This is a genomic window from Gordonia sp. L191 (assembly GCF_030077625.1).
In the GTDB taxonomy this organism is placed as follows: Bacteria; Actinomycetota; Actinomycetes; order Mycobacteriales; family Mycobacteriaceae; genus Gordonia; species Gordonia polyisoprenivorans_A.
Map to the genome: position 1 here is coordinate 5403726 of NZ_CP125996.1, position 113155 is coordinate 5516880.

The 113155-nt window shown below is 65.8% G+C and carries 111 protein-coding genes and 1 pseudogene (2 of these 112 only partly in view); 45 read left to right on the forward strand and 67 right to left on the reverse strand.

Features of this window, described 5'->3' with window-relative positions; translation table 11 throughout:
• The 4 genes in view from QNM97_RS24260 to QNM97_RS24275 are tightly spaced (at most 44 nt apart) and all read left to right on the forward strand, a layout consistent with a single transcriptional unit that may run on beyond the window.
• Positions 1-929 carry the 3' portion of an acyl-CoA dehydrogenase family protein gene (locus tag QNM97_RS24260; protein WP_283820678.1) on the forward strand. It extends 289 nt beyond the left edge of the window, so only the last 929 of its 1218 coding nucleotides appear in the window; its start codon lies off the left edge, out of view; the stop codon is at positions 927-929.
• A gap of 44 nt (positions 930-973) precedes the next feature.
• On the forward strand, positions 974-2083 hold the full coding sequence (locus tag QNM97_RS24265) for a homogentisate 1,2-dioxygenase (protein ID WP_283820679.1): 1110 nt from the start codon (positions 974-976) through the stop codon (positions 2081-2083).
• Positions 2080-3273 carry an alpha/beta hydrolase family protein gene (locus QNM97_RS24270; RefSeq protein ID WP_283820680.1) on the forward strand — a complete coding sequence of 398 codons (1194 nt, stop codon included), beginning with the start codon at positions 2080-2082 and terminating at the stop codon, positions 3271-3273. Before QNM97_RS24265 ends, QNM97_RS24270 begins: the two co-directional genes overlap by 4 nt.
• The gene (locus tag QNM97_RS24275; protein WP_283820681.1) at positions 3258-4484 is read left to right on the forward strand and encodes an acyl-CoA dehydrogenase family protein; all 1227 of its coding nucleotides are present in this window, start codon (positions 3258-3260) and stop codon (positions 4482-4484) included. The genes QNM97_RS24270 and QNM97_RS24275 overlap by 16 nt, the downstream gene beginning before the upstream one ends.
• Here the strand turns inward: QNM97_RS24275 and QNM97_RS24280 are convergent.
• The 3 genes from QNM97_RS24280 to QNM97_RS24290 all read right to left on the reverse strand — a co-directional run bounded on the left by QNM97_RS24280 (position 4431) and on the right by QNM97_RS24290 (position 8068).
• On the reverse strand, positions 4431-5606 hold the full coding sequence (locus QNM97_RS24280; RefSeq protein ID WP_283820682.1) for an FAD-dependent monooxygenase: 1176 nt from the start codon (positions 5604-5606) through the stop codon (positions 4431-4433). The genes QNM97_RS24275 and QNM97_RS24280 overlap by 54 nt on opposite strands.
• Positions 5607-5626: 20 nt before the next feature.
• Positions 5627-6388 carry an alpha/beta fold hydrolase gene (locus QNM97_RS24285; RefSeq protein WP_283820683.1) on the reverse strand — a complete coding sequence of 254 codons (762 nt, stop codon included), beginning with the start codon at positions 6386-6388 and terminating at the stop codon, positions 5627-5629.
• A gap of 171 nt (positions 6389-6559) precedes the next feature.
• The gene (locus tag QNM97_RS24290; RefSeq protein WP_283820684.1) at positions 6560-8068 is read right to left on the reverse strand and encodes a class I adenylate-forming enzyme family protein; all 1509 of its coding nucleotides are present in this window, start codon (positions 8066-8068) and stop codon (positions 6560-6562) included.
• A gap of 154 nt (positions 8069-8222) precedes the next feature.
• Here QNM97_RS24290 and QNM97_RS24295 point away from each other — a divergent pair, with 154 nt between their 5' ends.
• Entirely contained in the window at positions 8223-8825 is a 603-nt protein-coding gene (locus tag QNM97_RS24295) for a TetR/AcrR family transcriptional regulator (protein WP_208793347.1), read from the forward strand.
• Positions 8826-8846: 21 nt separating this feature from the next.
• On the opposite strand, the gene QNM97_RS24300 is transcribed toward QNM97_RS24295, so the two are convergent.
• Genes QNM97_RS24300 through QNM97_RS24325 form a run of 6 tightly spaced genes read right to left on the reverse strand, consistent with a single transcriptional unit; the run spans position 8847 to position 15708 of the window.
• Positions 8847-10145 carry a TerD family protein gene (locus QNM97_RS24300; RefSeq protein WP_283820685.1) on the reverse strand — a complete coding sequence of 433 codons (1299 nt, stop codon included), beginning with the start codon at positions 10143-10145 and terminating at the stop codon, positions 8847-8849.
• Positions 10142-11011 carry an HAD family hydrolase gene (locus QNM97_RS24305; protein ID WP_502874960.1) on the reverse strand — a complete coding sequence of 290 codons (870 nt, stop codon included), beginning with the start codon at positions 11009-11011 and terminating at the stop codon, positions 10142-10144. Before QNM97_RS24305 ends, QNM97_RS24300 begins: the two co-directional genes overlap by 4 nt.
• A complete protein-coding gene (locus QNM97_RS24310; RefSeq protein ID WP_283820686.1) occupies positions 11008-12129 on the reverse strand; it encodes a cysteine protease StiP family protein in 1122 nt (373 codons plus the stop codon). The genes QNM97_RS24305 and QNM97_RS24310 overlap by 4 nt, the downstream gene beginning before the upstream one ends.
• On the reverse strand, positions 12126-13370 hold the full coding sequence (locus tag QNM97_RS24315; protein WP_283820687.1) for a phosphoribosyltransferase family protein: 1245 nt from the start codon (positions 13368-13370) through the stop codon (positions 12126-12128). Before QNM97_RS24315 ends, QNM97_RS24310 begins: the two co-directional genes overlap by 4 nt.
• Complete coding sequence (locus QNM97_RS24320; RefSeq protein WP_123927130.1) at positions 13367-14590, reverse strand: HpcH/HpaI aldolase/citrate lyase family protein; 1224 nt, start codon at positions 14588-14590, stop codon at positions 13367-13369. Before QNM97_RS24320 ends, QNM97_RS24315 begins: the two co-directional genes overlap by 4 nt.
• Complete coding sequence (locus QNM97_RS24325) at positions 14587-15708, reverse strand: hypothetical protein (RefSeq protein WP_283823312.1); 1122 nt, start codon at positions 15706-15708, stop codon at positions 14587-14589. Before QNM97_RS24325 ends, QNM97_RS24320 begins: the two co-directional genes overlap by 4 nt.
• A gap of 154 nt (positions 15709-15862) precedes the next feature.
• Here QNM97_RS24325 and QNM97_RS24330 point away from each other — a divergent pair, with 154 nt between their 5' ends.
• From QNM97_RS24330 to QNM97_RS24340, 3 genes are read left to right on the forward strand one after another with little or no spacing between them, the layout of a single operon-like run.
• Complete coding sequence (locus QNM97_RS24330; RefSeq protein ID WP_283820688.1) at positions 15863-16483, forward strand: AIM24 family protein; 621 nt, start codon at positions 15863-15865, stop codon at positions 16481-16483.
• Positions 16484-16495: 12 nt separating this feature from the next.
• The gene (locus tag QNM97_RS24335) at positions 16496-17203 is read left to right on the forward strand and encodes an AIM24 family protein (protein WP_283820689.1); all 708 of its coding nucleotides are present in this window, start codon (positions 16496-16498) and stop codon (positions 17201-17203) included.
• Positions 17200-17961, forward strand: a complete 762-nt coding sequence (locus QNM97_RS24340) for an AIM24 family protein (protein ID WP_283820690.1) — start codon at positions 17200-17202, stop codon at positions 17959-17961. Before QNM97_RS24335 ends, QNM97_RS24340 begins: the two co-directional genes overlap by 4 nt.
• Positions 17962-18064: 103 nt before the next feature.
• On the opposite strand, the gene QNM97_RS24345 is transcribed toward QNM97_RS24340, so the two are convergent.
• The 4 genes from QNM97_RS24345 to QNM97_RS24360 all read right to left on the reverse strand — a co-directional run bounded on the left by QNM97_RS24345 (position 18065) and on the right by QNM97_RS24360 (position 22233).
• Entirely contained in the window at positions 18065-19240 is a 1176-nt protein-coding gene (locus QNM97_RS24345; RefSeq protein ID WP_283820691.1) for a DUF475 domain-containing protein, read from the reverse strand.
• Positions 19241-19371: 131 nt separating this feature from the next.
• On the reverse strand, positions 19372-19947 hold the full coding sequence (locus QNM97_RS24350) for a TerD family protein (protein ID WP_006373182.1): 576 nt from the start codon (positions 19945-19947) through the stop codon (positions 19372-19374).
• Between the two features lie 168 nt (positions 19948-20115).
• Positions 20116-21537 (reverse strand): acyl-CoA synthetase, encoded by a 1422-nt coding sequence (locus QNM97_RS24355; RefSeq protein ID WP_283820692.1) that lies wholly within the window; start codon positions 21535-21537, stop codon positions 20116-20118.
• Positions 21538-21576: 39 nt separating this feature from the next.
• Positions 21577-22233 carry a helix-turn-helix transcriptional regulator gene (locus QNM97_RS24360; RefSeq protein WP_283820693.1) on the reverse strand — a complete coding sequence of 219 codons (657 nt, stop codon included), beginning with the start codon at positions 22231-22233 and terminating at the stop codon, positions 21577-21579.
• A gap of 143 nt (positions 22234-22376) precedes the next feature.
• Here QNM97_RS24360 and QNM97_RS24365 point away from each other — a divergent pair, with 143 nt between their 5' ends.
• Positions 22377-23105, forward strand: a complete 729-nt coding sequence (locus QNM97_RS24365) for an MSMEG_1198 family transcriptional regulator (RefSeq protein WP_283820694.1) — start codon at positions 22377-22379, stop codon at positions 23103-23105.
• Between the two features lie 13 nt (positions 23106-23118).
• Here the strand turns inward: QNM97_RS24365 and QNM97_RS24370 are convergent, their stop codons facing one another.
• The 4 genes from QNM97_RS24370 to QNM97_RS24385 all read right to left on the reverse strand — a co-directional run bounded on the left by QNM97_RS24370 (position 23119) and on the right by QNM97_RS24385 (position 27658).
• Positions 23119-24138, reverse strand: a complete 1020-nt coding sequence (locus QNM97_RS24370) for a ThiF family adenylyltransferase (RefSeq protein ID WP_283820695.1) — start codon at positions 24136-24138, stop codon at positions 23119-23121.
• Entirely contained in the window at positions 24135-25556 is a 1422-nt protein-coding gene (locus tag QNM97_RS24375) for a phenylacetate--CoA ligase family protein (RefSeq protein WP_283820696.1), read from the reverse strand. Before QNM97_RS24375 ends, QNM97_RS24370 begins: the two co-directional genes overlap by 4 nt.
• A gap of 309 nt (positions 25557-25865) precedes the next feature.
• Entirely contained in the window at positions 25866-26807 is a 942-nt protein-coding gene (locus tag QNM97_RS24380; protein WP_283820697.1) for a quinone oxidoreductase family protein, read from the reverse strand.
• A gap of 80 nt (positions 26808-26887) precedes the next feature.
• Positions 26888-27658: an HNH endonuclease family protein gene (locus QNM97_RS24385; RefSeq protein WP_283820698.1), complete on the reverse strand. Its 771-nt coding sequence runs from the start codon at positions 27656-27658 to the stop codon at positions 26888-26890.
• A 602-nt stretch (positions 27659-28260) separates the two neighbouring features.
• On the opposite strand from QNM97_RS24385, the gene QNM97_RS24390 reads away from it, so the two are divergent.
• On the forward strand, positions 28261-28938 hold the full coding sequence (locus QNM97_RS24390) for a hypothetical protein (protein ID WP_283820699.1): 678 nt from the start codon (positions 28261-28263) through the stop codon (positions 28936-28938).
• Positions 28939-29007: 69 nt separating this feature from the next.
• Here the strand turns inward: QNM97_RS24390 and QNM97_RS24395 are convergent, their stop codons facing one another.
• From QNM97_RS24395 to QNM97_RS24405, 3 genes are all read right to left on the reverse strand, one after another.
• A complete protein-coding gene (locus QNM97_RS24395; protein WP_283820700.1) occupies positions 29008-29430 on the reverse strand; it encodes a hypothetical protein in 423 nt (140 codons plus the stop codon).
• An 85-nt stretch (positions 29431-29515) separates the two neighbouring features.
• On the reverse strand, positions 29516-30604 hold the full coding sequence (locus QNM97_RS24400) for an inositol-3-phosphate synthase (protein WP_283820701.1): 1089 nt from the start codon (positions 30602-30604) through the stop codon (positions 29516-29518).
• Positions 30597-31301, reverse strand: coding sequence for a PadR family transcriptional regulator (locus QNM97_RS24405; RefSeq protein WP_276115762.1), 705 nt, complete (start codon positions 31299-31301; stop codon positions 30597-30599). Before QNM97_RS24405 ends, QNM97_RS24400 begins: the two co-directional genes overlap by 8 nt.
• Positions 31302-31478: 177 nt before the next feature.
• Here QNM97_RS24405 and QNM97_RS24410 point away from each other — a divergent pair, with 177 nt between their 5' ends.
• The 3 genes from QNM97_RS24410 (at position 31479) to QNM97_RS24420 (ending at position 35959) form a co-directional block, all read left to right on the forward strand.
• Positions 31479-31868 (forward strand): DUF5318 family protein, encoded by a 390-nt coding sequence (locus tag QNM97_RS24410; protein WP_283820702.1) that lies wholly within the window; start codon positions 31479-31481, stop codon positions 31866-31868.
• A 160-nt stretch (positions 31869-32028) separates the two neighbouring features.
• Positions 32029-34359 (forward strand): transglycosylase domain-containing protein, encoded by a 2331-nt coding sequence (locus QNM97_RS24415; protein WP_283820703.1) that lies wholly within the window; start codon positions 32029-32031, stop codon positions 34357-34359.
• A complete protein-coding gene (locus tag QNM97_RS24420) occupies positions 34352-35959 on the forward strand; it encodes a glycosyltransferase family 87 protein (protein WP_283820704.1) in 1608 nt (535 codons plus the stop codon). Before QNM97_RS24415 ends, QNM97_RS24420 begins: the two co-directional genes overlap by 8 nt.
• On the opposite strand, the gene QNM97_RS24425 is transcribed toward QNM97_RS24420, so the two are convergent.
• From QNM97_RS24425 to QNM97_RS24435, 3 genes are all read right to left on the reverse strand, one after another.
• A complete protein-coding gene (locus QNM97_RS24425; RefSeq protein ID WP_283820705.1) occupies positions 35956-36537 on the reverse strand; it encodes a GNAT family N-acetyltransferase in 582 nt (193 codons plus the stop codon). The two genes, QNM97_RS24420 and QNM97_RS24425, sit on opposite strands and share 4 nt — an antisense overlap.
• Positions 36534-37985, reverse strand: a complete 1452-nt coding sequence (locus QNM97_RS24430) for a glycosyltransferase family protein (RefSeq protein ID WP_283820706.1) — start codon at positions 37983-37985, stop codon at positions 36534-36536. The genes QNM97_RS24425 and QNM97_RS24430 overlap by 4 nt, the downstream gene beginning before the upstream one ends.
• 120 nt (positions 37986-38105) lie before the next feature.
• Positions 38106-38504: a VOC family protein gene (locus QNM97_RS24435; RefSeq protein WP_283820707.1), complete on the reverse strand. Its 399-nt coding sequence runs from the start codon at positions 38502-38504 to the stop codon at positions 38106-38108.
• 196 nt (positions 38505-38700) lie between these two features.
• On the opposite strand from QNM97_RS24435, the gene rpsF reads away from it, so the two are divergent.
• From rpsF to rplI, 4 genes are all read left to right on the forward strand, one after another.
• Positions 38701-38982: a 30S ribosomal protein S6 gene (gene rpsF / locus QNM97_RS24440; RefSeq protein ID WP_079931851.1), complete on the forward strand. Its 282-nt coding sequence runs from the start codon at positions 38701-38703 to the stop codon at positions 38980-38982.
• A 111-nt stretch (positions 38983-39093) separates the two neighbouring features.
• Positions 39094-39618, forward strand: a complete 525-nt coding sequence (locus QNM97_RS24445) for a single-stranded DNA-binding protein (protein ID WP_079931850.1) — start codon at positions 39094-39096, stop codon at positions 39616-39618.
• Between the two features lie 25 nt (positions 39619-39643).
• Entirely contained in the window at positions 39644-39904 is a 261-nt protein-coding gene (rpsR, locus tag QNM97_RS24450) for a 30S ribosomal protein S18 (protein WP_006373162.1), read from the forward strand.
• 21 nt (positions 39905-39925) lie between these two features.
• A complete protein-coding gene (gene rplI / locus QNM97_RS24455) occupies positions 39926-40378 on the forward strand; it encodes a 50S ribosomal protein L9 (RefSeq protein WP_208793321.1) in 453 nt (150 codons plus the stop codon).
• A 233-nt stretch (positions 40379-40611) separates the two neighbouring features.
• Here the strand turns inward: rplI and QNM97_RS24460 are convergent, their stop codons facing one another.
• Positions 40612-41283, reverse strand: coding sequence for a hypothetical protein (locus tag QNM97_RS24460; protein ID WP_283820708.1), 672 nt, complete (start codon positions 41281-41283; stop codon positions 40612-40614).
• 544 nt (positions 41284-41827) lie between these two features.
• Here QNM97_RS24460 and dnaB point away from each other — a divergent pair.
• From dnaB to QNM97_RS24490, 6 genes are all read left to right on the forward strand, one after another.
• Entirely contained in the window at positions 41828-44077 is a 2250-nt protein-coding gene (gene dnaB / locus QNM97_RS24465; RefSeq protein WP_283820709.1) for a replicative DNA helicase, read from the forward strand.
• A gap of 587 nt (positions 44078-44664) precedes the next feature.
• Positions 44665-45384: an HNH endonuclease gene (locus QNM97_RS24470; protein WP_283820710.1), complete on the forward strand. Its 720-nt coding sequence runs from the start codon at positions 44665-44667 to the stop codon at positions 45382-45384.
• Positions 45381-45674, forward strand: coding sequence for a hypothetical protein (locus QNM97_RS24475; protein WP_283820711.1), 294 nt, complete (start codon positions 45381-45383; stop codon positions 45672-45674). Before QNM97_RS24470 ends, QNM97_RS24475 begins: the two co-directional genes overlap by 4 nt.
• 196 nt (positions 45675-45870) lie before the next feature.
• Positions 45871-46692 (forward strand): hypothetical protein, encoded by an 822-nt coding sequence (locus tag QNM97_RS24480; RefSeq protein WP_283820712.1) that lies wholly within the window; start codon positions 45871-45873, stop codon positions 46690-46692.
• 59 nt (positions 46693-46751) lie between these two features.
• Positions 46752-46997 (forward strand): hypothetical protein, encoded by a 246-nt coding sequence (locus QNM97_RS24485; RefSeq protein WP_283820713.1) that lies wholly within the window; start codon positions 46752-46754, stop codon positions 46995-46997.
• 45 nt (positions 46998-47042) lie between these two features.
• Complete coding sequence (locus QNM97_RS24490) at positions 47043-50267, forward strand: DEAD/DEAH box helicase (RefSeq protein WP_283820714.1); 3225 nt, start codon at positions 47043-47045, stop codon at positions 50265-50267.
• Between the two features lie 668 nt (positions 50268-50935).
• On the opposite strand, the gene QNM97_RS24495 is transcribed toward QNM97_RS24490, so the two are convergent.
• Positions 50936-52246 carry an ISL3 family transposase gene (locus QNM97_RS24495; RefSeq protein ID WP_283820715.1) on the reverse strand — a complete coding sequence of 437 codons (1311 nt, stop codon included), beginning with the start codon at positions 52244-52246 and terminating at the stop codon, positions 50936-50938.
• 162 nt (positions 52247-52408) lie between these two features.
• Between QNM97_RS24495 and QNM97_RS24500 the strand changes: the two genes are divergently transcribed.
• Positions 52409-53425 carry a tetratricopeptide repeat protein gene (locus tag QNM97_RS24500; protein WP_283820716.1) on the forward strand — a complete coding sequence of 339 codons (1017 nt, stop codon included), beginning with the start codon at positions 52409-52411 and terminating at the stop codon, positions 53423-53425.
• Positions 53426-53675: 250 nt separating this feature from the next.
• On the opposite strand, the gene QNM97_RS24505 is transcribed toward QNM97_RS24500, so the two are convergent.
• The 5 genes from QNM97_RS24505 to QNM97_RS24525 form a co-directional block, all read right to left on the reverse strand.
• Positions 53676-54823, reverse strand: a protein-coding gene (locus tag QNM97_RS24505; RefSeq protein WP_283823313.1) for an IS3 family transposase whose coding sequence is annotated in 2 segments (ribosomal slippage) — positions 53676-54556 and positions 54556-54823 — 1149 coding nt in all. Because the reading frame shifts where the segments join, the coding sequence is not laid out codon by codon here.
• 140 nt (positions 54824-54963) lie between these two features.
• Positions 54964-55767 (reverse strand): amidohydrolase family protein, encoded by an 804-nt coding sequence (locus QNM97_RS24510; RefSeq protein ID WP_283820717.1) that lies wholly within the window; start codon positions 55765-55767, stop codon positions 54964-54966.
• Positions 55768-55803: 36 nt separating this feature from the next.
• Positions 55804-56886, reverse strand: a complete 1083-nt coding sequence (locus QNM97_RS24515; protein ID WP_283820718.1) for an AbrB family transcriptional regulator — start codon at positions 56884-56886, stop codon at positions 55804-55806.
• A 53-nt stretch (positions 56887-56939) separates the two neighbouring features.
• Complete coding sequence (locus tag QNM97_RS24520) at positions 56940-58007, reverse strand: PrpF domain-containing protein (RefSeq protein WP_079931595.1); 1068 nt, start codon at positions 58005-58007, stop codon at positions 56940-56942.
• Positions 58004-58822, reverse strand: coding sequence for a sterol desaturase family protein (locus QNM97_RS24525; RefSeq protein WP_283820719.1), 819 nt, complete (start codon positions 58820-58822; stop codon positions 58004-58006). Before QNM97_RS24525 ends, QNM97_RS24520 begins: the two co-directional genes overlap by 4 nt.
• A 232-nt stretch (positions 58823-59054) precedes the next feature.
• Between QNM97_RS24525 and QNM97_RS24530 the strand changes: the two genes are divergently transcribed.
• The 4 genes from QNM97_RS24530 to QNM97_RS24545 are packed head-to-tail and all read left to right on the forward strand — an operon-like array spanning position 59055 to position 63122.
• Complete coding sequence (locus QNM97_RS24530) at positions 59055-60344, forward strand: hydroxymethylglutaryl-CoA lyase-like TIM-barrel protein (protein WP_283820720.1); 1290 nt, start codon at positions 59055-59057, stop codon at positions 60342-60344.
• On the forward strand, positions 60341-61291 hold the full coding sequence (locus QNM97_RS24535; RefSeq protein WP_139765851.1) for a ketopantoate reductase family protein: 951 nt from the start codon (positions 60341-60343) through the stop codon (positions 61289-61291). Before QNM97_RS24530 ends, QNM97_RS24535 begins: the two co-directional genes overlap by 4 nt.
• On the forward strand, positions 61288-62682 hold the full coding sequence (locus tag QNM97_RS24540; protein ID WP_283820721.1) for an MFS transporter: 1395 nt from the start codon (positions 61288-61290) through the stop codon (positions 62680-62682). The genes QNM97_RS24535 and QNM97_RS24540 overlap by 4 nt, the downstream gene beginning before the upstream one ends.
• Positions 62679-63122, forward strand: coding sequence for a helix-turn-helix domain-containing protein (locus QNM97_RS24545; RefSeq protein ID WP_283820722.1), 444 nt, complete (start codon positions 62679-62681; stop codon positions 63120-63122). Before QNM97_RS24540 ends, QNM97_RS24545 begins: the two co-directional genes overlap by 4 nt.
• Here QNM97_RS24545 and QNM97_RS24550 read toward each other — a convergent pair.
• The 10 genes from QNM97_RS24550 to QNM97_RS24595 all read right to left on the reverse strand — a co-directional run bounded on the left by QNM97_RS24550 (position 63091) and on the right by QNM97_RS24595 (position 73738).
• Positions 63091-64302 carry a hypothetical protein gene (locus QNM97_RS24550; RefSeq protein ID WP_283820723.1) on the reverse strand — a complete coding sequence of 404 codons (1212 nt, stop codon included), beginning with the start codon at positions 64300-64302 and terminating at the stop codon, positions 63091-63093. The genes QNM97_RS24545 and QNM97_RS24550 overlap by 32 nt on opposite strands.
• A complete protein-coding gene (locus QNM97_RS24555) occupies positions 64299-64631 on the reverse strand; it encodes an ImmA/IrrE family metallo-endopeptidase (protein ID WP_139765850.1) in 333 nt (110 codons plus the stop codon). The genes QNM97_RS24550 and QNM97_RS24555 overlap by 4 nt, the downstream gene beginning before the upstream one ends.
• A 157-nt stretch (positions 64632-64788) precedes the next feature.
• Complete coding sequence (locus QNM97_RS24560) at positions 64789-65718, reverse strand: alpha/beta fold hydrolase (protein ID WP_283820724.1); 930 nt, start codon at positions 65716-65718, stop codon at positions 64789-64791.
• 182 nt (positions 65719-65900) lie between these two features.
• Complete coding sequence (locus QNM97_RS24565) at positions 65901-66485, reverse strand: TetR/AcrR family transcriptional regulator (RefSeq protein WP_172398953.1); 585 nt, start codon at positions 66483-66485, stop codon at positions 65901-65903.
• A gap of 52 nt (positions 66486-66537) precedes the next feature.
• Positions 66538-66969: a hypothetical protein gene (locus tag QNM97_RS24570; protein ID WP_172398952.1), complete on the reverse strand. Its 432-nt coding sequence runs from the start codon at positions 66967-66969 to the stop codon at positions 66538-66540.
• Positions 66970-67065: 96 nt separating this feature from the next.
• Positions 67066-67944, reverse strand: a complete 879-nt coding sequence (gene bla, locus QNM97_RS24575; protein WP_216354283.1) for a class A beta-lactamase — start codon at positions 67942-67944, stop codon at positions 67066-67068.
• A 168-nt stretch (positions 67945-68112) separates the two neighbouring features.
• Positions 68113-69033, reverse strand: coding sequence for a serine hydrolase (locus QNM97_RS24580; protein ID WP_283820725.1), 921 nt, complete (start codon positions 69031-69033; stop codon positions 68113-68115).
• On the reverse strand, positions 69030-69887 hold the full coding sequence (locus QNM97_RS24585) for a LysR family transcriptional regulator (protein ID WP_283820726.1): 858 nt from the start codon (positions 69885-69887) through the stop codon (positions 69030-69032). Before QNM97_RS24585 ends, QNM97_RS24580 begins: the two co-directional genes overlap by 4 nt.
• Before the next feature lie 288 nt (positions 69888-70175).
• Positions 70176-70559, reverse strand: coding sequence for a hypothetical protein (locus QNM97_RS24590; protein ID WP_283820727.1), 384 nt, complete (start codon positions 70557-70559; stop codon positions 70176-70178).
• Positions 70560-70672: 113 nt separating this feature from the next.
• Positions 70673-73738, reverse strand: a complete 3066-nt coding sequence (locus tag QNM97_RS24595; RefSeq protein ID WP_283820728.1) for an MMPL family transporter — start codon at positions 73736-73738, stop codon at positions 70673-70675.
• 272 nt (positions 73739-74010) lie between these two features.
• Between QNM97_RS24595 and QNM97_RS24600 the strand changes: the two genes are divergently transcribed.
• On the forward strand, positions 74011-75654 hold the full coding sequence (locus QNM97_RS24600) for a GMC oxidoreductase (RefSeq protein WP_283823314.1): 1644 nt from the start codon (positions 74011-74013) through the stop codon (positions 75652-75654).
• Positions 75655-75666: 12 nt separating this feature from the next.
• On the opposite strand, the gene QNM97_RS24605 is transcribed toward QNM97_RS24600, so the two are convergent.
• The 4 genes from QNM97_RS24605 to QNM97_RS24620 all read right to left on the reverse strand — a co-directional run bounded on the left by QNM97_RS24605 (position 75667) and on the right by QNM97_RS24620 (position 79074).
• Positions 75667-76272 (reverse strand): VOC family protein, encoded by a 606-nt coding sequence (locus QNM97_RS24605; protein ID WP_283820729.1) that lies wholly within the window; start codon positions 76270-76272, stop codon positions 75667-75669.
• A gap of 69 nt (positions 76273-76341) precedes the next feature.
• Complete coding sequence (locus QNM97_RS24610) at positions 76342-77265, reverse strand: MetQ/NlpA family ABC transporter substrate-binding protein (protein ID WP_283820730.1); 924 nt, start codon at positions 77263-77265, stop codon at positions 76342-76344.
• 67 nt (positions 77266-77332) lie between these two features.
• Complete coding sequence (locus QNM97_RS24615) at positions 77333-78076, reverse strand: methionine ABC transporter permease (RefSeq protein ID WP_283820731.1); 744 nt, start codon at positions 78074-78076, stop codon at positions 77333-77335.
• Complete coding sequence (locus QNM97_RS24620) at positions 78073-79074, reverse strand: methionine ABC transporter ATP-binding protein (RefSeq protein WP_283820732.1); 1002 nt, start codon at positions 79072-79074, stop codon at positions 78073-78075. Before QNM97_RS24620 ends, QNM97_RS24615 begins: the two co-directional genes overlap by 4 nt.
• Positions 79075-79243: 169 nt before the next feature.
• On the opposite strand from QNM97_RS24620, the gene QNM97_RS24625 reads away from it, so the two are divergent.
• The 3 genes from QNM97_RS24625 (at position 79244) to QNM97_RS24635 (ending at position 81380) form a co-directional block, all read left to right on the forward strand.
• On the forward strand, positions 79244-79543 hold the full coding sequence (locus QNM97_RS24625; RefSeq protein WP_283820733.1) for a hypothetical protein: 300 nt from the start codon (positions 79244-79246) through the stop codon (positions 79541-79543).
• Positions 79544-79615: 72 nt separating this feature from the next.
• Positions 79616-80659: an NAD(P)-dependent alcohol dehydrogenase gene (locus QNM97_RS24630; RefSeq protein WP_283820734.1), complete on the forward strand. Its 1044-nt coding sequence runs from the start codon at positions 79616-79618 to the stop codon at positions 80657-80659.
• Positions 80660-81122: 463 nt separating this feature from the next.
• A complete protein-coding gene (locus tag QNM97_RS24635) occupies positions 81123-81380 on the forward strand; it encodes a hypothetical protein (RefSeq protein ID WP_283820735.1) in 258 nt (85 codons plus the stop codon).
• On the opposite strand, the gene QNM97_RS24640 is transcribed toward QNM97_RS24635, so the two are convergent.
• A complete protein-coding gene (locus QNM97_RS24640; RefSeq protein WP_283820736.1) occupies positions 81366-81863 on the reverse strand; it encodes an LURP-one-related/scramblase family protein in 498 nt (165 codons plus the stop codon). The two genes, QNM97_RS24635 and QNM97_RS24640, sit on opposite strands and share 15 nt — an antisense overlap.
• A 423-nt stretch (positions 81864-82286) precedes the next feature.
• Positions 82287-83939, reverse strand: a complete 1653-nt coding sequence (locus QNM97_RS24645; protein WP_283820737.1) for an APC family permease — start codon at positions 83937-83939, stop codon at positions 82287-82289.
• A 165-nt stretch (positions 83940-84104) separates the two neighbouring features.
• Between QNM97_RS24645 and QNM97_RS24650 the strand changes: the two genes are divergently transcribed.
• The gene (locus QNM97_RS24650) at positions 84105-84929 is read left to right on the forward strand and encodes a serine hydrolase (protein ID WP_283823315.1); all 825 of its coding nucleotides are present in this window, start codon (positions 84105-84107) and stop codon (positions 84927-84929) included.
• Positions 84930-84955: 26 nt separating this feature from the next.
• The gene (locus tag QNM97_RS24655; RefSeq protein WP_283820738.1) at positions 84956-85549 is read left to right on the forward strand and encodes a peroxidase-related enzyme; all 594 of its coding nucleotides are present in this window, start codon (positions 84956-84958) and stop codon (positions 85547-85549) included.
• Here the strand turns inward: QNM97_RS24655 and QNM97_RS24660 are convergent.
• Positions 85535-85909, reverse strand: a complete 375-nt coding sequence (locus QNM97_RS24660) for an MmyB family transcriptional regulator (RefSeq protein WP_283820739.1) — start codon at positions 85907-85909, stop codon at positions 85535-85537. The two genes, QNM97_RS24655 and QNM97_RS24660, sit on opposite strands and share 15 nt — an antisense overlap.
• 195 nt (positions 85910-86104) lie before the next feature.
• On the opposite strand from QNM97_RS24660, the gene QNM97_RS24665 reads away from it, so the two are divergent.
• Positions 86105-87007, forward strand: a complete 903-nt coding sequence (locus tag QNM97_RS24665) for a hypothetical protein (RefSeq protein ID WP_283820740.1) — start codon at positions 86105-86107, stop codon at positions 87005-87007.
• 60 nt (positions 87008-87067) lie between these two features.
• Here QNM97_RS24665 and QNM97_RS24670 read toward each other — a convergent pair whose 3' ends face one another.
• On the reverse strand, positions 87068-87454 hold the full coding sequence (locus tag QNM97_RS24670; RefSeq protein ID WP_283820741.1) for a hypothetical protein: 387 nt from the start codon (positions 87452-87454) through the stop codon (positions 87068-87070).
• Positions 87455-87665: 211 nt separating this feature from the next.
• Between QNM97_RS24670 and QNM97_RS24675 the strand changes: the two genes are divergently transcribed.
• Positions 87666-88853 (forward strand): arylsulfotransferase family protein, encoded by a 1188-nt coding sequence (locus QNM97_RS24675; RefSeq protein ID WP_283820742.1) that lies wholly within the window; start codon positions 87666-87668, stop codon positions 88851-88853.
• Positions 88854-88855: 2 nt separating this feature from the next.
• Here the strand turns inward: QNM97_RS24675 and QNM97_RS24680 are convergent, their stop codons facing one another.
• Genes QNM97_RS24680 through QNM97_RS24690 form a run of 3 tightly spaced genes read right to left on the reverse strand, consistent with a single transcriptional unit; the run spans position 88856 to position 91733 of the window.
• A complete protein-coding gene (locus tag QNM97_RS24680) occupies positions 88856-90109 on the reverse strand; it encodes a glycosyltransferase (protein WP_283820743.1) in 1254 nt (417 codons plus the stop codon).
• 44 nt (positions 90110-90153) lie between these two features.
• A complete protein-coding gene (locus tag QNM97_RS24685) occupies positions 90154-90780 on the reverse strand; it encodes a TetR/AcrR family transcriptional regulator (protein WP_283820744.1) in 627 nt (208 codons plus the stop codon).
• A gap of 23 nt (positions 90781-90803) precedes the next feature.
• On the reverse strand, positions 90804-91733 hold the full coding sequence (locus tag QNM97_RS24690) for a LysR family transcriptional regulator (RefSeq protein ID WP_283823316.1): 930 nt from the start codon (positions 91731-91733) through the stop codon (positions 90804-90806).
• A 478-nt stretch (positions 91734-92211) separates the two neighbouring features.
• On the opposite strand from QNM97_RS24690, the pseudogene QNM97_RS24695 reads away from it, so the two are divergent.
• Positions 92212-92577: pseudogene (locus QNM97_RS24695) on the forward strand (EamA family transporter); the annotation flags it as partial.
• Here QNM97_RS24695 and QNM97_RS24700 read toward each other — a convergent pair.
• Positions 92488-93471: an EamA family transporter gene (locus QNM97_RS24700; protein WP_349632366.1), complete on the reverse strand. Its 984-nt coding sequence runs from the start codon at positions 93469-93471 to the stop codon at positions 92488-92490. The pseudogene QNM97_RS24695 and the gene QNM97_RS24700 overlap by 90 nt on opposite strands.
• 68 nt (positions 93472-93539) lie before the next feature.
• Here QNM97_RS24700 and QNM97_RS24705 point away from each other — a divergent pair, with 68 nt between their 5' ends.
• Entirely contained in the window at positions 93540-94397 is an 858-nt protein-coding gene (locus QNM97_RS24705; RefSeq protein ID WP_283820745.1) for a LysR family transcriptional regulator, read from the forward strand.
• Positions 94398-94410: 13 nt separating this feature from the next.
• Here QNM97_RS24705 and QNM97_RS24710 read toward each other — a convergent pair whose 3' ends face one another.
• Positions 94411-95223 (reverse strand): DUF1206 domain-containing protein, encoded by an 813-nt coding sequence (locus tag QNM97_RS24710; protein ID WP_283820746.1) that lies wholly within the window; start codon positions 95221-95223, stop codon positions 94411-94413.
• Between the two features lie 100 nt (positions 95224-95323).
• Here QNM97_RS24710 and QNM97_RS24715 point away from each other — a divergent pair, with 100 nt between their 5' ends.
• Positions 95324-95479 (forward strand): DUF6131 family protein, encoded by a 156-nt coding sequence (locus tag QNM97_RS24715; RefSeq protein WP_006368790.1) that lies wholly within the window; start codon positions 95324-95326, stop codon positions 95477-95479.
• 23 nt (positions 95480-95502) lie between these two features.
• Here QNM97_RS24715 and QNM97_RS24720 read toward each other — a convergent pair whose 3' ends face one another.
• Positions 95503-95796: a YiaA/YiaB family inner membrane protein gene (locus QNM97_RS24720; protein ID WP_283820747.1), complete on the reverse strand. Its 294-nt coding sequence runs from the start codon at positions 95794-95796 to the stop codon at positions 95503-95505.
• A gap of 81 nt (positions 95797-95877) precedes the next feature.
• Positions 95878-97218, reverse strand: a complete 1341-nt coding sequence (locus QNM97_RS24725; protein WP_283820748.1) for a flavin monoamine oxidase family protein — start codon at positions 97216-97218, stop codon at positions 95878-95880.
• Positions 97219-97299: 81 nt separating this feature from the next.
• Here QNM97_RS24725 and QNM97_RS24730 point away from each other — a divergent pair, with 81 nt between their 5' ends.
• Positions 97300-97881 (forward strand): HD domain-containing protein, encoded by a 582-nt coding sequence (locus tag QNM97_RS24730; protein WP_283820749.1) that lies wholly within the window; start codon positions 97300-97302, stop codon positions 97879-97881.
• Here QNM97_RS24730 and QNM97_RS24735 read toward each other — a convergent pair.
• Both QNM97_RS24735 and QNM97_RS24740 read right to left on the reverse strand, forming a co-directional pair.
• On the reverse strand, positions 97878-100385 hold the full coding sequence (locus tag QNM97_RS24735; protein ID WP_283820751.1) for a type ISP restriction/modification enzyme: 2508 nt from the start codon (positions 100383-100385) through the stop codon (positions 97878-97880). The two genes, QNM97_RS24730 and QNM97_RS24735, sit on opposite strands and share 4 nt — an antisense overlap.
• A gap of 21 nt (positions 100386-100406) precedes the next feature.
• Entirely contained in the window at positions 100407-100826 is a 420-nt protein-coding gene (locus tag QNM97_RS24740; protein WP_079931543.1) for a nitroreductase family deazaflavin-dependent oxidoreductase, read from the reverse strand.
• Between the two features lie 141 nt (positions 100827-100967).
• Here QNM97_RS24740 and QNM97_RS24745 point away from each other — a divergent pair, with 141 nt between their 5' ends.
• The gene (locus QNM97_RS24745) at positions 100968-101813 is read left to right on the forward strand and encodes an SHOCT domain-containing protein (protein ID WP_283820752.1); all 846 of its coding nucleotides are present in this window, start codon (positions 100968-100970) and stop codon (positions 101811-101813) included.
• A 16-nt stretch (positions 101814-101829) separates the two neighbouring features.
• Positions 101830-102264 (forward strand): hypothetical protein, encoded by a 435-nt coding sequence (locus tag QNM97_RS24750; protein WP_283820753.1) that lies wholly within the window; start codon positions 101830-101832, stop codon positions 102262-102264.
• A gap of 108 nt (positions 102265-102372) precedes the next feature.
• Here QNM97_RS24750 and QNM97_RS24755 read toward each other — a convergent pair whose 3' ends face one another.
• From QNM97_RS24755 to QNM97_RS24770, 4 genes are all read right to left on the reverse strand, one after another.
• Positions 102373-103305 carry a hypothetical protein gene (locus tag QNM97_RS24755; protein ID WP_283820754.1) on the reverse strand — a complete coding sequence of 311 codons (933 nt, stop codon included), beginning with the start codon at positions 103303-103305 and terminating at the stop codon, positions 102373-102375.
• 85 nt (positions 103306-103390) lie between these two features.
• Positions 103391-103870 (reverse strand): p-hydroxycinnamoyl-CoA hydratase, encoded by a 480-nt coding sequence (gene couM / locus QNM97_RS24760; RefSeq protein ID WP_006368761.1) that lies wholly within the window; start codon positions 103868-103870, stop codon positions 103391-103393.
• Between the two features lie 28 nt (positions 103871-103898).
• A complete protein-coding gene (couO, locus tag QNM97_RS24765) occupies positions 103899-104792 on the reverse strand; it encodes a 4-hydroxyphenyl-beta-ketoacyl-CoA hydrolase (RefSeq protein ID WP_283820755.1) in 894 nt (297 codons plus the stop codon).
• Entirely contained in the window at positions 104789-105706 is a 918-nt protein-coding gene (locus tag QNM97_RS24770; protein WP_283820756.1) for an SDR family oxidoreductase, read from the reverse strand. The genes couO and QNM97_RS24770 overlap by 4 nt, the downstream gene beginning before the upstream one ends.
• Positions 105707-105807: 101 nt before the next feature.
• On the opposite strand from QNM97_RS24770, the gene QNM97_RS24775 reads away from it, so the two are divergent.
• On the forward strand, positions 105808-106269 hold the full coding sequence (locus QNM97_RS24775; protein WP_172398949.1) for a MarR family winged helix-turn-helix transcriptional regulator: 462 nt from the start codon (positions 105808-105810) through the stop codon (positions 106267-106269).
• Here QNM97_RS24775 and QNM97_RS24780 read toward each other — a convergent pair.
• The 3 genes from QNM97_RS24780 to QNM97_RS24790 all read right to left on the reverse strand — a co-directional run bounded on the left by QNM97_RS24780 (position 106231) and on the right by QNM97_RS24790 (position 109378).
• Entirely contained in the window at positions 106231-107769 is a 1539-nt protein-coding gene (locus tag QNM97_RS24780) for an acyl-CoA synthetase (protein ID WP_283820757.1), read from the reverse strand. The genes QNM97_RS24775 and QNM97_RS24780 overlap by 39 nt on opposite strands.
• An 81-nt stretch (positions 107770-107850) precedes the next feature.
• Positions 107851-108627, reverse strand: coding sequence for a crotonase/enoyl-CoA hydratase family protein (locus QNM97_RS24785; RefSeq protein ID WP_283820758.1), 777 nt, complete (start codon positions 108625-108627; stop codon positions 107851-107853).
• Between the two features lie 37 nt (positions 108628-108664).
• Positions 108665-109378 carry a hypothetical protein gene (locus tag QNM97_RS24790; protein WP_283820759.1) on the reverse strand — a complete coding sequence of 238 codons (714 nt, stop codon included), beginning with the start codon at positions 109376-109378 and terminating at the stop codon, positions 108665-108667.
• Between the two features lie 155 nt (positions 109379-109533).
• On the opposite strand from QNM97_RS24790, the gene QNM97_RS24795 reads away from it, so the two are divergent.
• Positions 109534-110055: a TetR/AcrR family transcriptional regulator gene (locus tag QNM97_RS24795; RefSeq protein ID WP_283820760.1), complete on the forward strand. Its 522-nt coding sequence runs from the start codon at positions 109534-109536 to the stop codon at positions 110053-110055.
• Positions 110056-110170: 115 nt separating this feature from the next.
• On the forward strand, positions 110171-110491 hold the full coding sequence (locus QNM97_RS24800) for a hypothetical protein (RefSeq protein WP_283820761.1): 321 nt from the start codon (positions 110171-110173) through the stop codon (positions 110489-110491).
• A gap of 175 nt (positions 110492-110666) precedes the next feature.
• Here the strand turns inward: QNM97_RS24800 and QNM97_RS24805 are convergent, their stop codons facing one another.
• The 3 genes from QNM97_RS24805 to QNM97_RS24815 all read right to left on the reverse strand — a co-directional run.
• A complete protein-coding gene (locus QNM97_RS24805) occupies positions 110667-111488 on the reverse strand; it encodes an alpha/beta fold hydrolase (protein ID WP_283820762.1) in 822 nt (273 codons plus the stop codon).
• Positions 111489-111610: 122 nt separating this feature from the next.
• Positions 111611-112777 carry an acetyl-CoA C-acyltransferase gene (locus tag QNM97_RS24810; protein ID WP_283820763.1) on the reverse strand — a complete coding sequence of 389 codons (1167 nt, stop codon included), beginning with the start codon at positions 112775-112777 and terminating at the stop codon, positions 111611-111613.
• A 24-nt stretch (positions 112778-112801) separates the two neighbouring features.
• Positions 112802-113155 carry the 3' portion of an SDR family oxidoreductase gene (locus QNM97_RS24815; RefSeq protein ID WP_283820764.1) on the reverse strand. The gene runs 354 nt beyond the window's last position, so 354 of the gene's 708 nt are visible here — the last part of the coding sequence; its start codon lies beyond the right edge, outside the window — the gene reads right to left on this strand; its stop codon occupies positions 112802-112804.

A 113155-nucleotide genomic window follows, 5' to 3' on the forward strand; every position in this document is an offset into this window, starting at 1 on the left:
AGAACGTCCTCGACGAGCTCGGATTCCCGTCCCGCGAAGCACTTTTCGTCGGATTGAACATCGTCGCTCCGGCCCTGCTCCGACACGCGCCCGCGCACTGGCGCGACTCCGTGCTGCCCGCGCTGTTCCGGGGCGATCTGATCGGCTGCCAGCTGTTCAGCGAGCCCGGCGCCGGATCGGACCTCGCGTCGGTGACCACCCGTGGGGTGCGTGACGGTGACGACTGGGTGATCACCGGTCAGAAGGTGTGGACCTCGATGGGCCATCTCGCCGACGTCGGCGAGGCCCTGGTGCGCACCGATCCCGAGGCGCCCAAACATGCCGGCCTCACCATGTTCCTGCTCGACATGCATGCGCCCGGCATCACGGTGCGTCCGATCCGGCAGATGACCGGTGGTGCGGCGTTCAACGAGGTCTTTCTCGACGGCGTCCGGGTCTCCGACAGCCGCCGGATCGGCGGGATCGGTGAGGGCTGGGCGGTGGCGTCGACGAGCCTGGGTAGCGAGCGGTCGACGATGAGCGGACCCGGTGGCCCGCTGACGCCGGTCGTGATGGCGCGGCTCGTCGAGTTGGTGCGCCGCCTCGACGCCGAGTCGGATCCGGTCCATCGGCCGCAGATCGCGCGTACCGTAACCGCAGTGACCGCCATGCGTGCCGCGGCCGGGCTCAGCCCCGGATCGTGGAGCCACCGGATGGCGCCGGTCAGCGGATCGGTGCTCAAGTTGCTGATGGTCCGCGCCGCCGATGAGATCGCCCGTCTGGCAACCGAAGTGCTCGGGGAACGGGCATTCGTCGACAACGGTGACCCCGACACCTTCGCGTGGTCGGAATTCATCCTCGGCGTCCCCGCCCTGCACCTGGCCGGCGGCACCGACGAGATCCAGCTCTCTGTGATCGCCCAACGCGGACTCGGGTTGCCCCGCCGATAATTTCCGGCACGACCGTGCCGCACCACCCACGAAGGAGTGTCGAGATGGAGTCGTTCATCACCCACCGTAAGGGCCGGACGCCTCGTCAGGTTCACCGCGATGTCGAGGACCTCAAGGACGACGAGCTCGGCCGCTACGGGTTCACCGGGCGAACCGCACACCTGTACCGCCGCAACGACCCGACGCAGTACCGTGCCGTCGGCGATCTCGCCGGGGTGGACCGCGCGACAACGGATCTGACGCCGACCGATCAGATCGATCCGGCTGGTGAGCCGCTGCTCATGTTCCACAACGCCGATTGTCGGATCTCGTTGTCGCGTCGAGACACCGTGGCGCCCTTCTACACACGCAACGTCGACGGCGACGAGTTGATCTTCGTCCACGACGGCACCGGTCATTTCGAGACCGAGTTCGGCCGACTGGCCTACCGCCCGGGCGACTGGGTCTACCTCCCGAAGGGCACCACCTTCCGGCAGATCCCCGACGATCGCTGCCACTTCCTGATCATCGAGGCCACCGAGGAGTACCGGGTCCCCGACGCCGGCGTGCTGGGACGTTTCTTCCCGTTCGACCCGTCGTTGGTGGTCGTGCCCGAGGCGGAGGTGTTCCCCGACGACGGGCGCGAGGAGTACGAGGTGCGCTTCCGGCAGCGCGAGGGCGCCACGTCGCTCTTCTACCCGTTCAACCCGCTCGACGTCGAAGGCTGGCGCGGAGACAACTTCGCATTCACCTTCAACATCGAGGACTACGACGTCATCACCTCCGAGACAGTGCATCTGCCACCGACGGTGCATCTGTTCATGCAGGCCACCGGCGTGTACGTGATGAACTTCCTACCCCGGCCCGTCGAAGGCCGCCCGGGCACCGAACGGTTGCCCTGGTATCACCGCAACACCGACTTCGACGAGATCGCCTTCTACCACGGCGGCAGCGTCTTCGGCATCGACATGCCGCCCGGGCTGATTTCGCATGCGCCACAAGGAATCCACCACGGCATTCCCGAGCGTGCACGCGAACGCGCCCGGCGCCGATTCGAGGTCGACCAGCGTGTCGAATGGCAGGTCATCGCCATCGACACCCGTCTTCGACTCACCGCCACCCCGGTGATGACGGCCGCCGCAGCCACCGAGGTCGCCGCGGAGGCACAGGTATGAGCCCCACGGATTCGACGGCGCGCAAATTCGACTACGACCGCATCCCCTATCTCGTCGTCTTCGACGACACCTCGGCCTACCGGGACACCTACGGCGGTGTCACCGAGAGCGTGGTGCTCGAGAGTTATCTGTTGCAGCCCAAGGGAATCAGCTCGGACACCGTCATCGTGTTCATGCACCCCATCGGCGGTGGAGCCTACCTACCGATGACCAATGCACTGGCCCGCGCCGGCCACCACGTCATCTACTGCAACAGCCGCTACCGAGGTGTCGACAGCGCGTTGATCATGGAGAAGGTCGTCCAGGATCTCGGCGCATGCGTGAAGGACGCGCGCGATCGGCTCGGGTACCGCAATGTCGTTCTCGCCGGATGGAGTGGCGGCGGAGCGTTGTCGCTGTACTACCAGCAGCAGGCGCAACATGCGACGGTCACCGCGACCCCCGCCGGCGAGCCGCCCGATCTGACGCAGCTCGATCTGCCTGCGGCGGACGGGATGATGTTGCTCGCCGCGCACGTCAGCAGACACGGCACGCTCACCGAATGGATGGACCCGTCGGTCCTCGACGAGACCGATCCCGACAAGCGTGATCCCGAACTCGATCTCTACAACCCGAACAACCCGAATCAGCCGCCGTACACCGACGAGTTCCTCACCCGATACCGTGCGGCCCAGATCGCCCGGAACCGGCGCATCACGGCGTGGGTGCGTGAGCAGCTCGAGGATCTGCGGGCCAAGGGAGAACCGTTGATGGAGCGGGGATTCGTCGTGCACGGCACGATGGCAGACCCGCGGTGGCTCGACCTCACCCAGGACCCCAACGATCGTGAACCGGGTTGCTACCTCGGCGACCCGCGAATCGTCAACATGGGACCGGTGGGCCTGGCACGTTTCACCACACTGCGGAGTTGGTTGTCGCAGTGGAGCTTCGACGACGCCAACGGCGATGGTCCGCGGTGTGCCGCCGATCTGGCCGTGCCGACGCTGGTGCTCGGTAACAGTGCCGACAATGCGTGCACGCCGAGCCACACCCAACGTCTCTACGACGCCGTCGGCCACCCGGACAAGCAGATGCACACGATAGTCGGTGCCACCCACTACTATTCGGGTCGTGCTCAGCTGCCGTACCTGAAGAAGGCGGTCGACAGCATCACCGAGTGGCTGGGCGAGCGGTCATGGACGAGTCTCTGAGCAGCACCCGTCCGACCGGCACCACACCCGACATCTCGCCGGACGAGGTGCGTGCCGCCCTGCGCGATTACTTCGCGACCCGACCTGGTCTCGACGAGGTACGCCGCACCAGGGATGGCCGGCAGCCGAGTGGATTCGACGAGAGCAGCTGGCGGACGCTCGCCACGGACGTCGGGCTGTGCAGCTTGGGAATGCCGCCGCGGTGGGGTGGTCTGGGGTTGGGTCTGGATTGTTTGGTGGCCGCCGTCGAGGAGTGTGGAGCCGCCCTGTATCCCGGACCGGTGCGGGCCGCAATCCTTGCGGCGTGGGCGCTCGGTGAGGGGGCTCTGGGGGAGGGGGCGCTGGGTGGCCTCAATGATGCTGTCGACCTCACCGGAACCATCGACGGTCTGCTCGCTGGTATGGTCGTCGCCGGGTCGACACTCGACACGGAAATCACAGAGCCGCGATCTCTTCCGCTCTGGCGTGCCGGCGCGGCGACCGGTGTGCTCGTGGCTCTGTCGCACGGTGTTGTTGCCGGGCTCGCCGTCACCGAGGTGCGCACCGACGACGGCGTTGCCGCCGCGCTGGTGGTACTCGACGACTCCGCCGACCGGAGATCCCGAACCACCGTCGACTTCGCACTGCCGCGCGCCGATGTGACCGTCACCGATGCGCCGGCCCTGCTCGTCACCGAGCCGGGCGATCATACTGCGCTGCAACGATTCCGCGATGCGTCGACGCTCCTGCGGGCCGCTGAGCAGGTCGGCGGCGCTCAAGGATGTGTGTCGTTGATGGTCGAATACGCCGGAGTCCGAGAGCAATTCGGTCACCCGATCGGCAGCTATCAGGCCATTGCGCACCGGTGCGCGCAGACCGCGGTCGACGTGGCCGGTGCCCGCGGACTGGTGACCGCGGGCGCCGCGGCGCTGGATCGCACGACGTTTACTGACCCCGATACCGCGGTGCACCTCGCATCACTGGCCCATGCCGCGGCCGGCGAGACCTATTTGGCGGCGTCGAGCTCACTCATCCAGGTCAGCGGTGGCATCGGATTCACCTGGGAACACGACGCGCACCTCCACTTTCGGCACGCTCGAACTCTCGCGGTGGCGGGCGGAACCCCGGCGGAGTACTACGATCGCGCGGTGTTGGACGGGTGCCTGGACCTCGTGATCTCAGGAGTGGGAGGCAACGAAGCCGTGAATCCAGTCGAGATGGCGAGCGGGTAAGCCGGGTGCTCCCAGACGGGCGTTGCGCCCGTAAAGAAGTGGCGAGTCATTCGGGAGGTGGAGCACGTCGGCGGTGGTGATCGAGGCGTACTGCACCCGCCGGGTGCGGTCTCGACGGAGGTCCTCGTAGCCGGCGCGCGCGGCGTCGAGATCGGTGCCCGCGGCGAGTTGGTCGGCGAGGACGATGGCGTCCTCGATGGACTGGTTGGCGCCCTGACCGTGGTGCGGGACGAGGGCGTGCGCGGCGTCGCCGAGCAGCGTGACGCGGCCATGGTTCCATCGCGCGAGCGGCGGGCGGTGGAACAACGCCCAGCGATCCCCGACGGGGGCCGCCTCCACCATCTCCGTCACCGCCGGATGCCAGCCCGAGAAGTGCTTCATCCGTTCATGATCAGTGGCCGGCGCAGTCCAGGCAGGGTAGGGCCACGGTGCCGGGCCCCGTTCGACGAGTAAGAAGTTATGTGCGCCGGACCCGATCGGGTAGTGCAGCAGGTGACCACCCGGCCCCATCCAGAACTGAATGGCCTCCGGGTCGGGTAGTGACCGTAGGTGAGACGGGTCGACGATGCCGCGAAAGCCGGAGCAGCCCGAGTAGAGGGCGTCGTCGTAGCCGAGCACGAGTCGTCGCACGGTGGAGCGGGCGCCGTCGGCACCGATGACGAGATCGGCTGCGGCGGTGGAGCCGTCGTGGAAGGTCAGAATCGCCTCGGTGCCGCTGTCGTCGATGCCGGTGAGCGTGCGGCCCAGATGCAGGGTGTCGGGACCCACTGCCTCCGACAGGATGGCCTGCAGATCGGCCCGGTGCACGCCGGCGTAGGGCGCGCCGTAACGGCGGCGGTACTCCTCGCCGCCGTAGTGCCGGCCGATGACCTCGCCGGAGCGGCCGTCGCGGAATATCAGTTCGGGTATCTCGGCCCACACCTTCGCGAATCGGTCACCGAGTTCGAGCCGACCCTCATAGAAGCGCGTCGCGTTCGCCGACAGCGCGACGGCTGCACCGACCTCCCGTAATTCCTCGGTGCGTTCGTAGATCTCACTGGCGATGCCATGGCGACGAAGCGCGAGTGACAGCGTCAGGCCGCCGATTCCTGCGCCGATGATCGCGATGCGTGGGCTGTGCACGTCTCACTCCTCCGCCTCGGCTACTGCCGAGCAGAGGACACCTTCGGTTGCAGTGGCACCGTCGCCGCCTCGACAAAGCTCGAAGCGAGTGTGGCGGGCGACGACAGTTGTGCTTCGTGGCTACCGGGGGTCCGCAGCATCGGCGAGCCTGCGGGGAGGCGCTCGGCGAAGCGTTCCCAGCCGTATTCGCCTGGCGGCAGCGCCAAGTCGTCGTCGGCGAGCAGATACACCGCGGGAAGTGCGAGCCGCGCCCAGTCGTCGAGGTCGAGCGAGTCGTTCATGGTGTGGAAGGGCTGGCGTTCGAGGAGCGGGTGGATCACCCGCTGGACCTCGGCTCCGACGTCCTGCATGAACGCTGCTGCGAAGACCTCGAAGGGAAACATCACCGAGTTGTCCCGCGACGACTGGGCCGAGGCCCGGAACATGTCGCCGTAGGCGGGCGGGCACAGATCGATGAGCGATTCGCCCGTCAGCGGAACGAACGCGCTCCAGTAGATGAGGCGCTCGATCCGATCGGCGATGGCCGCGGCGGCGCCGGACACGGGGAACCCGCCCCAGCTGTGTCCCACGAGAACGATATCGTGCAAGTCCCGAGCCTCGACGTAATCAACTAGTGCTGCAACGGAGTCCGACAATCGGACCTCGGCGCGCGCGTCTTCGGCGCCGAGCCCCGGCAGAGTCGGCGTGTAGACGGTGTGACCCTGTTCGCGCAGGATCTCGGCGACCGGTCGCCATGACCATCCGCCATGGCAAGCACCGTGGACGAGAACGAATGTGGACATGTGCGACCTCTCAGCTGTGATCCACCCCATACCTCTGCCACGCTAGGTTTGCCATCCATGTAAGACAAGTACGGAATATCGGCGTATTCATAAGATCGGGCGATCAATGACGAAATGGTCGCGGTGACAACCGATGTGGTGTGACACTCGGTCGATCCCACACGCGGTCGATCACACACTCAACGCCGACCTCTTGACCTTCCCGGTCGCCGTGCGCGGCAGTCCGTCGAGGAACACCACCGACTTGGGTACCTGAAAACGTCCGAGACGCTCAGTGCACCAGGCGATCACGTCGGCATCGCGGATCGGTTCCGTGGCGACCACCGCCGCGCACACCCGTTGGCCCCAATGCGGGTCGGGTGCGCCGAACACCGCGCATTCCTCGACACCGGGCATCGCAGCGAGGACCTCCTCGACGACCTGCGGATGGACGTTTTCCCCACCGGTGCAGATCATGTCGTCCGAACGGCCCTGCACGTACAGGTAGCCGTCGTCGTCGAGAAAGCCGATGTCACGGGTGTTGAACCAGCCGTCGACGAGCACCCGCGCGGTCGCATCGGGATTGTCGAGATAGCCACGTGTCACACAGGGCGAGCGAAACCACAGTTCGCCGGACTCGCCGGCCCCGAGTACCGACCCGTCCGGAGCGCGGACCTCGACATCGATACCGGCACCCGGCTTTCCGGCGGACGACAGTCGCTCGGGGTGATCGCCCAGGTGATCCTCGACCTTCAGAAAGGCCACGCCGCCACCGGTTTCGGAGAGGCCGTAGACCTGTGCGAACTCGCAGCCGAGGAGTCCGATGGCCTCACCGAGCAGTTGCTGGGTGATCGACGAGGCGCCGTAGCCGACGTGTTGCAGCGACGGAAGCGCACGGGGGTGCTCGCGGAGTTCGCCGAGAAGCGAGTGGATCAGGGTGGGCACCATCAGCGTGTGCGTGATGCCGTGCTCCACGATGGCATCGGCGATACCGGCCGGAGAGGTGTCGGCGATGTAGACCAGCCGCATCCCGATGAACATGCCGTAGTTGGCCCAGGTTGCCCCGGCGGCATGGAAGTTCGGTGGGATCACCAGCGCTCGGGAGTTCTCGTCGAAGCGGTGGACGGCCGCATAGGGCAGCGTCGCCTCGATCGCGTCGCGGGTCAACGGCACCGCCTTCGGATGTCCGGTCGATCCCGAGGTGAAGTAGATCAGCGCCTCGTCGTCGGCGTCGGTATCGATCGCCGCACGATCGACGCCGGCATCACCCGCCGACACAATGGTCGGCCATACCTCGTCGTCGGGAGCCGCCACGGTTCGGCTCGGAACATCCAGGGCGGCAGCAAGTTCCGAATAGTGCGCGTCGTGGACCAGATGGGTGGGACGCACCGCCTGCGTCATCGCGTCGAGATCCGTCGCAGGCAGACGGAGATTGAGCCCGACGATGGACGCGCCTTGACGCCACGCGGCCAGCACGGTGATCGGATACGCGGCGACATTCGGGCCCAACCACGCCACCCGATCACCGCGCCCGACGCCCTGTGTCGACAGCGACGCGGCCAGCCGGTCGGCGGCCGCATCGAGATCGCTCCACGTGAGGTGGCGATACGGGTCGACGACGGCGATGTCGTCGGCGTGCTCGCGGGCGCGCCGACGGACCGCGGCATCGATGCTGTCGTGGATGATGGCCTGTGCGGTCATGGCGGAACCTCCGAACATGCTGATTCTAAAACTGAGTCTAGATTTAGAAACAGTTCCGCGTTCGGTTACGGTCAGATCGGCCGGTCCCGTAATCTCCAATCCGGACTCACGCGCGGCGTGACCACCGGCATGAACGGACACGGAGAGAGCGGCGATGGCGACCAAGCGCAAGGGTGAGCGCACCGAGGGGGCGCTGCTCGACGCCGCCCGCGAGGTGTTTGCCGAGCAGGGCTATTTCAACGCCAAGATCGCCGACATCACGCGCGCTGCGGGCCGTTCGCCGGGATCGTTCTACAACTATTACGAGAACAAGGCGCAGCTACTCGACGCCCTCCTCGACCAGTTCACCGGTGAGGTGATGGAGCAGTCGATGGCCGCGATGTCCGACGACCCGTACCAGAGTGTGCGCGGTGCGGTCACCGCCTACTGGACGACGTCGCGCCAGCATCTGCCGGAGATGATCGGGCTGACGCAGATGGCGATGACCGACGAGAGGTACGCGCAACGTGCGCGCGAGATGCGCGCGGTCGGGATGCGCGGGGTCATGACGCATCTCAAGCGTGCTCGCAAGGCCGGCCACCTGGCCGGCGTCGACCTGCCGACGATGGCGTCGGCGATCATCTCGATGCTCGAATCCTTTTGCTGGACATGGCTGGCGGGCAAGGGCGATATCGGTGTCGAGGCACCCGACGACGAGACGGCGATCGCCACCATGACCGCGCTGTGGTACGGCGCGATGTACGGCCCGACGGACTGACGTCAGGCCGGATCGCGTGCGTCAGGCCAGATGGCGTGCCGCATGCGGCACCGCATCGCGCGGGGTCTTGCCCTGGAATCCGTCACCGATCGCGCGCAGCTTCCACTCCCCGTTCTCACGGGAGATAACCGCCATCGTCACCCCGGTGAACGCCATCCCGCCGGCAAGTGTGAACCGGGCCAGCTCGGCGCCCGTGGTCTCGTCGACGAGGCGGCAGTAGGCGTTGTCGACCTCCTGGAAGGTCTGCCCCTGATATGAGGTGACGGTGAAGACGAGATTGTCGATGGCCGGGTGAATCGCGGTCAGATCGACGTTGATGACCTCGTCGTCGCCCTCGCCCTGACCGGTCAGATTGTCGCCGGAGTGCACGATCGAGTTGTCGTCGCTGCGCAGGCTGCCGTAGTAGACGACGTCGGCGACCTGCCCGCGGCTGAACATGAGCACCGAGGCGTCGAGGTCGATGTCGCGTTGACGTCCGCCGAAGAACCCACCGCGCTTGATCGGGTCCCATCCGAGGCCCATCCGGATGCGGGTGAGCGCGACGCCACCGTCCTTGCGCAGCGACACCTTCTGTCCCTTGGACAGATCCACGCGCCGATTCTTGGTCAGGCTGACCTCGCCGGGCACGCTGGGTGGTGCCGGTGCCGGTGCCGGGGGTGCCGGAGGTGGCGGGGTGAATCCCTGCGGCGCGTGAGCCTGCGGAGTGAATCCCGGTGGTGGCGGGGCATATCCGGATGTCGGCGCGGGTGGCGGTGGCGGGGGTGGGGTCACCGGGACGGTCGGCGTCGGGGCCGCCGGTGTCGGGGTCACAGTGGCGGCCGGTGCATCGTCGACCGAGACGCCGTGATCACGCACGAGGTCGGCGAATCCGCCCGCGTAACCCTGACCGACCGCGCGGACCTTCCAGCCGCCGCCGCGCCGGTACAGCTCGAGCGCCACGACCACCGACTCGGAGGAGAGCCCGTCGATCGTGTACGTGAACAGCTCGATGCCGCGGGCGTCGGTCACGTGGGCGACCGGAGCCCCGAGTCGGCCGAAGCTCGACGACGCGTCGTCGAGGGTGATCACCGCGCGTACGGCGTGGATGTCGGTGGGCACCGCGTCGGTCCGGACCCGCAGCACGGGTCGGTTCGTCGGATTCTGCAGGTCCACGCCCGGTCCGGTGGGCTGGTTGTAGAACACGAAGTCGGCGTCGGTGCGAACCGTCATCGCGTCGGTCACCAGCAGCGCCGACAGATCGGCGGGAGCTCCCACATCGACGGAGACGAGGACATCGCTTCCCGGCAGTGGTGCGTTCTGGCCCTTGGTCAGTACGGTCATGTCCCCATCCTGGCATCCGCGCCGACACGGGCGAGGAACCATTCGACGATCTGCTCCCCGCCCAGCGCCCCGGGATCGGCGGTGATGGTCAGATCGGGGCGCGTCCAACCGATCTGGTCGAGTTCGCCGTGGCACGGTCGGACGGCCGCGTCGGCGTAGGTGAGCAGGTCGATGTCGAGCCGACCGTCGCCGGCGGCGTAGACCTCGTTCGCGGTGGCCAGCGTGCCGTCGTCGACGAGCCGCTCGCGGACGTGGGCCAGGGCCGCAGACTTGGTGACCTCTCGCGGCAGCGCATAGATCTTGCGGCCCTGCTGCGAGACCGTCCACCCTCGGGTCGCGCACCACGCGCGCCAGTCGTCGAGGAAACCCGCGGGCTGGGCGTCGAGGTCGACGACGATGTAGCAGAACAAATCGTCGGCGGTGCGCAGCGAGCGCACCCAGCCGTCGTCGATGCGGGCCGCCAGCTCGGCCGTCACCTCGGCCAGCGGTGCCGACGTGGCGGCAACACGTCGCTCGATCCGGGCCCGCCACGCCGCGTCGTCGGCGCCATCGCACAGCACACGACCACCGCTGGAGACGACCGCATGGCGAAACGGACTGCCGGGCAATGTGATCCGCCCGAACTGCGCCGGGGTTCGGGTCGTCACCGGTACCACGGGCACCAGCTCGGTGAGCCGCGACAGCAGGCCGTGCGCCCGGCGGGTCATGTAGGAGAGCGGCGCGTCCTGATAGATCTCCACGCACACCGGATCGACGTCGGCAAACTGGCTCTCGCCCATCGCCGTTCGGGAGTAGATCAGGGTGCGATCCAGGTCGGTGGCGACCAGACCGGTGGCGAACTGTCCCGGGGTGGCAGGGTCGCTCACGCATCCTCCTTGACGAGCCCGACGCAGGAGTAGGCCAGATCGGAGCGCACCTCGACGGGAACCCCGCGTTCGGCGGCGAGCATCCGAATGTGGTGGTGTTCGGGCAGATCCGGCTCGCGGACGAGAACCATCCACGGCACGCGCCGCAGGAGCACGCGGGTGGTCTCGCCGACACCGGGTTTGACGAAGTTCACCGACGACACCCCGTACTCGTCGCGTAGGCGCTCCATCGACGCCCAACCGGACCACCGCGGCTCTCGATCACTGTCGAGGATGCGCTCGATACTTCTCCGGACGTCGGGCTGCACCTCGGCGAAACGCTCGGACACGGTGTCCAGGAACAGGTTCGACACGTCGAACTCCCGGAGGTGTTCGTAGAACTTGGCGCCGTGGAACTCCCCGGGGCCGATGTGGTCGGCGTTGAGCACCGTGCGCGACACCAATCCCGACACCGTCGAGTTCAGGCACGCCGAGGCGATGAGGAAATCGTCGCGGGTGCCGTAGGTGCGGGTACACGACCCGGGATCGGCGAGGACGGCGAGCTCGTCGGCCAGCCGCGCGCCGCCGGCACGGGCGTAGGCGTTGAGGGCGTCGGTGAGTTCGCGTTGGATTGCGCCCTTGCCGGTCCACCCGTCGACGAAGACCACCGACTCGGGTCGGTGCCGTGCGGTGATGTGGTCGAGGGCGACGGTGTCGATGCCGCGGTCCCGCACGATGGACATCGTGTAGTGCGGTGCGTCGACGCCGTGTGCGAAACGTATCCACCGCCGCATCAGGATGCCGACGGGCGTGCCGGCGCGCGCCAGTGACACCAGCGTGGGCTGCCGGTCACGTTCGGCGACAACGAGTTCGCTGACCACTGCGGTGGCGTGTGCGAGTCGGGCAGCGGAATCCCGCAGAGCCGTATGGAACAGCTCCTGGTACTGCGCGCCCGGCTGGTACTCGATCGGCAGGGACTCGGCGTAGTGTGCGGCACCGGACTGGATGCGACGCTCACGCTCGGCCAGCTCTCCTTCGAGCGCCACGTGTGAGAGGTCCTTCAGCAGCCAGGTGACCTCGTCGGGGCCGTATGACCCGAATGCCGGTCCGCGTAACGGCGGTGGTGCCGGTGTGGTCATCGGGGCCCCTTGCCGGTCGGGAGGATCGCCAGGCACACGTCGTGGCCCGCGGCGGTCACCACGTCGAGAAGCCCGCCCGGCGCGCGCAGCAGGTCGGTGTCGGCGGGGGTGTCGATGACCATCACCACTGATGCACCCGGCACCAGGTTGTAGACGAAACGGGGTGTCCCGGGGTCGGATTCGGGCGCGGTGAAGGTGAATCCGCGGCGCAACGGATAACCGTCGATGTCGCGGACGTGCGCCGGCGAGCGGGTGGTCGTCTGATATCGCGTCGGGATGCCACGCCGGTCGAGGTCCTCGGCCAGACACAGTGGCAGGTACATGAGCTCCTCGTGACCGACGACCACCACCTCGAGCGCCGGGTCGAGGTGGTCGGCTACTGCCGCGGCGGCGTCGGCGACCGCATGAGCGAAAGCCTCGGAATCGCTGTGCGCAAACCCATGTCGGCCACCGTCGGGTACGCCCGACGGCCACCGCAGAGCGATCTCGGTGACGCGGCCGCGTCGGTCATCGACCGGGTTGAGCGGGTCGGCGACGCTGTCCCACACGGCGTCGACGAGCCCCTCGGGCAGCTCGATGCTGCCGTCGGCGAGTGCGACGTGATCGATCCGGACACCGAGTTCGGCTGCGACACGCGCAGATTCGGTGCGATGGGCATCGGTGCGCATGTCCACCAGGGAGGCCACCACATACCGGTCGCGCGGCGTGATCCGCTGTAGCGCGGTGATCGCGCGCAAGGCGGTCGAGCCGGTGGAGATCTCGTCGTCGACGAGTACCACCGGTGCCGCCGGGTCGAGCGCCAACAACTCGGGTGAATGTGGTTGCAGGAGATGGGTGGTGGCGTGCGAGTGGCCCTCCTCGAAGGTCCCCGACACCCGAACACCGGCGATGTGGCGCCGCGTGGAGTGCAGATACAGCCGCGCCGAACACCGGTGAGCCACACAATGACCGAGGCCGGTCGCGGTCTCGGCGAACCCGAGTACCGTGGCACGCGCCGCGAGGTCGGCACCGAGCAGGTCGATCACGGCGTCGCCGAGGGCGTCGGCGGCACCACGCACCCGGGCGGGCGGGGTGGGGATGTGCTTGCCCAGCACCGTCGACACCAACAGGTGCGCCCGACGGCGGTTGCGCCGCAGCCCGAGGATCACCAGATCGTCGGTGCCGGTCATCGACACCCCGAACTGCTCGGTCACCCAGTCCGCGGGCCGCTCGGCGGTGCTGACGTGGCTCGATGAACTCACGCGGCGTCCATCGCGGTGAGCAGGTCGACGAAGTTGATGCCGGGGGCGGTGACGCCGAATGCGGCGGCCCGGTCCATCACCCGCTCGGCCCACTTGCGGTGCGGTTTCATCTCATTCATCTTGTTGCGGTACGCCGATGCGGCCACCCCGCCGGTCGTGCCGGCCAGGATGTCGACGGCGTCGTGGTACTCCTCGTGGGTGACCACGCTCAACGCGTGCACCGGTGCGACGTGTGCGGGGTGGATGACGGTCTTGCCGTGCATGCCGTTGGCGCGGTCGAGAGCGATCTCGCGGAGGAGACCGTCGATGTCGCGGCTGACGAGCTGCTGGCGGAACCACACCGCGTCGTGATCGCGGAACGGGGTGGTGCGCAGTTGCGGGGCGAAAAGTCGCTCGTGATCGGCGAAGTATTCCCACACCGGCCCGGTGATGACGTGACCGGTCCCGTCCGCGCGGCCGAGGATGTTGACCACGCAGGCGATCGCGTCGGCGGCCACCCGTACGTCGTAGATCGTCAGGTCCCGGTCGCGGCGGATGCCGAACAACCCGCACATGTCGGTGGCGCCGATCCGCACCGCCAGCACCTGATCGCGGTGATCATCGAGAGCTGTTGCGATGGTGGCCAATTCGTCATCACGCGACTCGCGGTGCACCAGTGCCGCCGATTCGAGCACCGGCATCGCCCACAGGTGACCGCCGAGGCGTCGCGCGGACCGATTGATCTCCTGCAACGCCGTATCCGCTTCGCCGGCACTGAATTTCGGGATGACGAACCCGGAGAGCGCCCCGGCGGAGTCGAGCTTGGAGGTGATGGAGGAGATCTGGGAGACCTCGCGGACCCGCACGAACAACAACATCTGCCCGGCCGCGGACCCGTCGAGTTGGTGCAGGGCGGCGACGGTCGCGTCGATCGCCTCGTCGGAATGCTCGTCGGCGACGGCGTCCTCGAGGTCGATGACCATGGAGATGACGCCCTCACGATGACGTCGTGCGATGACCTCGGCCAGATCGGGGCGGGTGGCCGGAACGTAGAGCGTCGCGCCCAGGGCGACGGCGGTGCGGTGCGTCGACCACTGGGCCGTGATCGGCTCGGGCCGACGCAGGAACAGCCGGTCGAGGACGTCGGGAGCGAGCTGGTGAAAGTGCCTCGGTCCGGTGAATTCGGTCGAGTCGGCGACTTCATGCGTCGAGTCGACACCCCGCGGCGCGGTCGTGGTCATCGTGCGGCCACCTGTCCTCTCATGCGGTCGACGATCTCGACGATGCGCTGGTCCACGGCACGCAGCTGTGTCAGATACGACCAGTAATCGGGGTGAACTCGGTCGAGCACCCCCCGCGCCCTCGAGATCCGGTCGGCCTGAGCATCGAGCACCGAGCCCCATTCGTCAACCAGAGCGTTGTTGACGGCGAAGTGTTGTGCGTCTCGTAACCGGAACCGCACCCGCGCCTCGGTGGCCGCCGGATCGGCGCGCACCTCACGCAGCAGTCGCAGCCGGTCACCGACGGCGTCGACGGCCTGCTCTGCGGCGTCGAGATCGTCTCGGGCGGCCTCCGCATCGTCAATGGCCTGGTCGGGCATAGTGCGCAAAGCGGTCCGCGCCGCGTCGAGGTGGGCGTCGGCGGCCCGCAGGTGCTCGCGGATGACGGCGTCGGAGTTCTGCAGATCCTGCGAGCAGTCCCCACTGAACTCGCGTCGCAGGGCCGAGAGTTGGTCGGGGATCTGAGCCTGACGGGTCTCGATCGCACTGCGTCGGGTGTCGACCGACCGGATGACGCGCAGGGCGCGGTCGGCGAAGCCGGGAGCGTCCGACAACGCCGACCCGACGCGTTCGGCGGCGGCGAGCACCGCCGTCGCCGCCGACTTCCGGGAGCGGATGCCGTCGGCGCTGCCGAACGAGATCGTCGCGTCGCGCAACGCGTCGGCGGCGCGGGAGACGGTGCGCAGTCCGAGGAGCTCGGGTGGGGCCTGATCGAGTGCCGTCGCCGACGTGGTCGCCGCGACCCGTGCGCGTTGTTCGAGCACCCCGAGTTCGGTGATCGAATGCCGGGCGCGATCGAGTTCGGCGGCGTGGGTCTGCCCGAAGCGGGTCATCTCCCCGGTCATCGCCTCCAGGGCGTCGGTGCAGCGTGCGAGCTCCTCGACGCCCGGGCGCGGTCCTTCCGGCGCGCCCGCGGCGGCCGAGAGACGGAGGTACTCGGCGGTCACCTCGGCGTAGCGTTCGCGGACCGAGATCCACTGATCCCGGACGCGGGATCGGGAGTCGAGATCGTGTGCGGTCTGCACCGCGGAGTCGATGTCGGAGAGTGCGGACTCGGAGGCGAGGAACGCCGACGTCATTCGAGTCGTGTACTCGCCGAGATCGGCTCGCGCACGTGAGCTGGCCCCGAACCATCTCCTCGCAAACTTCCTGGGCACGCCACCGATGCTATCGACTAGGTTTCTCGGCAGGCGTGCCGTATCGGACGAACGGCACAATCGCGAAGGGTGGCGTATGCAGCTCGTACAGCGTTCCAAACGGGTGGTGGAGGCCCGGCTCAACAACACGGCGGTCCGGGCACTGTCGGGGTCGATGGTCGCCTATGAGGGACAGGTCAACTTCAAGTCCGCCGGCTTCGGCGGTGGTGACGGACTTCTCGCCGGGGTGAAGCAACGTGCGACCGGTGAGGGACTGTCGTTGATGGAGGCCTCCGGCAGCGGGGTGGTGTACTTCGCCCACAACGCCGCCGAGACCACCATCATCGAGATGAACGGTGAGACCCTGCAGGTCGAATCCCAACAGCTGATGGTGCTCAACGGGAATCTGCAGACCAACGTCACCTTCGCCGGTGTGCGCGGCGCGACGGCCGGGCAGGGGCTGTTCACCACGACCGTCACCGGCCACGGTCAGATCGCGTTGCTCTCGCAGGGCGGCCCACTGATCCACCTCGAGGTGAGCCCGCAGTATCCGCTCGTCGTCGACCCCGACGCCTTCGTCTGTGCGCGCGGTGCGCTGAGTCAGTCCTTCGTCACCGACGTCAGCTGGCGCAGTGCCCTGGGACAGGGTGGCGGAGAAGCGTTCTCGCTGCGCTGGGACGGTACCGGCGTGGTCTCGATCCAACCGGCCGAGCGATAGGGGAGCACCGACATGTTCGAGAAGGTCAACAGCAAGGTCGTCTCGGTCGACATCGGCCGCAGCGGGCCCGTCGTCGCGCGGCGTGGGGCGATGCTCTTCTACACCGGCAACGTCTTCTTCCAACCGCACCAGGTCGCCGGTGTCCCCGGCGGGAAGGGCGGCATGGGCGGAGTCGCCGGCATGGCCGGGCGGATGATGTCCGGTGAACACGAGTCGACGATGGTCGCCCAGGGACAAGGCGTGGTGCACTACGGCTTTCGTGGGATCGAAGTACAGATCATCGACGTCGGCGCGGTGGGCGGGATGATCCGCGTGGAGGCCTCACGCACACTCGCCTACACCTCGAATCTGCAGGCGTCCATCGTGTCGGTGACCTCGCAGGGAGGTGGCGGCGGTGGTGGCGGAGGACTGCTGCGTTCGATGCGGTCGGCGGCCGCCGGGGCGATGACCGGGCAGGGCATGTTCACCACACAGCTGTCCGGACCCGGGCAGGTCGTGATTCTCGGCCACGGAGGGGTTTTCGAGCTCCCCGTGTCACCGGACCGGCCGCCGGTGACCGTCGACCCCCAGGCCTACGTCGGTGCGGCCGGACAGGTCAACACCACCCTGCGGTCCACCGTCAGCTGGCGCAACGTCGGCCGAACCGGCGGTGAGGCAATGCAACTGGAATGCGCCGGCCAAGGCGTCGTCTACGTACAGGCTTCGGAGGAGAAGTTGTGAGCCAGCTCAACACCATCTGGAATCCGGCAACCCTGCCGAGCGACGACAACATCCCCGACAACGACTACTCGTTCTGCATCGATCTCAACCAGCCGTGGTTCATGTCCAAGGGGGCGATGATCGCCTACTACGGGCAGATGAACTTCACGGCGCTGACCCACGGCCTTTCCGGACAGTTGCTGCACATGGTGGCACAACAGTTCTCGGCTCCGCTGCACCTGGGTGACTTCGTGGTGGCCGAGGGGCAGGGCAAGCTCGTCATCGGCGACCGCGGCTACAACATCAACGCCTACGACCTCGACGACGGCAACCTCACCATCCGGGCCGCCAATCTCCTTGCCTTCCAGCCACAGTTGTCGCTGCAGCAGTCGATCGTGCCCGGCTTCCTGACGCTCATCGGCACCGGGAAGTTCCTCGCGTCGTCCAACGGGCCGGTGATGTTCGCCGAACCACCGGTGCGCGTCGACCCCGAAGCACTCGTCGGGTGGGCCGACTGTCCGTCGCCGAGCCACCACTTCGACGAGGCGTGGGTGAACTCCTTCATCGCCGCCGCCGGCCGGCGCTTCGGCATCAACTCCGGCGAGGAGCGTCAGTTCGACTTCACCGGCAGCGGAACGGTTCTCATCCAGTCGAGCGAGAAGGTTCGCAACGACACCTCCATCGTCCGGACCATCCAGGGCCACCTGCCCGGGCTGTCGGTGCCCGGGCTGCAGCAGATCAATCAGGAGATCACCCAGCAGTTGGGGCAACAGCAGTAGGAGGCAGGCAGAACGCGAACGCGGCACGAACCCGTAGACGCGCCCCGTGCAGAGGGGGGCGCCCACGAGTTCGTGCCGCGTTGGTGTATCTGGTGGTGTGAACTCAGATCTCGATGTGATCCTTGGCGTCCGCCGGCTCCTTGCGCCGCCGCAGGACGCTGGAGACGAAGGCCGCCACGATCAGCACGACGCCGACGAGGCCGGTGACGACCTCGGGAACATGGGTGCCGATCGAGTAGAACAGGATCAACGCGAGAGCGCCGATGGCCCAGTGCGCCCCGTGCTCGAGGTAGACGTATTCGCTCAGCGTGCCCTGGCGGACCAGATAGACGGTCAGCGAGCGGACGAACATCGCGCCGATCAGGCCGAGGCCCAACGCGATGATGATCGGGTCCGCGGTGATCGCGAATGCGCCGATGACACCGTCGAAGGAGAACGACGCGTCGAGGACCTCGAGGTAGAGGAACAGGAAGAAGCCGGCCTTGCCGGTGGCCTTGGCCAGATCACTCGGTCCGGAACGGCGGCGTACCTCGGCGTCCGCTACCGCCGCGGCGTCGTCGACCCCGGGCGTGCGTTGCGCTTGTGCGCGTTCGTCATCGGACTCGTCGGGATCGTCGTCGTCGGTGTTGAACAGCTCACCGAGACCGTTCACGGCGAGGTAGGTGATCATGCCGAGGAGGCCGGCGAACAGGACCGTCGACCGCTCCTCGTCGGGTGCGATGAACTCGGCGGTGATGATGAGCAGGACCGCCGCGACGACCACCTCGAGCTGGTCGAGCTTGCCGATCTTCTCCAGCGGCCGTTCGATCCAGCTGAGCCAGGTGATCTCCTTCTCCTCGAAGATGAAGCCCAGGAACAACATCAGCAGGAACATGCCACCGAACGCCGCGATCTGCGGGTGGGCGTCGGTGATGTAGGTTTCGTAGCTCGGCGAGCCGTCGGGGAAGTACGCGGCCCCATCGGCCGGCGGGTTCAGCGCCAATCGCATCGCCTCGACCGGGTTCAGGCCCGAGGCCATCCACACGATGACGAGCGGGAACACCAGTCGCATACCGAACACGGCGATGATCACGCCGATGGTGAGGAAGATCTTCTGCCAGAACTCGCTCATCCGCCGCAGCACGGTGGCGTTGATGACGGCGTTGTCGAAGGACAGCGAGACCTCGAGGATGCCGAGGATGAGGGTCAGGAACAGGGCTGTTGTGCCGCCGTAGAAGAAGGCGGCGATCAGGGAGAGGACCGTGACGACGATGGAGAGACCGAATATTCGGAGTACCACGGGGATGTGGCCTTTCTACATGTGGACGAGCGACAGGAGTCGAAACGACATGTGTACTGCCGGTGTGTGTACAACGAATGCCGCACCCGTCGCCATGAGCGGGTGCGGCATTCGCGCGATGTGTCGGTTTCTCAGACGTTGACGCCGTAGTCGCGGGCGATGCCCGCGAGGCCGGAGGCGTAGCCTTGGCCGACGGCACGGAACTTCCACTCCGCACCGTTGCGGTAGAGCTCGCCGAACACCATGGCGGTTTCGGTGGAAGCGTCCTCGGACAGGTCGTAGCGGGCGATCTCGGCGCCGCCAGCGCGGTTCACGACGCGGATGTAGGCGTTGCGGACCTGGCCGAACGACTGGCTGCGGGCGTCGGCATCATAGATCGAGACGGGGAAGACGATGCTGTCGATCTCCGGCGGGACACCCGCGAGATCGACGTTGATGACTTCGTCGTCGCCTTCGCCCTCGCCGGTCAGGTTATCGCCGGTGTGCTCGATCGAGCCGTCCGGCGAGCGCAGGTTGTTGAAGAAGACGAAGTGCTGATCGGAGAGCACCTTCTTGTTGGTGCCCAGCGCGATGGCGCTGGCGTCGAGGTCGAAATCGGTACCGGTGGTGGTACGGGCATCCCAGCCGAGACCCACGGCGACCGCGGTCAGACCGGGGGCCTCCTTGGTCAGCGAGACGTTCCCACCCTTGCTCAGGCTCACGCCCATGTCCGTATGCCTTTCCTTCGTTGAACGGCCACCGCAACTCTACGTGCGATGCCACACACCTTATGCGAAGAGTTTGGCATCGGACAGGGATGCGTCAGCCGACCGAACGAACTGTGGATGACAAGGAAACTACGTCGGGCGCGGCGACGGCCGGACGGCGATCGCTGCTCACCCCAACAGCTTCTTCTGCACCTTCCCCATTGCGTTGCGCGGCAACGACTCCACCCGACGGATCTCGCGCGGACGCTTGTGCGCCGAGAGTTCGGCGCTCACGAACGTGATGAGGTCCTCGTCGCTGCCGGACCGGTCGCTGCCGGACCCGTCGGCGGCCTGCTCACCGACGACGTAGGCGATGATGCGCTGACCGAGATCGTCGTCGGGGACGCCGATCACGGCCACCTCGGCGACCGACGGGTGCGCGAGCAGGACGGTCTCGATCTCGCCTGCGCCGATCCGGTATCCGCCGGACTTGATCAGATCGGTGGCGCGGCGTCCGACGATGCGGTGCATGCCGTCCCCGTCGATGACGGCGACATCGCCGGTAGCGAACCAGCCGTCGTCGAGCCAGCTCTGTGTGGTCGCCTCGGGCCGGTTGAGGTATCCCGATGCCAGCATGGGGCCGCGGACGTGCAGGTCGCCGACGGATTCGCCGTCGTGCGGCAGCACGGCATCGCCCTCGACCAGCCGCGTCTGCACGCCGTCGAGCGGGAGTCCGACCCAGCCTGGTCGGCGTTCGCCGTCGGCGCGGGTGCTCACCGTGATCATCGTCTCGGTCATGCCGTAGCGTTCGACGATCTCGTGGCCGGTGGCCGCGCGGATCCGGTCGAACACCGGCACGGGTAGGGGCGCGCTCCCCGACACCAGCAGCCGCGCCCCCGACAGCCGGCGGGCCGACTCGGTCTCGGCGCCGATCCTCGACCACACCGTCGGAACCCCAAAGAACATCGACGCACCGGCGTCGGCGGCGCGGGCATAGTGGTCGGGAGTCGGCGTGACGGTGTGGATCAGCCGACCGCCGCGACGCAGCGGTCCCAGCACACCCAGGATCAGACCGTGCACGTGGAACAGCGGAAGGCCATGGGCGAGTGTGTCTTCCGACGTCCATGCCCAGGCGTCGGCGAGGGCGTCGAGACCCGCCGCGATCGCGCGACGGGTGATCGGGACGCCCTTGGGCAAACCGGTGGTGCCCGAGGTGTAGAGGATCAGTGCGGTCGCGTCGGGGGGTGGTTCGGGGTGGGAGTGCCACGACTTGGCGTAGCGCCGAACCGGGATGGCGGGCAGCGACGTGTCGGCGGGGGCCTCACCCAACCAGGCCTGGGCGCCGGAATCCTGCAGGATGTGATCGAGTTCGCGGCGCCCCGAATCCGGCGGCACCGGCACGATCGCGACGCCGGCGATCAGGCCGCCGACGACGGCGAGGACCGTCGAGGCCGTCGGGCGGGCGAGGACGGCGAGCGTGTGTGCCCCGCGAATACGTTCGGCCACCGCGGTCGCGGCGCCGACGAGGTCTTCGCGTGACAAGCGATCGTCACCGATGACGACGGCATCGGGCAGGTCGGGGGCGTGGGGGATCAGCGACGGCAGCAGCACAATCCCATGCTGCCACCCGACCCCATGATGCGAGCCGACTCACCCTGCCGAGTGCAGGATTTCCCGCGGACGCACCCATCCGTCACTCATCAGCCGCAGCAGCAGCTGTGCCTTGTTGCCGATGGGCTTGCCGGCGTCGGCGTACCGCTGGGTCACCCGGCGATAGTGTTCGCGCACGGTGCTTTCTGCGATGTGATGGCGCTTGGCCGTCTCAGGCATCGTCGCGCCCAGCGCGTAGGTGGTGAGGATCTGTCGTTCTCGATCGGTCAGCCGGACACGGATCGACTGGTGGGGAAGGCGATCGGCGACGCTGGTCAGGAATGCCGCGAGCTCGGCCGGGGCGCGCCCGGTGTTCGCGAGATCGATACCGCGAGGATCGTCGGCGCGCACGCCGAGCCCGACGACGATCGCCTTGCGCAGACGCAGATGTTGCCGGACCTCCATCAGTCGACGCGTCGAGCGGACGACGATGACCGTCCCGGACTCGTCGGCGGGCCGCCCGGAGCGGGAGTGGTCGGCGTCGGGGCGCAGAATGTCGGCCCGATGACCCCAGGCCTCCACGAGGGTGCACAGGGAGGTGTCGAGGATGTCGTCCTCGGCGGCGACCGCGACGAACAGGGGCGCAGCCTCCGTGACGGTGGCGTCGGAGTCGGGAACGACGGTCGGGACGGGGTGATCTGAGGGGGCGTGCGGCATGGAGTCAACGATGTCCGGAGTGCAAGGACAGGTCACCATTTCGTGCGACACAAATGGTGTGGATTCAGGTGTCGGCGGCCACCAAACGACGATCGTCATGCGTGATTACGCATGAACGTCGTTAGCGAGGCACAATAGAGGCCATGTCGGAAGGCTTACGTGTACTGGTGGCCTCCCCGTTGGGCGAGGTGGTCGCGGCGCCGCTGCGGTCGCGATTTGCCGACTGGACGGTGGAGGTGGCCACTGATGATTCCGAGGTCATTCGCCGGGTCGCCGGCCGGGTGCGGTTCGACGTGGTGACCGCCGACCTGGTGTGGAACCGGCCGGACACCGAGTGGGCGTTCGACGGTCTCGACGTGATCGAGTCGTTGCGCAACCACGATCGGCTGGCGCCGGTCCTGCTGACCGCGCAGGGTCACAGCATGGAGACCGACCTCATCGAGGAGGCGCGCCGCCGCGAAGAAGTGGTGGGCGTGGTCGCCAAATCCGACGGCTTCGCCGCGTTCGCCGACGCCATCAGCGTGGCCGCACTGGGCCGCCGGCTCCCCCAGACCCCCGCGGCCAATCGTCGGCACAGCCTCTACGAACTGTTCACCGGACGCCGCGGGCAGACCGCGGGTCGGATGGCCGGCGCCATCGCTGCCGGCCACGTCTCCGACACCGCGACGCTGGCGCGGGTGGCCAAGGTGTCACCCAACACCGCCAACAAGATCACCAGTCACTACATCGGGCCGATGATCGTCCAGCGCGGCGAACACGATGAGGATCTGCCGATGACCCAGGCGTCGGTGTACCGATGGTGCGGACTGCACGCCCGCTACCTGATGAGCTGGTGTCGCCGCAACGGTCACGCCGACGTACTGGCAGCGTGACCGGCAGCCCGCGTCACGCCGCCAGCGCTCCGTCGACCGCGAAACGGTAACGGCCCGAAGGTAGTTCGCCCCCGCACACGATGGTGCGGGCGGCGAAGGCGCCGACCACCCCGGCCAGGCTTGCCGCGGTGCCCAACTGCGGCCACGACGGAATGGTCCGGCCCACCTCGGCGAGTGCCTGCGAGAGCCGTGGTGCCACGTCGTCACCGACGATGGCACCGGCCAGCCGGACCCGATTCGCCGGATCACGCAGGGCGGCGGTGTCGAGGTCGGTGACCTCCCCGGCGCTGCCGTGGAAGAGGGGATAGTCGGGGGTGAGGTCGTAGCGTTCGACGTCGAGGATCACGTTGTCGCCGTCGTCGGTGACCATGATCAGCGGCAACCCGGCCCGTCGGGTGTGCACCCGAAGCGCGACCTTCATGGCGAGGTCGTCCATCTCCTCGATCACGATGTCGACCGCGCGGCCGTCGGGTGACCGCAAGAACTCCGGTGCCATGGCCGGCTCGAAACCCTGCGCCCACGTGGTGACCTCCGCGTACGGGTCGGCCTCGAGGAGGCGCCGAGCAGCCAGGGTCGTCTTCTCGACGCCGAGATCGCACACCGAACCCGACAGCCGGTTCAGGTTGGTCGGCCCGAGGGTGTCGGGGTCGGCGAGATGGAATCGGCGGGCGCCGGTCAATCCCGCGACGCCGACGACGGAGGCACCGACGCTCAGACCCGCCACCGCCAGTCGCGCGGTCGACCAGGCGGCCTGTTCGTCGTCGGTGATGAGGAAGCGGTTACGTGCGGTGCGCAGTCGGTGAAAGACCGGGTCGATCGGTGTGCGCACCACGGTGTGCCGCCAGGGGTAGACGACGTAACGGCTCCACTCGTCGAGGTCGCCGTCATCGGGGACGGGTTCGCCAGTGAACGCGGCGAGTGCGGTCAGCTCGGGCAGTGCGGTGATCCAAGCATCGACCAGTCGGTATTCACCTGCGGTGCAGAGGGTGTCGATGCGGCCGCGGTCGCGGGTGGGGTGAAGAATCTCGATCATCGTGCTGCTCCTCGGATGTAGACGTCCTTTGCGCCGGAACCGAATCCCGCCGAGTGGTACTCGTACAGGGAGACGGTGGGGCGGGCGGCTTTTCCCAATGACGCACTCAGCGCCCGGAACTCGGAGTTGGTGGTCACCAACGACTCGTGGCAGCGCTCGCGCAGCGCACGGGCCAGACCTGCATCGGCGGCGGTGTTCTTGGCCAGTTCGGCCCGGATGTGCAGGGTCTGATGATGCTGTTCGCTCTCGAGGACCTCGACGACGAATCGTCCGGTGAGGTCGGCGGCGAACGCGGGGTCCTCGAATGCCGGCCGCAGGTTGGCCGGATACACGTTGAGCGAGTGGAAGATCGCCGCGATGTCGGTGCGGCCGTGCAGCACCAGGAAATGATCGTGCGGCTCCACCTCGCCGGCGAGGTCGTCGTGTCCGTGCGCGCGCAGGATCTCGTCGAGCTGCGCGCCGTCGAGGATCCGTCCGCGGTCGTTGATCCGGTAGCGGATCAACGGCATGGCCGAATCGACCGTGAACAGCAGATGCCCCTCGGCGTCGCACTCGGTGTAGCGGTATTCGGGGTGATAGCGGACGAACGTCGGCTGTGCGGTGATGCCGGGACCGAACAACTGCTCCGACAGAGCGGCGTCGGCGAGGGCGGCTCGCCGGACGGCGATACTCGCCGGGGTCTCGTAGCCCATCAGCCCGGCGTCGGCGGTGCCGTACTTGAGGCAGATCCGCTCGGGTTCGGAGTGTCGATGCAGCAGATCGAGTACGTGGTCGCGCCACTTCTCGGTGATCGCCTCGCCGGCCAGCAGCAGCTTGATGTCCATCGCGAGCAGATTGGCCGGGGTGTTGTCGAGGAGGTCCTTGATCAGCGGCGGATATCCGGCGAGGACGACGTGGTCGTAGAAGGGGCCGAGCTCGGCGAGGGTGGCGACGGCGACGTCGAGATCGATCCCCGGGGTGGCGACGCTGAGTCGGTGACCGCGGTTGTTGAGTTCGCTCACGCCGGCCATCGTGTACGTGCCGCCGATCCAGGTGCCCATCGCAAAACAGTTGATCAGCAACGTGGTTCGCGGTTGTGAGGAGAAGGAGTCGGTGAAGATCCGGTCGTACATCGCGGCACTCTGCTCGAGGGCCAGCGCTCCACGCCCGAACTGGGTGGGCACTCCGCTGGAGGAGCCCGACGTCGACGACCACACCATCGCCTCGGTGATCCGGCCGTCCCAGTACCGGGCCGGCTGCGGGTAACGGGTGATGTAGCCGGCCTTCGTCATCACGGGCAGCTGTGTGAAGGCCTCGGCATCGACACGTTCGCCGGGATCGATGCCGTTGCGGCGCAGGAAGTCTGCGTAGGCAGGGACCCTGCGGCGCGCACGGTCGGTCATCGCCACGGCCAGGTCCAGATCGCTGATGGTGAGCACGGCGCTCCTCCTCGGGAAGAAGTGGCCGACGTGAGATCGGTTATCTCACTCGTGTTTCCGGGAGTGAGACGGTTGTCGGCGCCCACTCAGTCTGACCCCGCACATGGTCATGACGCGAGCCTCACGCGTCCGATTCGGCCGATCACCCGACCGCTGAGCGAACAGTAGGACGGGTGAATGACCTACGGTGAAAACAACTGTTGTGCAACAGTTTACGGATTTCTGGTGGCCGAACTCAGGCCGTGAAAAGGCCCGTCGGGGCCTCCCGGACTGCTCATTTCTGTCGTACCCCTGTGTTAGCTCGACGGGTCACCGGTCGGTACGGAGGACGACCTTCCCGCCGGCATGCCCGTCGGAGACCAGGCGCAGAGCCTCCCGGGCCTGTTGGAGACCGAAGGCCGCACCAATGGGGACGACGAGATCGCCGTCGGAGGCGAGACGAATAAGATTGGTGCGCACCGTATCCCGGAAATCTGCGCTCTCCGGCTGGCGGCCGCCGAGGGCGAGGAACCCATCGTCGGCCGCGCGCCGTGGCGCGGCGATCGTGACGATCCGCGAGCGGTCGGCGACGAGATCGAGTGAGGCGTCGACCGCCTCGTCGGTGCCGACGGCGTCGAGCGCGGCGGCGATCGGTCGACCGTCGGCGGCAGCCCGGATGCGGTCGAGCACGCCCGGACCGTACGTGACGGGCAGGCCACCGAAGTCGCGTACGCGCTCGCCCGATCGGGGACCCGCGGTGCCGATGACCCGGATACCCCGCAGACGCGCCAGCTGCAGCACCGCAACCCCGACGGCTCCCGACGCACCGTGCAGCACGATCAGCTCGTCCCGCGCGGTACGGGCCGCACGAAGCATGTCGGCGGCGGTCGTACCCGCCAGCAGCAGCCCGGCCGCCTCGTCGACACCCAGGGTCTCCGGCCGCGCGAACACTTTCTCCGCAGGCACCGTGAGCGCCGTCGCGTACCCGCCCCTGACCCGGAAGGCGAGCACCTCGTCGTCGACTGCTGCAGCACCCGAACCGATCTCGGTGTCGGGCCCCAGCGCGACGATCCGGCCCGCCACCTCGTAACCGATGGGGAGCGGGAAATCCGTCGCGGCACGCGCGTGCTTGAGGTCGGCCGGATTCACCCCGGCTGCGGTCACCTCGATCGTCACCTCACCACGTGCGGGCGACGGCACGTCGACGTCGGTGAAGGCGAAATCATCGAGGCCGCCGGGGCCGAGGGCGACCCAGCGGCGTGCGGGGGTCATGTGGGGATCCGAGTTCGAGCGCCCATGACGTCAAGGCTACGGCCCTCACGGTTACGGCCTCCGGACTGCGGGCCTCAGGCTCAGGGCTGAGCGGAGCACGTACCGAGGATGCGCGCCAGCGCATCCCGCTCGGCCGAGGTCACCCACAGGTGGTAGGCGGTCTTGACGGCGATCTGCCGGGATGCGTACGTGCACCGATACGCGCGGTTCGGGGGTAGCCAGGTTGCGGCGTCGCCGTCGCGCTTCTTCTGATTGGTGGGTCCGTCGGTGGCCTGCAAGTTGCGCGGGTCGTTGGCGAAGTCGACGCTCTGTTGCGGTGTCAGCTGTTGCGCGCCCTTCTGCCAGGCGTCCGACAACGCCACGACGTGGTCGATCTGTACGGCCGACGACGTGGCCGCGCCGCGCGTGAAACCGATGGTCTTGTCGGTATAGGGATCGTGCAGCGTCCCCGAGAGGACCACGCATCCGCGCGTGCCGGGCTTGACGACGATGTCAATGAGATCGCGACGCAGGATGTCGTTGCGGGTGTCGCAGCCGTTGTGACCGTCGTCGACGTTCACGTCGTCCGACCACGCCTGACCGAACTGTGCGCGGCTGTAACCCGTCTTGGGTGCGCGTCCCTTGACCGGCAGAGCCTGCAGCTGCGACCACGCCAGCGCCGCTTCGGGGGAGAGCGCGGTGGGCGCGGCTGTCCCGACCGAGGACGATGACGTCGTGGAGCTCGGTGGGATGTCATTCACCGCGGTCGCGCCGGGTGAGGTGACCGTCACCGACTCCCCGGGTGCGGCACAGCCGGCGATCGCGGCGATCGCAACCACGGACGCCCCGAGCGCCAGACGTCGTCGTCGCATGCGCCGATTGTGCCCGATCGTCCCGACAGTCCTTCTCACCGCGGGCGGCGGCCCAGGTCACCGTTGTTCCACGGGAAACACTCGCGACTGCATCGTGCTCGCCATCGATCCTCCCGATGACCTCGCCGAGACCGATCCGACTTCGTAGGCTCAAGACATGTCCGATGACATCACCGCACAACGCGAACGCGAGGCGCGACGCATAGAACTGGTCGACGAATACCGCCTGTGGGCGCTTGCCGAGGTGCCCGAGATCGACGTCGACGAGTCGATGCTGCTGAGCCGCTACCTCCACGCCGCATTCCGGGTGGTGAACAAAGCGAACGCGGACTTCGACCCGACCGCCTGGACGTCCACCGACGCCGACATTCTCACCGAGGTGGGGCTCGTCTTCCGGGCCGCACTCGACACCTTGGTGCCGGGCGAGAAGCTCGGCTTCGCCCTGCACACGTACCTGATCTTCACCGAATCCAGCGGAAGATGGAGCGGCACGCCCGCGGCGTTGCGGGCCGCGCGCACCGTGGTGGACTCCGCGATCGACGGCCTGCGCCTCGATGACTTCGACGCCGAACGGCAGGCACTGCTGTCCGTCGAACCCATGCGTGGGAATCCTGAAGTGGATCGGGAAGGGAAAACCGACCGCTCCGGGCGGTCAGCTGCCGGCGGGCCTGGACGCGTGCGCGAAGAAGCTCGGCATCTCCGCAGGGCTGGCCTCGCGACTCATCCACTACGCGGCTGACCTCGACCACGCCCTGATCTCCTACGGCGGCGACGGCGTGATCCACCGCGGCCCCGGTGCCAAGGACTGGCGCGATGGACGCCCGCCGATCGATCAGGTACGGGCCACCTTCTCGGAGTGGGTGGTTCGACTCCTTGATGATCAGCGATCGATGAGCAACCGCGGATCGAGCGAGGAGTTCTGCGCGTTCATCGACGCCGGCTCGTCCTCCACCCCGCGCGGCGTCGACTGGTTCGACTCCCTGTGGGACGACGAGGACGAGGATGACGAAGAGATGGACAACGAGGCTGCCGAGGAAATCGCACTCCGGATTCACGACGACCCCTATTACGTGGACAAACCGGGGATCCGCGAGGCCCTCGACGAGATGATCACCTACGGGTGGATGCGTCTGGAGGATGGTAAATACGTTGTGCCCCAAGGGCTTGAGGGACCACTGAGTGCGGGTATGAAGGAGTTCGAGCACCAGCAGTATCTCCGCCGGGAAGAGCATCGGCGGCGCAAGAGCAACTCTCGGAGGCGAGGGCGGGGGCGGTGGTGATGTGAGGTCTGTCGCGAGTGTCGCTCCCGATTCCAAGGCCGCGTAACGGACAATCCCTCGAGTTGAGTGTTACCGCACCAACCCGGTAAGTGTGTACGTCTCCGGCGATGCCGCGACCGAGTGATACAGCGACACCTTGGTGAAAGCGCCGCGAACCGGGGCGAACAGCCAGATTCCGACGGGGTCGCTGGTGGATCGTCCAGCGGCGCATGAAGGTTGGCACAGCTTGCGGTGCTCAGTGCCGTAGCCGATGGCCCAGCCATCGGCCCATCCGAGCCAGGTGACGTCGGTGACAATCACTCCGGCATCGCCGCAGAAGATCGACGAGATCGTCCTCGGCCGAATCTGCTTACCGCCGACGCAATCCCGAATCACCGTCGCCGTCGGGCTACCGCCCGGTGCGGCGTGCGCAGGAGGCGCTTCGGTAGCCGCGCCGGCCAGGCCGGCGATGACGAGAGCTGCGACGAGAAACGAACAAACGGATGTGCGCATGACTCTCAGTCTGCGCCCCAACGACCGTGGCGGTCCTCCCCTTCGGGAGAACCGCCACGGAAACGCTGGGTCGGACGATCAGGCGTCAGCCCTCGATGAACTCCTCGAGCTGCTTGCGCGCGATGTCATCGGCGACCTGCTCCGGCGGGCTCTTCATGAGGTAGGCCGAGGCGGGCAGGATCGGGCCGCCGATGCCGCGGTCCTTGGCGATCTTGGCGGCGCGCACGGCGTCGATGATGATGCCGGCCGAGTTGGGGGAGTCCCAGACCTCGAGCTTGTACTCGAGGTTCAGCGGCACGTCACCGAAGGCACGACCCTCGAGGCGGACGTAGGCCCACTTGCGGTCGTCGAGCCACTCGACGTGATCCGACGGGCCGATGTGGACGTTCTTGTCCTCGACCTTGCCGGCGAGCGAGCCGGTCAGGTTGGAGGTCACGGCCTGGGTCTTGGAGACCTTCTTCGACTCCAGACGCTCACGCTCGAGCATGTTCTTGAAGTCCATGTTGCCGCCGACGTTGAGCTGGTAGGTGCGGTCGAGGGCGACGCCGCGGTCCTCGAACAGCTTGGCCATCACGCGGTGGGTGATGGTCGCACCGACCTGGCTCTTGATGTCGTCGCCGACGATCGGGACACCGGCGTCGGTGAACTTCTTGGCCCACTCCGGGTCCGAGGCGATGAACACCGGCAGCGCGTTGACGAAGGCGACCTTCGCGTCGATCGCGCACTGGGCGTAGAACTTGTCGGCCTGATCCGATCCGACGGGCAGGTAGCTCACGAGTACGTCGACCTCGTTGTCCTTGAGGGTCGCCACCACGTCGACGCCGTCGCCGTCGGCCTCGGTGATGGTCTCGCGGTAGTACTTGCCGAGACCGTCGAGGGTGTGGCCGCGCTGCACGGTGACGCCGGTCGGCGCCACGTCGGCGATCTTGATGGTGTTGTTCTCGCTCGCGAAGATCGCGTCGGACAGGTCGAAGCCGACTTTCTTGGCGTCGACGTCGAACGCGGCGACGAACTCGACGTCGCGCACGTGGTAGGGGCCGAACTTCACGTGCATCAGGCCGGGCACGGTCGCGTTCTCGTCGGCGTCCTTGTAGTACTGCACGCCCTGGACCAGGGATGAAGCGCAGTTTCCTACGCCCACAATGGCCACGCGCACCTTATTGGGCTCACCCATGGTCGGGTTCTCCTTTTTCTTGTCGGGCCGCAGCACTGGGCTGCGACACGGGGGTTCTACCGAGCGGTTCGTCCTGCTCGGTTTCTTCCTGCTCCTCGGCACCGGTCGTCGGTGACGTACCTGACGTCGGTGACGTGGTGGCCGGGAAATCTGTGGGCGCTGCCGCCGATGACGACGCCTCCGAGGCCTCGGCGGCGATGAGCTCGTTGAGCCAGCGGACCTCGCGCTCGCTCGATTCCAGGCTCAACTCGTGCATCTGGCGGGTGTAGCGGTCGGAGGCGCCGGTGGCGCGGCCGACGAGCTCGCGCAGGCCTTCACGGCGCTCCTCGACCTGACGACGCCGGCCCTCCAGGATGCGCATCCGGGCGATCGCCGGGGTGCGGCTGAAGAAGGCGAGGTGCACGCCGAAACCGTCGTCGGTGTAGTTCTGCGGCCCGGTGTCGGCGACGAGTTCGGTGAAGCGTTCACGGCCGGCGTCGGTGAGCTGATAGACGCGACGTCCGCGACGCACCTTCACCCCAGACGGTGCACTGGTCTCGTCGATGAGTCCGTCGGCCTGCATCCGACGCAGCGTCGGGTACAGCGAACCGTAGGAGAACGCGCGGAATGCGCCAAGCAGCCCGGTGAGCCGTTTGCGCAGCTCATAGCCGTGCATGGGGGATTCGAGCAGGAGGCCGAGGATCGCCATTTCGAGCACTGCTGACCCCCTCTCCGATGGTTCGTCGTGCCGATGCTTTCGCCCAATGTATCGCACCGATATAAACGCTGTCGATATCGGCCACGGCTTGGGGGGCGCGATCGTGGTCTCGGCAGGCACGAATCCACTGGCAGGTCACACCGACAACGCCGATATCGACCACGTACGCTGGTTCACGTGCAACGCCAGCTCGTCGACTACGCCCTCCAGCGGCGATCGCGGCTGTCGCAGGTCCATGCCGGGCGGGTCGGTGTGGCCGAGGTCTGCGACGCGAGTCCTTATCTCCTGCGCGCCGCGAAGTTCCACGGTCGCCCCAGTTCGACGCTTTGCCCGATCTGCCGCAAAGAGCACGTGACGTTGGTCTCCTGGGTGTTCGGCGAGCGACTCGGCCAGGTGTCGGGGTCGGCGCGTACGACCGAGGAGATCTCCCGCCTCGACACGACCGCCGAGGAATTCTCCGTGCATGTCGTCGAGGTGTGCCGAACCTGTAGCTGGAACCATCTCGTGCAGTCATACGTTGCCGGTCTGCCTCCGCGCTCTGCCCGTCGTCGTCGGGTGGCCGAGTAAGCGGCCCTCGGCCGCCTCTCCGATGTCCGGCTTTTGGCTGCGGCTCGTCGGTGCGTCAGAGTGGTGGGCGGCAAACATGCCGACAGGCGGCAGTCATGCCGACAAGTAGTGTGAGGAACGTCGAGCCGATGGTGTATGCGGTTCCTTGGGAGGTCCGACGATGAGCGAGTCACGCGATACGACATCGCGACGCACCACATCCACCGACTCCACGACCGGTCAGGACCCGAAACGTTCGAGGTTCCGGCTGATCGCGTGGATCATGGGTGCGCTCGGTCTGATCGTCCCGGTTGTCGCGTTGGTTGCGATCGTGGGTTTCCTGATCGCTTACGCCACGGTCACCGTGCCGCGCCCCGGCGACATCAAGCAGAACCAGGTCGCCACGATCGTCGATACCAAGGGCAACACCCTGGCCAAGATCGTGCGGCCGGAGGGCAACCGCACCGACGTCAGTATCAACGACATTCCCAAGTCAATGCAGGACGCCGTCATCGCCGCCGAGGACCGCGAGTTCCGCACCAACGACGGTTTCTCCATCCGAGGGCTGTCTCGCGCGGTGTGGGGTCGCATCACCGACAACGATCTCGCGGGCGGTGGGTCGACCATCACCCAGCAATACGTGAAGAACGCCCTGGTCGGCGATGAACACAGCTACCAGCGCAAGCTGCGTGAGCTGGTGATCGCGACCAAGATGTCGAGCGAGTGGTCCAAGGACGACATCATGGCGGCCTACCTCAACACCATCTACTTCGGTCGGGGTGCCTACGGTGTCGCGGCCGCGGCGCAGGCGTACTTCCGCAAGGACGTCAAGGATCTGACGCCGGCCGAGTCGGCGGTGCTTGCTGCGACGATCCGCTCACCCTCCTATTACGACCCGGCGGTCCATCAGGAGGCGGCGACGGCTCGATGGAACTACGTGCTCGACGGCATGGTGCAGATCGGTTCGATCACCCAGGCCGACCGAGCGGCGATCCGCTATCCGAAGGTCGCGCCGCCGCCCGAGGCGACCGGCGAGACCGTCGGCCCCAATGGCCTCATCGAGCGGCAGGTGCTCGCCGAAGTCGAAGATCTCGGCATCTCCGAGCAGCAGGTCTATACCGAGGGTCTAAAGATCACCACCACGATCGATCCGCAGGTGCAGAACGGCCTCGTGCAAGCGGCATGCCGCGACAACGACATCTACAAGTGTCCCAACGGGATTCTCGTCGGCGAGCCGGCGCAGATCCGCGACGCCGCCGTGTCGATCGATCCCCGGACCGGTGGAGTCGCCGGCTACTACGGCGGCGACGACGCCCAAGGCTGGGACTACGCGCAGGCGGGGCTGCAGACCGGATCGTCGTTCAAGGTGTTCGCCCTCGCTGCGGCGCTCGAGCAGGACATCCCGTTGTCGAAGGTGTACAGCTCGGCGCCGTACACGACATCCAGTGGCCTGACCGTCGAGAACTCCGACGGTGAGAGCTGCGGCTCGTGCAATCTCGCGACGGCTATGAAGATGTCTCTGAACACCGTGTACTACCGGTTGATGATGGACCTCAAGAACCAGGCGCAGGACGTGGCCGATGCCGCGCATGCCGCCGGCGTCGCGGAGTCCTTCGGCGACATCGCGCACACGCTGCAGGAATCCAACGGCAGCGTGCAGGGCGGCGTGGTGCTCGGGCAGTACCCGTCCCGCGTCATCGACATGGCCTCGGCGTACGCGACCTTCGCCGCATCCGGTATCTACCGTGCGCCGCACTTCGTGCAGAAGGTGGAGACCTCCACCGGCGACGTGCTCTACGAGCGTCAGCCCGACCCGGGCAAGCGGGTGTTCCCGGCCAAGGTCGCCGACAACGTGACCGCGGCGCTCGAGCCGATCGCGGCGTATTCGAACAACAACAACCTCTACGACGACGAGCTGGGATCGCGTCCGTCGGCCGCCAAGACCGGCACCGCGCAGCTGGGTAACACCGGCCAGAACAAGGACGCGTGGATGGTCGGCTACACCCCGCAGCTCTCGACCGCGGTGTGGGTGGGTACCGACAAGGGCACCGCCTTGGTCAACGCCAGTGGGTCGATGGTCTACGGCAGCGGTCTGTCGGCACAGATCTGGAAGCGCGGCATGGACGACGCGCTCGAGGGCCAACCCATCGAGCAGTTCCCCGAACCCGCAGCGGTCGGTGGCCAGGCCGGCGTCCCGTACGAGCCGCCCCCCACCTCATACAACAACTATCCCTCGACACGGCCCGACCGGACACCGACCCCGGAGTACCCGGGTGGAGGCGCGATCACCATCGCACCCGGCATCACCATCCCGATTCCTGGTGGTCCAGAGCGCGGTGACGGCGGAAACAACGGCGGCAACGGGAACGGCGGCACGGGTAACGGCGGCGGCACCGGCAACGGCGGTCCTGGCGGCGGCACCGGGAACGGCGGTCCTGGTGGCGGTACCGGGAACGGTGGAACCGGCGGCGGCACCGGCGACGAAGGAGCGGTCCCTGCGCCCGGTGGCTGACGGGACTCCGCCGCCGACCGACGAGGTCGCCGATGACAGTCCCGCGCCGCTGGCCGCCGATCTTCGTACCGACACGCGTCGGCTGATGCCGAGTCACCATGATCCGGTGGTCGCCGAGGCCTCTCGGGTCGTCGGTGGTCCCCTCGGTGCGCACGCAGCGGTGGGACGCAGCCGTCATTGGACGCCGATCCGGGTGCTGTTCCTGCTCGCGTTGTGCACGTTGGCGCTGAGCTGGTTCGGCAAGGCCGGCTGCTTACAGCAGGAAGTGGTGGTGAACCCGGGCCAGGGACAGCCCGCGGTGAAACTCGACCGCGACGATCAGCGCCAATTCACTGACCTCTGCTACTCCGACGTCATCTCGCTCTTCGGTGCCGAACAGCTCGACAGGGGCGAATTCCCGTACAAGACCTTCTGGTTCGAGAAGAACGGTGACGGCCAGGAGATCAAGCGGTACATGGAGTATCCGGTGATCACCGGGATGTACATGTATGCCACGGCCTGGCTGGGGCGTGAATGGGCGTCGGCGTCGGACCGCTGGGGTCTCCCGGGTGCGTTGCCGGCGGTGCTCTATTTCGACCTTGCCGCACTGGGTTTGGCGCTGTTCTGGCTCGTCACCGTCTGGGCCACCGCGCTGACCGCACGGACGCGCATCTGGGCGGCCTGGCTCGCGGCCCTGTCGCCGCTGGTGATCGTGCACGCTTTCACCAACTTCGACGCCATCGCCACCGCCGCCCTGGCCGTGGCACTGCTGTGCTGGGCGCGTAAGAAGCCTTGGCTCGCAGGCATGTTCATCGGTCTGGGGACCGCCGCCAAGTTCTATCCGCTGCTGGTGCTGGTGGTGCTGTTCTTCCTGTGCCTGCGGTCGGGCAAGCTGCGCGACTGGTGCGCGGCGGCCGCGGCGGCGGTGATCGCGTGGACCGCGGTGAACCTGCCGATCCTCATCCTGTATCCACACGGGTGGTACGAGTTCTTCCGGCTCAACTCCGACCGCGGCGCCGACGCCGACACCTTGCTGCGTCTTGCCGCCAAGGCGGTCGGAGTCACGTGGAGAGTCGACGTCCTCAACATCGTCTCGTTGGGGCTGATGATCCTCGTCGTCCTGGGCATCGGATGGTTGTGTATGGCCGCGCCGCGCCGACCGCGAGTCGCGCAGGTCGCCTTCCTGATCGTTGCCGGGTTCCTACTCGTCAACAAGGTGTGGAGCCCGCAGTACTCGCTGTGGCTGGTGCCGCTGGCGGTGCTGGCCATCCCGCACACGCGTCTGCTGCTCGCGTGGATGACCATCGATGCCCTCGTGTGGATTCCGCGGATGTCGCTGTTCATCGATCCCAGCCGAAAGTGGTTGCCGCAGGAGTGGTTCACCACGATCATCGTGATCCGTGCACTGTTCGTGATCGCGCTCTGCATCATCGTCATCTGGCAGATCCTGCGGCCCGAGAACGACCTGATGCGCCGCGACAACGAGGGCAACGAACTCGACGACCCGGCGGGTGGGGTGCTCGACGGTGCGGCGGATCGGCTGTCGTGGGGGCGGGCGCGACGCACCCAGAGGGCTGGGGCCGAGGAGACCGTGATCGAGGAGGCCGGGGCGTACCCCTAGCCCCGAATCCGTTCCCGCAGCGCGGCTTTCGCGGCCGGCCAATCCTCGTCGATCATCGCGAACTGCGCGGTGGTGCGCCAGCCGTCACCGAAGCGTCGGTGTTTGCGGAGCAGCCCCTCGAAGGTGGCGCCCAATTTGGCGATGGCAGCCCGGGATTGGGTGTTGCTCTCGTGGGTGTGCCAGACCAGCCGGACGGCGCCGCACTGCTCGAAGGCGTGGTGCATCAACAGGTATTTGGCGGTCGGGTTCACCGCGGTGCCCTGGACGTCCTCGGCGTAGAACGTGTAGCCGATGGCAACCGACAGGTTGGCCGGGTCGATGTCGTAGAAACTCGTGGAGCCGACGAGCCGGCCGTCGGTGTTGTCGATGACGGCGAAGGCCACGCGGCGCTGCGGATCGGCGAGCGCCGCCGAGATCCATCCGGCCGCGGAGTCGGCGTCGGTCGGGACACCGGGCACCCAACGGAATCGGGCCGGATCGCCGACGACCCGTCCGAGTGCGTCGGCGTCGTCGATGGTGAACGGCCGCAACGTCACCCGGTCCCCGACGAGCGGGCCGGTGCCGAGCCAGTCGCTCATGCCCCGGCGGGCACGCGCTGCCCGGGTGGTGCGTCGTCGGGTTCGGACGGGGCCGCGTCGGTGGGGTCTGCACGTCGGCCGATCGAGGCGAGGGGTTCGCGCAGCCCGGCGCTGACGAAGGCGCCGATGAGATAGACGAGCAGCACCGCGTGGACCCACACGCCGACGTTGACGCCGGTCATCACCCACCACTTCATCGGCTCGCCCGACACGTAGATGCCGAACAACCGGAAGATGGTGGTGTCGAGGATGAAATCGGCGATCAGATACGCCACGATGACCGGCCAGCGCACCCGCAGCAGCACGAAGAACGGCAGAATCCACAGCGTGTACTGCGGCGAATGCACCTTGTGGAACACCATGAATCCGGCGAGCATCGCCGCGCTGACGCCGATCCACGGGTAGAGCCCGGTCCGGTTGTACTGCCGCCAACCGAAATACACCGCGACGACGAAGGCGCACACGATCAGCGTCGGCGAGAGTACGCCGACGATCGAGTTGTAAGTGCCGTTCTGGCCGTCGGTGAGATGGCGCAGACCCCAGTACCAGATGGAGTTGGTGTCCACGTCGGCGCGACGTTTGCCCTGGAAGGTCAGTGCCGCGCGCCACCCGTCGTAGCCCAGCACCATGAAGGGCAACTGGATGACGACGACGGTGAGCGCAGCCGTGACGGCCACCCACGCGGCGCCGACCCAGTCGAGTGCGCGGCGCCCGCCGGCTCCGCCGGTCAGCACGTAGATCGCCAGGGGCAGCACGAAGAATCCGGGGTAGAGCTTCAGGCAGAAGCCGATGGCCAGCAGGATCGACGCGAGAATTGCGCTGGTACGCAAACTCATTCGTCGTTCGCCCGTCGACGGCTTGATGCTCGCCCCCCACGCCATGACGGCGACGGCACCGACAGCAGTCGCCACCACCGGCAGCTCCCAATTGTGGAAGGCGTAGAGGATCAGCGGCGGGGTCATCGCCCACCACAACACATTCCAGCGGGTGAGCACGGCGAGCATCGCGGTGATCACCACCCCGAACGGCGCGAGCAGCGCCGCCGAATGGCGGAAGAAGTCGACGTCGGTGTGCGCGCCGATCGCACCGAGCCACATCAGGATTCCCGAGAGCACCGGGTACTCGACCGAACCACCGAAGAGTTGGCCGTTGGCGCCGATACCGCCGTGGATGTACGGAAAGACGTGGTTGTTGATGTCGCGGCCCACCCACAGGTACGCCAGATCCGAATAGCAGGGGATGATCGCGTGCGGATCGCCGACCGGCCACTTGTGGCTGCGCCCGTCCGGGAAGAACGGTGGACCGACGCACTTGATCTTGACCTCATAGCTCCAATACATGAACAACAAGGTCAACAACAGGGACACGGTCAGGATCAGGATCAGATCCCCGCGACGCGACAGGGTGACGCGCCCGTAGCGGAACGTCGTGCTCAGGCGGTCGGACATGCGCTACAGGGTAAGCGGAACGCCCCGCGCACCATGAAATCGACCGGCGAACGGTGACCTGGCTCACCCCCAATCCCGGCGGACCGGTCAGCCGGGATCGGGGCCGCTTTCGATGCGAGGTCAGTCTCGGTCGGAGAGAGGCGCGTAGAAGTTCACGAGGTTTCCGTCGGGATCGCGCAGGAGCAACGAGCGATTGCCCCACGGCATATCGGCGGGGCCGTCATTGACGAATCCGTCGCCGACGTCGGTCAGATGCCCGCTGGTGAGACGTCGGTGCACCTCGTCGACATCGCCGACGAGGAAATCGAGGATCACCGAGCGGTTCGACGCGGCGGTGAGTACGTCGTCGCCCATTGCCTTGATGGTCGTCGACGACGCGATGGCCAGGGTGCCGTAATCGGTGGTGAACTCGGCGAACAACGGGTGCAGACGGTTCGCGCGCAAGCCGGTGACCGTCTCGTAAAAGCCGACCAGACCGTCGACGTCGTCGGTGAGGATGCGGGTGGCTGCGAAGTACATGAGGGTGCGCCCTTTCTCGGATGTGATGCCGCCAGCGTGCAGCCAATAGCGGCCAGGTCGTGTCCGCGATCGGCTGTGGAACGCGATTTCGCTGGTCAGGGGTACCTCGTGTATCTTGGAACGGTTGCCGACGCAGGCGACCCTCCTGCCACGGACAGTCCGTGGCCGATGAGCCCATAGGAGGTGATGTGGTCACATGCGTCATTACGAATTGATGGTCATCCTCGACCCGAGTCTCGACGAGCGCACCGTTGCTCCGTCCCTGGACACGTTCCTGAACGTGGTCCGCAAGGACGGCGGCAAGGTCGACAACGTCGACATCTGGGGCAAGCGCCGTCTCGCATACGAGATCGCCAAGCACAGTGAGGGCATCTACGCCGTCATCGACCTGAACGCCGAGCCGGGCACCGTCAGCGAGCTGGATCGTCAGCTGAAGCTGAACGAGTCGGTGCTCCGCACCAAGGTTCTCCGGAAGTAGTACACAGGCTTTCTCCGATGTCCCGAGATAGTCGGTACCGGACCCTAGGGTGAATCACTAGTCCGGTGCACATCGACCATCGAGTGCCCAACCACGACCAAGGGGAGACACATGGCAGGCGAAACCGTCATCACCGTTGTAGGCAATCTGACTGCTGAGCCCGAACTGCGGTTCACCCCCTCGGGTGCCGCGGTCGCCAGCTTCACGGTGGCCTCCACCCCGCGCACCTTCGATCGTCAGTCCAATGAATGGAAAGACGGCGAGGCACTGTTCCTACGGTGCAGTATCTGGCGCGAAGCTGCGGAGAACGTGACCGAGAGCCTGACCAAGGGCACCCGCGTCATCGTGCAGGGTCGTCTCAAGCAGCGTTCCTACGAAACCCGCGAGGGTGAGAAGCGCACGGTTGTGGAACTCGATGTCGAAGAGATCGGTCCCTCGCTGAAATTCGCCACCGCATCGGTCAATCGCGCCTCGCGCGGCGGATCGTCCGGCGGCGGAAACTTCGGTTCGTCCGGCGGTGGCGCAAGCCGCGGCGGCGGATCGAGCCAGTCCGCACCCGAGGATCCGTGGGGCAGCGCCCCTGCGAGCGGCTCCTCGTTCGGTGGCGGCGGCGGGGACGACGAACCACCTTTCTAAGAAACATTTTTGACTGGAGCATCACATGGCTAAGCAAAAGAGCAGCCGGAAGGTGCGCGTCGAAAAGGTCACCAAGACCAAGGCGTGCTCCTTCTGCAAGGACAAGAACACCAGCACCATCGACTACAAGGACACCGCGCTGCTGCGCCGCTTCCTGTCCGACCGCGGCAAGATCCGTTCGCGTCGCGTGACCGGCAACTGCGTCCAGCACCAGCGCGACGTCGCTGTGGCCGTCAAGAACTCGCGTGAGGTGGCGCTTCTGCCGTTCACCTCGACCAGCCGATAAGCCGAAGGGAGAGAACACGATATGAAGCTCATCCTGACTGCTGCCGTGGAAAACCTCGGTGAAGCCGGCGATTCCGTCGAGGTCAAGGACGGCTACGGCCGTAACTACCTGTTGCCCCGCGGTCTGGCCATCAAGGCCACCCGTGGCGCCGAGAAGCAGGTCGAGACCATCCGTCGGGCGCAGGCCGCCCGCGAGGTCCGCGGCCTCGAGCACGCCAACGAGCTCAAGCAGGCACTCGAGAACCTCTCCGAGGTCTCGCTGTCGGTGAAGACCCACGACTCGGGCAAGCTGTTCGGTTCGGTCACCGCCGCCGACATCGCCGGTGCCATCCGCTCGGCCGGCGGCCCCGTCGTCGACAAGCGCAACGTGGAGCTGCCCAAGGGCCACATCAAGGCCACCGGCAGCTTCCCGATCGTGGTGAACCTGCACCCCGACGTCGCCGCGACCGTGTCGCTGGCCGTCGTCGCCGGCTGATCAGGCTCGCACGCAACAACTTTCGGCCCGCCGATCACGCACATGCGTGGTCGGCGGGTCGAAGTGTATTTCATCGATGGTCGTTCTCTGATCGTTGGACGACTTTCGATCGATGGTCGTTTCTGATCGTTGGACGGTTTTCGATCGGTGGTCGTTTCTGATCGATGGTCGAGGTGCGAGGCGCCCCAGGCGCCGAGCCTCGAGACCGCGTAACCCTTACGCTGCAACGCACCTCACGCCGGCGCCACAGGCGCCGCCGGCAGTTGACTCGAACCCCGAAGCACCGCAGGGAGATACTGCGGCGCCGGATTGCCGTCGTGTGCCTGATCCCATGCGGGATAGAAGAACTTGTGCCATCCGGTCGCGAAGATCAGTGCGCGAGAACCGGTTCGGCAGGCCACCTCGTTCGGCGCAGGCACCGTACAGGTAACCCCTGCAATCGTCACCCGCTGCCCGACGTGCAGGATGGGCGGGCGGAACCCGGTCGTGGAGCCGAATCGATAGGTCGGCGCGAACGGCCAGTTGGTGCGCACCCAGAACGGCCCCTGCTGATCGCCGGCAATGGTCGCGCCGAGTGTCCGTGATGTCGGGGTGTCTGCGGGCGCGGTGGCCGGGCTGCCCGTACAACCGACGTAGCGGTACTGCGGGCCGATCTGGCACATGTAGCGGCCGGTGGTGAAGAACGACCGCCCGTTGTCCTCGTAGGCCAGCGAGCGGAACGCGTCGGGGTTCACCGGGGTGTAGCGGCTCAGGTCGAATTCTGCGGGCAATGGGGGCGGCGGAGCGGCCGACGCATCCGATGCCAGCATGGCGGGCGCGACGACGGCCATGGCCGCGGCAACGCCGACCGTGGCGAGCGCGCGCGAGAACGTACCGAACGTGCGAATCCTGGACACGGGCTTCATTGCATCACAGTCGTGCGGAGGCGGGAGAGTTTTTGATCCTCGTCGTGGCCGACGCCCCGCTCCGAGCGGTTCGAGAGCGTCCCAACGCGGTGTCATCGCGGGCTCACGGACTGTTCACGAGGTGGTAAACGCCCAGTGGTTGCCGTCACACGCAACACGCCCGACCGCCACATTCAAGCGACACGCCGAGGAAGTAAAGAACTCGGCTCTGTGGAATTCGTGCACATAGCCTGAACTGCAGCGATGGGACAAATCGCGTCAGCATTCCCCATCTTGTCCACAGGCCGTCGCCAGCGACCCACAGGCCGGACGCGAAGCGTCCACAATTGGTGCACAGCTCGGTCCACAGGCGCGTTTGAACGTGCGTCGGTCTCCTCCTAGGGTCACCTCTCAGGGTGAATCGGCACCGGTGTCGGCGACGTGATCGCGGGTTCTGTCGGTGGCCGCGGGTATTGAGTACATCGGGTACTGAGTACGTCAGAGATAGCAGGGGTGGATCCGCGTTGCGGATCTGCCGTGATCGGCGCGAGAGGTTGGGGCATCGGTGGCGGTTGTCGATGATCGCGGGCACGGCGCCCGGCGTGATTCCGGACGTGGGGGGTCCGGGGGCTTCGACGACGAACCGCCGATCCCGACCGAGGAGTTCGGCCGCCAACCACCGCAGGACATGGCTGCCGAGCAATCGGTCCTCGGCGGCATGCTGTTGTCCAAGGACGCCATCGCCGACGTCGTCGAGAAGATCCGGCCGGCCGATTTCTACCGGCCCGCACATCAGGCTGTCTACGACGCCATCCTGGAGCTCTACGGCAAGGGTGAGCCTGCCGACGCCGTGACCGTCTCTGCCGAGCTGGAACGTGCCGGAGAGCTGCGCCGCGTGGGCGGTGCACCCTATCTGCACACCCTCATCTCCACGGTGCCCACAGCCGCGAACGCCGGCTACTACGCCGAGATCGTCGCCGAGAAGGCCATCCTGCGGCGACTGGTGGAGGCCGGGACCCGCATCGTGCAGTTCGGCTACTCCGGAGCCGACGGCCAGGACGTCGCCGAGGTCGTCGACCGCGCGCAGGCCGAGGTGTACGAGGTCACCGAGCGCCGCACCGCCGAGGACTACGTCCCCCTCGAGGAACTCCTGCAGCCCACGATGGACGAGATCGACTCGATCGCCTCACGAGGCGGGCTGTCACTCGGTGTGCCAACGGGTTTCGCCGATCTCGACAAGCTCACCAACGGACTGCATCCGGGGCAGATGATCATCGTGGCCGCACGTCCGGGTGTTGGCAAGGCGCTGTCGCTGGACACGCCGCTACCGACGCCCACGGGCTGGACCACGATGGGCCGCGTCGCCATCGGCGACAAACTGCTCGACGCCCACGGCCGCCCCACCACTGTCGTGGCCGCGACCGATGTCATGACCGAACGGCCCTGCTATGAGGTCGAGTTCGCCGACGGTAACAGCATCCTCGCCGACGCCTGGCACGAGTGGGCCATCGAGGTCGACGGCAGCAGTCAGGTCGTCACCACCGAGGGCATGTGTGCCCACGTCGGCAGCGCGTTCATCCGCAACACCAAGCCACTTGAACTGCCGCGCAAGCGATTTGCTTACGGGCCGTACACGGTCGCCGCGTTGGCCGGTATGGCTTTCGATGATCCCGAGATCGGGATGCGCATCGACGCCGAGGGGCCCGTCGACGTGATGACGTTGATGGCCGACCTCGGCGGGCGCATCCCCTACGAGTACTTGCGCGGGTCCATCGCTCAGCGCCGCGCCCTGCTCGCGGGTTTGCTGGACGCACGCGCGACCGTCGACGACGACGGCTGGATCACGGTGCCCGCCGCCACCCGGCACATGACCGCCGTGGTGGCCGACCTCGTCGCCGGGCTCGGCTACACCTACCGCCGTTCGGCCACCGGGTGGCTGCGCGTCGACGCCGACGACGACGTGTTCACCGTTCACCACAAAGCGTTGCGGCACAAGGAACTTCGAGGGCCGGCAGGCGTGCGGCGCATCGTTGCGGTGCGTCCCGTCGACAGCGTCCCGGTGCGGTGCGTGCAGGTCGACAACGATGATCACCTGTTCCTCGCGGGCGAGGCGATGGTACCCACCCACAATTCGACGCTCGCGATGGACTTCCTACGGTCGTGCTCGATTCACCACCACATGACCGGCGCCATGTTCTCCCTGGAAATGAGCAAGGTCGAGATCGTCATGCGACTACTCTCGGCCGAGGCCAAGGTGAAACTCGGTGACATGCGCGGCGGTTCCATGACCGACGACGACTGGACCCGCCTGGCCCGACGCATGGGTGAGATCTCCGAGGCGCCGCTGTTCATTGATGACTCACCCAACCTCACCATGATGGAGATCCGCGCCAAAGCCCGACGGCTCAAACAGCGCAACGACCTCAAACTCGTTGTGGTGGACTACATGCAGCTGATGACCTCCGGTAAGAAGGTCGAGTCACGTCAGCAAGAGGTCTCGGAGTTCTCCCGTCAATTGAAGCTTCTCGCAAAGGAACTCGAGGTTCCGGTGGTCGCGATCAGCCAGCTGAACCGTGGTCCCGAGCAGCGAACCGACAAGAAGCCGCAGGTGTCGGATCTGCGCGAATCGGGTTCACTGGAACAAGATGCGGACATGGTTATCCTGCTTCATCGGCCCGACGCATTCGAGCGCGACGACCCCCGCGCTGGTGAGGCCGACATCATCGTCGGTAAGCACCGCAATGGTCCAACCGCCACGATTACTGTTGCGCACCAACTACATTTGAGCCGGTTCGTGGATATGGCGAGGGGCTGACAACTGCCTGTAGGTTCTCTGTAGGTTCCGGCGAAAGTTGTCGGTTTCCGGACTCGGTGTCGGCGTCATTGTCGGCCAAATCGGTTATTCCGGGCTTCGATGTCGGCTGATGTTTTCTGGTTCCGGGCACAATGTCGGATTCCGCCAATGCTGTCGTACCGATTCCGGAGATGGTGTCGTGTTCCGGGTTGTATGTCGGTCACCTGGAATAGTTGATCGTCGGACAGTCCGAAAACGTCGATCCAGGGCTCCGCGTCTGCACTCGGTGCCGTAGTAGGCACGATGCGATCTGCCCGTACGAGCAGAGTTGGTCCTCGGATCCTACCTAGTTCGCTATTGGCCGGTGGCGCCGGAGCCATCTCGTCGAGTGCGCTGAGCCCGTTGAGAGTTCGGGGATACCCGATGATGGGGGGTGGCTGGATTCATGAGGCCCAGGCTCGTTATCTACACGGCGGCTTGAACCCTTGGATTCCTCGTTGACTCCGGCCGTGGCACTCCGCCCCAAGGTAAATTGGCTGTGTGCTGCCACACACGCTGGTCACGTCCCGCACCGTGACGGGCGCTCGCCGCCCGGATGCCGCCCGCCTATGAACCCAATCGACGCCAGGTACTCGAACACCTCCAGCGACCACAACCGACTCCTGCTGCTCGCCCTCACCGAAGCATGGGGCAGCAAGTGCTACTGGTGTCGCACGCCAAAGCTGTTTCGTGAGTTGCAGATCGACCATATCGTTCCCAGGCGACCGCGCGAGGCTGCCACAACTGTGTTCGACCTCGACGCGGTGGAAAACCTTGCCCCGATCTGCGGGCCCTGCAATCAGGAAAAGGCCAATGAGGTGTACCAGCACGCGCCGCGCGTCGAATCGCAACTCAAACGCGCGAGGAGTAGAGCGGAGACAGTTCAGCGCAACCTCGACCGGTTCCGTCGAGACACCCACATCACTAAGGTTCTCCTTGCAATCACCGCGGCTGACGTAGCCGACGAGGCTGCGGCGGGTGCGATCAAGGCCCTTGGCCGCGTCGTCCTTAACGTCCTGCGCAGTCGATTTCCAGACCTACTAGATGCCTCATATGTCGAGGACTATACAACCCACCACCCCCCGATCGAGTACGAAGGACGCACCTATCAGCGAACCGACGGTGTATCGGTCGTCGAACTGGACGGGAGGTCTCGCCGCGTGGCCGTCGTTCTCGAGGACGTTTTCGGCTTGTCCCTCCGATACGCGCTTGACACAGTGCGTGAAGAGGTTCGCGGCGACATTGATGGGTGCGCGGACGTGATCACGACTACCTCGACATATGCATGAATAGCACACCGAGCCGTCACCCGATTGGTGTCTATTTCCACGAATTGCGATACGCGAACGGTCAAATTGAGATTGACGGCGAGATTGACGGCACATTCACCGCTGATGTCGACGAGGAGGACCCCGACCCCGAGCGTTGGACGCGTAGCCGCGGTGCCGAATTCGACCATAGCGGGGCGTTTACCGCGACATTTGCCGAAGTAGGGCTCACAGACATAGGCATGAGTATCAGCGACCCAAGCGAGAGTTGGTGGCGCACAACACTCCATTCCATGGAGCAAACGGATTGATCCCGACCCAGACAGGCGAGACCCATCGGCTTGGGAGTTGAAGATCCCCGACCCGTAGCGGCAACTGAACGCCGACCTGTTTGGCCTCTACACGTGTTGCGAAGTTTCGGTGAAGGCATGGATAGAAGCACCGGCACTGCAGTACCGGGAGTACCGGAGGTTCTGCCCAAGATAGGGAAAGGGAGCAGCTGCACTGATGGCACCACCGACGGAAGAGCTGGATCGAGGCCCACTAGGCCGCTTGACCGAAGCCGGGTTGGCGAAGGCAATGAGGCAGATGCGTGGCCTTCGCCGCGCCATCTTGTCCTACTGGTACGCGACCCTCGAAGACAGAACTGCGGCCCTCATTGAGGCAACGAGCGCATGTCTCGTTGTCAATATCCTCGACGAATCTGTCTTCGAGCTGGAGCTCGGCGAACCCTACAAGAAATTGCGTGAGCGTTCGCCCGGCGGTCGGGTAGTGACGGGGTTAGAACTTGTACGCAACTGTGAAGCGCATTCGCCAGTCACTTTTGACGACCTGTTGGTCCAGAACCGCGCCTATAGCGTCCCGATGAACGCTGGCGCCCAAGTTATGAGAGCGGTGTGGCACTGGGCGGACTACGCCAATCTTCCGACGGACTACGTCGGACTATGTGGGCCTGATTCCTCTGAGTTTCAGAAGAGGGCTCGCAAGGAGGCGCAGCACGGTTATCGCGATGGCGTTGCGGGTAGGTCGGTGGTCGAGACCCTGTTTGATGCTGAGCGCTTCTTCTTATCGCTCGAACCACGGCTGGCGGTAGCTCTGCGGCCCGCGCTAAGGCACTCATTCGCTGAAGTCCCAGAGGACGCGCTGACGGTTCTGCACCGCCCCTTGAAGGATTCGTTGGCGCCGTGCCGCTCCCAGATCTTTCGACTCACTGGGATGAACGGACGACGGCTTTGGCGCGGCCCGCCGATCGCTACGTCGAGAATCTTGAAAAGCGAAAAAACAAGGATGTTCCCGCAGGTGAGAAACGATTCGTTACCCACAGAATAGTGAGTGGCCAGGGTGTTGTCGGGTATTCTGGCGACGTTGAAACGGCTACAGGTGAGCGCATGGCCTGGGTCGAGCGTAGTGCTCAGATCGCCCGCGACATTCGAGCAGGCTACCAATACGTCGTCGCGCTTGGCGACGACGAGATTCTGGTAGCGGCCAGCGATAATCTTGTTCCATCGGCGTTTGTCGGTGGTCGCGACATGCTCATGGAGTTGGACGGCGCGCCGGACTCGCGAGGCTTGGAGCGTCTATACGCGGTGGAGGCATATCCTGACCTGTACGTTTCGATGAGGCGTGGGTTCTGACCGCATGGCGAGCGGCGGCCACGTTCTGACGAGAGCTGAGCGGGGATGGAGCAAGGGCAGAGCGCCAAGGTGTGGCGTAGTGCAGATCAATGGTCGGCCTCGCTAATTGTTGACGGCAACATTGCCCGCCAACTCCTGGTACCGGCTTCGGGCTTCACAGGCGTTTCAGAAACCGCAGGCGCGCTGGAAGTGTCAAATGTGTTCGGTACCTGGCCCGCCTCGACGGTAGACAAGCCACTCGCGGCCGACGATCTGTGGCTCAGGTTGCCGGTCGGGACGAAGGCAGGCGACCGCGTACGAGGCGCGACCTGGAACAGGCCTGGCCCGCTGCCGCGCAACTCTTCAGCCGAGGTCCTCGATAGCTACCGTGGTGCACTGCGGCTGGAGGACTCTAGTGAGGGCGAGGTCGGTCTTCGTTCGCCGCAGTTGGGAGCGATCCATGCAGTGCTGGGCTACTGGACCACGAAACGGCCCGAACCCGCGACCGTCGTGATGCCGACGGGCACCGGGAAGACCGAGACCATGCTCGGCCTCCTTGTGACAGCACAACCTAGACGTCTGCTTGTGCTTGTTCCGTCAGACGCGTTGCGAGAACAGATCGCGGGTAAGTTCGACCGCCTTGGAGTGCTCCAGGAACTCGGCATCGTCGCGTCTCGCGCAATCCGCCCTGTCGTTGGTCGCGTCGGCCATCAGTTCTCCGCAGAAGGCGAGGCTGTTGCATTTGCTCAATCCTGCAACGTCGTCGTGAGCACCCCGTCTGCCCTTCACACATCGACCTCAGAGGTGCGAGCAGCATTTCTCGCCGAGTTCAGCCATCTGTTCGTGGACGAAGCCCACCACGTTGCCGCATCGACCTGGACTGACATCCGGTCAGCTTTCGCCGGCAAACCGGTGATTCAATTCACGGCTACACCCTTCCGTGAGGACGGGAAACACCTGCAAGGCCGGATCATCTACTCCTTCCCACTCCGCGAGGCCCAAGCGCAGGGGTACTTCTCGGAGATCGACTTCAAGTCGGTGGTTGACTTCGAGAACCCAGATGGGGCGTTGGCGGCCGAAGCTGTCGCAAGATTGCGGGCAGATCTCGGAGAGGGTAGAGACCACATCCTGATGGCGCGGGTCAAGAGTATTCCGCGAGCGACGGCCATCCTGGCGCTCTATGAAAAAGCGGCACCTAACCTCAAGCCAGTAGTCATATACAGCACCCTCAAGGCCAAAAGCCGCAACGCAGCCGTCGATGCCCTGAAGACTCGAGAGTCCCGCATAGTAGTTTGTGTCGACATGCTCGGCGAGGGATTCGACCTCCCCGCGTTGAAAGTCGCCGCTGTCCATGACTCGCATGAGAGTCTGGGCGTCACCCTCCAGTTCATTGGACGATTCGCGCGAACGTCTTCTGGTGGCGAGTTCGGTGACGCCGCAATGTTCGTCGCTCGAACAGAACTTGAGCCTGATTTGCGCCTGCGAAGCCTCTACGCCGAGGACGCGGATTGGAACCTCCTACTCCGGGACATCTCCGAGGCTGCCGTCGATGAACAGCAGGAGGTCAGCGATTTTGAGGCCGGATTCGGAAGCCTGCCGGACGAGGTCGCGCTCCGAAGCCTGCTCCCGAAAATGAGTGCTGTCGTCTACAGAGCGCCGACATCACAGTGGAACACTGACGCAATCGTTGGCTACTTCGGCGAGGAGGCGCTGCTTACCAATCCAATTGGCCTGAACGCACAGGCGGGTGTCGCTTGGTGCGTCGTCGAGCGTCGAATCCCGGTCCGCTGGGGCGATCTCAAGACGCTCGACGAGATTGGTTACGAGCTGTATGTCTTGTACTTCGATAGCGAGCGCAGGCTGTTCTACATCAACAACTCGGCCAACGACGGGGTCTTCGAAGAGCTCGCGGAGGCCGTTCTTGGCCCAGGAGCTTTGCGCTTCAACGGAAGTCAGGTCTACCGCGTAATGGGTGACGTCCAGCGCCTTGTGCCCACGAACGTCGGCGTTCTCGATGCTCGAAGTCAGTTTCGTCGATTCTCGATGCACGTCGGCTCCGACGTCACCGAGAGTTTCACCGCAGCCGAGGCCGGTACGAAGACCCAGACCAACATCTCTGGATCGGGTTTCCGCGAGGGAGAGCGCGTCAACATCAGTGCGTCCCAGAAGGGTCGGATCTGGTCGCACTCAACGGCGACGAGTCTGAAGCAATGGTGCGACTGGTGCGATGCCATCGGTGCAAAGCTCCTCGACGACACACTCACCATCGACCATGTCATCGGAAACTTCATACTCCCCGAACCACTGGACGGTCGGCCAGAGGGAGTACTTCTCGGCGTCGAGTGGCCGTGGGAGCTTCACACCCAGAACGCGGAGAGTATGAAGCTCACCTACGAAGACAAGACCATCGAGGCGGTCTATTGCGACCTCATTCCAGACACGTCGAGCACAACGGGACCATTCAAGTTCGCGATCTCCAATCGCGCGTGGACTGTGTCCTACGAAGCGGCAGTGAGCATGGAAGGTGACGTGACGTACTCCTGCACCAGCGCAGACGACATTCAAGTGATTCGACCGCGTTCGGAATTGCCGCTCAGCACCTGGCTGAACCGGGCCGGCCTAGTCTTCTTGCTCAATAACGACCGGATCGTCGAAGGTGGGCTTCTCTACCGGCCGCGGGGGGACTGTGCACCATTCGATACCAACAATCTCGTTGTGGTCGACTGGTCCGGAACGGACATCAAAGTCGAATCGCAGCAAGCCAATAAACTCGGCCACTCAATTCAATATCGAGCGATCAGAGACACGCTTGCCGACGCTGACGGATGGGACGTAGTGATCGACGACGATGGTCCAGGGGAGATCGCGGACATCGTCGCAATGAGGCTAGACGACGAGGGCCTACTTGTCCGTCTCCTCCACTGCAAGTACTCAAGTGATGTCACGCCAGGCGCGCGAGTGGCCGACCTATACGAAGTCTGCGGCCAGGCTCAAAAGTCGGTGGCATGGAGGCGCAGCGATCTCGGCCCGTTCTTCAAGCAGCTCGCGCGTCGCGCTCAAGCAAAGCACCAGCGTACGGGAGTCAGCCCGTTTGAAGCCGGTGATGCGGCTCGTCTGCTTCAGCTTCAGGCCCAAGCGCAGGTCCATCGAAGGCGAATGGAAATAGTGATTGTCCAACCCGGACTGAGCTCGACGCAATTGAGCCAACAGCAGTCCGATCTCCTTGCCGCTGTCGAGACCTACGTCAGGACCACCATCAATGCGCCTCTCAAAGTCTGGTGCTCGCAATGACAGACGATGTGGTCGAACCCAAAGCGACCTCAACGCAATGAAGCTCCGAGGTCGGCGGCCTTCTTCCGCAAACGACGAGCGGCTGGCTCTGATGCGTTCCGCGGTCCTCTGTGAAGACGCGAGGCTCTCCGACCATGCGAAGCAACGGGTCAATCAAAGCCTGCTCGGCCGCCGACAAGGCGCGCTGGAGACAACGGCATGCTGTGACGACCAACCGCTTGGCTCCGGCTACCATCCGGTACATGACCGACGCACTGCCGCTTCGAATTTTCCTTGCTTCTCCTGGCGACTTACAGGATGAGCGAAACGCGGTTCACGCCACTGTTGATGAGCACAATCGCCGACGCGAGGGAACAGATAGTGTCACCTATGAGGTAGTTGGGTGGGATCGTGTGCGCGGCACCGTACGTAGGCCGCAAGCGGCCATAAACGAGCTGATCGACGAGTGCCATTTCAGGTCGTCCTCTTCAAAGCGAGTTGGGGTAGCGAGCCGGGCAGTCCATGGGGGTACACATCGGGTACCGAGGAGGAACTGTTCACCGGTCTGATGGAGCTGGCAAGAGCCGACCAGCCGATGCGAGACGTCTGGGTCGCGTTCTTCGACACATCGAGCCCGGCTCAGCGGATTGGTCAGCTTAAGGGGCTCTTCGAGGTTGAGCGGGCACTGCCTAGCAGTGGAAGTGGACATTGGCCCGCTGGGTGCGGGTGCAGTGGAATCGTATCCGGCGGCGTGAGTTCTCGGTGTTGCGGAATCCGCACGCGACTCGTTTGACCTGTTTGACCAGGCGGTTGTACCCCTCGGTGCGGGCGTTGGTGATCCCGGTGTGCAGGAACGCGAGCACCGCCGGCCACCAGGTCTCGATGGTGGTTGCCAACCGGGTGACCTCAGGGATATCGGCGTCGGCGCACCACGCGTAGAAGCGGTAGAGACGATCACGGATGTCCGTGTCGTCCGCGTTGTCTCTGGCTGCGGAAAGTAGTTGGCGTAGTTCTTCTTTCGCGATGTAGGCGATGATGATCTGACCGCTGGGGTCGTTGTCGATCAACGAGTTCCACATCTTCGCAAAAGACTTGGGCGCCAACTTCTCTCGCGCTGTCAACAGCCGGTGCCGGTTCGCCCATTCCGGGTCCTGCTTGCGGCCCCGGCGGCCGTAGGCGTCGAAGGTGACACGGCGGCGTACCGCGGTCACCATGTCGTTGGCCAGCTTGATCAGGTGGAAATGATCGACGACCACCTGCGCGTTGGGCAACAACTCGGCGGTCACCGCGGCGGCGTAGGCGGCCGACGGGTCGATCGCCACATGGGTGACCTGCTGGCGGAACTCGTCGGTCTGTGCGGTCAGCCAGTCGGTGACCGTTGCGCTGGTGCGTCCTTCGACCTGCCCGAGTAGGCCCTGATCGCCACTGAGATCGACGAAGCCGGTGTCCCACGGGTCGACCCGCACGAACCGGGCTCCGTCCTTGTCGCGGAGCCAGCGGGGCTTGCCGCGGCGGGTCTCATCGATCCCGAGAACCCGCACCGGCTCCACATCGGCGAGGACCTCCTCGGCGTGCTCGACGAACGCCGCGTGAGCGGTCGGCCACGAGACGCCCGCGGCCGCGGCGACCTCGATCACCGACCGGGCCGCCTCGCCGATGCTCCGGCCGATCTGGGTACGCAGACGGGTGGTGGTACGACGCCGTGGCGGGACCTGCTGCAAGGATTCGGTGAACGACCGGCGCTCACAACCCGAGTTCTGGCAGTAATAGCGGGTCTTGTTCCACCGCAACAGGATTGGATCATCCCCGTATCGGATATCACGCGGTCGGGTGACCGCGTGACCCTTCACCGAGTCGGAGGTGATCTTGCAGTCCGGACACCTCGCGGCCGCCGGGTCAGCGGTTACCACCTCCACCACCCGCGACCCGTCTCCCAGCCGGGTGACCGACCGGACCTCGAGCCCTTCCAAACCCAACAACAACGACGTAGCATCAGCCATGCCCCTGGTACTCCTCAACTGAAATCGGAATGTGTCGCAACATCCAGATTTCCGGAGACCAGGGGCGCTTCATCTCAACGACACGCCGGCCCTCTGACCAGGCAGTGCCCGCTCAAACTTGAAGAGCCGCTTAAGGACCAGATCATCGAACAGCATTTATTGATGTTCGAAACTATTCGTACAGCAAGGGATCTGAAGAGCAAGCTCGCTGAGCGCCTCAATCTTTGGGCGGCAACGGCAGTAGTGCCGAAGATACCCCGGTACGTCGATTTGCTTCCCACATCCGGAAAAGATGTTCTGAAATCCGCGAGTTTGCGCCTGCGTGGCGAGAAGCTCGTCGAACTTGGCCAGCCAGAGTTCGGCCGTGCAGCGCTCGAAGAGGCGGCCGCGATCGGTGGGCCGGACGAGCATTTGGCCCTCGCCGCGTTTCTGCGGCACGACGGTGAGCTCGACCGGGCTCTGGAACAGACACAACAGGCGATCGACTTTTATTCTGCGGCAGACGACACGCTTCACTCCGTGGCGGCTGCGGATGCCTTTTCAGCGCAGGCAAGGGTTCTCAGCGCACAAGGCAAGAAATACGACGCAATCGGGCGTCTTGAGCAGGCGCTGTCATTGTTGCTGCAGGATGATCTCGCCAGCGAAGCTGTTCGTTGCAGAATCCTGGATGATCTAGGGTTGGCGCACCAACACCTCGGCGACCTCAGGTCTGCTCGCCAGAATTTTGAAGAATCTCTGCAACGTAGACGCAAGCGGTTGACCGCCCGGGACGTCGCCCAACTAATCAACCTCGCAAGGCTTGAGGTCGCAGAGGAAAGCCTTGATGCGGCCGTCGAACTCGCCAACCAAGTGATCGAGACACTTCTATCTTCCCCCACAACGGCACTGCACGGCAACGCGAATGCATTGGTAGCCCAGCTTCGACTGCGACAAGGTCGACCGGCCGAAGGAATTCCCAACGGAAAAGCGGCGTTGGCGGCAAACCGTCAAATAGGAAACAAGCCTGACGAAGCCATTTCACTTCTCGTTCTCGGGCAGTGCTGCCGTGCAGCAGGACTCCTCGACGAAGCGAGGAGCTATCTCTTAGATTGCGTCAAGGTGAATGAGAGCATGGGGAATGCCGCTGGAGTAGAAAAAGCGACGTGGCAACTCGATCGTCTCAATGACGACGATGCGTGAAATCATTCATTGATGACCGTACCTGTATTGTCGACTTGTACATAGCCGAGTCCAGGCCAAAGTAGCGCAGTCAGTCGACCCCGCTCTTCCCCGCAACCGGTATCGAGCTGTGCTGCGTGCGAGCCGATTCGCGGGACGTCGCCAATCGGCGAGTGCGCGCTAACCGAGTATCGCGTCGTGTCCACTGCCTGTGGCAGGTCCCCAATAACCGGTCCAGGCAGTTCTAGAGCCAGTTCCTACTTGCAGTCGATCAGTCGATCTCGCAGCCCACGGGGTGATGTTGGTGGGTGCATCCGGCAGCGTACTCGGCCGGGGTCTTGTAGCCCAGTGCCGAATGCCGGTGCCGATGGTTGTGGTCATCCTTGAAGTCGCCGGTGACCACACGGGCCTCCAAGATGGTGGGCCAGCAATTGCGGTTCAAACACTCGTCTCGCAACCGGTTGTTGAACGACTCGATGAACCCATTGTTCCACGGCGTGCCCGGCGGAATGTAGGAGATCCCGACAGTCCCAGAACAGAACTCGCGCAACGCTTCTGATATGAACTCGGGCCCGTTATCCATGCGCAGCACCAGCGGCGGGCCATCCCAGATCGCGAACGTCTTCTCCAACTCCTCGATCAGGCGTTCGGCGGTGATCGAGCGGTCCACAATATTCAGCAGCGACATCCGGGTGTGTTCATCGACCATCGATGCGATCTTGATCTTGTGCCCATCAACGGTCGAGTCGAACTGATAGTCCAATGCCCACACCACTTTCGGCGCGTCCGCATTGATGATCGGCACCGACGATTGACCGGCCCGTTTCCGGCGTGGCGCGCGACGCACCTGCAAACCTTCATCCTTCCACAACCGGTGGATCTTCTTCTTGTTCACCTCGATACCGTCGTCGAACCGCAGATGTGCCCACGCCCGCCGGAACCCGTGACGCGGGTGTGTGCGGGCGTAGGTCCGTAGTTGCTCACGCAGGCCCGCATCGGGGTCGGCCGGAGTCTGCGCCAGCGGCACACGCCGGTATGCCGACCGGGAAAGCCCAACAACCTTGCACGCCATACGTTCTGACATGTTCATCACATCCTTGAGCATGTCGATCGCGGCGCGTTTGGCAGTTGGGCTCAAAATATTCCCTTCGCGATCTCCCGCAGCGCGTCCTTCTCCAACTCGGCATCAGCGAGGAGCCTTTTGAGCCGGCTATTCTGCTCGCGCAACTCCTTGAGCTCTTTGGCGGCATCGGCGTCCATGCCGCCGTACTGGCGGCGCCAGTTGTACAACGTGGCCGCCGACACCTCCAAGTCGGCGGCGATCTCCTCACCGGTCTTACCCTGCGCCGCCAACTCGTCTGCCCGGCGCAACTTGCGCACGATGTCCTCCGCCGAGTGACGCTTCCGTCCTGCCATGATCTCCATCGTCCCTTCGTGCCCTCATCAGGGCAATCAGGACTCTAGAACAGCCCGGACCGGTTCACGGGGGACACGCCAGGACGGCTCACGCCGAGCCGCAACCGTTGTCATGCACAGCGTCGTGTGACGGACCCGCTCAGCTAACGCGTCTGTGTTGCCGTCTGAGTAAGAGTCGCTGCGGACGTGGATGTGGAAGTGCGATAGAAGGTCTCAGCGTTCGTGCGGAGTACGGCTTCGGCGTGTTCCTCGCCTACTTCGGACACCAAGATGTCGATGTCGTCGTCCGCGAAGGGGCGTCGAGCACGCGTCGACGGTAAATCGGTACCGAACATCAGCGCCGACGGGTCGATCTCCGCGATCTGCCGGATCGCGGTCGACACATCGAGGTCGACCCGCCCGAATCCGGTCGCTTTGACCCGAACACCCCGCTCGACCAACCGCAGCAGAATCGGCAGGCCTTGGGGCGATAGGCCCAGGTGATCGATGCTGACTGCGGGCAGACTCCCGATGACGTCGACCAGCTCGGGGAGGTCGGCGGCGTCGACGTAGAGCTCGGTGTGCCAGCCGGCGATGTCATGCACGCGACGGGCGAAGGCGTCGAGTTGCTCTATCGTCTCCGAGCCGCCCCGGCGCACATTGAACCGCACCGCACGGATACCGGCGTGGTCGAGCTCGATGAGTTCCGCGTCCGTCGTGCTGGCCGGAATTTGGGTTACCCCCACGAAGGTGGGTCCGAGGCGACCGAGCGCGTCGCGCAGGTAGGCCTGGTCGAATGCCTGGAACGAGCCGGATACCACCGCGCCGCCCACCACGTGCAGTCGCTCTGCGTGCTCGCGGTAGGCATCCACGTCGAACTGCTCCGGGAGAAACCCGTTGTTCTCGACCACCGGGAACGCGTGATCGATGATGTGGAAGTGCGCATCGAAGATCGTGAAACCACCCATTCTGCAACTCCTCTCATAACGGCTCACGGCTGAGGGTCAGCCGAGCCTGGTGTCTACGCTTGGCGCTGCGACGCTTGGCGCTTCCGCGCGATCCCGCGACCCCAGACGGCGCCCGATCTGGGTCCGGTCGGAGAACACCCGTGCAGCGATCGCCGCCGCGAAGACCATCGTCAGCAGCCGGATCACCTGGAGCGTGCTCACCACAGGACCAGCGCCGGTGTCCGTGGCAGTCGCCATCACCGCATAGATTCCACCGGGTGTGGTGGCGAGGTAGCTCTGCCCCAACGATATGTGAAGCCACACTGCGACTCCCACGGCCATGGCGAAGCACGCGCCCATCATCACGCCGATCAGCACGGCGGTGACGGGTAACAACCGGACGAACAACCGCAGCGAGGCACGGGTGAAGGAGCCACCCGCCTGCCATCCGATCACGACGTAGGCCACCGCCACGACCAGGCTCGGCAGGTCGAACCGCAGTCCGGGGACGGCGAGTTCGACGACGAGGGTGACCATCAGGGGCATCAGCAAGTACGGGGCCGGCACCGAGAGCCGCGCACCGATCCGACCGGCGAGAGCGACGATCGCCACCGCGACGGCCAAGCCGAGCACACTCGGTGCGTGGCCGACGGCGGTCGACCGCTGCGGGTGCAGTCCGATCGCGATGAGCACGAACGGCAGAGTGACCGTGACAACCACAAGCCGAAGGTACTGTGAGAACGCCACATAGCGATGATCAACGTCCAGGTCGACAGCCATCGTCGAGATGCCGCTCGCCCCACCCGCCAGTGTGGAGAGCACGGCCGTCGCCGGCGAAACCGCACCCCGGCCGGCCCATGCGACAACGCGAGCACACCCCAGACACAAGGCCAGGGTCGCGGCGCTGACTGCGATCGACACGATGAGATAGCGCTGCGCCGTACCGGCCCCGACGGTGGCGAGTGGGGCCGCGGCGAGGATTCCGATGATCGACTGGCCCGGTCGCAGTGCCCAACGGTGCGGCGTCAGCTCCTGACCGCCGATGATCGCCACCATCCCGGCGGCGATCGCCGCGGCGACGAGCCAGGACCCGGGCATCCGTAACTCGGTGAACACCGCACCCACGCCGACTGTGACCACAGCGCACACTCCCCACCGCGCGGTGCGGCCATGCACCAAACCGCCGGCCCCCATTAGCTGGCCATCGCGGTTGGATCGACGAAAACGGTGCCGTCGAACAACTTTCGTGCCGTGCGCTGCAGCGAGGCGCGCATCGGCGTGCCTTGCGTACCGAGCGCGACGTCGACCTCCATGACTCCGGCCGGATGCTCGATGAGAAGCGGCGCGCGCTGTGGGCCGCCGAGCACGGAGTCGACGACCGTATTGCCCACCGCCGCAGCGGTCGACAGCGCTATCGCACCGGACACCGCATGCGCAGGGTGGCAGCCGATGGGGACGAAGTAGCGGGATCGGACTGCGGCGGATGATCCCGACCGTGACACCAGCATCACCTTCGGTAGCACGCGACCGCGCACGTCACCCATGCCCATCTGCAGCGCTGCGCGTAGGCGCATCGCTTCGATCGCCTCGCCGAGGCGGCGGTCGGCATCGAGGTCTGCGGGATTCTCGTCTCCGCCCAGGCCGAATGATTCGGCGCGGGCAACCACGGCGCACACGGCCGCGTCGATGCCGGTGAACTCGATTCCACCGGCGACATCGACAGGTCGGCCGGTCGGGTGCAGGCGGCCCGTGGTGCCGCCGACGAACTCGGTGAATGCGACGTCTACCGGTGCCGACCGGCGTGGCACACCGGCGATCCGATGATCTCCCTGATAGGTGACGATGCCCCCGGGAGTGCGTACCGTGAGCTCCACGCGCGCACCGGTGTTGACGAGATTCACTCGAACTGTTGTGAGTGGGTCGCCGGCGGGTACGAGCCCCCTCTCCACGGCGTAGGGCCCGACGCCAACCAGGAGGTTGCCGCATGTGGGGGTCCAATCCACCCGCATGGAATCGAGGTCGACCTGACCGAACAGATAATCGATATCGCAGCCTGGTCGGGTGGACGGTCCGACGATCGCGACCTTGCTGGTGGTGGTGCTTCCGCCGCCAACGCCGTCGATCTGCCGTCGATCGGGCGATCCCATGATCATCGGCAACAGCGTGTCGAGATCTTGGCCGGTCTCCTGCAGATCCGACCGCAGGAAATACATCCCCTTCGACGTTCCGCCGCGCATCAGCATGGCCTGTACCGCGATCATCGGGTCACCGACTTTGCGGTCTGCGCTGAGCGCGGGCCGGCATCTGTCGCCGGTCGTAGTGCGAGCTCTTTGAGCTGGCGCGGATGGAAGGGCACAAGAAGGAGTCCGATGAGCCCGAGGTCGCGGGAGTAGTCGAGGCCGATCCGCCAGTCAGAGGTTCGCTGCCGCCGGTTGAATGTGCCGAACATCCGGTCCCACCAGGGGAACAGGAACCCGAAGTTGGTGTCGGTGTCCTCTATCTGGTCGTGGTGATGAGCCACGTGCGTCTCCGGAGTGAACACCACCAGGCGGAGCCAGCGCTCGATCCGTTGCGGGACAGCGAGATTCGAGTGGTGCCACAACGCGGCCACGAACGCCAGGGTTCCGAAGACGGTCAGGTAGAGCGGCGGGGCGCCGATCACGATAGCGACCGCCACGAGAAGGATCTGATGCAGAGACTCCTCGACCGTGTGCACGCGGGCACCCGTGGTGAAGTCGAAATCCTCGTCCAAGTGGTGGACCTGATGGAATCGCCACAGCAACAGGCTTCGATGGCTGACGCGGTGGAACCAGTAGCCGGCCAGATCGAACGCCAGGACGGCAAGGATCATCCCAGTCCACATCGGGAGTCGGTTGATCCCGACCGGCGGGTGAACGACCTGTGCCGCGGCCAAGCAGAGCACCGTCAACGGCGGTATCGCAACATGATTGATCACGGTGAAAGTCAGGTTACGGGCGGTGCGCGCACCCCGTGGGACGGCGCGCCCCCAGCGGGCCGCCCCCAACTCCGCGATCCCCAGTAGGATCAGCCATGAGATCTGTACAGCGATGAACACATTTGCCTCCAAACGTGTTTGAGTGGATCGACAAGAGCGTTGGGCACGCCGCGCCGCGGACCCTCGAAGGTGTTCACATTTGTGAACGACACAGATACTCCGCTGGCTCCGGGTGGCTGTCAACCGGGGCGGCCTGTGATCCTGCCCTCCCGGAACCAGTCTTGACTGGCATCACCCGGGCGCGTTAGATCGCTGCCAGGCAACATTGTTCACAAACATGAACGGAGTTTCGATGTCTGCGCTGTCCTTTCCTGCGGGGCACCGGCCCCGGTATGAGAACTTTGAGATCAAAGCGGTGTCCGACGAGACGATTCGTGAGGGTGGCGAGCGCGCACCGTTCGGAGCCGACAACCACCGCAAGCTGCGGCTGATTGAGGCGATCACGGGAGCCGGGGTCACCGACATCGATGTGGGCTCCGGTCTCGACGAGGCGGCATTTGTCCGAAATGTCTTGGACGCCAAGCACATCATGGGTCGGATTCCCGCTGCCGCGCAGTTCTCGTTCAATCTCACGCTCAAAACCTGGGAGCCGCTGATAGAGACCTTGGAGCGCGACCTCCCACCGGAGTATCGCGACGAGATCTATGTCAGCGTCGGGATGATCGAAATCGACAGCCACAACTGCCTTTTCGAGCGAGTGGTAGATCGATTGCGGGGTATCGGCGTCCACCGGTTCCGGTCCAGCCTGCTCAATGCGTTCTCGACCACGATCGACGAGCAGAAGTACGAGCACCTGGGCACTCAGATCGAGCGGTGTCGGGCGCAGGGTATCGAGCTGATCCGGATCAATGATTCGGTCGGCACGCTGCTACCCGAGGCCACCGCGGTCCTCGCCGCAAACCTTGTGCACGACAATCCCGACATCACCTTCTATCTGCACGGGCACAACGATTACGGCATCGGGACCGCGAACTCGTTAATGTCGGTCTTCCATGGATTCCAGATGGTCGAGGGCGGTGTGGCGGGGGTCGGCAATCGCGCCGGACTACCCGAGATTGAGAGCATCGCAGCGGTCTTCGCACGCAACTCGATCACGGTTGCCGACGGTGAGCTCAACTTGGACGGACTCGTGCGGGCGGCACAGCTCTCCGAGGAGACCTATATGGCTGTGCCGGATCCCTACCGGGCGATCAGCGGATTTCTGGTCCGTAACGAGAATGCGGGCATTGTCAACGTGCCGGACTACTTGGGCGTGACGCGTGACGTCGACTACTTCCTCAATCGGATTGGATTGTTTCCCAACTATATTCGACAGATCCTCATCGAAAGCGGGGTGGACGCCGATGCGGTGTCCGACCCCGGTTTCCTCGACGCTGTGTACGGCCACCTCGCGACGCAGATGGACGAGATGTACGCGCGTAAGCGGGTTGACTACGACGCCCTGGCCGCGCAGATCCAGGACTTCTATTCCGACTTGGTGCGCCTGGAACACGTGCAGCTCGCGGCGATGGATGTTCTCGGTCGTCGTGGTCTGAGGACCGTGGCCGGCGCGACAGGTCCCGAGGAACGGATGTCCGCGTGAACATCGTCGTGGTCGGAGCTGGAGCGCTCGGCCTGTACTTCGCGGCGAAACTGGCCGCAGCGCCGGATGTGGAGACAGTCACTCTTGTCGCCCGGTCGGACGCGGCGGACCGATTTGCGAACGGGGAACCCCTTGTCGTCGATTACGGCGACCAGCAGCGTGAAACCCGGGCGGTCACCGTTGTCTCCGACATCGCCGACGTGCGAGGCGACGCAGACCTGGTTGTCGTCACGGTCAAGTCATGGCAGGTCCCGGGCGTCGCGGAGCTCGTGGCCCCACTGGTCGGTCCACGGACATTGGTGATGACCGTGCAGAACGGCGTGGACGCGCCGCTCGAGGTCGCAAAGATCGTCGGCTCTTCGCATGTGGTTGCCGCGACGTGTGTCGTGATCGCGCAGCGGATCGGCCCGCTGACGGCCCGCTGCCTCGGCCGGGACGCCGCAGTCGAGGTCGGCCCCATAGATCACACCGACCGCCCCTCCGATGCGCACGCCCGACTCGCCACGGTATTGCTCGGCGCAGGACTACAGGTGACCGTCAACCTCGACATGCGACGCGCGTTGTGGCGCAAGCTGATGCTCGTCGCCTCCTACGGGGGTGTCGGCGCGCTGTGTCGGCAGCCGACCGGGGTCACCGCCACAGACCCCATCACCCATGCACTGGTCGAGGCCGCGATGCGGGAGGTGGCGGCGGTGGCCTGCGCGCACGGTGTCCACGTCGGTCCGGACGATGTGACCGAGGCGATGAGTGTGTACGTGGGATTCGAGTCGGCGACGACGTCGTCGATGCAGCGCGACCTCCTCGCCGGGCGACCCTCGGAGCTGTTCGAACAGAACGGTGCGGTACTCGCTTACGCCGAGCAGGCAGGCGTCGAGGTGCCGGTGCACAGGATGATCGTCGCCACGCAGTCTCCCGGGGAACGTCTGGCGCGTAGCGAACCGCGATGACGGTCACACCCGAGCAGGTTCGGTGCAAGGTCCCCGCTCTCGGCTGGTTGGGCGTGGTGGCGGTGAGTCTGGGCAACTTCATGGTCGCCTTCGACGCCAGCGGGGTCAATGTTGCGCTGCCGGCGATCGCCTCGGACCTTGGCGCGGGAACCGTTGCCCGCCAATGGATCTTGGATGCCTATACCGTACCTCTGTGTGCGGTTCTGTTGCTTGCGGGTGTACTAGGGGACAGGATCGGCGGCACCCGGCTGTACCGCCGCGCGACCGCGGTGTTTGCGGTGGTGTCGTTACTCTGTGCTGTTGCCCCGGATTCGCCCACTCTGATCGCCTGTCGAATAGTGCAGGGCGCGGCAGGCGGTTTCATGCTGCCGATGACACTGTCGGTGATCAGTCGCCGGATCGGCGAGCCCGCCCGGCGCGCGCGGGCGATCGGAGTGTGGGGAGTTGTCGGCGGCGTCGCGATCGCGTCCGCCCCGTTACTCGCCTCGGTGCTTGTCGCCGGCTTGGGTTGGTGGTCGGTATTCGCGTGCAATATCCCCATGTGTATCGCCGCGCTGCTCCTACTGCCGGCGGTCGACGATCGCGAGGCGACGACGCGCAGCATCGACTGGCGCGGGCAGGTGCTGCTCGCGGTCCTGCTGTCGGCGCTGGCTTGCGGCGTGATCGAGTCGATGCGCGGCGCATATGTGGTGGCCGGGTTCGCCGCCGCCGCATGCACCGCCGCCGTGGCGGCGCTGGTATGGCATGTTCGCCGGGCACCCGCACCAATGGTGCCGCCCGAGGTGTTCAACCGGCCGTTCTCGGTTTCGGTCGTGGCCGGCACGTGCTATCAGTTCGCCGCGTACGGCTCCTTGATCGTTTTACCGATGTATCTCCAGCTCGTCCGCCGGTTCGACGTGGTCCACGCGGGCCGGCTGATGATCCCCTGCTGTGTGGGCTGGCTCGGCGGAAACGTCATCGCGTTGCTCGCTCCGCATCACCTGCACCGGAGGTTCCTGAGTGTTGCGCCGGCCGTCGCGGTGGTCGCCGCGGCGGTGGTCGCGGCGACCGCGGCGACTGTCCTGCCTGCGGCGCTGGTGGCGACGGTCCCGCTAGGGGTGACGGCCGGTGTGCTCGCGTCGACGCTGAGCAGCACGGCGATGTCGCTGGCTACGCCCGGTAGGTCTGGGGCGAGCGCCGGGACATTCAACGTCGGCCGACAACTCGGGATGGTGGTGGCGGTGGCGGTGCTCGGATCAGATGCGCTGTCCGCCTCCCCGGTGGCGGCGTTCAGTACGATTGCAGGGGCGTTTGCGGTTCTCGGTGGCGCGGCATGGGCTGCGTTGCGAATGTCGAATGCCCAGACAGAGGGCATCCTCCTTCGAGGCCGCGACTACGATAGAAACACATGACGGCTGATAGAGAGACGTTCACCGAGCGCCTCAACGCACTGTTCGAGCGACGCGAACGTACGACGGGCCGCTCGCAGACCCTGAACGAATTCCTCAACGACTTCGAGGCGGTCACCGGCACCCGGGTGAGTAAGGGGTACCTGTCGGAGCTGCGCAACGGCGTCGTCACAGATCCGCGTATGGCCCTGATCCAGGCCTTCGCCGAGTACTTCCAGGTACCGACGGACTACTTCTTCGGCGGAGCCGAAACCGCTACCGGGTCGTCTGCAGCACACGCGGACCTGATCCGCGCGCTCACCGATGCCGGCGCCCGGGTTGGACTGCGGGCGGGTGGCCTCTCCGACGAGTCGCTCAACGAGGTCACCCGGATCATCGACCGGCTGCGGGAGAAGGAGGGTCTCATGCCTGTCACCGATCGTGATCATCCTGGGCCGGAGTGAGCGCCAACGCGTCGGCAAGGGCGGCCAGCGCCCGTGCACACGCGACCTCGGGCCCGATCGAACCGCGTACCAGCGTCCGATAGTCCCGCGCGGTGGCAGCCACCAACCGGTAGTCCGACGTCCGTACCGTCCGGAAATGGAACAGCGGCGTCGTCTCGGTGACCGCACCGTGTCCGCCGGTGGCGCTCGGACCGTCGTCGGCGAGGGTAGCCCGCAGGGCCCGGGCGCGTAACCCGGCGGCGTCGAACACCACGACGACCGCAGCGCTCACGTAGCCCGATATGGCTGCGCGACTGGCGAACTCCGGCCACCGGGGCTGCCCGTACCCGGACACGACACCGAATCGCCCCTCGGTCTCATACCGGTCGATCGCCACCAGCAACGGTCGCAACCGCAGATAGCGGCGGACGTCGTCGGCGTGGGCGAGAACCGACCGCAACAACGACCTCGCCTCCATGAAGCCGAAGCCCGCAGCGTAAACGATCGCACCGACGACGTGTGCGACGAAGGCGACCGTCTCGACAACGTCAGCGCTATCCGGAAGTACGGCCCGCCAGTATGGCGCTGTCATCCGGCACACGGCGAACGCCGCGATCATCGCCGAACCAAGGCACACCAGTGCCAGCCCCACCTGGGCCGGCCGGCGTGACATCTGACGAATCTGGGGCAGACAGACCCACAGCACAATCGATTTCGCGGCCAGCATCGACGCCGCGTACACCGCAACATAGACCTTGCCCACAACCGTTGGCTCGATCCCGACAATGTAGTTGGGGTCGGTCGGGCCCGGGTACAGCAGGATGAAACACACCGTCAGCGCACCCACGCTGAACGCACCGAACGCCACCACCCGCGCCACCACCGTCGTCGGCACCCGGCCCACCCGCCAATACACCGCAAGCAGCACGGTCAGGCAATTCCAGACGACCCCCAACGCGTGGGTGAGCAACGCCGTCGGCCGGTGGATTCCCGCCACCTGGTCCGCACCGGCAACGAAGATCAGCGCCGTGGACTGATAGAACATCACCCCGACCAGAAGTGTTGCGAGCGCGAGCCGGTACCGCGAACCGACCGGGCGCCTGCGGGTGAGCACCCCTGAGACCACCAGCAGAGCCACCAGGAGAAAGACGATCACGTCGGATTCATAGCCCCACAGGTACTCCACGGGCGCAACGATCACGGAGTCCCGCCCGTCAACGTGTCGGCGATTCGGGCGGCGGATGAGTCCGGATTCGCCATCCGCGCCGATCGCACGCGGAGCAGATGTGAGACGCGGGCAGCGAAGTACTCAGCGGCCCGCTCGTCGGCGATCGATCCACCACAACCGGACTCTGCGGGCTCCGCTGTTCCATCCATCAGCGCGTGCTCCAAAAGTAGATGGCCCACCTCGTGCAGGATGGTGAACAACTGGTGCGTCGGCGGGGCGTAGCGGTCGAACATGACCACGTCGGCGACCGGCAACCGCACCACCATGCCGAACAGTCGGGTCGAGCCGAAATCAGCAGGCACGAGCCGGGTCTCGCATCCTGTCAGTGCCCTGGCGGCCGTCAGTAGGTCGCCCAACGTGGGTTCGCCCTCGCACGACCCGACCCGCTCAACGAGGGCTGCAGCGGCACGGTCGGCGCGGCGACGGGCACCCGCGGGTGGTCGCCCACGCTCACGGCGGCTAACCATCGCGGTACCGTTCCAGCCAGTCCAGGATCAGGCCTGCGCTCTCGTCCGGCGCTTCTCGATGCGGAAAGTGGCCGACACCGGGTAACGCCGTGTGTCGGTAGTGGGCCTCGACGAACCGCTCGGTCGCCCGCGAGGTCGACAGCGCAAAACAGCCATCCCGCTCTCCGTGGATCAGCTGCGTGGGAACGGTGATTCGCCGTGCCGCGGCCAAGGCGGCGTCCGTGCCGGCGAGTTCCTCACGCGATGCGGCCTCACCCCACCACCATCGGTTGCGGTAATACCCGATAGTCGCATCCGCCCAGTCGGTACCGAACGCTGCCACCGCGCGCGCGGGTTCCCCGGTCTCGAAGTGCCACTCCGGCGACCACTGTCGCCAGAGATGGGCGACCAGTTCGGCGCGACGGGTCGCGAGATATCGCTCCCCCATCGGGGTATTCAGCAACCACTGATACCAAAACATGTGCAGCTGCTCTGGGGCGGGTAGTTCGGCGGCCGCGGACCGTGGCGACCACCCGGCGCCCAGAGCCGTGAGCGACGCAATCGTTGATGGTGCCGTCGCAGCGACCCCGAAGGACGCCAGCGCGCCCCAATCATGCCCCACCAGATGCACCGGACCGTTCACCCCGATGGCCGCGACCAACTCTGTGAGCGCCCGGACAAGACCGGCCTGGCTCGCCACGTCGCGCACCGGCACACCGACCGCGGCACTACCACCCACTCCGGGCCACGCGGGCACAAGCACCCGAAGACCGTGACCAGCGATATGCCTCGCGAGCGGCAGCCACGATGCTGGGCCATCAGGCCAGCCGTGCACGAGCAGCACTGGATCTCCGGCGGCGGCCTCGGCCTCGACACTCACCACCTCGAAGTTGACCAGCGAGGTCCCGATCCGCTGGCGCGTGGCAATCGGTTCCCCCGGCATCCCGCCAGGCTAGTCCACCATCGGCAACATCGGAGGAGTGAGAATGTCGGACTCGACCATCAAATGCGGCAAGGCGTACTGCGCGGTGGTAATAGCGATGATCGAATCAGTTTGGGGCAGAATACAAATCGACCATCGCGACCGCAAACGACAGGAAACCCGCATCGAATCGGCCTACGCGATCACTGCCCGGCGTCGTCGGGTCCCACGTCGTGGTCACGAGTGCCAAAGCCGTTGATCAGGAGGTTGGCGAGTTGCTCGGCGTAGATGGCGGGTTTGAGCTCTGGATGTGCGGTGAGGTAGCCGAGCATCGCGTCGATAGCGCCCTGGTAGGTGACCGCCATGACGCGTGTGTCGGCCGGGTTCATGGAGCCTTCGGCGATGCCACGCGCAAACAGCTCCTCTTGGAGGCGGTAGCCGGTCTCGTAATCGTGGACTGAGAGGCGCTGGTCGCCTTCGGGAGTGAGTAGGTTGTGCACTATGTGATCAAGCGCCCGCAATTCCGCCGCGTGCGTGCGCGTCAGCAACGCCAGGTGGTGCAGGGCCTGCCGGACGATGTCGGTGGCCGGCTGCGACAAGTCGAGTTGGTCGACGACTTCGGTCCGCAACCGCTCATCGATGTGTTCGGCCGTCTTTCGCATCAGGTCGTCCCGGTCATCGAAGTAGCGCCAGATGAGTCCTTTTGCGACCTCGGCGGTGATGGCTATCGCCGTTGCCGATGCGGCCGCGTAGCCGCGCTCGGCAATCACCGAGATCGCCGCGGCCATGATCTGGGCCCGACGTGCGTCAGCACTCAAGCGCACCCGTGAACGGGGGCCGTCAGCGACGGGAGCGCTCCGCCGTGATCGGTCCATGCGCCCCATTATCGCCGACAGTGGCGATTCGGATGACGAGCACCACCGAGATCGCCAGGAGCAGGGCAATGGCCACCATCTCCACACGCATCCATGTCGGCACAAAGCCGGGGATCGATGCCTCGGCGACGTTGACCGCCACCAGCACACCCGAGATGATCCCGATCGCGCGCAAGCTCCCTCGTTTGCCGGAGCGGACGCCACGCAGGCGCAGCGGGAGGACCACGGCGAACACCCCGACGATGATCGCGTGGACCCACGCGTCGGTGGGCGCGAGATGTGGTGAAGTCGCCGACAGAATGCCCAGCAGGGCGACTGTGCTGATCGCCACGACGGCATAAACGACGATCACCTGGCCCAACAGACGGACGGGACCCTGAGCAGATCTAGTGACCATGCAGTCATTATTAATGACTGATCGGTCATTAAGCAATAGTAAGTCTGCACCGAGCGCTCGCGATCACGCGGCAGCCGACCATTCTCGCCGGGATCATCAGCGTGCGGCATGTGCTGTCACGAGTGCCGCGGTCTGACCGATCACTGAGTCCCGCGCTGTTGCCTTGGAGTTGTTTGTGGCGCTGCGGGTCTGAATGACCAGCAGTATCAGTGCTCCGTCGGGACCGTAGAGGACTCCGGCGTCATTAGCGGTGCCGTAGTCGCCGGTGCCGGTTTTGTCGGCGGTGGACCATCCGGCCGGAAGGTCGGCGCGGAAACGTTTGTCCGACGTGTGCGTGCCGCGCATCCATCCGAGTAGGGTCACGCGATCGCGCGGGTCGAGGCGCGCTCCTGACATGGTCGAGCGCAGTCCCGCGGCCCATGCGCGCGGCGTCGTCGTATCCCTGGAGTCGCCGGGGAACGCGGTGTTCAGTTCCGTTTCCTCGCGGACCATCACTGTGGCCCCATCTCCGGCTGTGCGCGCGTATGCGGTGACGCCGAGTGGTCCCCCGATCGCGGCGAACATGAGATTGGCCGCCGTGTTGTCGCTGTACTGCAGAGCTGCTTTGGCGATCTCGGAGTAGTTGAGGGTGCGACCCGCGTAGGTGCTCGTGATCGGCGAGTTCGCGACGATGTGATCGGCGTGTACGGGTACTCGGGAGTCCATCCGCAGGAGTCCGTGTCGGGCGGCATCGAGCACCGCGGCGGCCAGGTAGACCTTCGACATCGATAACACGGGGTACCGCTGTTCGCAGTTCACCGCCGCAATGACCCGGCCGGTTCGTAGATCTTGCGCCCACACTCCGGTCGTTACGTCGTTGGCGGTCGCGATGTGCCGGATCTGCGCGTCGATCGAATCGGCGGTCGCGGGCGCGGCCGCTGTGGCGGGCGCGGCGACGGCAATTGCTGCCGCCATCGCGGTGATCAGGGTCGCCACCTTGCGAACAGATCGGATTCGGAATCGGAGGTGTTGTGGAGACATGAGCTGATATCACCCCATGATGGCATCGGCTGGGAAAGTCTCACTGGCGCCGACGTGCATAGCCATCGAGTATCGGAGCACGTCAACAGTGATACCGAGCGCCGATTCTTCGTGGTGGTGAGCTCAACCGTCGGAGTCGCGGGGAGTACGCAGCGCGGTGACGACTGCGCGCGCCACCGCACCGATCGCGACGTCGACGCGCGGTCCGCCGGCATCGCCGCGGGCGCTGCGCGTGAACACGGCCACCGCTATGGGGTACTCCTCGGGGTGCTCGATGACCGCGACCTCGTTGCGGATCGGCCCGATGGTGCCGGTCTTGCCACACACCCTGGTACCGACACTGAAGCCGGATGCGATGCGCGACCGGGATACCTGCTGCGCCATCAGACGCCGAATCCACGCGCTGGACTCGGGGGTTGCCAGGACGTCTCGCCAGAGGCAATCCAGTAGGCGGGTGCAATCCCGGGGTGTGGTTGCACTGGTGTAGGCGGCGTCGTAGGCGGTGACCTGAAGATCTCGATCAGTGTCGGCCAGCACGGCGAACGCCTCGGCCACGGTGCTGGTGCCGGTTTCGGTGACGAGCCGTGCGTGGACTTGCCGGACCCCATCCACGACGGTGGTGTGTGTGGTGTGCGCGTCAGCCAGGACCGCGGCGATCGATTCGAGTCCGACCCGCTCGAGAACGACATCCGCCGCGGCATTGTCGGACACCACCATCATCGAGGTCACCAGGTCCCGCCAGGTCAACGAAACGGGATCGCCGAACAACGACAACCCTGTCGGTCCGTCCTGCCGCGCGCGGGGATCCACGAGTACCTGCTCCGATGCGTCGATCTCCCCGGCGTCGACCTCCCGGGCGAACGCGATTGCCAGAGTCAACTTGTATACCGAGGCCATCACCACCGGATGGTCGGCGCCGAGATCGATCTCCTGTGATGCGCGGCCGCCGATGACCCGCGCATGCACCCACCCTGCGCACCCGGCATCTGCGAAGATCGCCGCGACGGTGCGGGCCACCTGTGTTCCCACAGGATCGATGATCATCGCAACGTCCAGATCGCTGAGATCACTGCGTCGGCGGCGTCCTGGACGGAATCGGTCCGCGACACCACACGTAGCCGTATCGCCAGATCGTTCTCGGTAACAGTCACCGCCGTGATGAACGGTGACTGAGTCGATGCCGATCCGAGTGCGAACGCCGCACCGGACGCGACGGCCGCCGCCTGAGCCGCTGCGGTGGTGAACGGAAGCACCTCTGGGTCGAGTCCGCGCGCCCGTAGACGGTCGATGAGGGCGTCGAACGCCGGTGGATTATCGTCTCGGGATGGGCAACTGAGTGCCAAGCCGCGCAACATACGCAGCGACGGACGCCTCGCGGAGGTCAACGGATGATCGCTCGCGACCAGGACCGATCGGCTCAACTGTGTGACCGGACCAACCTCCAAACCTTCTGTGACACAGGGATGCTCGATGATGGCCACGTCCAACGCCCCGGATCGGACGAGCTGTACCAGCGCCGATGACGTATCCACCACGGTGTGTTGGCGGCCGTGTGCGCGGAGTGCGTAGGCCACCCCGGTTCCGATCGAGGCGTCCAGGTGCTGCGGCAGGCCCCACCGCACATCCCCCGCGGAGTCGCGCAGCAACCGGGCCACATCGGTGAAACGCTTTGCGTCATCCACGAGCAGGCGGGCGCGAGGAAGCAACTCCGCACCTGCCTCGGTGAGCTCTGCTCCCTGCCTCGTTCGCAGAATCAGCTCGAGTCCCAGCGTGTTCTCCAATCGGCGCAACCCCTGCGACACCGGAGGCTGCGTCATCGCGAGCCTATCGGCGGCACGACCGAAATGGCCTTCCTCGGCGACGGCGACGAACACCCGCAGATGACGTACTAGATCCACGCTCCGAGTATGCAGGTCTCGCTCGATGGCGTCACCAACGTGCATCTCCATGACGAGCGCAAGCACGTTGGAGGGAACCCAGGCGTCACCTACCTTCCGCCTTCCGCGAATGTCGCTGCCATATAACGAGGTTCGTCCGGACCGGACAATACCGACGTCCTGAGATCAACCGTGGAGAGCTTTCCGGTGCCGGTCGTCAGTGGTGGACCCAGCAGCATGACCTCGTCAGGAGATCCTGCGGCGGAACCCGGTGTGCCGACAGTAGAAAAGCGTCGGCACGGCAGCGCTTCAGGGTCGGTCGAGGAGGTTCTTCAGTGCTGGTTCGGCGAAGACCGCGGTCGGGAGTCCGAGAGTCACCTTCGGGCGGACTCGCAGGATGACCAGTGCGCCGGTGGTGCGCGCCGAGAGGATCTTGCTGCGGTCGATGACGTGCGTCGTTGCCGGGGTATCGATTCGAATCCGGGTCTCGTCGCCGCCGGATGCCCACCGTGATCCTGGTCGCAGGACCCGCCGGTTCTGGATGTAGACGCATACCAGGTTCGCCATGATTCCGAATGCCATGTAGGCCAGAGCTGCGCCCGCGAATATCCATGTACCGACAATCCATCCGCTGCCGCTGATCACGCACGCCCCTGCGAAAATCGCCGCGACCACCGTCGTGAGGCTCAGCACCCGCTTCCACCACGACGTCTGGCACAGAATCGACAGTGTCGCCCGGGCGACGAGTCACGCTCCACCACGGTGCGCACTCATCAGGTGTATGGTGCGGATCGTCCGCGCATTCGTCACACCTTTGCCGTACGGGACGTGGGAGTGGGTCGCGATGGCCACCAGATTCTCTCGCCGATCACCGCCATCGCGGCCGGTACCAAAACCGTGCGCACGATCGCGATGTCGAGTAGCAGGCCGACCCCGATGGTGAAGCCGATCTGCACGAGGTTGAGGACGGTGCCGCTCATGAGGGCGAACATCGTGACAGCGAAAACCACTCCGGCCGTGGTGATGACCCCGCCGGTGCTCCCGAAGCCGCGGATGATGCCGCGCACCATCCCCTCTTGCGACTCCTCGCGAATGCGGTCGGCGAACAACATCGAGTAATCCGCACCGACGGCGATGAGGGCCATGAACGACACTGGGATCACCGACCAGTCGAGGTCGATGCCGATCACGTGCTGCCAGACGAGCACGCTCACCCCTACTGCTGACGCAAAGCTCAGGATCACGGTGCCCACCAACAGGACCGGAGCCAGGATGCTACGCAGCAACACCATGAGGATGACCAGGACCGCCGCAGCGGCGACCGACGCGAAGATCAGGAAGTCGCGATGCAATTGGTCCTGCATATCCGCCGACAGCGACGCCAGTCCGGCCGTCGATACGGAGGCATCGGCCAAAGTGGTGCCCGTCAGCGCCCGATGCGCGACGACGGGAAGTTGACGGCTGGCCGCCATCGCTTCCTGACTGTAGGGGTTGACCTTCCATGTGACGATCATGCGTGCGGTGCGCCCATTCGGCGAGATCAGGAGCCGGGAGCCGGCGACAAAGCGCTTGTCGTGCAGCGCATCCGGCGGCAGATAGAACCCCGCTCCGGCGCCCGTCGATGTGGCGTCCCCCATGGTGGTCAGGTACTCCGAGGCCTGGTGCAGCCCTTCGGTCAACGCTCCGGTCAGAGCCACCATTTGCGTTGTCCCGTCATGCACCTGGTGCAGACCGTCGGCGAGTTGCGACATGCCACTGGAAAGATCGGCCACGCCCTGCTCGAGACGAGCCAGGTCGGCGCGTACCTGTTCGGTGGAACGTCCGGCGAGTTGCTGCAACAGTGAATCAACGGTGCTCAAGGCCGAATTGAGTTGCGGCAGTAGCCCAGTAACTCGGGTGATCGTCTCGGTGGGGACTCCGGCAAAGGCATGCAGGGAGGTCAGTGCGGCAGAAGCGCGTCCGCCGAGCGCACGATCGAGTTGAGCGAACGCCGCACGTGCGGCTGCGCACGCCGGACTCGACGTGCACCGCGGCGTGGGTTCGCCCACCAGCGGAGTAAACACCTCATCGAGCTCGGTCAGGGCCTCGGTCGCCACGCGTGACGGGGAGTCGAGTGCGGCAATGGCCGATGCGGCGGTGGCCAGCGCTGTGCGCAGCGCCGGAAGCGTCTGTGCCAGGGAGTCGCCGCCGGTCGCCGTTCGGGTGATGCCATTGACTTGGTCGAGGCCGTCGAGAACGGTACCGGCCATCGACACCACCTGCTGGGTACCGGACACCAGCGCGGGCATCTGGACGGCCGCCGCATCTGCTCCGGTCGAAAGCTGCTGCGCCCCTTCGGCGAGCATCCTCAATTGCGGCTCGGCCGCCGACATCCGGTGCTCGGCATCGCCGAGTTGGCCTCCGACGATGCGGGTCTGATAACCGGTGGCGGCCTCTGCCAGCGGCTTTCCGTCGGGGCGCGTGATCGAGCGGACCAACCCGACCTCGGGAATCGTGGACAACGCCATCGCTGCCAGCTCCAGCGAGGCGAGATCGGCTGTGTTGCGCAGGTCGTGATCGGCGCGGAAGGTCACATACTCCGGCGAGATCTCGGCCGTCGGATAGTGCTGCCGCACAGCCTCATACCCTCTGGTCGAGTCGGTCGCGCGGACGGGCATCGCGGACTCGTCCCAGTTGAGGCGCAGGGTCGTCGTCGCGGCTGCGGTTCCGATCAGGAAGATCAGTGCCACGGTCGTGTACACCCCGGCATGCCGGATCACTCGAGCGCCGCGATGCTGCCACCGACTCTCCGTCGACGGCCGCGGCTCGGCGAGCCCGCGTCGCCCCGCAAGGGACAGCAGGGCATTGGGCAATGTCAACGCGATGGCGAGGGCGATCAGCACTGCGATCGCTGTGGGAGGGCCGGCCGTGGCGAACATGCCGATCTTGGTGAACACCATCGACGCGCAGGCCGCGGCGATGGTCAGGGCGGACGCGATGAGGATCGGGGCGGTACGAACCGAGACGGCAGTGACCGCATCGACGACCTCTGCGCCGGCGCGGCGCGCGCGGTGATAGTTCGCGATTCCGAAGATGGCGTAGTCGGTCCCGGCGCCGAGCACCAACGCGGTCATGATCGCGATCGTGAAGTTCGATACCGGGAGCACGCCGTGTGCGCCGAGCAGGGAGATGACCGGACGGACGATCGCGAGAACGAGGCCCACGGTCAGCAGCGGGATCAACGCGGTCGTGAACCTGCGGTACGCGAGCGCCAGCATCACCGTGATCAGCAGGACCGAGACCCCGGTGATGATCAGGAGTGACACGTCGATGCCGGAGAACAGATCCGACAGCGTAGGGGTCGGCCCGCTGAAGTGCACGGTCAGCCCGTCGGGTCGCGGGAGTGCCGCGATGTGGTCGCGAATCGCAATCGTTGCGTGGTGGGCGCGGGTCGAACCCGCCGATCCCGCACTGGCGACGAGTACGGTGACCGCCTTGCCGTCGGGGCTCAGCGCGATGTCGCGTGTCACCGGGTTGCCGTAGGTGTCCAGCACGTAGGCGACGTTGCTCTTGTCGGCGACCAACGCCCGCAACAAGGCGCCGTAGTACCTCTGCTCCGGGGCTCCGAAGCCGTTGCGGCTGACCAGGACCACGCTGCCCACCGCGTTGGACGCCGGAACGCCGAAGTCCTTGGCCATCTGCTCCAGGCTCTTGTTGGCCGGTAGGTCGGCGGGAACGAAATCGGCGGATCGGGTCGAGACGGTGTGCTCGAGCTGCGGGACCGTCACGGTGAGCGCGGCGGCGAGTACCACCCAGAACAGCACTATCCACGCGGCGAATCGATGGGTCAGTCGCCCGATATGCCCGAGCACGGCATCACCCCGGTCGGCCATGTTCACTCCCCAGTCCATGTCAACGATCGATGATATGTATGCCACTTGGCATAGTAGGACGACAGTAGATGTGTCGCGCGGTAACAGTCAAGTGCCGGTGCCGGCGGGGGATTGTCGCCACCGGGCCGAAGGTCAAGTCATTCGTGAAACCGAAGTACGCAAAATCGTTGTCGTTCAGAAGGTTCGGCGTTGCTGCGCTACTCTCGGCGAATCGATTCAGGGTCGAGATGGGGTTCCCTGGGGGGCGAAAGATGATGGATCGTCGATCGTTTATGCGGTTGACCGCTGCCGGAGTCACAGCTGCCGGCGTCTCGGCGACAGTCGGTGCGGGGCGCAGCGCTGCGCTACCTGCGGCACACGGCAGATACGAATCGCTGGTGCCGGAGATCTTTCGTCCGGTCACCCCGCCCCGTCAACACTCCGAGGCGATCGTCATCGGCTCCGGGTTCGGCGGCTCGGTCAGCGCACTTCGACTGGCGGAGGCCGGAATTCAGACCACCGTGCTCGAACGCGGATCGCGGTGGCCACACGACCCGTGGCGCAAGATCTTCGGGTGGGACGGCCGGATGCTGTGGCACGCCCAACGATCCCTTGCCGAGCGATCCGCGTCGTCGGCGCTGACGGTGCCCGCCTACGCCGAGACCCTCGGCGCGATGGCCGCCGTCGACGACTTCGGCGGGATCTTCGAGATCAGCTGGCACAACAACTCGGCGATCATGTGCGGTGCGGCGGTCGGCGGCGGATCGGTGGTGTACATCGGCATCACCGCCGAGTCCAAACGCGACCCGTTCAACCAGGTGTTCAAGGGCGTCGTGGACTACGACGACATGGCCACGACCTGGTACCCGAAGGCTCTGGCGGGCCTCGGGGCGACGGTGGTACCGCCGGACGTGTATCGCGATCACAGCTTCAGCAACTGCCGAGATTTCTGGCGTGTCGGCGAGAACGCCGGATATGCACCGTATTTCGTTCCCGGCAACTGGCGGTGGAATGTCGTGCGCGACGAGATCGCCGGTCGCGCCGCACCGATGGCCACCACCAGCGCGCTCGCAAACTCCAATGGTTCCCTCAACTCGCTGACCTACAGCTATCTCCCCCGCGCCGAGGCCACCGGCAAAGCGACAATTCATCCGCGCCATCAAGTCAACGACATCCACGTCGAACCTTCGGGGCGGTTCGTTCTCGACGTCGACTACGTCAGCCCGTACGGCGACGTCCTCACCAGGCGGACCCTGACGACCGACCGCCTCGTCCTCGCCGCCGGATGCCTTGGAACCAACAGGCTGCTGGTGCGTGCCCGCGACACCGGAACATTGCCGAACCTCAACGAACACATCGGAACCGGCTGGGGCAACAACGGCAACGGCAACATCGACATCGCCGTCGGGGGCAGTCGTAAGGATCAGCAGTCGGCCGTCGGCGCCGCCGGATTCTTCGACACCACCGAGCAGTTCGCCCGGGTGATGGTCAACAGCACCTTCTCTCTCGGACCACTGGATTCCGCTGCCGCAGCGATGAATACCTCGGCGATCAAGATGGGCATCACATCGGTCGATCCGACGCGCGGCACCTTTCGCTACCACCGAGATTCGCAACAGGTCATCCTCGACTGGCCGGCCGGTGGCAACGGCGGCGTCGCGGAGAACTGCGAACGGATCGGCCACGTGATGGCGCGGCACGCCGACTTCGCGGTCGATGCGGTGGTCTACGAGCCCGACCTGACCTGGGCGCACTGCATGGGCGGAGCCACCTTGGGGACGGCGTGCGACGCCTACGGCCGCGTCCACGGATACCGGAACCTCTACGTCAATGACGGTGCGATGCTGCCCGGTTCGGCCGGTGCGTCCAACCCGTCGCTGACTATCACCGCCGTCGCCGAACGCAACATCGCGACCGTTATCGGCGACGGCGGCTGAACCCAGCCCGGATCACGAGTCTTTGTAGACGAACCCGTCCGGATCGGTGAACGTGGCTGTGCCGGTGAATAGCCGGATGCGATGTGCACCCTCGCCTTCCGGGCGGACACCGGCGTCCTTGGCGGCGGCCTTGCGCCCGTAGAGGGCGAGCGTGATCGGTCCGCCGGCGAACTCGACATACTTGCGGCCGAACGACTTGCCGACCTCGAAGCCGTGGTGGGTGTAGAACGCCTTCGACGTCGCAATGTCGCCGGCGCCGATCAACATCACGACGTCCTCGACCGTCCGCAGCGGTGCGCCGGTGTTCTTCTTCGACGACGAGGCGATCTTCCAGATCGCGCCATCCGGCGCGCGCAAGACACCGCCGTATCCCCAGAAGGAGCGCCGTGCTGGTTTGAGGAGCTCGGCACCGGCATCGAGTGCCGGGTCGATGAGCGAGTCGACGACCGCCGGCTCGGCAACGACGAGGGAGAGCACGAACCCACGGAACCCGGTGGTCGGCTCGTCGCTGTGGTGGAGACGAAGCCGATCACCGAGTCCGAAAGCCTTGTCGTAGAACGCTTTAGCGTCTCCGGGATCGGTGGCGCCGAGGGACAGGGAATCGATGGTTGTGGTCATGTCCTCACGGTAGGACCGGTGACCGCACCCAGGCTTCTCGATTCCTGACCGGTTTTCCGACGGCTCTCATCAGAGCGGCAAGAGGATGTTCTTCACCTGCGGATCGGTGCGCAGGTAATTCTGGACGGCGGGATCCTTGAAAGCGGCGACCAGCTTCTTGATGTTGTCGGCGTCCTTCCACTTCGACCCGATGGTCAGCTGTCCGGCGAACTCGTCGGGCGCAGGCGGCGAGAAGATCTGCTTGGCGATGTCGATGTCGGCGGCGAGGTAATACTCGGTGTAGCCGACGGTGGCGTCGAGGTCGGGCAACGCACGCGACTGTGCCGCGAAGTCGAGCAACTTGAACTGCAGGTTCTTCGGATTCGTCGCGATGTCGTCCTGGGTGGCCTTCCACTTGTCCACCCCAGGCTTCAGGGTGATCAGACCGGCCCGCTCGAGCAGCCACAGGCCCTGCGCTTCGTTCGCGGGGTCGGAGTACAGCGACACCGTGCCGTTCGCCGGGATCTGTGCGGGCGAGGTGTACTTGTCCGACCAGATACCGAATCCCCAGCGGAACACCGGCGTTGCGGCCTCCTCCTGGAAGTCGGGGTTCGCGTCGAGCACCTGAGAGAGCCAGAGGCGATGCTGGTAGATGGTGCCCGCCACCTCGCCGTCACTGACCGCCCGGTTCAGCGTCGTGGAGTCCGAGAGTCCCTTGAACGCCACGGTGATCCCATAGCGGGGCGCGACATTCTTCGACACGAAGTCGACGAGCGCTTCCTCGGCGGCATTACCCTCGGCGGTCACAACCGTCAGCGTCGCTCCGGGAGTGTCGTTGGCGGACTTGGTATCCGATCCGGCGAAGCGCCAACCGATGATCGCTGCGATGACGACGACAACCACCCCGATCGCGGCGAAGATCGGCCAACGACGACGGGTGCGCAGTTCGATGTCACCGCCCGGTGGTGGCGAGGAATCGGTCGAGTCGATCTGGGGTCCGGTGGTCTGAGACATGGGGTATCGCCCTTCGTGTAGGTGTAGGTGTAGGTGTAGGTGTGGATTGAGCAGGGGAGTGGGTGGGTCAGACTTTGCTGCGACTGGATCGATCGGCGCGAATGGTTCTGCTGCGCAGCGACTTCTCCGGGGTGAGATGCCGGACGAGGCCATCGCCGATCACCTGGATCAACGCGACGACGACGATGAGGGTGAGGATCGTCGCGATCATCACGCCGTGATCGAAACGCTGATAGCCGTAGGTGACCGCGACATATCCCAGGCCGCCCGCACCGATGGTGCCGGCGATCGTGGAGTACTCGATCATCGCGATCGTGTTGATCGTGAGCCCGCCGACGATGTTGGGAAGAGCCTCGGGAATCTGTGCGGTCCAGATGATCTGGGCGTTCGACCCACCCGATGCCTTGGCCACCTCCACCACCGAGGTGGGTACCGAGCGCAACGAGTTCTCGACGATGCGGGTGAAGAAGGCGATCCCGGCGATCGACATCGGGACGACCGCGGCCGGAATCCCGATGTTGGTGCCGGTGAGCAGACGGGTGAACGGGATGATCGCCGTCATCAGGACGAGGAACGGCAGTGACCGTCCGATGCTGATCACCCAGGACAGCGGCGTGTGCAGGGACCGGTTCTCGAACAATCCGCCCGGGGCGAGGTTGTGGATCAGCGCGCCGAGCGGTACCCCGACGACCAACACGATCACCATCACGATGCTCACCATGAGGACCGTGTCGACGAAGGCCGGGATCAGCAGCGACGGAATCTCGTTGACCGGCACGGTGATCGCTGCCAGATTACTGGTCGCGCTCATACAGTGGCCTTCCGGGAACGTGCGCCGGCGCCGACGGTGATCCCGTAGGTGGCGGCTTCGGCGGTGAAGGCCTCGAGTGAGTGGTCCTCGACGGACACGGTCAACGCGCCCGCGGTAACGCCGTCGACGCTCTGGATGTTGGCTCCGAGCACCCCGACGGTGCTACCGATCGAGCTCGACACCCGTGCGATCCAGTCCGGTGGTACGGCCGCCGAGTTGTAGGTCACCTCGACGCTGCTGCGGCCGGGTCCGGCCGGCGCGGCGATCCCACGTGGGCGCAACGCTTTGCCCAGCACCGAGTCGGAGTCGAGGACGAGATCTGCCACCGCACCCTGCTCGGCGATGTGCCCATGATCGAGCCGACCGGCGCGGTCGGCGATTCGCGTGATGACGTCCATCTCGTGGGTGATGAACACCACGGCCAGGCCCAGCTCGTCGCGGACATCGCCGAGGAGGTTCAAGAATGACGTCGTCGCCTGCGGATCGAGACCAGAGGTCGCCTCGTCGGAGAGCAACACCGCGGGTTTGAGCGCGAGTGCGCGAGCGATTCCCACGCGTTGCCGCTGCCCACCGGAGAGCTGATGGGGATAGAGATCGGCGCGGTCGGCCATGCCGATGCGATCGAGCAACTCGCCCACCCGCGTCCGGATGGCGGCCTTGGTCGCGCCGAGATACTCGAGAGGGAGCGCGACGTTCTCGGCTGCAGTCCTGCGCGACAACAGATTCGCTGATTGGAAGACGGTTCCGATACGTCGCCGCGCGGCCCGCAAGGCGTCGGCGTCGAGATGGGCGAGGTTCTCGCCGTTGACGATCACCTCACCGGAGGTTGGCCGCTGCAACAGATTCAGGCATTGGGTCAGCGTGGACTTGCCCGCACCGGACGGGCCGACGACGGCGAAGATCTCGCCCCCGGATACGGAGAAGGTCACGTCGTCGAGGACGGTCACCGGTCCCGACTGCGTGGTGAAGATCTTGTAGAGATGGGAGACCTCGATCATGGGCGGTCGGGCTCACTGTATGGACGTTCTGGCACCAGGAGATCCTGACGACCCTGACACGCGAGGACCATCATTGCGCGCACTGCGCGCAAAACCGACTGGGCGGACGTTTCGGAATCGGCGTGTCGGCGCCGTCCACCTCGGGGGCGGGCGGCCTACCCTCGCCCGCATGCATGACTACACGGGGGAGAAAGTCGCTACGAACTACTCGCGCGGCGCAGAAGCGGTCGGAGGCAAGCTCCGCTTCGACGAGACCGGCATGACATTCGACTCGCACACGTTCACCATCCAGACGGGGAGCACCCGCATCGAGTACCGGGACATCGCCGGACTCACGACGTACCGGACGCTCGGACTGGTGAACAACGGCCTCACCGTCCGCACCAAGTACGGGACCGCACACAGGTTCGTGCTCAACCGCCGCGGTCGTGTCATCGAGTTCCTGACCAGCCGGATCAACCCCGCCTGAGTACATATGCGCAATCGGCCATGAGGGCGTAGTACGGAAGGGGGGCCGAGACCGTACGAAAGGTGATGTCAGATGAAGGCCGTCCAGATGATCAAGCCCGGTGCCGAGCCCGAACTCCGTGAGGTGAGCAAGCCGGCGCCCGGCCCCGGGCAGGTACTGCTCAAGGTCACCGCAGCGGGCGCCTGCCACTCCGACGACTTCGTTCTCAACATGCCGGCGGAGAACTTCCCGTATCCCCTGCCGATGACCCTCGGTCATGAAGGGGTCGGCGTCGTTGCCGAAGTGGGACAGGGGGTCTCGGCGGTGGCCGAGGGTAGCGCCGTCGCGGTCTACGGCCCGTGGGGATGTGGGGTGTGCCACTTCTGTGCTCGAGGGCTGGAGAACTACTGTTCGCGCGCAATCGAATTGGGGATTATGCCGCCAGGTCTGGGCACCGATGGCGCGATGGCCGAGTACCTCATCGTCGATGACGCGCGGCATCTCGTTCCGATCGGTGACCTGGATCCGGTGACCACCGTCCCGCTCACCGACGCCGGCCTGACGCCGTATCACGCGATCAAGCCGTCGCTGAGCAAGCTCGTCGGCGGCACGACGGCCGTGGTGATCGGTTCCGGCGGACTCGGTCACGTCGCGATCCAGATGTTGCGTCACCTCACCCCCTCCCGGATCATCGCGCTCGACGTGACCGAGGAGAAGCTCGCCTTCGCCAAGGAGGTTGGCGCGCATGAGGCAGTGCTCAGTGACGCCGATGCCATCGCCAATGTCCGCAAGATCACCGGAAACGACGGTGCCACCGCGGTATTCGACTTCGTCGGATATCAGCCGACCATCGACACTGCGATGGGTGTGGTCGGCGCGATGGGTGATGTGACCATCGTCGGACTCGGAGACGGGGTGGCCACGGCCAAGGTGGGCATTTTCGCCCAGCCCTACGAGGTGTCGGTGCGGGCCCCCTACTGGGGTGCCCGCGATGAACTCATGGAGGTGCTCGACCTGGCGCGCGACGGTGTGCTCGATGTTGCGGTGGAGCGCTTCACCCTCGACAACGCCCTCGATGCCTACCGCAAACTCGCGGCGAACGATCTGCGCGGGCGTGCCGTGGTGGTCCCGGAGTAGCGGGGAGTTCAGGGCACCCGCACCACACCGATGTCGGCTCGCTCGAAAGGTTCGGGCTGGTCATCGGTGGCGGAGGTGTCGGTGACGGAAGACGGTGGCGCGCTCGAGGCGCTTGAGATGGGCCCGGCGAGCGGGCCGACGAACCGTCGGCTGAGGTGCCGCCGACGCAATTGACGTGCACGTTGTCGGCGTCGGCCGTGGCTTCCAGCGCGATCATTCTCTCGGTAAACCCTGTGAGATCGGTGACTTCGCTGAGGAATTCGATCACCGTGTCTGTGTCGAGCAGGTGTGCATCGCCGGACTGGCAATGCAAACTTTGCCCGCCTGAGCCGGCGTCGACGAATCCTGCTCGGCATTTGGCTGAGCAGGTTCAGACCCAACCCGGAAGGAGGCCGACGATGATCATCCAGATGATCGATCTGCGCGGCCTCGCGCACCGTGCAGCCAGGGTTCCGGTCCTGCGATGATGCCGCTGCTACGGCATTGGGGCGAACCCGGATTCCAGGCGATAAACCTGGCTGCGTTCGAGGTCAAAGCTTTCGCCGGACGTCAGGTCGAAGGCTTTCTTGACTACAGCGCGGTGGTCACCGATTATGGCTTCGAGGTCGACTACCGGACTACCGTCGACAACTACCCTCACGGGGGCAAGTACACCATCCCGGGTTCACCTGGCTTCGTCGACGACATCTTCTGTCCGCTGGTGACCTCAGAACGTTGCTGAGGCGTTCGCGCCGTCGCTGTCGGCGCGCACCCGATCGATCGCGACCACCAGCGAGATGATCGTGGCCTCGAGCGTATCGTCGAGCACCTCGACCTCGTAGGTATCAGCCCAGCTCAACAGCTTTCGGTGAATCGTGGCGACCGGCTGTCCGCCGCGCAGGACGCTGAAATTCATGTCCCACCAATCGCCGGAGACGTCGAGGCCGACACCGTCGATGGTGTAGCGGGGCTTGAAAAAGCTGAACTCCTTGCGGATCGTCGCCACCAATCGACCGTTCATCTCGACTGTGAACCTCGGCTGAAAGCTGAACACCGCCTTGGTGATCTCGGCAACCGGCCGGTCGAAGGTGTCGGTGATGGTGAAGCTCTTGGGGATCTTCATGAAGCTGCCACTGACGAGGTATCGCGGTTGCTGGGACTGATCGAGCACGGTGAACTTGCCGCTCGGCGAGAGCATCTTCTGCTTGATGTAGAGCGTGGACATGAGCCTCCTCTCAGATGTGGTCCACCCTAGTGGCTCATCGCGTCAATTCCTGGGCGATGTGGTCTTCGGGAGGCTCGCGGACCATTGTCTCGCCGCGAGCAGCTCGTATCACTTTGATACAGCGCCGCAATGGCAGCAGCATCGCGGCCTACGCGAGTCGACAAAGATCTGTGGAACGCGGCGGTGGCCATCGGCCCGGCCCAGCATCGAAGTGCGGTGCAACAGATCACCGGTGGATCCGGATCGGCCGCGAGTTGGAGTCCTCGCCAGGGGGCAACCAGCGCGACATCCAGCGGGTGCTCGCCGGCGACGGCTCTTATGACGATCTCTCCGAACGTGAGCAAGCGATCGCCCGGGCCGAATGGGACCAGCGGCGTCACCGCTGTCGTCCTGCGATTCGGATGGCTGATCCTGGGCTGATCGTCAGCTCGCCGCGGGCCCGAGTTCCTGCTCTTCGGCGTCGGCCTCGGCCAGCACCGCGTCCATGTGTTCGGTCATCGTGGCCTTGTTCAATCGGAAGTGCACGGCGAGATAGAACACGACGACGCTGAACACCACGGTGATGATGTTTGCCCACCAGAAGCCGAGGATGGCGCTGCTGTCGAGATTGCCGGCCAGATAGGAGATCAGGGCGAGACCGGCCAGCCACAGGATCATCCATGAGCCCGAACGCATCTCGAGGACCGGCTGGTCGTACACCATCTCCAGGATGGCCAGCAGGACGAGGCCGATCAGGACGGCGATGAACAGTTTGAGGTTGATCGTCCACGTCGACCAGACGGCGATGAGATTGGAGGCGACGAACGCCAACACCGGGATCACGTCGCCGCCGGGCACACGGAACGGCCGTTCGCGCTCCGGGTCCGAACGACGCAGTGCCGCAACGACAACAGGCCCCGCAGCAAAGGACAGCACGGTCGCCGAGGTGATGAACCCGACGAGTTGCTGCCAGCTCGGGAAGGGCAACAGGATGATCAGACCGAGGACGAAGGCGACGAACAGGCTGATCAGCGGGACACCGCGGTTGGTCGTCTTGGCCAGTGCCTTCGGCGCATTTCCGTTGCGCGCCATGGCATAGGACACTCGTGAGGTGACGGTGGTGTAGATCAGTCCGGTGTCTCCGGGGGAGATGATCGCGTCGATGTAGAGCAGTGTGGCGAGCCAGCCGAGTCCGATGGCGGTGGCGATCGCGGCGAGCGGACCGAAGTCGTTGGTGAACCCCATCGTCGCCCATCCGTGGATGAAGTCACGCGGGTTGAGAGAGCCGATGAACGCCACCTGCAACGCCACATAGATGATCCCGGTGAGGATCACCGACCCGATGACGGCGATGGGCACGTACTTCCGGGGATTCGACGTTTCGCCGGCGAGCTCGATGCCCTGACGGAAACCCAGGAACGAGAACACGATTCCCGAGGTGGCGATCGCGGTGAACACGCCTTCCCAGCCGTTGGGCATGAAGCCCTTGGAGGTGAAGTTGCTGGGATGGAATTGGGTGACGAGGAAAGCGATCACGACGACGGTGATGATCGCCAGCTTCCACCACACCAGCACGTTGTTGACCCGGGCGAACCAGCGGACGCCGATGTAGTTGACCACCACGAAGAGTGCGAGGAGGACCACGGCGGTGAGGTAGCCGAGGCCGGTCAGCGTGTGCACCGTGTCGCCGTTGACCGTCGATGTGGAGGTGAACGCGGCGTACTTGGTGGCGTACTGCAGGGCGCCCTCCACCTCGATCGGCGCCACCGTGCCGCACGCGATCCACAGGATCCAGCCGCTGGTGTAACTCGCGAACGAGCCAAAGGCGATGTGCGGGAAGCGAACCACACCACCGGAGACCGGGAACATGGTGCCGAGTTCGGCGAAGGTCAGTGCGATCAGCAGAATCATGACCGCACCGATCGACCACGAGATGATCGCCGCCGGACCCGCCTTCTGCGCGGCATTCATCGCGCCGAAAAGCCATCCGCTACCGATGATCGACCCGACGCTGGCGAACAGCAGACCGATCAAACCGACATCTCTGCGCAGGTTCCGGTTGTCACCCGCTTCAGGCTTCGCGCTCGTCTGGGTCATCTGAACTCCTTAGCAGACGGAAGAACTTTTACCGTACTGAATTGCACGCGAAAACGGATCGGGCGCCGGACTTTTCCGATTTATAACTACCTGTTTCCGTCATATCCGACACGATGTCGGGTGCGATGAAAGGTGTGCCGTACGGTGGCGCCCATGCGACGACACATGATTCGTACAGCCCTCGCCGCAGCGCTCTCGGCGGTGGCGGCATCGGTCGTGGCCGTCACCGGAGCACCGGCACACGCCGCACCTCTGGGTGACACCGCGCGTGCCGTCGAGCTACCGGGTCGGCTGACCGCCGCCGACGCCTACGCGGCCACCCGGCCGGGCCACACCGGGATCGTGGTGATCGACCGCGTCACCGGTGCGACGTACGCCGATCGCAACGCCGACACCCCGGTGTGGACGGCGTCGACGATCAAGCTGGCGATCGCCACCGACCTGCTGAACTGCGTGCGATCGGGTGCGATCACGCTCTCGCCCGCCAATCACGCCGACATGCACGCCATGCTCAACAGCTCCGACGACGAGGCGACCGATCGACTCTGGTTCGCCTTTGCCGGGCCCGATCACCAGACCTTCAACCGTGACTTCCGCGCGTTCGGGATGACGTCACTGGCGCCGCAGCGAGGATTCACCGAGTTCTATCCCTATTGGGGATTCCAGAAGGACACCCCACGCGACCTCGCACGACTGGTCGACTACGTTCTCACCCGCACCGCGCCGGCCGACCGCGCCTACCTCATCGGCGAGATGCGTGGCGTCGCACCGGATCAGCAGTGGGGGATCAAGTCGTTGCCGGCGAATCTGGCGCCCGGCAACAAGAATGGTTGGTCCGACGAGCAGGGCGGGTCGGTGATGAACTCGATCGGATTCGCCGGCGACAACCAGCGATTCGTCGTCGCCATCATGAACAACCTTGCGGGTCAGGGGGGACAGACGCAGGGTAAGGTCACCGTGTCCCAGGTGGCACGAGATCTCCTGGGCTGACCTCTCCCGGCTGAGACGGAGCAACCATGACCGACGCCCACCCGATCAGCAGGTTCGAGACGCCGACGCTCGAAAACCTTCCCGATGATGTGCGTGAACGCATCCTCGCAGTCCAGGAGAAGTCGGGTTTCATCCCCAACGTGTTCCTCCTGCTGGCCCGGCGCCCCGACGAATTCCGGGCATTTGTCGCCTACCACGACGCGTTGATGGACAAGCCCGGGAATCTGACCAAGGCCGACCGCGAGATGATCGTCGTCGCCACGTCGAGCCCCAACCAATGCCAGTACTGCGTCGTCGCCCACGGTGCGATCCTGCGCATCCGGGCCAAGAATCCGCTGATCGCCGATCAGGTCGCCGCCAACTATCGCAAGGCCGACATCACCGATCGTCAACGCGCCATGCTCGATTTCGCCCTCAAGGTCTCGACCGAGGCCTACGCGGTGTCCGAATCCGATTACGACGCACTGAAATCCCACGGCTTCACCGACGAGGACGCCTGGGACATCGCGTCGATCTCGGCGTTCTTCGGGATGTCCAATCGGATCGCCAACGCCACCAACCTGCGGCCCAATGAGGAGTTCTACGCGATGGGCCGTGCGGATCGCTCACGGTCCACGTAATGACAGTGCCTGCGTGCCGAGAACAATTGCCAGGTCCAGCTTCTCGGCATCGGCAGTGTCCGGCTCCGCAGTGTAAATCATGATGCGCAGGTCATCGCCGGCGACGACGAGGGTGTCGCAGTCGACGGTGATCGGCCCGACCGTCGGGTGAACGATCACCTTGTGACGTGCGGCGTCGGGGGCCGGCGCATCGTCGGCGGACTCCCAGAGTTCGGCGAATCTCGCACTCGACGAGGTCAATTCATCGATCAGATCGCGCAGCGCCGGATCGGCCGGATAGCGTACTGCCGTCATTCGGAGATCGGCGACGAGCCGCTCGATCTGTGCGTCGTGCTCCTGCGCGGCGAGCCCGGCAGCCATCCCGGGCGCGCACCCGAGATCAGCGCCCGGACAGTCGCCCGGCTCGCCTCACTCGGGCCAGACGGACCGACTGGCACGTTCTGGGAGGACGACGCTGCGCTGCAGTGGTGAGCATTCCGCGGGACGCTCACCAACCAGACCGGTGTCCGCTTCGCTCGCGCTGCGACCTCGGTGACCTGGGCGTACGCTCCCGATATGAGCAAGTTGAGTCCGGTGGTGTCGGCGTTGGGCGCCGCACAGTGGCAGCGTTGTCTCGAGCCGCACCTCCTCGAAGGGGAGACGATCACCGCGTTCGTCGCCGCGCACCGACTCAAACCGACCGTCGAGGGCGTGGCGATCACGAACGCCCGGATTCTCGGATTCAACTCGGCCGCGGCGTCCGGTCGCGGCGTCATCACCATGCAGGTGGCCGCCGACGACATCGTCGGCGCCGAATTCATCGGTGCACGGCTGGTGCCCACGCTGACACTGCGCACCGTCGACGGGCCGCGGGTGTTCGGGCAATTCCATCGGGACGAGACGGAGTTCCTCACCTACTTCGTCGAGTCGCTGCACTCCGCCGGGGTGGGTGCGGATGTGGCGCCCGCGCTGACCCGGTGGCGACGGCAGCGCACCGAAGCCGCCGAGCGAACCCGACGGCGACGCGCGCAACGACGGCGGGTGACGGTGTACGGCGAACCGATGACCGAGGCGCAGTGGGAGGCTGTCGACGAGCACGCCGGCGACAGTGACTACCCGTGGATGGTCCTCAACGCGGGGCGGCACGGATTGCTGGCAGCCTTCGACGACCGCGTCGAAATCCGCAAGACCGGCTGGGAGTCCGGGTCGGCAGCCGGAGTGCATGTCGAGGTGCTCGCGCTGGCCGACATCACCGGCATCGAATATCGGTGTGGCGCTTTGACCGGCTGTCTCGAATTCTCGACAACCGATCATCCCGCGTCGGGCACCGGCGATTTCTGGCCGTGCTCGGTGCAGGATTCCGAGCATCTCTCCGCGTTGCGCCCCAACGTCATTCGGGTACCCAAACCGTACTATCTGGGTGCTCGGGCGGCGATCGAGGCGTTGCGTGAGCGGGTCGGCATGGGGCTCTCGGCCTGAGTGACGCCGTGACGGCACCGCCGCGGGGGAGGCGGCACCGTCACGACTCGCCAGGGTCACTCACGACCCGAAGGCATCACCGGTCGAATCGTTGAAATTCGTCCGCATGTCGTTGAATGGATTGCGCGGTCCGTAGAGCCGCGCGGTGGCGCTCGTGACCCCGCCGGGGCAGGTGATCTTCAACGTCGCATTCTGAGTGACCTTGATGATCCCGCCACTACCGGTCGGAGGGATGTTCGGGACCGATTCCACCTGCGTACCTTCGGTGACAGTGGCCGAGCATCCGGTGCGGCCGTGGGTGTTCCACGTGGCCTGAGCCGAGTCGGTACCGATCAGCAGGATATGCGCTTCGGGGGGATCGGCGGCTGCGGCGGTGGCGGCGGGCGCGATTGCGGCGGCGACGCCGGTCACGACCGCGGCGACACCGATGAGGTGTTTCTTGTTCATGGCGGGGCCTTTCGGGGCTTGAGGTTCTCTGGCGGCCGACCCGGGGCGGGCCGGTAGGACGAACTGTGCGCCGAACAACCGGCGACGTAACGAGTAGTGCGGCACGCGGATCGGGCGAAGCGGACTACTCGCCCCGCGCCATCCGCGCAGGAAGAACTCAAATCGGGCAGGGACTTGCCCCAGGGGGATGGTCGGCGGCAGAGTGCTTCGGGTGACGAAGAATGTGGCCGTGCGACTGTGCCTCTCGATCCTTTTGTCGGCGCTCGTCGGGTTCGGCGTGGTGCTGGCGCCGACGGCATCTGCTGCGCCACCGGCCACCAACGGCTACACGGTGACATTGGATCGCAATCCCGGTCTCGGTGGCGTGATTCTGCTGGCACCCGCCGACCTGCTGAATAACCCCGCCGTACCGCGAGCGATCGGGGCCATCGGTGCCCACGACCCGGCGACGCTACAGGTCCGCGCCCGCAACGGGGCGCTGCTGCACCAACGGGTCATCCCACAAGGTCAGGAGGCCGGCAACTTCCAGATACAGACCTACCGCGGGCAACGTGTGTACACGTGGTGGCAGGGTGCCAACGGCGCCGGTCACGGCGACGGGACGTACTTCATCGCCGACCGCGACTTCCATGTGCTGCACCAACTCCGGACGCCGGTCGGCACCTCCGGTGATCTGCACGAGTTCCGCATCCTGCCCGACGGACGCCGCGCCGCGGTGACCAGCTATGCGCGCACCACCGCTGTGGTCAACGGAGCACGGGTCCCCGTCGTCGACTCGCACTTCTACATCATCGACATCGACAGCGGCAGAACCGAATTCTCTTGGGACGCACTGTCTCACGTTCCGGTGACCGCAACCACCACTCCGTTGCCCTTGCCGGGCCAGGGACTCGACTACTTCCACATCAACAGCATCTTCCCCGACGGCAAGGGCAACTACCTGGTGTCCTCACGCAACACCTCGGCGCTGTACCTCGTCGACGGAACCACCGGCGCCGTGCGTGCGGTGATCGGCGGCAATCGGTCCACCATGCGGGTCGCCGACAACGCGACGTTCCGCAATCAGCACGACGCGGAGCTGTTGCCCGACGGCGCGATTCGGCTCTTCGACAACAACTCCAGCCTTCCCGGCACCGGCGGCCCGTCGTCGATCCTCACCATCCGGCCCGACTGGAAGAAGGGCACCGTCAGCCTGGTGTCGCGGTGGACTCATCCCGACCGCCTCACCGCCTGGGCGATGGGTAACGCCGAAACCCTGTCCGATGGTTCGGTGTTCGGCGGATGGGGCACCACCGGGCACGTGTCGTCCTTCGACCGGACCGGGCACCTCATCTACGACGCGACCCTGTCGGGGATGATGACCACCTACCGCGCGTTCTGGTATCCGCAGGGGTTGTGAATTCAGCGCGGGCGCGGATCGAGCAGCCCCTCGACCGCCTCGACTACCCGCCCGGCACCGTCCTCACGGCTGATCTCAAGACCGAGTTGTGCTGCGGCGTCGCGGTATCGAGATTTCTCCAGTGTCTCGCCGATGGCCGCCGCAAGCCGGTCGGCGTCGAGGCGTGGCCGCGGCAGCGTTGCGGCACTTGCGCCGAGCTGCTGCAGGTGTCGGGCCCAGAACGGCTGGTCGCCGCCGGGTGAGGGGACCCCGACGGACGGGATGCCTGCCCGTAGGGTTGCGGCCACGGTGCCCGCACCACACGAGTGCACCGCCAGCGACACCCGTGGGAACAACCACTCGTGCGGCACCGGGCCGACGCTGAATATGCGTTCGTCGTCGGAGGATTCGAGGTCGGTGCCGCCGCTCTGCACGACCGCCCGGACGCCCGCGGTGGTGACTGCTCGATGCACGAGCGCGGACAGATCTGCCGCCTCGTCCGGTGGGAGCATGAGGCTGCCGAACCCGACATAGACCGGCGGGGCACCGGATTCCAGGAAGGTGCGGAGGTCGGCGTCCGGCACCCACTCCGAGGATCGACGGGGCCACCAGTATCCGGTGATCTCCAGCCCGGGCCGCCAGTCGGCGGGACGGGGTAGAACATTCGGCGAATAACCGTGCAGAATAGGCCATTGCGCTGCCGTCCGAGCGTTGCGGAGAGATCGAGCGGACCTTCGTGGCAGCCCGAGGTCGGTGCGCAGGTCGGCCAGAACCCCTCGGTAGATCCGGTCGAACCAGCGCCCGGCCGACCGGCCCACAGCGCGGTTCACGAACTTTCCGGCGGAGGAGGTACCGAGCAGCGACGGCGGGTAGGAGCCCGTTGCGGACAGCGGTTGCAGGCGCAGGCCGACACTCGGAATACCCCGTGCTTCCGCGAGCGGATGGCCGGCGAGTTCGGCGAACGGCGTGAGGAGCACGATGTCGGCGGGCACGTCGTCGACGGCGGCCAGGAGATTACGGCCGAGCTGACGCATCCCGGCCGGCTTCACCATCTGCATGGCCAGTTTTCGTGGGTCCGTCGAGTCCGGATCGATCGCCGAATCGATGTAGAAATCAACAGGCTTGGCGTCGAGTCCGCAGGCTCGTACCTCGTCGGCGAGGTCGGTGTTGGTGGTGAGGACGACGTGGTGGCCGGCGTCGCGCAGCCGGCATCCGATGTCGGTCAGCGGCATGATGTCGCCGCGGGAACCGTATGCGGCGATGAGGATGTCGGCCATGAGTGGCTCCGTTCGGTGGAGGTCGTTCGATGAATGTGGGAGGCCTACCCGCGGTCGGGTGCACAGGCACGGGTGAATGCCTCGATCAGATCGGTGCCGTAGCCGGTGAGGTCGAAGTCGTGTTGGGCGGTGACGCGCAGAAGCGCCGCGCCGATCGCGCCACGAACCGCGGTGGCCATCGATTCGACTGACACGCTGCGGAATTCGCCGGTGTCGACGCCGAGTCGGAAGATCACCTCGAGGTCGACTGCGGCGAGCCCGTCGCGGTGCTCGGCGTCGATGGCGACGTCGGCGAGCCGTGCGCCATCGCGTCCACGGAATCCCTGCGAGATCTCCATGATCGCGATCTGATGTGCGCGGTGTGTCTGCATGTATTGCAGGTGGGTGCGGATGTGCGCGGCCAGTTTTCCGGTCGCCGTCGATTCGGCGCCGACCGCGGGGACCATCGCCTCCAACAGGGTTCGGTAGCACTCCGACACCACGGCCGCGACCAACTCGTCCTTGTTGCCGAAGTGATAGAGGACCACGCTCATCGCGACACCGCCACGCTCGGCGATCTTGCGGACCGAAGCCTGGGCGAACCCCAATTCGGCGATCGCGTCGATCGCGCAGCCGACGAGTTGCCGACGTCGAGCGCGCTCGGTGAAGGTATCACCATCCGTAGATCGCATGATCTAACTATAGATCAACTGATCTACGCGCGGAACACTTCGACGCTCGGCACCTGCGGCCGACGTTCCGCGGCCGCGTGCGCCAATGCCTCTCGAAAGGCACGCACGGCCGGATGGCCGGAGCGACCTGTGCGGACCGCGGTGAACAGGCTCCGCTCGGGGTCGCCGGGTAGGGCGTAGAGCCGCAGTCGCGGGTCGTCGCCGGCGATCAACGCGGGTACGAAGGCGAGCGCGTGACCGTTGGCCACGAACCTCGAATGCAGCAGGGTGTCGGGGCCGTCGAACCGCACGCGCGGCTCGAAGCCGGCCGAACGGCACACGGCGCGTGCCCATTCGCCGCTGTCGGTCCCCGCGGGTTCGAGTGCCCACGGGAGTTCGGCGAGTTCGGCAAGTCCGGACGGCTCCACCGCGAGCGGTCCCTGTGCCGGGACGGCGAGCAGGAGCCGATCGTGGATGAGGTCGGCGCGATCGGTGCCCGGCCGGACCGGTGAGGGCCGCCCGGGGAACTGTTCGCCGAGGATGAGATCGAAGGTGTGTGACAGCAATCCCCGATACGCGCCCTCGACCTCGCGCAGCGTCAGCTCCACCTGTAACGCGGGATGGCTGCGTTCGAGCAGCGTCAGCACCCGCGGGACGATCTCGGCCACCACCGATTGGAACGACGACACGCGCAGCACTCCGTGCACCGACGGCTGGGCCTGCGCGAGGTCGACCTCGGCGCGTTCGAGTTCGGCGAGGATCACCTCGGCGTGCGCGACGAGTGTCAGCGCCTGATCGGTGAGCCGGACACCTCGCCCGACTCGCTCGAGCAGGGCCACGCCCGCCTCGCGCTCGAGTAGCGACAGCTGTTGGGAGATGGCCGACGGGGTGTACGACAACGCCTCGGCGACCTGGGCCAGGGTGCCCCGTAGATGCAACTCCCGCAGGATGCGCAGGCGGCTGACGTTGAGCATCACCATCTCCAGGATCGTTCAGTTCTGCTAATGGTAGATGAGTAGAAACATTCGCTGGATTGATCAGCTCCGACGCATGATCCTGGTAGTCATGCCGGTGCTGATGATCTTGGGTTCGTGCGTCTCGCTGCAGTTCGGCGCGGCGCTGGCCGTCGGGATCGCATTCCCCGCGCTCGGTGCCGCCGGGGTCACCACGCTGCGTCTGGGGCTTGCCGCAATCCTCCTGTTGATGATGGCGCGGCCGCGGGCGTGGCGTTGGAGCGTCGGGCAGTGGCGATCGGTCGTTGCGTTCGGTGTCGCGCTGGCCGGGATGAACGGCACCTTTTACGAGGCCATCGCGCGGCTGCCCCTCGGCGTGGCGGTCTCCATCGAATTCCTGGGCCCATTGATCCTCGCCGCGGTGCTGTCACGACGACGCACCGACCTGGTGTGGGTCGGGCTGGCGCTGGCCGGGATGGTGCTGCTGGGAGTCGAGAGCATGACCGAGGCGGCGAACCTCGATCCCCTCGGCGTCTTGTTCGCTGTGATCGCCGGCGCGTTCTGGGCTCTGTACATTCTCACCAGTGCGCGTGTGGGGCAACGAGTTCCGGGCTCCGGCGGATTGGCGATGGCACTGGTCGTCGCGACGGTGTGCGTCCTGCCGTTCGGCATGGGTGGCCTGACGGTCGGACACCTCGACACCACCGTCGCGCTCGCCGCTCTCGGCACGGCACTGCTGTCGTCGGTCATTCCGTACACCCTGGAGCTCGGGGCACTACGCCGTCTGCCGCGGCACGTGTTCGGAGTGCTGCTCAGTCTCGAGCCGATCGTCGCCACCATCGCCGGCTGGGTGTTGCTCGGCCAGGCGGCCGGTGCCCTGCGGCTGACGGCGATCGTCCTGGTGATCATCGCCAGCATCGGCACCACGGTGGGCGACAAGCGCGGACGCGTTGCTCACGACGATGAGCCCGATCCCGATCCACTCGAAGACCTCCAGTCCTTGCCCGAGCACGATCACGCCGATGAGCGCGGCCCACACCGGGTTGATGCTCGTCAGCATTCCGAACAGGTGCGCAGGAATCCACCGCAGCGCAGTCAGGTCCGTCACGTACGGCACGATCGACGACAGCACGCCGCACAGCGCCGCGAGAACCAGCGCGGTGACGGTGGGCCGGCGGGTGAGCAGCCAACCGATGGCGATGGGCATCCACACACCCGCGGCGACGAGGCCGGCCAGGGCGCTGCCCTGCACTCCGGGCACCAGACGGCCCACCGAGCGATTGAGCAGGATGTAACACGCCCATGAGAGCGCGGCGATCAGCGCGAACCCGATCCCGACGTAGTCGGTCGTCGGGCCGGGACGGGTCAGTGTCACCACGCCGAGTGCCGCGGTCAGTGCACACCCGACCGACACCGTGCCGCGTGCTCCGCACACCGCGATGGTGAGCGGCCCGAGGAATTCCAGCGTCACCGCCAGACCGAGCCCGATACGGTCCACCGCCGAATACAGGCCGAGGTTCATCACCCCGAACACCACGGCCAGACCGATGATCGGCAGCCATTGGCGGCGGGTCAGCCCGCGGACCCGTGGACGGATCGTTGCCATGAGGGCAACGGCGGTGACGATCTGCCGTACGGCGACCACCCCGACCGGGGTCAGCGTCGGAAAGGCCATGGCACCCAGGGCGGCTCCGGTCTGATTGGATGCTGCGCTGCCCAGGACGAGTCCGATGCCGCGCGTCTGACGAGACATGTACATACCCTGACGGTATGAGGGACCGATACCGATGACCAGTGCATATATTGACGCAGGTATACGCTGCGGTCATGGAGTGGGACCTGCGTGAACTTCGTTTCTTCGTCACCGCTGCCGACGCCGGATCGTTCACCGAAGCGGCTGAGCGCCTCTACGTCTCACAGGCCGCGGTCTCGCGAACCATCGCCTCCCTCGAACGCACGGTGGGCGAGATGCTCCTGCGTAGGATTCCCCGCGGATGCGAACTCACCAGCACCGGCCGCCAGGTGCTGCCGCACGCCCGTCGAGTACTCGCCGAGGCACAACGATTCACCCAGTTCCTCGACAACCGCCACGCCGTTCTCCGGCTCGGATACGCCTGGGCCGCACTCGGAAAACACACGACGACGTTGCAACGCGAGTGGGCGCGCCACCACGAGAACACCGAACTCGAACTTGTGCGGCACAATTCGGCGACTGGTGGGCTCGCCGAGGGGCTCTGCGACGTGGCGATCGTCCGAGTCCCCGTCGACGAGAAGCGGTTCGGATCGGCGATCGTCGGCCTCGAACGGCGGCTGGTGGCCTTCGCCACCGACGACCCGACGTGGGCTCGCCGACGCAGTCTGACGATGGCCGAGGTGGCCACCCGACCGGTACTCGTCGACGCCCGGTCGGGCACCACCCATCACGAACTGTGGGCCGGGACGGCACGCTCACCCGAGGTCGTCGAGATCCACGACGTCGAGGGCTGGCTCGACGCCATCGCCGCCGGCCGCGGCGTCGGCACCACGGCCGAATCCACGGCTCATCACCACGCGCGCGGTGACATCACCTACCGCCCAGTCAAAGACGGCCCACGGATCGCGGTCCGGCTGGCGTGGTGGCTCGATCACGAGCCGGCAGCGCTCGGTGACCTGATCACCGCGACGACACGGCTCTATTCGACGTGATCGAGCCCCGCCATCACATCCGCGCGAAACGCGCCATCACGAAGCAGTAGACGCCGTAGGCCGCCAACCCGAGACCGGCCAGGACGAGCAGAACCTGGCCGGCCGGCCATCCCGCGACCGTCTTGACCGCGCCGTCGATACCGGTGGCCTTGGCAGGGTCGGCCGTCGCCGCCGCGATGATCACCAGCACGCCGGCGCCGGCGAGCACGAGTCCCTTGGCCGCATAACCGACGACGCCGGTCACCGTGAGCGCCGGGTTGTCATCGATGGTGAGGTCGTCGAGGAACGACTTCGTGACGCCCTTGTAGATGTGATAGATACCGACGCCGATGATGACGAGTCCGACGACGATCAGAAGTCCTTTCCCGGCAACCGATTCCATCAGTCGGGCGCTCATCCCGGCGTTCTGGCTGCCACTGGACTGTCCATGGCCTGACGCGAATTGTGCTGCCGACCAAGCAAATGCGAGATAGACCACGGCCAGGGATGCGGCTTTGGCGCGATCGAGCCAGCCGTCGTCCTCACCGGGCTTCGGATTGGCCGGATGTGGTCCGATGATCGTTTCGGCGATGCGCCACAACGCCATCGCGACGAAGGCGACGACCGCGGCCCACAACGCCAGCCGCCCACCCGTCGACGACGCGAACAAACCCAACGCACCGGACTGATCGGCGTTTCCCGGATCGCCGAAGGCAAGTCGAACGACGATGTAAGCGATCAACAGATGCAACAACCCGCTCACCACGTGACCGGCGCGGGCCAGCGCCTCGAACTCGCCGCGCCCGGTCGCCTGCCGCACGGCGTCGGCCGGATTCTTGTCGATCATCTACTGACTCCGTATACGTCGGGGTGCGGGAGGTCTAGGGTGGAAGGTGCTTGCAGCAGCGCCGAGCAGTCCTCATCCGCGTCATCTCGAGAGGCTTCTCATGATCATCCTCGGCGCCATCTGTCTGATCCTCGGACTCATCTTCGGTATCCCGATCCTATGGACCATCGGCATCATCCTGGTGGTGATCGGTCTGATCCTCGCGATCCTCGGTGCCACCGGCCGTGCGGTGGGCGGTCGCGCGCACTACTTCTGACCGAGCCCCCGGCGCCCCCCGAGTCATGACACCTTGCTGAAGGGATCGTGTTCGGCGATCAACTTGTCCACCCTCGCCTCGTCGAGTCGTGCCCGCACCGACGTCTGCTCCTGCCGGTCGCGCACCACCTTGGCGAGGGTGAACGTACTGGATGTGAGGAACAGCAAGGTGATTGCGAGAAAACCGCGCTGCCAGGCGTCGATCGGCAGATAGAAGACGCCGACAACTGCGGTCGCGAGGCTGACGCCGAAGGCGATCGCGGCCTGCAGGAAGAATGCTGCGGTGGTGGGGTTCTGGGGAATCTTTGAGGTTGCCATGCCGACAACAATCGCAAGCGATCTCGGCAGCGCCATGAGTAGAAGCACGCGACCCGCCTGGGTGATACAGCCAGGTCGCGTCTACGTGCCCGGCTGCCACAACTCCTCGAGCGCCACCGGATGGCCGAGAACATTGCCCGCCGCCCGATGCCCCGACATCAAGGCTGCAGTCACCGTCGCCGGGTCGTCGGTCCATGTGGCCTCCCCGGCGATGTGGAGCACGCCGTCGCCGACCGGGGTGGCGAGCACGTCGTGGTCGGCGGTCGTCGAGCCGACCGTCATATACGCATACGAGCCCCGCGCGAACGGATCGTCGCGCCATCGGGTGACATCGACACGGACCGGTGTGCTCACGGCATCGCCGTAGATCTCGCGCAGTGCGTCGAGCACCGAATCGGCGATCCGGCGATCGGACCAGCCGCGAATTGCCCGAGCGCAGTCGGCGGCGGCAAAGGTCAGCAGCGTGGGGGTGCCGTGCAATGCGGACAGGTCGTAGAACGAATGCCACCAGCGACCGGCCGGCCCCTGCCGCCGGACGGCGTACACGCCGTCATCCCAGAATCGGTGCTCGAAGCGTAGGAAGATCTTCTCGAAATCGTTCATCTCCAGCCGGTCGAGCGCACTGGCGAGTGGTTCGGGCAGCGGTGGCTCGACGGTCAGATCACCCGACTTCAGCACGCCCACCGGCACGGTCAATACGACGTGATCGGCGGCGAACTCCCCGGCATCGGATGCCACGACGACACCCTCCGCCGCCCATCGGACCTGCGTCACGATGTGGCGCAACCGCACGTCGAGGCCCTGCGCCAGCGCCGACGCCAGCCGGTCGTAGCCGTCGGGAAAGACCACCTCGTCGCCGAGGGTCTCGTCGTCGTCGAGACCGTGGGCGTCGAGGTCCTTGCTCTCGACGCCGTACTGCTCCTCGGTGCGGTGCGCCAAGAACTCCCGCACCCGGTCGGCGCGGCCGGGTGTCCAGTCGAGCCCGGCCAAGGTGTCCTCCACGGCGTCGCGGTAGGAGCGCCCCGGACCGGCCGAGCCGATGGTGTCCGACAGCAGCGTGTCGACGGTCTGTATGTCCTCGACGAATGCGGCGACCTGTGCCTCGCTCAGTCGGGAACCGTCGGGGCCGTAGTAGGCGGTTGGCCGACTCAGTGGCTGATAACTGCCGACGGTGAACTCGACGGTCCGCATACCGAATGCGCGGGCGGCGTCGAACAACAGGGCGTCGTCGATGCCGTGAATCCACGAGGCGCCCCGATCGGTGACGTATCCGTCGGAGCGGTCGGTGTGGGTGCGGCCACCGATCCGGTCGCGGGCCTCCAGCACGACGACGCTGTGGCCGTACCTGTGCAACAACCTGGCGGTGGTCAACCCGGCGACGCCGGCTCCGACGACGACGGTGTGTGGCGACGGTCGTGACATCTGACAGACGTTATCGTCCGGTGTGGGGCGTCGTGGCACAATCACACGTGCCGGGACGTCGGGGGACGCGGAGGAGAGGTTGTGGACGACGAGGACGCGCTCACAGACGCGGCGCGAGAACTCGCAGCACGACTCCTGGCCTCAGATCCGAACCGGCTCCGCCACGTGACCCGCGTGGCCGCGCAGGCCACCCGGTACGCCCGGACCGTCGATCCGCGACGGCGCGATGCGCTGATCGCCGCCGCCTGGCTCCACGACATCGGCTACGTTCCGGCTCTGCGAGACACCGGCTTTCACCCCGTGGACGGCGCGAGGTATCTCCGCGCGCGGGGTTGGCCCGAAGAGGTGTGCGCTCTCGTCGCCCACCATTCCGGGGCGCGCTACATCGCGGCCGAACGCGGCATCGACGAAGCACTGAGCGACTTCACTTTCGTCGAGGACGAGGTGACCGACGCCCTGACACTGGCCGACCAGACCTCCAGCCCGACCGGCCACGCCGTGATGGACGTCGAGGACCGGATGCGCGACATGCTGGACCGGCACGGGCCGGACTCGCCGCATCATCGCGCCCACCCGCACCGCGCGCCGTACTTTCGCGCCGTACGCGAACGTGTGACGAGGCGGCTCGACGCCGGTGGTGCAGGGGCGCCGAATCCGATCTAGCGCCGGGGCTTTCGGTCGAGGGCGGACGCCGGTACCGTCATGCCCGCCGCGGTGAGTTCGGCCTCCGAGACGAGGGGGCCGGCGAGGATCTCGCGGAGCAGGTGATCCATGTCGTCGTGGAGCGCGATGAGGGCGGTGATGGCGCACAGCACCTCGGTCAGCTCGTCCGACCACTGCGCGGGCCAGGTGGGGTGGTGGACTTCGTCCAATGGTGAGGACACCTTGCCCACCGGTCGGGCCAGCCGGTACTTCACCCACGACGACACCACGCCGACGCCGCCGACGCGGTAGTCGAGGATCGCCTGCGGGACGTGCTCCCAACGTCCCGAACCCACGACGAGAGTCTGGACGAGAGCGTCGTGGGAGAACGTCGTTGGACGCAGATTGTCCATCGGTACAGTCTGTTCCGGCAGTTGTATGTCCGCCGTGGACATCTCGACGACGGCGTCAAGGGAGAAGGTCATCAGCCCGACCACCCTTCGCCCGAGCTCCACGGCGGAGCCCCACAACGCAGAATCCCCGGTGATCGGGATGCGCACGCCCGGGGTCGCCAACTCGTCGTCGAAGCGTGCGACGAATCCGGGATGCGCGGTGAGGGCCGCCAGGTAGAAGACGAGATCCTCGGCGCGGGCGGACGCTCCGACGAGGGTGCGCAACGCGTGGTCGAGACCGGGCGCCACATTGGGCGTGCCGTCGGGATGCAGACGCGGCAGCGTACGGCCACCGCGATTGTTGAAGGCGTTGATGTCGGGCAGGAGCGCGCTGAAGTACAAGCCGGGTCCGGCACCGGGGCGGATCGAGTGTTGCTCGACGACGAAGATCTGGCCGGGGCGGCGTGCCGCCCACAGGTCCGGGCGCGCGCGGTCGAGCAACCGGTTGTCGGCGACCAACCACTGACGGTCGAAGGCACGGAACGTGATTCGTTCCACCGGTACCGGCTGTCCACGGTGGTTGTCCGGCATGGCGGCGTCGAGTGGCGGCGTGGTGTCGAGGGGAACACCCGGCAACGGCCGCACCCCGCGCCTGTCCGGGCTGCGGCTGTCGGTGGTCTTGAACAGCACCGACCGACGGTCGGCGTCGTGCTCGTCGAGGAGGGCGCGCAGTCGTCTGTCGAGTGTCGTCGCCGACGGAGCGCTCACCCAATTGCGGTTGGGGGTCACGCCGGTGGACAGCCACGGCATGAGCGTGGCCACCTCGGGAAAGCTGTCCCACCCGCTCGCGGCGGCCGGTGTGAACGGCGAATGCCATTGTGTGCGCGCCGGTCTCCACCGGGGATCGTCGAAGGTCAGGGTGTCGAGGTCGGCGAGTTTCTCGGCGCTGGTGCCGTGCAGGTCTAGATAGTGGATGTGGGCCGGGATGTCGTCGTCGGCATCCGTGGTGCGGGCTAAGATCCCGATGCACACCGGTGTCTCGATGGCGAACACCGCGTTGCGGGGCGGTGGCTTCTTACCCTCCGGACCGAGGTTGATGATCCACCCGTGAGAGGCTCTGCGGCGCAGGTACTCTCGCATCCCCCGAAAGCCGGGGCCGGTGAGGTAGCCGGTGGCGGTGACGAAACAGATGAGTCCCGGGCTCGGTCGATCGGAGCGTGCTTGTTCGGTGCGCGGTCGTTCGACGTGCGGGGCGTCGAACGCCCACCAACTCGCCCAGCGCCAGAAGTGGATGTAGGAGTTGGACAGCGCGAACTCGGTACTGCCGTTGGCCTGCAGCCGGAATGCGTCGAGCGGCGGACGGCCAGTGGCCGGATCGGTTCCGTTCTCGATCCACCCGCCCAGCCCGCGTGCACGCTCTCGATAGGGCGGATTGCCGATCACGACCCGGACGGACGGTTGCTCGGCTCGTTCGTCGGCGAGGGCGAGCCAGCGGTCCGGGTCGGCGAGAGTGTTGGCGCGGAACAGGTTCGGGCCCTGTGCATGAGCCCGGATGCGGAACTCGGCGACGGTGAACGGGCCGGAGTGCAGTTCCGCGCCGTGAAGTCGCCCCGCGTTGGCGGCGCCGATCAGGCGCAGGATCGCAAGTGGGAACGTGCCGGTCCCCATTGCGGGGTCGACGATCTGCACCGCATCGTCACCGAGCCCGGCGGGGGCGTCGAAGTGGGTTCTCAGCAGCTGGTCGGTGAGCCGGACTATGGTGTTCGCCAACGGGACCGGCGTGTAGTAGGTGCCGGATGACCGTCGGAGCGTGGGCGCGTCGACGCGTAGGAACTGCTCGTAGAGATGGACGTGGAGGTCGGGGTCGGCGGCGGTGAGCGCCGCCCAGTCGATCGCACGCAGCGCTCTCAGGATCGGTGTGGTCGTCGCGGCGAGCAACGGGTCGGCGGAATCGTCGGTGGAGTAATGGTGGCCGCCCTCGGCGACCGCGAGAACCAGTCCGAACACCACGGTTCGGGCGTACTCGTCGGGATGCACCCCGTCGCGCTCTGCGCACTCGCGCAGAGCCGCCGACTCCCGCAAGACGCGCGTGAGGCCGACAAGGGTCGCGACGAGCGTCTGCGGCCGCTGCACCGGCGTCAGAAGTCTTGTCGCTCAGACACGTTCGAGAACGACAACCGGAATGACGCGAGAGGTCTTGGCCTGGTAGGCATCGTAGTCGGGCCACACCTCGACCATCGTCGCCCACATCTGCGGCTTCTCCTCGTCGGTGGCGACCCGAGCGCGTACGGCGAAGCGCTCGTCCTTGATCTGCACCTGCGCGTCGGGGTTGGCCTCCAGGTTCCGGAACCACGCCGGCGGTGCGTCGGTGCCGCCCTTGGACGCGACGACGAGGTGGGCGTTCTCGCCCCAGGGACGGAAGATCAGCGCATGTCGGCGTTCCTCGCCCGACTTGTTACCCGTGGTGAACAGGATGAGGATCTCGGTGCCATTCCAGTGATAGCCCTGTTCACCTCCGGTTCTCAGGTACTCCTCGACGTGCGGGTCACCATGGAGATCATCGACGGAACTCATGGTTCCACCATGCCAGGAGATCACCCGGCCAGAAAGGGCCGCGACGGTGCGGCCCTCGTACTGGGGCCCTCGTACACTGGGGGAGTTCACCCGCACGATCTGTGCGGGACGCGAATCCACTCTCGACGAAAGAGCCTCATCATGGACGCAACCCTCACCCCCGAGGCAGAGGGCGCGGTCGCCGACATTGCCGCACGGTACGGCCTCTCGCGCGACGCGGTGCTCGCGATGTTGTACGCGGTCAACAGCGGCGGTGGCACCATGGCCCAGTTCTCCATTCCCGAACTCGGCGGGTCGGGACAGTGGATGCGCGGCGGCATGACGATGGTCGGCAACATGTTCGACAACGCACTCAAAGCCCGCGTCGACTCGCTGTGCAGCGAGCTCTCGCAGCTTCTCGCCACCACGATCGTGTTCCCGCCGGCGCCGAGTAGCAATTCGTTCGGCGGCTCGTTCGGGGCCGGCTTCGGTACCGCCAACAACTGGTGGCCCGCCGACCTCGGGGTGCCCAGCTCCAGCGGCGGACAGAACGACTCGCGCTATGCGGTGTTCCCCGCGACGCGGCGGTTGGCCATCCAGGTCAATGGCGTGACAAGGGTTTTCGACACCGGCGACCATCAGATCGGCGGCGTACAGCAGCAACAGGGCGGGTACCCCGGTTCGGTGAGCTTCTCCAGCCAGTACGGCACCTTCGACGTCTCGAGCTTGCGGGAAATCGGTGGGCAGGAGATCGTCGACACACCGGTGGCGGCGCCCGAACCCCCAGCCCAGAACGGTTCGGCCCAGTTTGCCGCCGCCCAGTATGCCTCCGCCCAGATTCCTTCAGATCAGAACGGTCCCGCCCAGAATGCTCCGGCCCAGAACCTTCCGGCCGGCTCCGAGGACATCTTCGCCGCGATCGAGTCGCTGGCCGGTCTGCATCAGCGCGGCATCCTGACCGACGAGGAGTTCGCAACCAAGAAGGCCGAACTGCTCGCCCGGCTGTAGGGGAAGCGCGTTGGTGGTGGAACTCGAACCGGGATTGGCGGCCTCGCTCCGCAAGATCGAGCGGCAGGTGCTCGCCGAGGTGCCGTTGCGGCCGCGGTCGGTGCGGGTGATCTGGCTGGCAATCGTTGTGCTGGCCGCCGCCAGTATCGGCGCCTGGGTGACCAGCGACGTCGGCGGCGACCGGACACTGCTCGGTCAGATCGCGATCGGGCTCGGCGTCGGCGGCACCGTGCTCTCCGCGGCGGCGGTCACGCGGCGTCGGTTCGGGTGGTGCGTCCTGGCCGGCGCGATCAGTGGCATCGCCGTTCCGCTGTCGGTGCTCGGCTACTGGTCCACGCAGACCGGATTGGGTGTGGCGTCGGGCTGGTTTCTCGTCGCGGTGCTGTGTCACGCGGTTCTTGTGGGCAACTGGGTGCAGTGCGGGCGTCCGCCGGTTCCGCCGCTGAAGTAGGAGACCCACCTCTAATACGCAGTGTGTCCCATCCGATGGCGGCCGGATGTGGCGGTTCTCTGTCTACGGGCCGCGACGGATTCGGCGCGGTGTATCGCGTCGAGAGCGTCACTCGCCCTTGAACGGTGCGGTCCCGAGTACCAGCTGAAGCCCGTCGATCCCGGAATTGGCTCGTGCGTACTGCAATTCGTGGCTGATGTCGCCGATGTTGTTGAGCGGGGGTAGCGCCAGACCGATGGTGGAGAGCACGCCGAGGGCACGCCCCTGTGCGTCGAGGTAGGCGCTGCCGCTGTCTCCGGGGATGCCTGGGAAACGCATCTCCACGATGTGCGACCAGCCGTTGTCGGCGGGCTGGTCGGCCTTGCTGACGCCGTGTTGCTTCGACAGCTTCTTGAATCCGAACTTCAGGCTCGAGCTGCCGTAGCTGTAGATCTTCGCGTCGGGGGTTGTGCCGTCGGTGTTGATGCCGGTGGGTCCGCCCCAGAACGGGATCGACGGATTGACCTTGCCGACGTCGTCCGGGTTCACCTTGATCAGTGCGAGATCGTTGAAACTGCAGGTGTTCTGGTCGGTTTCGCCCTTCTGATGCATGGTGAGCCAACTGTTGTAGACCAGTGTGCCCGCGCCGAGCTGTGTGCCCACGCCGGTGATCGGGTTGCCGCCCTTGTTGAAGGTGACGGCGGTGCCGATCGGCAGGCTGTTGTTCTGGCACCCGTTGGTCTCGGTGTCCTTACCCGTTCCCGAGCAGTGTGCGGCCTGTCCGAGGTAGACGTTGCCGGATTTGTCTACGAAGACGTAGTTGGTGGTGCATTGCGCATCGCCGGTGTAGGTCTGGACGCCGGGGGTGATCGTCGCCGAATCAGCGGACGCGAAATCGACTTTCGCGGCATCCGCCGCCACCGTCATCTGCGGTGTCGCCGGGGTGGCGGGTGTCGGGGCGGTGGAGGTGCCGCACGCGCTCGCGGCGACCGCGACGAATGCGGCCGCCGCGACACAGGCCACGGCCATGCGGCGGCGTGGCTCGGCGATGTTCGTTCTCACCCGGGCAGAATATCCAGACCGGTTGCCCTGCGACGTCATTCAAAGGTGCGAAGTCGTTCGGCCGGTGTAGGCGAAAACCGGCAAATCACTCGAAGTAGCGGTACACGACCTCGGCGACGACGGCGGGACGCTCGCTGTTCTCGAGTTCGATGACGCCCTCGACGGTGACCTGGACGCCGCCCTTGGGCAGGTGCTCCACCTTGGCGAGAGTCGCCTTGAGGCGCACGCGTCCGCCGGCGGGGACGGGGTTGGTGAACCGAACCTTGTTGAGCCCGTAGTTGACCGCCATCGTCACGCTGTCGACGGCGAGCACCTCACCCCACATCGGGATGATCAGTGACAGCGTGAGGTATCCGTGGGCGATCGGCCCGCCGAACGGGCTCTCGGCAACAGCGCGCTCGGGGTCGACGTGAATCCACTGGTGGTCGCCGGTGGCGTCGGCGAAGGTGTTGATGCGTTCCTGGGTGACCTCGAGCCACGAACTGACGCCGAGGACGGTGCCGACGAGATCGTCGAGCTCGGCGAGGGTGGCCAGGTGTGTGGTGGTGGGTGACGCAGTGGTCATCGGTACGAGTCCTTCTCTGGGTGGGGTTTCAGTGTTTGACGCCGAGGACGGTGAGTGCGTTGTCCTTGAAGATCAACGGCAGCACCTCGGGCTTCATGTCGAGGGTGGCGAAGTCCTTGCGCCATCGGTCGACCTGAATGACCGGAAAGTCCGATCCGAACAGGACCTTGTGGCGGAGCATCGAATTGGCGGCCTTGACCAACTGGGGCGGGAAGTACTTGGGCGACCAGCCGGACAGATCGATGTAGACGTTGGCCTTGTGCGTGGCGATCGAGATCTGGGCGTCGACCCACGGCACCGCCGGGTGTGCCATCACGATGGTGAGGTCGGGAAAGTCGGCGGCGACATCGTCGAGCAACATCGGATCGGAGTAGCGCAACTTGATGCCGTGTCCGCCGGGTAATCCGGCGCCGATTCCGGTCTGCCCGGTGTGGAACAGTGCGGGCACGCCGGCTTCGGTGATGGCCTCGTAGACCGGGTAGTATCGGCGGTCGTTGGGTTCGAAACCCTGCATGCTCGGATGGAACTTGAAGCCCCGCACGCCGAATTCGTCGACGAGCCGGTGCACGCGCTTGACCGCCGCCTTACCCTGTAGCGGGTCGACGGAACCGAAGGGGATCAGGACGTCGTTGAATTCCGCTGCGCGCTCGGCGATCTCCTCCACCGAGTTCGGCGAGTGGCCCGACGCCGAGTGCGCGTCGACGGTGAACACCACGGCCGCCATGTTGCGTTGCCGGTAGTGCTCGGCGATGGATTCGATTCCCGGCGTGCGCTTTTCGCCGGAGCGGAAATACTTCTCGGATGCGGCCATCAACTCGTCGTCGAGCGAACGATGCCCGCAGCCGTCGATCTCGACGTGGGTGTGGATGTCGATGGCGTCGATGGTGTCGAAGTCGACCGCGCACTCGTAGCGGGTGCTCATTTCGCGGCCGCCAGCACCTCGTCGGGGAACTCCTCGCCGACCGTCTCGAGTTGGTTGGCGAAGGCGCCCGGCCAGACCGTCGCAACGTCCTCGGCGCTGAAACCGCCGTCGTGATAAGCGGTTTCGGACAATTCCGGGTGCGTCCACAGGGCGAGACGGTCACCACCGATGGAGATGGCCTGACCGGTGATGTCGGCAGCGGCATCGGAGGCGAGGAACGCGATGAGCCCGGCAACGTCCTCGGGCGTGCCCATCCCGACCTCGCGACGGATGACGTCGGGGAGGGAGCCGGTCCGCTCGGCCTCGTCGATGAACGGCTTGAAGATCGGGATGGTGGCGGTCATCGCGGTCACGGCGACCGGGCAGACGGCGTTCGCGGTGATCCCGGCCTTCTCCAGTTCCATCGCCCAGGTGCGGACCATGCCGACGATGCCGGCCTTGGCGGCGGAGTAGTTGGTCTGCCCGAAGTTGCCGCGCTGCCCGGCGGGCGAGCCGATGCAGATGATACGGCCGCCGTCGCCCTGCTCGCGCAATCGCAGCACGGCCTCGCGCACGCACGTGAAGGTGCCCTTGAGGTGCACGTTGATGACGGCGTCGAAATCTTCGTCGGTCATCTTCCAGAGCACCTTGTCGCGCAGGATGCCGGCGTTGGTGACCATGACGTCGAGGCGTCCGAAGGTGTCCACGGCACCGGCGACCAGCGCCTGCGCGGTCTCCGTCGATCCGACGGGTGCGACCACTGCCACGGCGCGGCCGCCATCGGCGGTGATCGCGGCGACGGCGGCCTGCGCGGTCTCCTCCGAGACGTCGTTGACGACGACAGCCGCTCCGCGGCGGGCGAGTTCGCGGGCGTAGGCCAGACCGAGCCCTTGCCCACTGCCGGTGACGACGGCGACTTTTCCGTTCAGATCCATGGTTGCCTCCTCAGGCTCGGGTTATGTATTCGATTAGAACGCTAACCATTGAGAAAGTCAATGATTGTGGAAGTGGTAACGTGCTCGCGATGGGAGGGCCCATGACATCCCGGCGAATGCTCGACGACGATCTCGGCTTCTTGATGGCTCGCGCCAGCGTGGTGCTGAGCAAGGAGACCAATCGCGCCATCGCGCCCCTGGGGCTGAAGGTGCGTGGGTACAGCGCGCTCGCGGCCGTCTGCGACGAACCCGACGGCATCACCCAGCGTCGTCTGGCCACCGTGGTAGGTCTCGACCCCAGTCAGATCGTCGCCCTCGTCGACGATCTCGAGGACCGGAAGCTGGTGCAGCGCACCACCGACATCAACGACCGGCGCAACAAGCTCATCGTCGCGACCGAGGCCGGGGCGGAGCTGTGCGACCAGGCGCGCAGGCGCAGTGCCGCTGTGACGGCCGAGTACGTGGCCGGCACCGATGCGGGGGATGTGGCGGCTGCACGGGAACTGTTGCGTCGCATCGCCTTCTCAGGCGTGGACGGGCGCGGCCGAGAACATCGACCGTAGCCGGTCCTTGCGGATCTTGCCGGTGGCGTTGCGCGGGATCTCCTCGAGCAGCACCATCGACTTCGGGATCTTGTACCGCGCCAACCGTTCACCGAGGAACGCCGCGAGCTGCTCGTACGTCAGTGCCGCGCCGTCGTCCAGGGTGATGGCCGCACAACCGACCTCGCCCCACTTGTCGTCGGGGACCCCGAACACCCCGCACGCCACCACTCCGGGCATCGAGAGGATGACGGCCTCGACCTCGGCCGGGTAGATGTTCTCGCCGCCGGAGATGATCATGTCCTTGAGACGATCGACGATGGTGATGTAGCCCTCGTCGTCGCGGACGCCGACGTCGCCGGAACGGAACCAGCCGTCGTCGGTGAATGCCGCGGCGGTCGCGTCGGGGCGATTCCAATAGCCGGCCATGACGTTGGAGCCCTGGATCTGGATCTCGCCGCGCTCCCCGGGTGCGGTTTCGTCCCCGTCGGGACGGACGACCCGAACATCGGTGAAAAAGTGTGGGACACCGGCACTTCCGAGCTTGTGGGCAGTGTGCGACGGGGTCAGGACCAGCGCACCGGGCCCGGTCTCGGTCAGCCCGTAGCCCTGGCACAGTGCGATGCCGCGTTCGGTATAGGTATGCAGAGTGCGCGGCGGAACCGGTGCCGCAGCGACGATCCAGCGACGGACGGAGCTCAGATCCGCCGACGCCCAGTCCGGGTGGGAGCTCATGGCGTCGAGCATGGTGGGTACCCCGAAGCCGTAGGTCACGTTGCGCTCGGCGATGACCCGCAGCACCCGGCCCGGCTCGAAGCCTTCCTCGATCACCACGGTGCCGCCCTTCAGAAGGATGGGCAGCGAGATGAAATTCAATGCGGCCGTGTGGAACAACGGTGCCACCACCAGCGCGACCTCGTCGCTGCGCAGGTCGAGGTCGAGGATCGGGTTGAGGACCGCGAAGGTCACTGTCCCGTGGTTCAGGACAACACCTTTCGGGTTCCCGGTGGTTCCCGAGGTGTACATGATGAAGCACGGGTCGTCGTGGGTGACGGCCAGATCGATGCGGTCGGTGGATGCGGCGGCGATGCTGATCTCGTAGCCGACGGCGTCCGGGTCGGGATCGCCGTCGACGACCATGCGGGTGGTCACGCCGGCCTCGGCCGCAGCCGCGATCGCCACGTCCGCCAATGCCGCGGAGTGGATCAGCACCGTGGCACCGGAATCGGTCAGGGCGTAGGCGACCTCGGGAGTGGTCAGCCGGGCGTTGAGCGGCACCAGGATGGCGCCGAGCAAGCCGGCCGCGAAGAGCGCCTCGAGATACGCGGGATGGTTGGCGCTGAGCAGCGCGACGCGGTCGCCACGTCCGACGCCGAGGTCGGCGAGAGCGTGGGCGAGCCGCGTGGTGCGCTCGTCGAGTTCGGGGTAGGTGATCGCCTGGTCACGGAAGACGATGGCCTCGGTGTCCGGCGACTGCCGTGAGGCCCGTAGCGGCCACGTGCCCACGCCCTGATTGCGCATCGTGTACTCCTCGATCGCCCGATGTAATCGAGATCACGATAGAACGCAATCGTTGAGAATGTCAATGGTTACCAGGTGTTGTCAGCGGGAGCGCCACTTCTCCACCCGCTCGGTGTGCTCGGGTGAGAGATGGGCCAGGGGTTGCATCGCCGCGGCCATGCTGAGGACCGATTCCAAAGGGCTGGTTCGTGATTCCTGCAGCAGGCGCTTGGCCATCCGCAGCGCCTCGGCCGGGTTCTTGGTGATGCGTTCGGCGAGCGTACGGGCCTCGCCGAGGAGATCGTCGGGGCCGACCACGCGGCTCACCATGCCCCACTCGGCCGCCGTCGCGGCATCCACGCGGTCGCCGGTGAACGTCATCTCCGCGGCCCGCTCATATCCGACTGCGCGCGGCAGGAACCATGTTCCCCCGTCGCCCGGGATCAGCCCGACCTGCACGAAGCTCTCCGCGAAGGACGCGCGCTCGGAGGCGATCCGGATGTCGCACATCATCGCCAGGTCGCAGCCCGCGCCGACGGCCGCACCGTTGACCGCGGCGATGATCGGCACCTCGAGGCGAGCCAGGGCCCGCGGCAGACGCTGGATGCCTGCCACGTAGGCGCGTCGCTGCGCTCGCTCGTCGACGCCGAACATGCCCGTCCGGTCGGCCATCTCCTTGACGTTGCCGCCCGCGGAGAAGATCTTGCCCGCGCCGGTCAGGATGATCGCCCTGATCTCCAGGTCGGCGTTGGCGGCGTCGACCGCCGCCTCGAAGGCCTCGACGAACTCCACGTCGGTGATCGCGTTGCCGACCTCGGGCTTGTTGATCGTCCAGATCTGGGTCGCCCCGGTGGTGGCGATGTCCAGAGGTGAATGCATGTGGGAGACCTTTCGCGACGGTGAGAACGGCGCCGGGTCAGGCGTGACCCAGCGCGTTCCACCGTAATCGCAGGTCGGCGACGGAGGAATCGACGATGCGGCGCATCGGATGGGTGATCGTCGCCATGCGGTGCGCGGGGGCGGTGCGAACCGGTCTGCGCGCGGTCCGGTCGGTGGGTAGCGGCACCCTGGTGACGGCGGTGGCGGCGAGCATCGCCGCACCCCACGCGCCCAGGAACGTCGGATGGTCGGCGACCAGATCGGCGGTACCCATCTGCGCCGACCACCGCACACAACGGGAGATCGCGGCGCACTCGGAGACCACCGACACGCTCGTGGTCGCACCGACCGCGCGGCCCGCGGCACGTCGGAGCATCCCGATCTGCTCGGCCGACCAGTGCGGAGGATGGGCGATCGTCACCGACACCACGTGCCCGTGGTCGGAGCGCTCGGTGGCATCGATCGCCACATGCAGTGCTGCGGTGACCAATTGATGCGGAGCACGGCCGCGACCCGACGCGGTGCGCACCGCGGTCAGGTCGGCGATGCGGGTCAGGAAGTGGCCATAGACGTCGTCGGGGTTGTCGGCGGGACGCGACCACCTCGGTGCCGCGGTCGCCGGCCAGTACAACCGCGCCGGATGCGACGAGAGGTGCGGCGGACCGGGATGCGAGCCGGCAACCGAGGCCGCCGTCCCGGTGACGACGACCACCTGGTCGTCGGTCAGGTGGATTCCCATGATCAGTCGCATGAACAGAGCATGTGACCTGGGTCTAACCGATTCCTGACATCCGGTTGTCGAGTTGCTGAGAGTCGGCGAGCGTGTTCGCCGAAGTATCCTCTTCGGTAGTCAGTCACTCAGAGGGAGTCATGGAATCACCTGTTCGGCAGCGTATGACACGAGCGATGGTCTCACTGTTGTCCCGACAGGGTTACGCCGAAACCTCGTTGGTGGACGTCCTCGCGACCGCAGACGCACCACGCGGTTCGATCTACCACTACTTTCGCGGGGGCAAGGACGAACTCGTGAGTGCTGCGATCACTCTGACGCTCGACGCCGCGCTGGAGAATCTGGAAGGTATGCGCGGGCTCGAGTTGCCTGAGTTTCTGGCGAGGTTTGCGGCGAGTTGGCGAGGCATCCTGGAACGAACCGAGTGCACGGGCGCGTGCGCGATCATGGCGGTCTCCGTGGGAGCCGACAAGCCTGAACTGAAAGCGCTTGCGGCCAAAGCTTTTGCGGAATGGGAAGACAGGCTTGCCGACATCCTCCACTCTGCGGGGATCGATGCCGAGGACCGCGCGCGCGATGTTGCTCGGTATCTGCTGTCGGCCTACGAGGGAGCAGTACTGCTCGGACGGGCGCAGCACTCCCTGGCTGTCTTCGATGGGGTGGACGAGATCATTCGCAGTTCTGTGGCCGCCCGCTGACCCCGAGGGGTTGTGGGCGGGCGATGATTGGGGCTTGCGCATTATGACGCGCGTCATATGATGGGCGTCATAACCTCGCCCTGGGGTTGATCCATCTGAGAGGACGCGCGTCACCATGCCGATGATCGATGTATACGCAGAGTCAGGAACGTTTTCCGATCCGCACCGCCTGGCCACCGAACTGGCGGCCACGGTGATGGAGATCGAAGAAGTTCCGAACATTCCGATGTTTCGGAAGAACACGGCCGCATTCGTGCACGACCTGCCCGCTGGTGGGTTGTCGAACGTGGACGGGGGCAGCAACTACGTGCGGGTACAGGTGCTGACCAATACCGGAGCGCTCGACCGCGACAAGCAACTCGCCGTGGTCGAACGTCTGACCGGCATCATCCCGGCTGCGATGATTCACTCAAGGAACGCACCTGGGTGCTGCTGACGGAGGCGCCAGAAGGTGGGTGGGGGCTCTGGGGTCACGCGCACACGAACGCCGAATTGGTCACTGCTGCACGGGCGGAGATCGCGAAGCTGCAGTCCGGCAGTTGATCGGCTCGTCGAACCAGCTCGACGGTGTGTGGATCGCCGAGCTGGTTCGACAACGGTAACGGGCCGCTCTACTGTGCGATGAAGTCGAGGATGTCCTTGTCGAGCTCCTTCTGGAATGCGCCGTGGATTCCATGTGGCGCATCCGGATACACCTTCAGCGTCCCGTTCTTGACAAGGCCGACCGCCTTTTTCGAGGCTGCGTCGATGGGCACGATCTGATCGTCGTCGCCGTACGCGAGGAACACCGGTACCTCCAGAGCTCTGAGGTCCTCGGTCTGGTCGGTCTCGGAGAACGCGGTGATGCAGTCGTACGCCGCGGCGCCGTTCATTTCCATGCCCTCACGCCAGAATTCGTCGTAGAGGCCCTGCGATGCGTCCGACCCGTCGCGATTGCCACCGAAGAACGGGACCGCCAACTCCTTGAAGAACTGTGAGCGGTCGCCGAGCACTCCTTCGCGGAGTCCGTCGAACACCTCGATCGGCGCTCCCTCCGGGTTGTCTTCGGTCTTGAGCATGAGCGGTGGTACCGCGCCCACGGTGACAACCTTTGCCACGCGGCCGTTTCCGTACCGGGCGGCGTAGCGGACGACTTCTCCGCCTCCGGTGGAATGGCCGACGACGATGACGTCGTGGAGGTCGAGCGCCTCGACGAGTTCGCTCAAATCCTTGGCGTAGTGGTCCATGTCGTTTTCGGTGTAGGTCTTGCCGGACCTGCCGTGTCCCCGACGATCGTGTGCAATCGCGCGGTAGCCGGCGTCGGCGAACACCTTGAGTTCGAGAGCCCAGGCGTCGGAGTTGAGCGGCCAGCCATGGCTGAAGATGATCGGCTGTCCGGATCCTTGCTCTGTGTAGTAGATGTCGACGCCGTCGGTGGTGGTGATATAGGGCATTTCGGTGATCCGTTCAGTTGAGGGTTCGGGGTTTTGTGTCGCGGTGAGTGATGGCGGGAGCTGTTGCCGGCGTGAGGATCACATGGTGGGTGCCCTCGGGACGGCACCGATCCGGTCGCACGTCAGAGGCGTTCGATGATGGTCGCGTTCGCCTGTCCACCTGCCTCGCACATGACCTGGAGCCCGTATCGGCCGCCGGTCCGTTCGAGAGCGTTGAGCAGAGTTGTCATCAGGCGCGCACCGGACGCCCCGAGGGGATGTCCGATGGCCGTGGCGCCGCCGTCGACGTTGACCTTGTCGAGGGGTACGCCGAGTTCTTTGTGCCAGGCGAGAACCACCGACGCGAAGGCTTCGTTGACCTCGAACAGGTCGATGTCATCGGCGGTGAGTCCCGCGCGGTCGAGCACCTTGCGGGTCGCGGGGATGATGCCGGTGAGCATGAGTACCGGGTCGTCGCCGGTGACCGCAAACGAGTGGACGCGGGCGCGTGGGGCCAAACCGAGTCGAGACGCCGTGCTCTCGCTCGCAACGAGTATGGCGGCCGAACCGTCGTTGACCGGTGAGCTGTTGCCCGCCGTCACCTTCCACTCCAGCTGCGGGTAACGCCGGACCCAGTAGTCGCTCTTGAAGGCAAGTCGCAGCCCCGCGAGCGTCTCCACGGTGGTGTCCGGGCGGATCGTCTCGTCGATGGTGAGGCCGTTGACGATCGCCACCTGCGAGTCGAAGTGACCGTCCTTCCATGCCGCGGCGGCACGCCGGTGCGACTCCGCGGCGAACTCGTCGAGCTCACGGCGCGAGAGGTTCCACTTGTCGGCGATCAGTTCCGCGCTGATGCCCTGCGGCACCAATCCGTTGCGGTACCGGGCCGTCACCGAGGGGCCGGCAAAGTCCTTCCCGATGGACTGCGACCCGATGGGAACGTGACTCATCGACTCGATGCCGGACGCGATCACCAGGTCGTATGCCCCGGCCATCACGCCCTGCGCGGCGAAGTGGAGTGCCTGCTGACTCGACCCGCACTGGCGGTCCACCGTCACGCCGGGCACCGACTCCGGAAAGCCGGCACCCAACAACGCCCAGCGAGCGGTGTCACCCGATTGCTCGCCGACCTGTCCGACGGCGCCACTGATGACGTCGTCCACCTGCGCCGGGTCGATGCCAGTGCGATCGATCAGGGCCCGTAGCACGTGGGAGTGCAGGTCGACCGGGTGTATCTGCGCGTAGGCGCCGTTCGGCTTTCCCTTGGCAACGGGTGTGCGGACCGCGTCGACGATCACTGCGTTGGTCATGGTGTTCCTCCTGGTGGTGGACCGTCAGGCGTGTTCGCCCAGCTGTGGGTAGAGATCGGTGAGGGGCCCGGAGAGGGCGGCCCGGATGGTGCGGCTGGCCGAGTCGGCAAGGACTTCGTGCTGACCCGTTCCCACCGCGTCCCAGATCGCCGCGACAACGTCGGCCGGATCGTTCTTCTCGACGTCGAGCCCGGCGACGAGTGGTGTGTCCGTAAAGCCCAGGTGTGCGCCGACGACCTGCGTGCCCTGTGGGGCCAGTTCGAGGCGTAGCGAGTTGGTGATCGACCAGAGTGCGGCCTTGGAGGCGGAGTAGCCTCCCGAGACTGCGAGCCAGCTCAGTGCCGACGCAACGTCGACGATCGATCCGCCACCGTTGCG

What these genes read in the sequence shown, in the direction of transcription:
- QNM97_RS24330 (WP_283820688.1), top strand. Translation starts at nt 15,863, where the DNA reads ATGCAGCTCGTACAGCGTTCCAAACGGGTGGTGGAGGCCCGGCTCAAC.
- QNM97_RS24435 (WP_283820707.1), bottom strand. Translation starts at nt 38,504, where the DNA reads ATGTACTTCGCAGCCACCCGCATCCTCACCGACGACGTCGACGGTCTG.
- QNM97_RS24660 (WP_283820739.1), bottom strand. Translation starts at nt 85,909, where the DNA reads ATGGCTGCCGGGCTCGCCGCGCAGGAGCACGACGCACAGATCGAGCGG.
- couO (WP_283820755.1), bottom strand. Translation starts at nt 104,792, where the DNA reads ATGAGCACCCGCTACGAGTGCGCGGTCGACTTCGACACCATCGACGCC.
- QNM97_RS24680 (WP_283820743.1), bottom strand. Translation starts at nt 90,109, where the DNA reads ATGGCCGACATCCTCATCGCCGCATACGGTTCCCGCGGCGACATCATG.
- QNM97_RS24605 (WP_283820729.1), bottom strand. Translation starts at nt 76,272, where the DNA reads ATGACCACAACCATCGATTCCCTGTCCCTCGGCGCCACCGATCCCGGA.
- QNM97_RS24565 (WP_172398953.1), bottom strand. Translation starts at nt 66,485, where the DNA reads ATGGCCGCGGCGATCTCGGTGATTGCCGAGCGCGGCTACGCGGCCGCA.
- rplI (WP_208793321.1), top strand. Translation starts at nt 39,926, where the DNA reads ATGAAGCTCATCCTGACTGCTGCCGTGGAAAACCTCGGTGAAGCCGGC.
- QNM97_RS24745 (WP_283820752.1), top strand. Translation starts at nt 100,968, where the DNA reads ATGGACGCAACCCTCACCCCCGAGGCAGAGGGCGCGGTCGCCGACATT.
- QNM97_RS24790 (WP_283820759.1), bottom strand. Translation starts at nt 109,378, where the DNA reads ATGCGACTGATCATGGGAATCCACCTGACCGACGACCAGGTGGTCGTC.
- QNM97_RS24610 (WP_283820730.1), bottom strand. Translation starts at nt 77,265, where the DNA reads ATGTCTCAGACCACCGGACCCCAGATCGACTCGACCGATTCCTCGCCA.
- QNM97_RS24705 (WP_283820745.1), top strand. Translation starts at nt 93,540, where the DNA reads ATGGAGTGGGACCTGCGTGAACTTCGTTTCTTCGTCACCGCTGCCGAC.
- QNM97_RS24570 (WP_172398952.1), bottom strand. Translation starts at nt 66,969, where the DNA reads ATGGTCACTAGATCTGCTCAGGGTCCCGTCCGTCTGTTGGGCCAGGTG.
- QNM97_RS24740 (WP_079931543.1), bottom strand. Translation starts at nt 100,826, where the DNA reads ATGAGTTCCGTCGATGATCTCCATGGTGACCCGCACGTCGAGGAGTAC.
- QNM97_RS24770 (WP_283820756.1), bottom strand. Translation starts at nt 105,706, where the DNA reads ATGGATCTGAACGGAAAAGTCGCCGTCGTCACCGGCAGTGGGCAAGGG.
- QNM97_RS24665 (WP_283820740.1), top strand. Translation starts at nt 86,105, where the DNA reads ATGAGCAAGTTGAGTCCGGTGGTGTCGGCGTTGGGCGCCGCACAGTGG.
- QNM97_RS24625 (WP_283820733.1), top strand. Translation starts at nt 79,244, where the DNA reads ATGCATGACTACACGGGGGAGAAAGTCGCTACGAACTACTCGCGCGGC.
- QNM97_RS24385 (WP_283820698.1), bottom strand. Translation starts at nt 27,658, where the DNA reads ATGCGACGACGACGTCTGGCGCTCGGGGCGTCCGTGGTTGCGATCGCC.
- QNM97_RS24700 (WP_349632366.1), bottom strand. Translation starts at nt 93,471, where the DNA reads ATGTACATGTCTCGTCAGACGCGCGGCATCGGACTCGTCCTGGGCAGC.
- QNM97_RS24360 (WP_283820693.1), bottom strand. Translation starts at nt 22,233, where the DNA reads ATGCCGCACGCCCCCTCAGATCACCCCGTCCCGACCGTCGTTCCCGAC.
- QNM97_RS24795 (WP_283820760.1), top strand. Translation starts at nt 109,534, where the DNA reads ATGGTCTCACTGTTGTCCCGACAGGGTTACGCCGAAACCTCGTTGGTG.
- QNM97_RS24520 (WP_079931595.1), bottom strand. Translation starts at nt 58,007, where the DNA reads ATGATCGCGGTACAGGCCATGCTGATGCGCGGCGGAACGTCGAAGGGG.
- QNM97_RS24530 (WP_283820720.1), top strand. Translation starts at nt 59,055, where the DNA reads ATGTCTGCGCTGTCCTTTCCTGCGGGGCACCGGCCCCGGTATGAGAAC.
- QNM97_RS24460 (WP_283820708.1), bottom strand. Translation starts at nt 41,283, where the DNA reads ATGAAGCCCGTGTCCAGGATTCGCACGTTCGGTACGTTCTCGCGCGCG.
- QNM97_RS24500 (WP_283820716.1), top strand. Translation starts at nt 52,409, where the DNA reads ATGTTCGAAACTATTCGTACAGCAAGGGATCTGAAGAGCAAGCTCGCT.
- QNM97_RS24475 (WP_283820711.1), top strand. Translation starts at nt 45,381, where the DNA reads ATGAATAGCACACCGAGCCGTCACCCGATTGGTGTCTATTTCCACGAA.
- QNM97_RS24470 (WP_283820710.1), top strand. Translation starts at nt 44,665, where the DNA reads ATGAACCCAATCGACGCCAGGTACTCGAACACCTCCAGCGACCACAAC.
- QNM97_RS24480 (WP_283820712.1), top strand. Translation starts at nt 45,871, where the DNA reads ATGGCACCACCGACGGAAGAGCTGGATCGAGGCCCACTAGGCCGCTTG.
- QNM97_RS24540 (WP_283820721.1), top strand. Translation starts at nt 61,288, where the DNA reads ATGACGGTCACACCCGAGCAGGTTCGGTGCAAGGTCCCCGCTCTCGGC.
- QNM97_RS24710 (WP_283820746.1), bottom strand. Translation starts at nt 95,223, where the DNA reads ATGATCGACAAGAATCCGGCCGACGCCGTGCGGCAGGCGACCGGGCGC.
- rpsF (WP_079931851.1), top strand. Translation starts at nt 38,701, where the DNA reads ATGCGTCATTACGAATTGATGGTCATCCTCGACCCGAGTCTCGACGAG.
- QNM97_RS24685 (WP_283820744.1), bottom strand. Translation starts at nt 90,780, where the DNA reads ATGCGATCTACGGATGGTGATACCTTCACCGAGCGCGCTCGACGTCGG.
- QNM97_RS24620 (WP_283820732.1), bottom strand. Translation starts at nt 79,074, where the DNA reads ATGATCGAGGTCTCCCATCTCTACAAGATCTTCACCACGCAGTCGGGA.
- QNM97_RS24445 (WP_079931850.1), top strand. Translation starts at nt 39,094, where the DNA reads ATGGCAGGCGAAACCGTCATCACCGTTGTAGGCAATCTGACTGCTGAG.
- QNM97_RS24320 (WP_123927130.1), bottom strand. Translation starts at nt 14,590, where the DNA reads ATGACCACGACCGCGCCGCGGGGTGTCGACTCGACGCATGAAGTCGCC.
- rpsR (WP_006373162.1), top strand. Translation starts at nt 39,644, where the DNA reads ATGGCTAAGCAAAAGAGCAGCCGGAAGGTGCGCGTCGAAAAGGTCACC.
- QNM97_RS24370 (WP_283820695.1), bottom strand. Translation starts at nt 24,138, where the DNA reads ATGATCGAGATTCTTCACCCCACCCGCGACCGCGGCCGCATCGACACC.
- QNM97_RS24640 (WP_283820736.1), bottom strand. Translation starts at nt 81,863, where the DNA reads ATGTCCACGCTCTACATCAAGCAGAAGATGCTCTCGCCGAGCGGCAAG.
- QNM97_RS24490 (WP_283820714.1), top strand. Translation starts at nt 47,043, where the DNA reads ATGGAGCAAGGGCAGAGCGCCAAGGTGTGGCGTAGTGCAGATCAATGG.
- QNM97_RS24635 (WP_283820735.1), top strand. Translation starts at nt 81,123, where the DNA reads ATGATGCCGCTGCTACGGCATTGGGGCGAACCCGGATTCCAGGCGATA.
- QNM97_RS24350 (WP_006373182.1), bottom strand. Translation starts at nt 19,947, where the DNA reads ATGGGCGTGAGCCTGAGCAAGGGTGGGAACGTCTCGCTGACCAAGGAG.
- QNM97_RS24290 (WP_283820684.1), bottom strand. Translation starts at nt 8,068, where the DNA reads ATGACCGCACAGGCCATCATCCACGACAGCATCGATGCCGCGGTCCGT.
- QNM97_RS24310 (WP_283820686.1), bottom strand. Translation starts at nt 12,129, where the DNA reads ATGACCACACCGGCACCACCGCCGTTACGCGGACCGGCATTCGGGTCA.
- QNM97_RS24510 (WP_283820717.1), bottom strand. Translation starts at nt 55,767, where the DNA reads ATGGGTGGTTTCACGATCTTCGATGCGCACTTCCACATCATCGATCAC.
- QNM97_RS24365 (WP_283820694.1), top strand. Translation starts at nt 22,377, where the DNA reads ATGTCGGAAGGCTTACGTGTACTGGTGGCCTCCCCGTTGGGCGAGGTG.
- QNM97_RS24645 (WP_283820737.1), bottom strand. Translation starts at nt 83,939, where the DNA reads ATGACCCAGACGAGCGCGAAGCCTGAAGCGGGTGACAACCGGAACCTG.
- QNM97_RS24400 (WP_283820701.1), bottom strand. Translation starts at nt 30,604, where the DNA reads ATGGGTGAGCCCAATAAGGTGCGCGTGGCCATTGTGGGCGTAGGAAAC.
- QNM97_RS24720 (WP_283820747.1), bottom strand. Translation starts at nt 95,796, where the DNA reads ATGGCAACCTCAAAGATTCCCCAGAACCCCACCACCGCAGCATTCTTC.
- QNM97_RS24415 (WP_283820703.1), top strand. Translation starts at nt 32,029, where the DNA reads ATGAGCGAGTCACGCGATACGACATCGCGACGCACCACATCCACCGAC.
- QNM97_RS24780 (WP_283820757.1), bottom strand. Translation starts at nt 107,769, where the DNA reads ATGCGCAATCAGGGCGTGGGCACGTGGCCGCTACGGGCCTCACGGCAG.
- QNM97_RS24335 (WP_283820689.1), top strand. Translation starts at nt 16,496, where the DNA reads ATGTTCGAGAAGGTCAACAGCAAGGTCGTCTCGGTCGACATCGGCCGC.
- QNM97_RS24800 (WP_283820761.1), top strand. Translation starts at nt 110,171, where the DNA reads ATGCCGATGATCGATGTATACGCAGAGTCAGGAACGTTTTCCGATCCG.
- QNM97_RS24580 (WP_283820725.1), bottom strand. Translation starts at nt 69,033, where the DNA reads ATGATCATCGATCCTGTGGGAACACAGGTGGCCCGCACCGTCGCGGCG.
- QNM97_RS24275 (WP_283820681.1), top strand. Translation starts at nt 3,258, where the DNA reads ATGGACGAGTCTCTGAGCAGCACCCGTCCGACCGGCACCACACCCGAC.
- QNM97_RS24270 (WP_283820680.1), top strand. Translation starts at nt 2,080, where the DNA reads ATGAGCCCCACGGATTCGACGGCGCGCAAATTCGACTACGACCGCATC.
- QNM97_RS24655 (WP_283820738.1), top strand. Translation starts at nt 84,956, where the DNA reads ATGACCGACGCCCACCCGATCAGCAGGTTCGAGACGCCGACGCTCGAA.
- QNM97_RS24775 (WP_172398949.1), top strand. Translation starts at nt 105,808, where the DNA reads ATGACATCCCGGCGAATGCTCGACGACGATCTCGGCTTCTTGATGGCT.
- QNM97_RS24785 (WP_283820758.1), bottom strand. Translation starts at nt 108,627, where the DNA reads ATGCATTCACCTCTGGACATCGCCACCACCGGGGCGACCCAGATCTGG.
- QNM97_RS24300 (WP_283820685.1), bottom strand. Translation starts at nt 10,145, where the DNA reads ATGACCGTACTGACCAAGGGCCAGAACGCACCACTGCCGGGAAGCGAT.
- QNM97_RS24380 (WP_283820697.1), bottom strand. Translation starts at nt 26,807, where the DNA reads ATGACCCCCGCACGCCGCTGGGTCGCCCTCGGCCCCGGCGGCCTCGAT.
- QNM97_RS24595 (WP_283820728.1), bottom strand. Translation starts at nt 73,738, where the DNA reads ATGGCCGACCGGGGTGATGCCGTGCTCGGGCATATCGGGCGACTGACC.
- QNM97_RS24325 (WP_283823312.1), bottom strand. Translation starts at nt 15,708, where the DNA reads ATGACGTCGGCGTTCCTCGCCTCCGAGTCCGCACTCTCCGACATCGAC.
- QNM97_RS24650 (WP_283823315.1), top strand. Translation starts at nt 84,105, where the DNA reads ATGATTCGTACAGCCCTCGCCGCAGCGCTCTCGGCGGTGGCGGCATCG.
- QNM97_RS24670 (WP_283820741.1), bottom strand. Translation starts at nt 87,454, where the DNA reads ATGAACAAGAAACACCTCATCGGTGTCGCCGCGGTCGTGACCGGCGTC.
- QNM97_RS24395 (WP_283820700.1), bottom strand. Translation starts at nt 29,430, where the DNA reads ATGCGCACATCCGTTTGTTCGTTTCTCGTCGCAGCTCTCGTCATCGCC.
- QNM97_RS24295 (WP_208793347.1), top strand. Translation starts at nt 8,223, where the DNA reads ATGGCGACCAAGCGCAAGGGTGAGCGCACCGAGGGGGCGCTGCTCGAC.
- QNM97_RS24805 (WP_283820762.1), bottom strand. Translation starts at nt 111,488, where the DNA reads ATGCCCTATATCACCACCACCGACGGCGTCGACATCTACTACACAGAG.
- QNM97_RS24715 (WP_006368790.1), top strand. Translation starts at nt 95,324, where the DNA reads ATGATCATCCTCGGCGCCATCTGTCTGATCCTCGGACTCATCTTCGGT.
- QNM97_RS24425 (WP_283820705.1), bottom strand. Translation starts at nt 36,537, where the DNA reads ATGAGCGACTGGCTCGGCACCGGCCCGCTCGTCGGGGACCGGGTGACG.
- QNM97_RS24615 (WP_283820731.1), bottom strand. Translation starts at nt 78,076, where the DNA reads ATGAGCGCGACCAGTAATCTGGCAGCGATCACCGTGCCGGTCAACGAG.
- QNM97_RS24630 (WP_283820734.1), top strand. Translation starts at nt 79,616, where the DNA reads ATGAAGGCCGTCCAGATGATCAAGCCCGGTGCCGAGCCCGAACTCCGT.
- QNM97_RS24690 (WP_283823316.1), bottom strand. Translation starts at nt 91,733, where the DNA reads ATGCTCAACGTCAGCCGCCTGCGCATCCTGCGGGAGTTGCATCTACGG.
- couM (WP_006368761.1), bottom strand. Translation starts at nt 103,870, where the DNA reads ATGACCACTGCGTCACCCACCACCACACACCTGGCCACCCTCGCCGAG.
- QNM97_RS24545 (WP_283820722.1), top strand. Translation starts at nt 62,679, where the DNA reads ATGACGGCTGATAGAGAGACGTTCACCGAGCGCCTCAACGCACTGTTC.
- QNM97_RS24485 (WP_283820713.1), top strand. Translation starts at nt 46,752, where the DNA reads ATGGCCTGGGTCGAGCGTAGTGCTCAGATCGCCCGCGACATTCGAGCA.
- QNM97_RS24430 (WP_283820706.1), bottom strand. Translation starts at nt 37,985, where the DNA reads ATGTCCGACCGCCTGAGCACGACGTTCCGCTACGGGCGCGTCACCCTG.
- QNM97_RS24725 (WP_283820748.1), bottom strand. Translation starts at nt 97,218, where the DNA reads ATGTCACGACCGTCGCCACACACCGTCGTCGTCGGAGCCGGCGTCGCC.
- QNM97_RS24600 (WP_283823314.1), top strand. Translation starts at nt 74,011, where the DNA reads ATGCGGTTGACCGCTGCCGGAGTCACAGCTGCCGGCGTCTCGGCGACA.
- QNM97_RS24560 (WP_283820724.1), bottom strand. Translation starts at nt 65,718, where the DNA reads ATGCCGGGGGAACCGATTGCCACGCGCCAGCGGATCGGGACCTCGCTG.
- QNM97_RS24810 (WP_283820763.1), bottom strand. Translation starts at nt 112,777, where the DNA reads ATGACCAACGCAGTGATCGTCGACGCGGTCCGCACACCCGTTGCCAAG.
- QNM97_RS24285 (WP_283820683.1), bottom strand. Translation starts at nt 6,388, where the DNA reads ATGTCCACATTCGTTCTCGTCCACGGTGCTTGCCATGGCGGATGGTCA.
- QNM97_RS24495 (WP_283820715.1), bottom strand. Translation starts at nt 52,246, where the DNA reads ATGGCTGATGCTACGTCGTTGTTGTTGGGTTTGGAAGGGCTCGAGGTC.
- QNM97_RS24265 (WP_283820679.1), top strand. Translation starts at nt 974, where the DNA reads ATGGAGTCGTTCATCACCCACCGTAAGGGCCGGACGCCTCGTCAGGTT.